The organism is Variovorax sp. TBS-050B (genome assembly GCF_029893635.1).
In the GTDB taxonomy this organism is placed as follows: domain Bacteria; phylum Pseudomonadota; class Gammaproteobacteria; order Burkholderiales; family Burkholderiaceae_C; genus Variovorax.
In genome coordinates this window covers 4,793,499-4,905,427 of the sequence record NZ_JARXYR010000002.1, presented here as the reverse complement: position 1 = coordinate 4,905,427, position 111,929 = coordinate 4,793,499, and the positions used below count along the sequence as shown (strand labels likewise).

At 69.0% G+C, this 111,929-nt stretch carries 103 protein-coding genes, 1 other RNA gene and 4 pseudogenes (2 of these 108 cut by a window edge); 44 read left to right on the top strand and 64 right to left on the bottom strand.

Annotated elements, in window-relative coordinates:
• From lapB to gyrA, 10 genes are all read right to left on the bottom strand, one after another.
• Positions 1-941: the 5' portion of a lipopolysaccharide assembly protein LapB gene (gene lapB, locus M2165_RS25940; protein ID WP_280817424.1), read on the bottom strand. The gene continues 238 nt to the left of window position 1, outside the view; the window shows 941 of its 1,179 coding nt (coding positions 1-941); its start codon is at positions 939-941; its stop codon lies beyond the left edge, outside the window.
• On the bottom strand, positions 931-1,281 hold the full coding sequence (locus M2165_RS25935) for a LapA family protein (RefSeq protein ID WP_280817423.1): 351 nt from the start codon (positions 1,279-1,281) through the stop codon (positions 931-933). Before M2165_RS25935 ends, lapB begins: the two co-directional genes overlap by 11 nt.
• Before the next feature lie 49 nt (positions 1,282-1,330).
• A complete protein-coding gene (locus M2165_RS25930) occupies positions 1,331-1,657 on the bottom strand; it encodes an integration host factor subunit beta (RefSeq protein WP_280817422.1) in 327 nt (108 codons plus the stop codon).
• A 73-nt stretch (positions 1,658-1,730) separates the two neighbouring features.
• The gene (gene rpsA, locus M2165_RS25925) at positions 1,731-3,419 is read right to left on the bottom strand and encodes a 30S ribosomal protein S1 (RefSeq protein ID WP_280817421.1); all 1,689 of its coding nucleotides are present in this window, start codon (positions 3,417-3,419) and stop codon (positions 1,731-1,733) included.
• 230 nt (positions 3,420-3,649) lie between these two features.
• On the bottom strand, positions 3,650-5,659 hold the full coding sequence (locus tag M2165_RS25920) for a bifunctional 3-phosphoshikimate 1-carboxyvinyltransferase/cytidylate kinase (protein WP_280817420.1): 2,010 nt from the start codon (positions 5,657-5,659) through the stop codon (positions 3,650-3,652).
• A gap of 1 nt (position 5,660) precedes the next feature.
• Positions 5,661-6,545, bottom strand: a complete 885-nt coding sequence (locus tag M2165_RS25915) for a prephenate dehydrogenase/arogenate dehydrogenase family protein (RefSeq protein WP_280817419.1) — start codon at positions 6,543-6,545, stop codon at positions 5,661-5,663.
• Between the two features lie 13 nt (positions 6,546-6,558).
• On the bottom strand, positions 6,559-7,680 hold the full coding sequence (gene pheA, locus M2165_RS25910) for a prephenate dehydratase (RefSeq protein WP_280817418.1): 1,122 nt from the start codon (positions 7,678-7,680) through the stop codon (positions 6,559-6,561).
• A 25-nt stretch (positions 7,681-7,705) separates the two neighbouring features.
• Positions 7,706-8,839: a 3-phosphoserine/phosphohydroxythreonine transaminase gene (gene serC, locus M2165_RS25905; RefSeq protein WP_280817417.1), complete on the bottom strand. Its 1,134-nt coding sequence runs from the start codon at positions 8,837-8,839 to the stop codon at positions 7,706-7,708.
• A 1-nt stretch (position 8,840) separates the two neighbouring features.
• Positions 8,841-9,437 carry a DUF2059 domain-containing protein gene (locus M2165_RS25900; RefSeq protein WP_280817416.1) on the bottom strand — a complete coding sequence of 199 codons (597 nt, stop codon included), beginning with the start codon at positions 9,435-9,437 and terminating at the stop codon, positions 8,841-8,843.
• On the bottom strand, positions 9,434-12,079 hold the full coding sequence (gyrA, locus tag M2165_RS25895) for a DNA gyrase subunit A (RefSeq protein WP_280817415.1): 2,646 nt from the start codon (positions 12,077-12,079) through the stop codon (positions 9,434-9,436). The genes M2165_RS25900 and gyrA overlap by 4 nt, the downstream gene beginning before the upstream one ends.
• A gap of 226 nt (positions 12,080-12,305) precedes the next feature.
• On the opposite strand from gyrA, the gene ompA reads away from it, so the two are divergent.
• From ompA to ntrC, 17 genes and pseudogenes are all read left to right on the top strand, one after another.
• Positions 12,306-12,962, top strand: a complete 657-nt coding sequence (ompA, locus tag M2165_RS25890) for an outer membrane protein OmpA (RefSeq protein ID WP_280817414.1) — start codon at positions 12,306-12,308, stop codon at positions 12,960-12,962.
• Positions 12,963-13,033: 71 nt separating this feature from the next.
• Entirely contained in the window at positions 13,034-13,762 is a 729-nt protein-coding gene (ubiG, locus tag M2165_RS25885; protein WP_280817413.1) for a bifunctional 2-polyprenyl-6-hydroxyphenol methylase/3-demethylubiquinol 3-O-methyltransferase UbiG, read from the top strand.
• Complete coding sequence (locus M2165_RS25880; protein WP_280817412.1) at positions 13,759-14,427, top strand: HAD-IA family hydrolase; 669 nt, start codon at positions 13,759-13,761, stop codon at positions 14,425-14,427. The genes ubiG and M2165_RS25880 overlap by 4 nt, the downstream gene beginning before the upstream one ends.
• 12 nt (positions 14,428-14,439) lie before the next feature.
• Positions 14,440-14,824: a transfer-messenger RNA gene (gene ssrA, locus M2165_RS25875) on the top strand.
• Between the two features lie 126 nt (positions 14,825-14,950).
• Positions 14,951-15,232: a hypothetical protein gene (locus tag M2165_RS25870; protein WP_280817411.1), complete on the top strand. Its 282-nt coding sequence runs from the start codon at positions 14,951-14,953 to the stop codon at positions 15,230-15,232.
• A gap of 138 nt (positions 15,233-15,370) precedes the next feature.
• Complete coding sequence (locus M2165_RS25865; RefSeq protein WP_280817410.1) at positions 15,371-16,969, top strand: class I SAM-dependent methyltransferase; 1,599 nt, start codon at positions 15,371-15,373, stop codon at positions 16,967-16,969.
• Positions 16,970-17,032: 63 nt separating this feature from the next.
• A complete protein-coding gene (ggt, locus tag M2165_RS25860; RefSeq protein WP_280817409.1) occupies positions 17,033-18,769 on the top strand; it encodes a gamma-glutamyltransferase in 1,737 nt (578 codons plus the stop codon).
• Positions 18,770-18,831: 62 nt separating this feature from the next.
• Positions 18,832-19,563 carry a 16S rRNA pseudouridine(516) synthase gene (locus M2165_RS25855; protein ID WP_280817408.1) on the top strand — a complete coding sequence of 244 codons (732 nt, stop codon included), beginning with the start codon at positions 18,832-18,834 and terminating at the stop codon, positions 19,561-19,563.
• Positions 19,564-19,642: 79 nt separating this feature from the next.
• Positions 19,643-20,666 (top strand): annotated as a pseudogene (locus tag M2165_RS25850) (YncE family protein).
• Positions 20,650-21,483, top strand: a complete 834-nt coding sequence (locus tag M2165_RS25845; protein ID WP_280817407.1) for a polysaccharide deacetylase family protein — start codon at positions 20,650-20,652, stop codon at positions 21,481-21,483. The pseudogene M2165_RS25850 and the gene M2165_RS25845 overlap by 17 nt, the downstream one beginning before the upstream one ends.
• Before the next feature lie 10 nt (positions 21,484-21,493).
• On the top strand, positions 21,494-22,468 hold the full coding sequence (locus M2165_RS25840) for a sterol desaturase family protein (RefSeq protein ID WP_280817406.1): 975 nt from the start codon (positions 21,494-21,496) through the stop codon (positions 22,466-22,468).
• Between the two features lie 37 nt (positions 22,469-22,505).
• Positions 22,506-23,387 (top strand): EI24 domain-containing protein, encoded by an 882-nt coding sequence (locus tag M2165_RS25835; protein WP_280817405.1) that lies wholly within the window; start codon positions 22,506-22,508, stop codon positions 23,385-23,387.
• Positions 23,384-24,184 carry a molybdopterin-binding protein gene (locus M2165_RS25830; protein ID WP_280817404.1) on the top strand — a complete coding sequence of 267 codons (801 nt, stop codon included), beginning with the start codon at positions 23,384-23,386 and terminating at the stop codon, positions 24,182-24,184. Before M2165_RS25835 ends, M2165_RS25830 begins: the two co-directional genes overlap by 4 nt.
• A 147-nt stretch (positions 24,185-24,331) precedes the next feature.
• A pseudogene (glnA, locus tag M2165_RS25825) lies at positions 24,332-25,748 on the top strand (type I glutamate--ammonia ligase).
• Positions 25,749-25,883: 135 nt separating this feature from the next.
• The gene (locus M2165_RS25820; protein WP_280817403.1) at positions 25,884-26,393 is read left to right on the top strand and encodes a hypothetical protein; all 510 of its coding nucleotides are present in this window, start codon (positions 25,884-25,886) and stop codon (positions 26,391-26,393) included.
• Positions 26,394-26,395: 2 nt separating this feature from the next.
• A complete protein-coding gene (gene glnL, locus M2165_RS25815) occupies positions 26,396-27,475 on the top strand; it encodes a nitrogen regulation protein NR(II) (RefSeq protein WP_280817402.1) in 1,080 nt (359 codons plus the stop codon).
• Between the two features lie 25 nt (positions 27,476-27,500).
• A complete protein-coding gene (gene ntrC, locus M2165_RS25810; protein ID WP_280817401.1) occupies positions 27,501-29,036 on the top strand; it encodes a nitrogen regulation protein NR(I) in 1,536 nt (511 codons plus the stop codon).
• Between the two features lie 121 nt (positions 29,037-29,157).
• On the opposite strand, the gene M2165_RS25805 is transcribed toward ntrC, so the two are convergent.
• Together M2165_RS25805 and xth are read right to left on the bottom strand one after the other, a co-directional pair.
• Entirely contained in the window at positions 29,158-29,670 is a 513-nt protein-coding gene (locus M2165_RS25805) for a hypothetical protein (protein WP_280817400.1), read from the bottom strand.
• Positions 29,667-30,461: an exodeoxyribonuclease III gene (gene xth / locus M2165_RS25800; RefSeq protein WP_280817399.1), complete on the bottom strand. Its 795-nt coding sequence runs from the start codon at positions 30,459-30,461 to the stop codon at positions 29,667-29,669. The genes M2165_RS25805 and xth overlap by 4 nt, the downstream gene beginning before the upstream one ends.
• A 177-nt stretch (positions 30,462-30,638) precedes the next feature.
• Between xth and M2165_RS25795 the strand changes: the two genes are divergently transcribed.
• From M2165_RS25795 to ligD, 6 genes are all read left to right on the top strand, one after another.
• The gene (locus M2165_RS25795) at positions 30,639-30,818 is read left to right on the top strand and encodes a DUF3606 domain-containing protein (protein ID WP_280817398.1); all 180 of its coding nucleotides are present in this window, start codon (positions 30,639-30,641) and stop codon (positions 30,816-30,818) included.
• A 36-nt stretch (positions 30,819-30,854) separates the two neighbouring features.
• The gene (locus M2165_RS25790; RefSeq protein WP_280817397.1) at positions 30,855-31,778 is read left to right on the top strand and encodes a cation diffusion facilitator family transporter; all 924 of its coding nucleotides are present in this window, start codon (positions 30,855-30,857) and stop codon (positions 31,776-31,778) included.
• Positions 31,779-32,264: 486 nt separating this feature from the next.
• Entirely contained in the window at positions 32,265-33,770 is a 1,506-nt protein-coding gene (locus tag M2165_RS25785; RefSeq protein ID WP_280817396.1) for an ATPase domain-containing protein, read from the top strand.
• Positions 33,767-35,320 carry a hybrid sensor histidine kinase/response regulator gene (locus tag M2165_RS25780; protein WP_280817395.1) on the top strand — a complete coding sequence of 518 codons (1,554 nt, stop codon included), beginning with the start codon at positions 33,767-33,769 and terminating at the stop codon, positions 35,318-35,320. Before M2165_RS25785 ends, M2165_RS25780 begins: the two co-directional genes overlap by 4 nt.
• Positions 35,317-36,330: a lysylphosphatidylglycerol synthase domain-containing protein gene (locus tag M2165_RS25775; protein ID WP_280817394.1), complete on the top strand. Its 1,014-nt coding sequence runs from the start codon at positions 35,317-35,319 to the stop codon at positions 36,328-36,330. Before M2165_RS25780 ends, M2165_RS25775 begins: the two co-directional genes overlap by 4 nt.
• Positions 36,309-38,882 (top strand): DNA ligase D, encoded by a 2,574-nt coding sequence (ligD, locus tag M2165_RS25770; RefSeq protein ID WP_280817393.1) that lies wholly within the window; start codon positions 36,309-36,311, stop codon positions 38,880-38,882. Before M2165_RS25775 ends, ligD begins: the two co-directional genes overlap by 22 nt.
• Positions 38,883-38,892: 10 nt before the next feature.
• Here the strand turns inward: ligD and M2165_RS25765 are convergent, their stop codons facing one another.
• The 4 genes from M2165_RS25765 to M2165_RS25750 form a co-directional block, all read right to left on the bottom strand.
• On the bottom strand, positions 38,893-39,132 hold the full coding sequence (locus tag M2165_RS25765) for a hypothetical protein (RefSeq protein WP_280817392.1): 240 nt from the start codon (positions 39,130-39,132) through the stop codon (positions 38,893-38,895).
• A gap of 158 nt (positions 39,133-39,290) precedes the next feature.
• Positions 39,291-40,406: an App1 family protein gene (locus M2165_RS25760; RefSeq protein ID WP_280817391.1), complete on the bottom strand. Its 1,116-nt coding sequence runs from the start codon at positions 40,404-40,406 to the stop codon at positions 39,291-39,293.
• 61 nt (positions 40,407-40,467) lie between these two features.
• Positions 40,468-40,992: a dihydrofolate reductase gene (locus tag M2165_RS25755; RefSeq protein WP_280817390.1), complete on the bottom strand. Its 525-nt coding sequence runs from the start codon at positions 40,990-40,992 to the stop codon at positions 40,468-40,470.
• A 15-nt stretch (positions 40,993-41,007) separates the two neighbouring features.
• The gene (locus M2165_RS25750; RefSeq protein ID WP_280817389.1) at positions 41,008-41,841 is read right to left on the bottom strand and encodes a thymidylate synthase; all 834 of its coding nucleotides are present in this window, start codon (positions 41,839-41,841) and stop codon (positions 41,008-41,010) included.
• A gap of 72 nt (positions 41,842-41,913) precedes the next feature.
• Here M2165_RS25750 and nthA point away from each other — a divergent pair.
• The 3 genes and pseudogenes from nthA (at position 41,914) to M2165_RS25735 (ending at position 43,588) form a co-directional block, all read left to right on the top strand.
• Positions 41,914-42,555, top strand: a pseudogene (nthA, locus tag M2165_RS25745) (nitrile hydratase subunit alpha).
• On the top strand, positions 42,552-43,217 hold the full coding sequence (nthB, locus tag M2165_RS25740; RefSeq protein WP_280817388.1) for a nitrile hydratase subunit beta: 666 nt from the start codon (positions 42,552-42,554) through the stop codon (positions 43,215-43,217). Before nthA ends, nthB begins: the two are co-directional and overlap by 4 nt.
• Complete coding sequence (locus tag M2165_RS25735) at positions 43,214-43,588, top strand: nitrile hydratase accessory protein (RefSeq protein WP_280817387.1); 375 nt, start codon at positions 43,214-43,216, stop codon at positions 43,586-43,588. The genes nthB and M2165_RS25735 overlap by 4 nt, the downstream gene beginning before the upstream one ends.
• 7 nt (positions 43,589-43,595) lie before the next feature.
• Here M2165_RS25735 and M2165_RS25730 read toward each other — a convergent pair whose 3' ends face one another.
• Positions 43,596-45,026, bottom strand: coding sequence for an FAD-binding oxidoreductase (locus tag M2165_RS25730; protein ID WP_280817386.1), 1,431 nt, complete (start codon positions 45,024-45,026; stop codon positions 43,596-43,598).
• Positions 45,023-45,442 (bottom strand): DUF2069 domain-containing protein, encoded by a 420-nt coding sequence (locus M2165_RS25725; RefSeq protein ID WP_280817385.1) that lies wholly within the window; start codon positions 45,440-45,442, stop codon positions 45,023-45,025. The genes M2165_RS25730 and M2165_RS25725 overlap by 4 nt, the downstream gene beginning before the upstream one ends.
• Before the next feature lie 54 nt (positions 45,443-45,496).
• Between M2165_RS25725 and M2165_RS25720 the strand changes: the two genes are divergently transcribed.
• Positions 45,497-46,708, top strand: a complete 1,212-nt coding sequence (locus M2165_RS25720; protein WP_280817384.1) for a YihY family inner membrane protein — start codon at positions 45,497-45,499, stop codon at positions 46,706-46,708.
• Here the strand turns inward: M2165_RS25720 and M2165_RS25715 are convergent.
• Positions 46,705-47,043, bottom strand: a complete 339-nt coding sequence (locus M2165_RS25715) for an Mpo1-like protein (RefSeq protein ID WP_280817383.1) — start codon at positions 47,041-47,043, stop codon at positions 46,705-46,707. The two genes, M2165_RS25720 and M2165_RS25715, sit on opposite strands and share 4 nt — an antisense overlap.
• Positions 47,044-47,157: 114 nt before the next feature.
• Here M2165_RS25715 and M2165_RS25710 point away from each other — a divergent pair, with 114 nt between their 5' ends.
• Entirely contained in the window at positions 47,158-47,550 is a 393-nt protein-coding gene (locus M2165_RS25710) for a thioredoxin family protein (protein ID WP_280817382.1), read from the top strand.
• A gap of 19 nt (positions 47,551-47,569) precedes the next feature.
• Here the strand turns inward: M2165_RS25710 and M2165_RS25705 are convergent, their stop codons facing one another.
• Positions 47,570-48,508 (bottom strand): LysR family transcriptional regulator, encoded by a 939-nt coding sequence (locus M2165_RS25705; protein ID WP_280817381.1) that lies wholly within the window; start codon positions 48,506-48,508, stop codon positions 47,570-47,572.
• Between the two features lie 113 nt (positions 48,509-48,621).
• Between M2165_RS25705 and M2165_RS25700 the strand changes: the two genes are divergently transcribed.
• Both M2165_RS25700 and M2165_RS25695 read left to right on the top strand, forming a co-directional pair.
• Positions 48,622-50,040 carry a M20 family metallopeptidase gene (locus M2165_RS25700; RefSeq protein WP_280817380.1) on the top strand — a complete coding sequence of 473 codons (1,419 nt, stop codon included), beginning with the start codon at positions 48,622-48,624 and terminating at the stop codon, positions 50,038-50,040.
• A gap of 20 nt (positions 50,041-50,060) precedes the next feature.
• On the top strand, positions 50,061-51,053 hold the full coding sequence (locus tag M2165_RS25695) for a tripartite tricarboxylate transporter substrate binding protein (RefSeq protein ID WP_280817379.1): 993 nt from the start codon (positions 50,061-50,063) through the stop codon (positions 51,051-51,053).
• A gap of 15 nt (positions 51,054-51,068) precedes the next feature.
• Here M2165_RS25695 and M2165_RS25690 read toward each other — a convergent pair whose 3' ends face one another.
• From M2165_RS25690 to M2165_RS25680, 3 genes are read right to left on the bottom strand one after another with little or no spacing between them, the layout of a single operon-like run.
• Positions 51,069-51,884, bottom strand: coding sequence for an alpha/beta hydrolase (locus M2165_RS25690; protein WP_280817378.1), 816 nt, complete (start codon positions 51,882-51,884; stop codon positions 51,069-51,071).
• 47 nt (positions 51,885-51,931) lie between these two features.
• Positions 51,932-54,364, bottom strand: a complete 2,433-nt coding sequence (locus tag M2165_RS25685; protein ID WP_280817377.1) for a hypothetical protein — start codon at positions 54,362-54,364, stop codon at positions 51,932-51,934.
• Positions 54,361-55,668 (bottom strand): O-acetylhomoserine aminocarboxypropyltransferase, encoded by a 1,308-nt coding sequence (locus M2165_RS25680; protein ID WP_280817376.1) that lies wholly within the window; start codon positions 55,666-55,668, stop codon positions 54,361-54,363. Before M2165_RS25680 ends, M2165_RS25685 begins: the two co-directional genes overlap by 4 nt.
• A gap of 145 nt (positions 55,669-55,813) precedes the next feature.
• On the opposite strand from M2165_RS25680, the gene M2165_RS25675 reads away from it, so the two are divergent.
• Positions 55,814-56,254, top strand: coding sequence for a CBS domain-containing protein (locus M2165_RS25675; protein ID WP_280817375.1), 441 nt, complete (start codon positions 55,814-55,816; stop codon positions 56,252-56,254).
• Between the two features lie 135 nt (positions 56,255-56,389).
• On the opposite strand, the gene M2165_RS25670 is transcribed toward M2165_RS25675, so the two are convergent.
• Entirely contained in the window at positions 56,390-57,376 is a 987-nt protein-coding gene (locus tag M2165_RS25670) for a tripartite tricarboxylate transporter substrate binding protein (RefSeq protein WP_280817374.1), read from the bottom strand.
• On the bottom strand, positions 57,373-58,479 hold the full coding sequence (locus M2165_RS25665) for an adenosine deaminase (RefSeq protein ID WP_280817373.1): 1,107 nt from the start codon (positions 58,477-58,479) through the stop codon (positions 57,373-57,375). Before M2165_RS25665 ends, M2165_RS25670 begins: the two co-directional genes overlap by 4 nt.
• 96 nt (positions 58,480-58,575) lie before the next feature.
• Here M2165_RS25665 and M2165_RS25660 point away from each other — a divergent pair, with 96 nt between their 5' ends.
• Positions 58,576-59,532, top strand: coding sequence for a LysR family transcriptional regulator (locus M2165_RS25660; RefSeq protein WP_280817372.1), 957 nt, complete (start codon positions 58,576-58,578; stop codon positions 59,530-59,532).
• On the opposite strand, the gene M2165_RS25655 is transcribed toward M2165_RS25660, so the two are convergent.
• Genes M2165_RS25655 through M2165_RS25640 form a run of 4 tightly spaced genes read right to left on the bottom strand, consistent with a single transcriptional unit; the run spans position 59,507 to position 62,212 of the window.
• On the bottom strand, positions 59,507-60,151 hold the full coding sequence (locus tag M2165_RS25655) for a DUF4166 domain-containing protein (protein WP_280817371.1): 645 nt from the start codon (positions 60,149-60,151) through the stop codon (positions 59,507-59,509). The two genes, M2165_RS25660 and M2165_RS25655, sit on opposite strands and share 26 nt — an antisense overlap.
• Positions 60,148-61,116, bottom strand: coding sequence for a class I SAM-dependent methyltransferase (locus M2165_RS25650; protein ID WP_280817370.1), 969 nt, complete (start codon positions 61,114-61,116; stop codon positions 60,148-60,150). Before M2165_RS25650 ends, M2165_RS25655 begins: the two co-directional genes overlap by 4 nt.
• A gap of 28 nt (positions 61,117-61,144) precedes the next feature.
• A complete protein-coding gene (locus M2165_RS25645; protein ID WP_280817369.1) occupies positions 61,145-61,567 on the bottom strand; it encodes a DUF393 domain-containing protein in 423 nt (140 codons plus the stop codon).
• Between the two features lie 54 nt (positions 61,568-61,621).
• A complete protein-coding gene (locus tag M2165_RS25640; RefSeq protein ID WP_280817368.1) occupies positions 61,622-62,212 on the bottom strand; it encodes a MarR family transcriptional regulator in 591 nt (196 codons plus the stop codon).
• Positions 62,213-62,329: 117 nt separating this feature from the next.
• Between M2165_RS25640 and M2165_RS25635 the strand changes: the two genes are divergently transcribed.
• A complete protein-coding gene (locus M2165_RS25635; RefSeq protein WP_280817367.1) occupies positions 62,330-63,424 on the top strand; it encodes a PA0069 family radical SAM protein in 1,095 nt (364 codons plus the stop codon).
• Between the two features lie 102 nt (positions 63,425-63,526).
• Positions 63,527-64,039, top strand: coding sequence for a gluconokinase (locus M2165_RS25630; RefSeq protein ID WP_280817366.1), 513 nt, complete (start codon positions 63,527-63,529; stop codon positions 64,037-64,039).
• Between the two features lie 12 nt (positions 64,040-64,051).
• Here the strand turns inward: M2165_RS25630 and gnd are convergent, their stop codons facing one another.
• The 11 genes from gnd to M2165_RS25575 all read right to left on the bottom strand — a co-directional run bounded on the left by gnd (position 64,052) and on the right by M2165_RS25575 (position 72,858).
• The gene (gene gnd, locus M2165_RS25625) at positions 64,052-65,473 is read right to left on the bottom strand and encodes a decarboxylating NADP(+)-dependent phosphogluconate dehydrogenase (RefSeq protein WP_280817365.1); all 1,422 of its coding nucleotides are present in this window, start codon (positions 65,471-65,473) and stop codon (positions 64,052-64,054) included.
• A 90-nt stretch (positions 65,474-65,563) separates the two neighbouring features.
• Positions 65,564-66,178: a 3'-5' exonuclease gene (locus tag M2165_RS25620; protein ID WP_280817364.1), complete on the bottom strand. Its 615-nt coding sequence runs from the start codon at positions 66,176-66,178 to the stop codon at positions 65,564-65,566.
• Complete coding sequence (locus tag M2165_RS25615) at positions 66,175-66,609, bottom strand: TfoX/Sxy family protein (protein ID WP_280817363.1); 435 nt, start codon at positions 66,607-66,609, stop codon at positions 66,175-66,177. Before M2165_RS25615 ends, M2165_RS25620 begins: the two co-directional genes overlap by 4 nt.
• 16 nt (positions 66,610-66,625) lie before the next feature.
• Entirely contained in the window at positions 66,626-67,015 is a 390-nt protein-coding gene (locus tag M2165_RS25610) for a VOC family protein (RefSeq protein ID WP_280817362.1), read from the bottom strand.
• Between the two features lie 20 nt (positions 67,016-67,035).
• On the bottom strand, positions 67,036-67,530 hold the full coding sequence (locus M2165_RS25605; protein ID WP_280817361.1) for a GNAT family N-acetyltransferase: 495 nt from the start codon (positions 67,528-67,530) through the stop codon (positions 67,036-67,038).
• 47 nt (positions 67,531-67,577) lie between these two features.
• Positions 67,578-68,453 (bottom strand): S-formylglutathione hydrolase, encoded by an 876-nt coding sequence (fghA, locus tag M2165_RS25600; protein WP_280817360.1) that lies wholly within the window; start codon positions 68,451-68,453, stop codon positions 67,578-67,580.
• A complete protein-coding gene (locus tag M2165_RS25595; protein WP_280817359.1) occupies positions 68,450-69,370 on the bottom strand; it encodes an alpha/beta hydrolase in 921 nt (306 codons plus the stop codon). Before M2165_RS25595 ends, fghA begins: the two co-directional genes overlap by 4 nt.
• 133 nt (positions 69,371-69,503) lie before the next feature.
• Positions 69,504-70,610 (bottom strand): S-(hydroxymethyl)glutathione dehydrogenase/class III alcohol dehydrogenase, encoded by a 1,107-nt coding sequence (locus tag M2165_RS25590; protein ID WP_280817358.1) that lies wholly within the window; start codon positions 70,608-70,610, stop codon positions 69,504-69,506.
• Positions 70,611-70,661: 51 nt separating this feature from the next.
• Positions 70,662-71,300 carry a glutathione S-transferase gene (locus M2165_RS25585; RefSeq protein ID WP_280817357.1) on the bottom strand — a complete coding sequence of 213 codons (639 nt, stop codon included), beginning with the start codon at positions 71,298-71,300 and terminating at the stop codon, positions 70,662-70,664.
• Positions 71,297-72,166 carry an aromatic ring-hydroxylating dioxygenase subunit alpha gene (locus M2165_RS25580; protein ID WP_280817356.1) on the bottom strand — a complete coding sequence of 290 codons (870 nt, stop codon included), beginning with the start codon at positions 72,164-72,166 and terminating at the stop codon, positions 71,297-71,299. Before M2165_RS25580 ends, M2165_RS25585 begins: the two co-directional genes overlap by 4 nt.
• A gap of 5 nt (positions 72,167-72,171) precedes the next feature.
• Complete coding sequence (locus M2165_RS25575) at positions 72,172-72,858, bottom strand: Rieske 2Fe-2S domain-containing protein (protein WP_280817355.1); 687 nt, start codon at positions 72,856-72,858, stop codon at positions 72,172-72,174.
• Between the two features lie 79 nt (positions 72,859-72,937).
• On the opposite strand from M2165_RS25575, the gene aroQ reads away from it, so the two are divergent.
• Positions 72,938-73,378: a type II 3-dehydroquinate dehydratase gene (gene aroQ, locus M2165_RS25570; RefSeq protein WP_280817354.1), complete on the top strand. Its 441-nt coding sequence runs from the start codon at positions 72,938-72,940 to the stop codon at positions 73,376-73,378.
• 3 nt (positions 73,379-73,381) lie between these two features.
• On the opposite strand, the gene M2165_RS25565 is transcribed toward aroQ, so the two are convergent.
• The 18 genes from M2165_RS25565 to M2165_RS25480 form a co-directional block, all read right to left on the bottom strand.
• On the bottom strand, positions 73,382-74,923 hold the full coding sequence (locus M2165_RS25565) for a SpoVR family protein (protein ID WP_280817353.1): 1,542 nt from the start codon (positions 74,921-74,923) through the stop codon (positions 73,382-73,384).
• Entirely contained in the window at positions 74,920-76,212 is a 1,293-nt protein-coding gene (locus tag M2165_RS25560; protein ID WP_280817352.1) for a YeaH/YhbH family protein, read from the bottom strand. The genes M2165_RS25565 and M2165_RS25560 overlap by 4 nt, the downstream gene beginning before the upstream one ends.
• A 63-nt stretch (positions 76,213-76,275) precedes the next feature.
• Positions 76,276-78,198 carry a PrkA family serine protein kinase gene (locus tag M2165_RS25555; RefSeq protein ID WP_280817351.1) on the bottom strand — a complete coding sequence of 641 codons (1,923 nt, stop codon included), beginning with the start codon at positions 78,196-78,198 and terminating at the stop codon, positions 76,276-76,278.
• Between the two features lie 725 nt (positions 78,199-78,923).
• The gene (dnaJ, locus tag M2165_RS25550; protein WP_280817350.1) at positions 78,924-80,060 is read right to left on the bottom strand and encodes a molecular chaperone DnaJ; all 1,137 of its coding nucleotides are present in this window, start codon (positions 80,058-80,060) and stop codon (positions 78,924-78,926) included.
• A gap of 97 nt (positions 80,061-80,157) precedes the next feature.
• Positions 80,158-82,095, bottom strand: coding sequence for a molecular chaperone DnaK (gene dnaK, locus M2165_RS25545; protein ID WP_280817349.1), 1,938 nt, complete (start codon positions 82,093-82,095; stop codon positions 80,158-80,160).
• Between the two features lie 116 nt (positions 82,096-82,211).
• Positions 82,212-82,784, bottom strand: a complete 573-nt coding sequence (gene grpE, locus M2165_RS25540) for a nucleotide exchange factor GrpE (RefSeq protein WP_280817348.1) — start codon at positions 82,782-82,784, stop codon at positions 82,212-82,214.
• A gap of 227 nt (positions 82,785-83,011) precedes the next feature.
• Positions 83,012-83,362, bottom strand: coding sequence for an FKBP-type peptidyl-prolyl cis-trans isomerase (locus M2165_RS25535; protein ID WP_280817347.1), 351 nt, complete (start codon positions 83,360-83,362; stop codon positions 83,012-83,014).
• 114 nt (positions 83,363-83,476) lie between these two features.
• A complete protein-coding gene (locus M2165_RS25530; protein ID WP_280817346.1) occupies positions 83,477-83,932 on the bottom strand; it encodes a helix-turn-helix domain-containing protein in 456 nt (151 codons plus the stop codon).
• 175 nt (positions 83,933-84,107) lie between these two features.
• Complete coding sequence (gene asd, locus M2165_RS25525) at positions 84,108-84,962, bottom strand: archaetidylserine decarboxylase (RefSeq protein WP_280817345.1); 855 nt, start codon at positions 84,960-84,962, stop codon at positions 84,108-84,110.
• A 99-nt stretch (positions 84,963-85,061) separates the two neighbouring features.
• Positions 85,062-86,054, bottom strand: coding sequence for a tripartite tricarboxylate transporter substrate binding protein (locus tag M2165_RS25520; protein WP_280817344.1), 993 nt, complete (start codon positions 86,052-86,054; stop codon positions 85,062-85,064).
• 48 nt (positions 86,055-86,102) lie between these two features.
• The gene (locus tag M2165_RS25515) at positions 86,103-87,179 is read right to left on the bottom strand and encodes a beta-propeller fold lactonase family protein (protein ID WP_280817343.1); all 1,077 of its coding nucleotides are present in this window, start codon (positions 87,177-87,179) and stop codon (positions 86,103-86,105) included.
• A 60-nt stretch (positions 87,180-87,239) separates the two neighbouring features.
• On the bottom strand, positions 87,240-88,001 hold the full coding sequence (locus tag M2165_RS25510; protein WP_280817342.1) for an SDR family NAD(P)-dependent oxidoreductase: 762 nt from the start codon (positions 87,999-88,001) through the stop codon (positions 87,240-87,242).
• 11 nt (positions 88,002-88,012) lie between these two features.
• Positions 88,013-89,599, bottom strand: coding sequence for a galactarate dehydratase (gene garD / locus M2165_RS25505; RefSeq protein ID WP_280817341.1), 1,587 nt, complete (start codon positions 89,597-89,599; stop codon positions 88,013-88,015).
• Between the two features lie 10 nt (positions 89,600-89,609).
• Positions 89,610-90,908 carry a TRAP transporter large permease gene (locus tag M2165_RS25500; protein ID WP_280817340.1) on the bottom strand — a complete coding sequence of 433 codons (1,299 nt, stop codon included), beginning with the start codon at positions 90,906-90,908 and terminating at the stop codon, positions 89,610-89,612.
• The gene (locus M2165_RS25495; protein ID WP_280817621.1) at positions 90,899-91,345 is read right to left on the bottom strand and encodes a TRAP transporter small permease; all 447 of its coding nucleotides are present in this window, start codon (positions 91,343-91,345) and stop codon (positions 90,899-90,901) included. The genes M2165_RS25500 and M2165_RS25495 overlap by 10 nt, the downstream gene beginning before the upstream one ends.
• A gap of 205 nt (positions 91,346-91,550) precedes the next feature.
• Entirely contained in the window at positions 91,551-92,519 is a 969-nt protein-coding gene (locus M2165_RS25490; RefSeq protein ID WP_280817339.1) for a TRAP transporter substrate-binding protein, read from the bottom strand.
• A gap of 46 nt (positions 92,520-92,565) precedes the next feature.
• Positions 92,566-93,465, bottom strand: a complete 900-nt coding sequence (locus M2165_RS25485) for an SMP-30/gluconolactonase/LRE family protein (protein WP_280817338.1) — start codon at positions 93,463-93,465, stop codon at positions 92,566-92,568.
• An 8-nt stretch (positions 93,466-93,473) separates the two neighbouring features.
• Positions 93,474-94,304, bottom strand: a complete 831-nt coding sequence (locus M2165_RS25480) for an NAD(P)-dependent oxidoreductase (RefSeq protein ID WP_280817337.1) — start codon at positions 94,302-94,304, stop codon at positions 93,474-93,476.
• An 85-nt stretch (positions 94,305-94,389) separates the two neighbouring features.
• Between M2165_RS25480 and M2165_RS25475 the strand changes: the two genes are divergently transcribed.
• The 7 genes from M2165_RS25475 (at position 94,390) to M2165_RS25445 (ending at position 101,633) form a co-directional block, all read left to right on the top strand.
• Positions 94,390-95,214 (top strand): FadR/GntR family transcriptional regulator, encoded by an 825-nt coding sequence (locus M2165_RS25475; protein WP_280817336.1) that lies wholly within the window; start codon positions 94,390-94,392, stop codon positions 95,212-95,214.
• Positions 95,215-95,293: 79 nt separating this feature from the next.
• A complete protein-coding gene (locus M2165_RS25470; RefSeq protein ID WP_280817335.1) occupies positions 95,294-96,268 on the top strand; it encodes a tripartite tricarboxylate transporter substrate binding protein in 975 nt (324 codons plus the stop codon).
• Between the two features lie 42 nt (positions 96,269-96,310).
• The gene (gene kdgD / locus M2165_RS25465) at positions 96,311-97,222 is read left to right on the top strand and encodes a 5-dehydro-4-deoxyglucarate dehydratase (RefSeq protein ID WP_280817334.1); all 912 of its coding nucleotides are present in this window, start codon (positions 96,311-96,313) and stop codon (positions 97,220-97,222) included.
• 42 nt (positions 97,223-97,264) lie between these two features.
• A complete protein-coding gene (locus M2165_RS25460) occupies positions 97,265-97,723 on the top strand; it encodes a nuclear transport factor 2 family protein (RefSeq protein WP_280817333.1) in 459 nt (152 codons plus the stop codon).
• Positions 97,724-97,736: 13 nt separating this feature from the next.
• Entirely contained in the window at positions 97,737-98,723 is a 987-nt protein-coding gene (locus tag M2165_RS25455; RefSeq protein ID WP_280817332.1) for a tripartite tricarboxylate transporter substrate binding protein, read from the top strand.
• A gap of 54 nt (positions 98,724-98,777) precedes the next feature.
• The gene (gudD, locus tag M2165_RS25450; RefSeq protein ID WP_280817331.1) at positions 98,778-100,142 is read left to right on the top strand and encodes a glucarate dehydratase; all 1,365 of its coding nucleotides are present in this window, start codon (positions 98,778-98,780) and stop codon (positions 100,140-100,142) included.
• Between the two features lie 54 nt (positions 100,143-100,196).
• Positions 100,197-101,633: an aldehyde dehydrogenase family protein gene (locus M2165_RS25445; protein WP_280817330.1), complete on the top strand. Its 1,437-nt coding sequence runs from the start codon at positions 100,197-100,199 to the stop codon at positions 101,631-101,633.
• Here M2165_RS25445 and M2165_RS25440 read toward each other — a convergent pair.
• Positions 101,618-102,847, bottom strand: a complete 1,230-nt coding sequence (locus M2165_RS25440; RefSeq protein ID WP_280817329.1) for an MFS transporter — start codon at positions 102,845-102,847, stop codon at positions 101,618-101,620. The two genes, M2165_RS25445 and M2165_RS25440, sit on opposite strands and share 16 nt — an antisense overlap.
• Before the next feature lie 73 nt (positions 102,848-102,920).
• On the opposite strand from M2165_RS25440, the pseudogene M2165_RS25435 reads away from it, so the two are divergent.
• Positions 102,921-103,760, top strand: a pseudogene (locus tag M2165_RS25435) (LysR family transcriptional regulator); the annotation flags it as partial.
• 49 nt (positions 103,761-103,809) lie between these two features.
• On the opposite strand, the gene M2165_RS25430 reads toward M2165_RS25435, so the two are convergent.
• Positions 103,810-105,357 (bottom strand): glycine betaine ABC transporter substrate-binding protein, encoded by a 1,548-nt coding sequence (locus M2165_RS25430; RefSeq protein ID WP_280817328.1) that lies wholly within the window; start codon positions 105,355-105,357, stop codon positions 103,810-103,812.
• 102 nt (positions 105,358-105,459) lie between these two features.
• On the opposite strand from M2165_RS25430, the gene M2165_RS25425 reads away from it, so the two are divergent.
• Entirely contained in the window at positions 105,460-106,581 is a 1,122-nt protein-coding gene (locus M2165_RS25425; RefSeq protein ID WP_280817327.1) for an ROK family protein, read from the top strand.
• Here M2165_RS25425 and M2165_RS25420 read toward each other — a convergent pair.
• The 4 genes in view from M2165_RS25420 to M2165_RS25405 are tightly spaced (at most 14 nt apart) and all read right to left on the bottom strand, a layout consistent with a single transcriptional unit that may run on beyond the window.
• Positions 106,578-108,113, bottom strand: a complete 1,536-nt coding sequence (locus M2165_RS25420; RefSeq protein WP_280817326.1) for an efflux transporter outer membrane subunit — start codon at positions 108,111-108,113, stop codon at positions 106,578-106,580. The two genes, M2165_RS25425 and M2165_RS25420, sit on opposite strands and share 4 nt — an antisense overlap.
• 14 nt (positions 108,114-108,127) lie before the next feature.
• A complete protein-coding gene (locus M2165_RS25415; RefSeq protein ID WP_280817325.1) occupies positions 108,128-109,246 on the bottom strand; it encodes an ABC transporter permease in 1,119 nt (372 codons plus the stop codon).
• A 12-nt stretch (positions 109,247-109,258) separates the two neighbouring features.
• A complete protein-coding gene (locus tag M2165_RS25410) occupies positions 109,259-110,395 on the bottom strand; it encodes an ABC transporter permease (protein ID WP_280817324.1) in 1,137 nt (378 codons plus the stop codon).
• A protein-coding gene (locus M2165_RS25405; RefSeq protein WP_280817323.1) for an ATP-binding cassette domain-containing protein crosses the window boundary here: on the bottom strand, positions 110,392-111,929 show its 3' portion. The gene runs 238 nt beyond the window's last position; 1,538 of the gene's 1,776 nt are visible here — the last part of the coding sequence; its start codon lies beyond the right edge, outside the window; its stop codon occupies positions 110,392-110,394. The genes M2165_RS25410 and M2165_RS25405 overlap by 4 nt, the downstream gene beginning before the upstream one ends.

The following is a 111,929-nucleotide window of genomic DNA, read 5'->3' as shown; positions in this document are numbered from 1 at the left end:
TAGCCGTCGCGCGGCGCGAGCGGCAGGCCGTCGGCGGCTGGCGTGGCGGCCTGCGGCGTGCCGCCGAGCGCGATCAGCGCCTCGAGCACGTCGATCGAGGGCGATTCGGCATAGCGCCGCTGCAGCAGCGCGAGTGCCTCGGCTTCGCGGTGCGCCGCCACGGCCGCCTGCTGCAGCGCGGCGGCATAGAGCGGCAGCGCGAGCGGGGCGGTGTCGCTGAGCGCCACCAGGGTGTCGAAGGCGGCGTTGGCATCGCCGTTGCGCAGCTGCAGCGTGGCGGTGTCGATGGCGGGGCGCGGGGCCTGCGGGGCCTGAGCCACGGCCTCGGCCAGCAGGCGCTCGGCCGCGGCGAGGTCGCCGGCCGCGGCCTGCTCGGCGGCCTGCTCGCAGAGGTGATGCGCGCGGCGCGTGCCGTAGCTGGCCTGGTCGGACTCGTCGAGCTTGCGCGCCACGTCGGCGGCCTGGGTCCACTCGCGCGAACGTTCGTAGATGGCCAGCAGCGCGAGCCGGGCCTCGTTCTCGTAGCGCGTGCCTTCGAGCTTCTGCAGCGCGGCCTCGGCGCGGTCGAGCAGGCCGGCGCGCAGGAAGTCCTGCGCCAGCGCATGCTGCGCGCGCTCGCGGTCGGCGCGGCTCAGGTCGCCGCGGCCCAGCAGGTGCTCGTGCACGCGTACCGCGCGCTGGTACTCGCCGCGGCGTCGGAACAGGTTGCCGAGCGCGAAGTGCAGCTCCTGCGTGTCGGGGTCGTTCTGCACGGCCTCGATGAAGGCGTCGATGGCCTGGTCCTGCTGCTCGTTGAGCAGGAAGTTGAGGCCGCGGAAGTAGGCCTTGGGCGCCTGCCTGTTCTCGAGCTTGAGCTGCCGGATGTCGAAGCGCGACGCGAGCCAGCCCAGCACGAAGGCGACGGGCAGGCTGATCAGCAGCCAGCTGGGATCAAAGTCCATGTTGACGTACGGCAGGGAGGTCGGTGGCGGAAAGGGCGGGCGCCGCGACGGGCGCGGGTGCCGGGGCGGTGGTGCTGCCGGTGGTGGCCGGGGTCTGCGCCGGCACCGCGGGCGGCTGCTGGGCCGAGGCCGCCGCGCGGTGCTTCCACCAGCCCGGCAGCATGCCGAGCGCACCCACCACGAGCCCGCCCGCGAAGGCAGCGAGCACGACCAGCACCAGCGGCGCGCGCCAGTGCGTGCCGAAGAAGAAGTACACCGTGGCGTCGTGCTGGTTGTTCAGCGCGAAAGCGAAGAGCGTAAAAAAAATGGCTGCCTTGAGCAGCCACAGGAGGTATTTCATAGCCATTCCCGTTGCCGGGGGCATTTTACGTTTGCCACCTGCATGCGGATCACGCCTTCCGGTCCTTGGCCGCCTTGTCGGCGCCGAGTTCGGCGGTGCGTGCGTCGACGGCCTCGCGCAGGGCCTTGCCGGGCTTGAAGTGCGGCACCCGCTTCTCGGGGATCTGCACGCTCTCGCCCGAACGCGGATTGCGCCCGATGCGCGGCGGACGCCGCGTGACGGAGAAGCTGCCGAAGCCGCGGATCTCGATGCGGTGGCCGCGCACCAGCGCGTCGCTCATGGCGTCGAGGATGGTCTTGACGGCGTATTCGGCATCGCGATGCGTCAGTTGCGCAAAGCGGGCTGCGAGTTCTTCGACAAGATCGGAGCGGGTCATAGGCCAGGCAAAAAAACGGGGACGAAAAAAAAGACAGAGCGGCCCCAGGGCCTGCTCTGTCTTCGGACTCGACTTACTTGCTGTCGCTGTTGTCCAGCTTGGCGCGCAGCAGGGCGCCCAGGCTCGTCGTGCCCGCGTTCTCGCGTGCCGACTGCTGGCTCAGGCTGGCCATGGCGCCTTGCTCGTCGACCATGTCCTTCTGCTTGATCGACAGCTGGATGTTGCGGGTCTTGCGATCCACGTTCACGACGATGGCAGTGACTTCGTCGCCTTCCTTCAGCACGTTGCGGGCATCTTCGACGCGGTCGCGCGAGATTTCCGAAGCACGCAGGTAGCCGACGATGTCGTCGCCGAGGTCGATCTCGGCGCCGCGGGCGTCAACCGTCTTGACCTTGCCGGTCACGATCTGGCCCTTGTCGTTCACCGTGGTGAAGGTGGTGAACGGGTCGCTGTCGAGCTGCTTGATGCCGAGGCTGATGCGCTCGCGGTCGACGTCGACGGCCAGCACGATCGCTTCGACTTCCTGGCCCTTCTTGTAGTTGCGAACGGCGGTTTCGCCGGCTTCGTTCCACGAGAGGTCGGACAGGTGCACCAGGCCGTCGATGCCGGCAGCCAGGCCCACGAACACGCCGAAGTCGGTGATCGACTTGATCGGGCCCTTGACGCGGTCGCCGCGCTTGGTGTTCTGCGCGAATTCCTGCCACGGGTTGGCCTTGCACTGCTTCATGCCCAGGCTGATGCGGCGCTTGTCTTCGTCGATCTCGAGGACCATGACTTCGACTTCGTCGCCGAGCGAGACGATCTTGTTCGGGGCGATGTTCTTGTTGGTCCAGTCCATCTCCGAGACGTGCACCAGGCCTTCGATGCCGGGCTCGAGCTCGACGAACGCCCCGTAGTCGGCGATGTTCGTGACCTTGCCGAACAGGCGGGTGCCTTGCGGGTAGCGGCGCGAAACGCCCATCCACGGGTCGTCGCCCATCTGCTTCAGACCCAGCGAGACACGGTTCTTCTCGGTGTCGAACTTGAGGATCTTGGCGGTGATTTCCTGGCCGGCCTGAACGACTTCGCTCGGGTGGCGGACGCGGCGCCATGCCATGTCGGTGATGTGCAGCAGGCCGTCGATGCCGCCGAGGTCCACGAACGCACCGTACTCGGTGATGTTCTTGACCACGCCGCGCACGACTGCGCCTTCCTTCAGCGTTTCCATCAGCTTGGCGCGCTCTTCGCCCATGCTGGCTTCGACCACGGCACGGCGCGACAGCACGACGTTGTTGCGCTTGCGGTCGAGCTTGATGACCTTGAATTCGAGGGTCTTGTTCTCGTAGGGGGTCAGGTCCTTGATCGGACGCGTGTCGATCAGCGAGCCGGGCAGGAATGCGCGGATGCCGTTCACGAGGACGGTGAGACCGCCCTTGACCTTGCCGCTGGTGGTGCCGGTGACGAAGTCGCCCGATTCCAGCGCCTTCTCGAGTGCGAGCCACGAAGCGAGGCGCTTGGCGGTGTCGCGCGAGAGGATGGTGTCGCCGTAGCCGTTTTCAACGCTGCCGATGGCAACGGAAACGAAGTCGCCGGCCTGGACTTCGAGTTCGCCCTTGTCGTTCTTGAACTCCTCGATCGGCACGTACGCTTCGGACTTGAGGCCGGCGTTGACGACGACGTGGTTGTGTTCGACACGCACGACTTCGGCCGTGATGACCTCGCCGGTGCGCATTTCGGAACGCTTCAGGGACTCTTCGAACAGATCGGCAAAAGATTCAGACATTGATGCTTCCTTCCGTCAGGCAGGGTTGGCAGGCGCTCATGCGAAATTGCGTGCGGCTGCGCTGGGGTCTGTAGACGGCGGTGGGTTGTGGGCGGATGGCCCGGTGGGTTGAACAACCGGCGGGCCAGTGCGCTGTCGCGCGAGAAGAGCCTGCCGGAGCGGTAGGCGCCATCGAAATTCCGGTGGCGCCAGCCTTTCGGGTACACCCGAAAGGCCGTCGGTCCCGTCGTTCAAGCGGACTTGAACGGCTGGATTTCCTGCCACCAGTCCAACACCTGATCGATCGATTGCTCGATGGAAAGCTGGGAGTTGTCGAGGTGGCGAGCGTCCTGCGCCGGCTTCAAAGGAGCGATGCTGCGGGACGAGTCCCTGGCGTCGCGCGCTTCCAGGTCGGAGCGAAGACTGTCGAGTGTAGCCGAAATACCCTTTGAAATCAACTGCTTATGCCGCCGCTCGGCGCGCTGGGCGGCGCTCGCGGTGAGAAAGACCTTGAGGGCGGCGTCCGGGAAGATCACGGTGCCCATGTCGCGGCCGTCGGCGACCAGCCCCGGCAGCTGCCGGAAGCGCTGCTGCAGCCCCCAGAGCGCCTCGCGCACCGAGGGAAGGGTCGACACGCGCGAGGCGTCCATGCCGGCGGCTTCGGTGCGGATCTCGTCGCTCACGTCCTCGCCGTCGAGCAGCACCTTGCCTTCGGCGAAGTGCAGCGGCAGGGCGGCCGCGAGCGCGGCGATCCGGGCCTCCTGCTGCGGTTCGGCGCTGAGGCCGGCGCGGCGCATGGCCAGGCCGGTCACGCGGTAGAGCGAGCCCGAGTCCAGGTAGTGGTAGCCCAGCAGGCGCGCCACCTCGGCCGCGAGCGTGCCCTTGCCGGAGGCGGTGGGGCCGTCGATGCAGATCACCGGGATCTCGGTGGCCCGGGCGACCGAGAACAGGGTCTCGAAGTAGTCCGGGAAGGTCTTGGCGACGCAGTGCGGCTCGAGGATGCGCACCGGCAGGCCCGCGGGATTGAAGGCGGCGAGCGAGAAGCACATGGCGACGCGGTGGTCGTCGTAGGTGCGGATGCTCGCGGGCCGCCAGAGCGCCGCGTCCAAGGGATGCACGCGGATGAAGTCGGGGCCCGATTCGACCGTGGCACCGAGCTTGCGCAGCTCGTTGGCCATGGCGTCGATGCGGTCGGTCTCCTTGACGCGCCAGCTCGCGATGTTGCGCAGCGTGCTCGGACCGTCGGCATAGAGCGCCATCACCGCCAGCGTCATGGCGGCATCGGGGATGTGGTTCGCATCGAGGTCGATCGCCTTGAGCGGCCACGCGCCGCGGCGGACCTCGAGCCAGTTCGGGCCGCTGTCGACTTCGGCGCCCATCTGCCGCGCGGCCTCGACGAAGCGGATGTCGCCCTGGATCGACTCGGCGCCCACGCCTTCGATGCGGATCGCGTCCTGGCCCGAGGTCGCGATCGCGCCGAGGCCGATGAAATAGCTGGCGGACGAGGCATCGGCCTCGACGTGGATGTCGCCGGGCGAACGGTAGCGACTGCCCGCCGGGATCGTGAAGCGCTCCCAGTTGTCGCGCTGCACCGCGATGCCGAAGCGTGCGAGCAGGTTCAGCGTGATCTCGATGTAGGGCTTGGAAATGAGTTCGCCCACCACCTCGATCACGATGTCGCGGCTCGCGGCGAGCGGCAGGGCCAGCAGCAGCGCGGTCAGGAACTGGCTCGACACGTCGCCGCGCACGCGGATCGGCGCGTCAAGCACCAGCGCGCCGCGGTCGACCGGACGGATGCGCAGCGGCGGGTAGCCGGGGTTGCCGAGGTAGTCGATGTGGCAGCCGAGCTGGGTCAGCGCATCGACGAGGTCGCCGATCGGGCGCTCGTGCATGCGCGGCACGCCGCTGAGTTCGAAATCGCCGCCGAGCAGCGACAGCGCCGCGGTCAGCGGGCGCATCGCCGTGCCTGCGTTGCCGAGGAAGAGCGAGAGCGCCGCGCCGCCGGATTTCAGCTGGCCGCCGAGCCCGGTGATGCGCAGCGTGCCGCCGGCCGCGCCGTCGATGCCGCAGCCCAGCGCCCGCAGCGCGTCGAGCATCACGCGGGTGTCGTCGGAGTCGAGCAGGTCGTGGACGGTGGTGGTGCCGCTCGCGAGCGCGGCCAGCAGCAGCACCCGGTTCGAAATGCTCTTGGAGCCCGGCAGCCGCACGGTGCCCGAGGCCGCCGCGAGCGCGGGAAGGTCGAGGAAGGCGGTCGAGAACATGTCAGGCGTCCTGCGCCGAGGCGTCGCTGGCGGGCTGCCATGCCGCGCGCGCCTTGCTGGCGGCGGCGATCGAGTGCTCCAGCGCCTGGGCGTCGGCCGCGGTCATCAGCGCTTCGAGGTCGAGCAGCGCCTTGCGAAAGGCCTGCGACTGCTGCAGCACCTGCTCGCGGTTGGCGAGCAGGACGTCGCGCCACATGACCGGGTCGCCGGCCGCGATGCGCGAGAAATCACGGAAGCCCGGCCCCGCGAGGTTCAGGAAGCGCTCGCCCTGCGGCTGCGCGGTCAGCGCGTTGAGGTAGGCAAAGGCCAGCAGGTGCGGCAGGTGGCTCACGGCCGCGAAGGCGCCGTCGTGCTCCTCGTGGGTCATGGTGACCACGTGGGCGCCGATGCCGCTCCAGACCTGCGAGGCGCGCTGGACGTTCGAGCGCAGCGTGGCCTTGACGGGGGTCAGGACCACCTTGCGGCCGGTGAACAGCGACGCCTCGGCATGCTCGACGCCGGACACTTCCTTGCCGGCGATCGGATGCGCCGGCACGAAGTTCGCGAACTGGTTCTGCAGGCCGTGGCGGGCGGCCTCGATCACGTCGCCCTTGGTGGAGCCCACGTCCATCACGAGCGTGTCGTTGGCAATGCCGTGGCGAATGGCCTTGAAGGTGGATTCGGACGCCGCCACTGGCACGGCCAGCAGCACCAGGTCGGAACCGGACACGGCCAGCAGCGCCGAGGGCGCCGCCACGTCGATCACGCCGAGCTGGCGCGCGCGTTCGGTGGTGGAGGGCGACTTGCTGTAGCCGACTACGCGCTTCACCAAGCGGGCGCGCTTGAGCGCGAGCGCGAAGGAGCCGCCGATGAGCCCGCAGCCGATCAATCCCAATTGCTCGAACATGGTGCGCGTCCGATCAGGCTTTGACGGGGTAGGCGCCCAGCACCTTGTAGAACGCGCAGAGGCCGCGCAGCTCGGCCAGCGCCGCCGCCACGTTGGGCTGCGAGGGGTGGCCGTCGAGGTCGATGTAGAAGTAGTACTCCCACTGTCCGGTGCGCGCGGGGCGCGACTCGAAGCGGGTCATGGACACGTTGTTGAGCTTGAGCGGCACGAGCAGGTCGTGCACCGCGCCCGGCCGGTTCGGCACCGAGACGATCAGGCTCGTGCAATCGCGGCCCGAGGCGGGCGGCATCTGCAGCGTCTGCGGCAGGCAGATCACCGAGAAGCGGGTGCGGTTGTACGAATCGTCCTGGATGGCATGCGCCACGATGTGCAGGCCGAAACGGGTGGCGGCGCGTTCGCCAGCCAGCGCGGCCCATGCGGGATTGGATGCCGCGAGGCGGGCGCCTTCGGCGTTGCTCGAGACGGCACGCCGCTCGGCATTGGGCAGGTGCTTCGACAGCCAGGTCTGGCACTGCGCCAGCGCCTGCGGATGGGCCAGCACGGCCTCGATGCCTTCGAGCTGGTTGCTGCTGCGCAGCAGGTGGTGGCGCACCAGCAGGCTGACCTCGCCGACCACGTGCGTGGGCGAATGCAGGAACAAGTCGAGCGAGCGGGTGACCACGCCTTCGGTCGAATTCTCGACGCCGACCACGCCGTACTGCGCGCTGCCGGCGGCCGTGGCATGGAACACCTCGTCGAAGCTGGCGCAGTAGATCAGGTCGGCGGCGCCGCCGAAGTATTCGATCGCGGCCTGCTCGCAGAAGGTGCCTTCGGGCCCCAGCACGGCCACGCGCTGTGGCGATTCGAGCGCGAGGCAGGCCGACATGATCTCGCGCCAGATGGCGGCGACGTGCAGGTCCTTGAGCGGGCCGCCGTTGCTCTTCTGCATCTTCTCGATGACCTGCGCCACGCGGTCGGGGCGGAAGAAGGGCGTGCCTTCGCGCTTCTTGACCTCGCCGACCAGTTCGGCCACGTGCGCCCGCTCGTTGAGCAAGGCGAGCAGTTGCTGGTCGAGCGAATCGATCTGCACACGCAGACCGGCCAGGCTTTCGGAATTGTCGGGAGAAGAGGGTGGAGTGGGGGCGGAGGCGGTCATCGGTGCGAGCGGCTAGGGCATGCGCCTAGGCATGCGATCGCTCGAATTCTCGCATGTAGCTCACAAGTGCTCTCACGCCTTCCAGCGGCATGGCGTTGTAGATGCTCGCGCGCATGCCGCCGACCGACTTGTGCCCCTTGAGCTGCAGCAGGCCCGCTTCGCGCGCGCCGGACAGGAAGGCCTCGTTGCGGCTCTCGTCCTTCAGGAAGAAGGGCACGTTCATGCGCGAGCGGCAGCTCGGGTCGATCTTGTTGACGTAGAAGGCGGAGCCGTCGATGAAGTCGTACAGCAGCCTCGCCTTGGCGATGTTGCGCTGCTCCATCGCGGCCACGCCGGTCAGCTCGCCCTCGGTCTGCTGAAGCAGCCACTGGAACGTGAGCCCGGCCATGTAGATGCCCCAGGTCGGCGGGGTGTTGTACATCGACTTGTTGTCGGCGACGGTCTTGTAGTTGAAGGCGCTGGGGCAGATCTCGAGCGCATGGCCGAGCAGGTCGTCGCGCACGATCACGAGCGTGAGGCCGGCCGGGCCGAGGTTCTTCTGCGCGCCGCCGAAGGCGAGGCCGACGCGGCCCCAGTCGACGCTGCGCGACGCGACGTGCGACGAGAAGTCGATCACCAGCGGCGCGCGGCTGCCGAGCGCGGCCAGGTCCGGCAGCTCGTGGAATTCGATGCCGTTGATGGTCTCGTTGGTGCAGACGTGCACGTACGAGGCGTCCTTGCCCAGCTGCCAGCTGGCCGGATCGGGCAGGCGCGTGTGCTGGTCGCCGGCATTGCTCGCGGCGATGTTCGCCGTGCAATAGCGCTGGGCTTCCTTCTGCGACTTGATGCTCCAGCTGCCGGTGATGACGAAGTCGGCGCTGGTGCCGCGCGACAGGTTCATCGGCACGATGGCGTTCTCGCCGAGACCGCCACCCTGCATGAAGAGGATGTGGAAGTGTTCGGGCACCGCGAGCAGCTTGCGGATGTCGGCTTCGGCCTGGGTGCAGATGGCGCCGAATTCCTTGCCGCGATGGCTCATCTCCATCACGCTCATGCCGCTGCCCTGCCAGTCGAGCATCTCGGCGGCGGCGCGTTGCAGCACCGCCTCCGGCATCGCGGCCGGACCCGCGGAGAAGTTGTACGGACGGGTGCCGGCTGGCGTGGGCTGCTGCGGGGTCACGTCACTTCTTGTTGTTGGAAGAGGAAGACTTGGCCGGGGCCTTGGCGGGCGCGGCGCCTTGCGAGCCGCCGGTCGGCGCGCCGAGCGCCTTGGCGACGTTCTCGTCGAGCGCGCGCATCTTCGGTTCGATCGTCGCGCGCGTTTCCGTCACGAGCTTCTCGGTCAGCGCCGTCTGCATCTTCGGGTTGAGATCCTGGTACTTCTTGCTGAGCGGCGAGTTGATCCAGGCGAGCAGCTGCTTGAGTTCGTCTTCGCTGAAGTTCTGCTCGAGCAGCGGCGTGAGGGCGGCGGGCGCCAGCTGCACGGCCTTGTCGCGCACGATCGGGTAGGACTCGTCGAAGTACTTCTTGAGCTCGGCGTCGGCGGCCTTGGCGGCGGCTTCGCGCTTGGCCTCGGGCACCTGGGTCTGCAGGTACTGCGAACCGGCCTGCGCGATCGGGGCGCTCGACTGCTCGATCAGGCCGCGGGCGAGCGACTCGATGCCAGGGCGCTGCACGTCGATGAACTGCTTGATGAGCGTGGCCTTGTCCTGGGCCATGGCGGCCATCGAGCTGCCGGCCAGTGCGGCGGTCAGAAGTGCGAGCTTGATATTTTTCACTGAGGATTCTCCGTTGAAGATGTGGAAGTATCGTCTGCGCCCGGCTCGCTTTCGCCGTTCGCGTCGTTTTCGACGATACGCTGCAGCCCGCTGAGTTTGGCGCCTTCGTCGAGCCCGATCAGCGTGACGCCCTGCGTCGCGCGACCCAGCTCGCGAATCTCGGCAACCCGGGTGCGCACGAGCACGCCCTTGTCGGTGATGAGCATGATCTCATCGTCCGCATGCACGAGGGTGGCGGCAACGACCTTGCCGTTGCGCTCACTCTGTTGAATCGCGATCATGCCTTTGGTTCCGCGGCCATGACGCGTGTACTCGGTAATGCTTGTGCGCTTTCCGTAACCATTTTCGGTGGCGGTGAGCACGCTCTGCTGCTCGTCCTCGGCCACCAGCATGGCGATCACGCCCTGGCCTTCCTCGAGCATCATGCCGCGCACGCCGCGCGCATTGCGGCCCATCGGACGGACGTCGTTCTCGTCGAAGCGCACCGCCTTGCCGCCGTCGCTGAACAGCATCACGTCGTGCTTGCCGTCGGTCAGCGCGGCGCCGATCAGGTAGTCGCCCGCGTCGAGGTCGACAGCGATGATGCCGGCCTTGCGCGGGTTGCTGAACTCGTCGAGCGCAGTCTTCTTGACGGTGCCCATCGAGGTGGCCATGAAGACGTACTGGTCGGCCGGGAAGTTGCGCTTCTCGCCGGTCAGCGGCAGCGCCACGTTGATCTTCTCGCCTTCCTGCAGCGGGAACATGTTGACGATCGGACGCCCGCGCGAGCCGCGCGAACCGGCCGGCACTTCCCAGACCTTGAGCCAGTAGAGCCGGCCGCGGTTCGAGAAGCACAGGATGTAGTCGTGCGTGTTGGCGATGAAGAGCTGGTCGATCCAGTCGTCTTCCTTCGTGACGGTGGCCTGCTTGCCGCGGCCGCCGCGCTTCTGCGCGCGGTACTCGTTGAGCGGCTGGCTCTTGATGTAGCCGCTGTGCGAGAGCGTCACCACCATGTCGGTGGGCGTGATCAGGTCTTCGGTCGAGAGGTCGTAGGCGCTGTGCTCGACCAGGCTGCGGCGCGCGCCGAGCTTCGACTGGCCGAACTCCTGCTTGATGGCACCGAGCTCTTCTCCGATGATGACCGACACGCGCTCGGGCTTGGCCAGGATGTCGAGCAGGTCGTCGATCTCGGCCATGACTTCCTTGTACTCGGCCACGATCTTGTCCTGCTCGAGGCCGGTCAGGCGCTGCAGGCGCATCTGCAGGATTTCCTGGGCCTGCGTTTCCGAGAGGCGGTAGAGGCCGTCGGACCCCATGCCGAACTCGCGCTCGAGGCCTTCGGGGCGGTAGTCGTCCGCATTGACCACGCCGCCGTCGGCGCGGCTGCGCGTGAGCATCTCGCGCACGAGCTTGCTGTCCCAGCTGCGGCTCATGAGCTCGGCCTTGGCCACGGGCGGCGTCGGCGCGTTGCGGATGATCGCGATGAAGTCGTCGATGTTGGCGAGCGCCACCGCGAGGCCTTCGAGCACGTGCCCGCGGTCGCGCGCCTTGCGCAGGTTGAAGACCGTGCGCCGCGTGACCACCTCGCGGCGGTGCTGCAGGAAGACCTCGATCAGGTCCTTCAGGTTGCACAGCTTCGGCTGGCCGTCGACCAGCGCCACCATGTTGATGCCGAAGGTGTCCTGCAGCTGCGTCTGCTTGTAGAGGTTGTTGAGCACCACCTCGGGCACTTCGCCGCGCTTGAGCTCGATCACCAGGCGCATGCCCGACTTGTCGGACTCGTCCTGGATGTGGCTGATGCCCTCGATCTTCTTCTCGTGCACCAGCTCGGCCATGCGCTCCTGCAGCGTCTTCTTGTTGACCTGGTAGGGGAGCTCGTCGACGATGATCGCCTGGCGCTGGCCGCGGTCGATGTCCTCGAAGTGGCACTTGGCGCGCATCACCACCTTGCCGCGGCCGGTGCGGTAGCCGTCGCGCACGCCGTTGATGCCGTAGATGATGCCGGCGGTGGGGAAGTCGGGCGCCGGCACGATTTCCATCAGTTCGTCGATGCTCGCCTGCGGATTGCGCAGCAGGTAGAGGCAGGCGTCGACCACCTCATTGAGATTGTGCGGCGGAATATTGGTCGCCATGCCGACGGCAATACCGCCGGAGCCATTCACCAGCAAATTCGGCAGCTTGCTCGGAAGAACCCTGGGTTCTTTTTCGGAGCCGTCGTAATTGTCCTGAAAATCGACCGTTTCCTTGTCGATATCGGCCAGCATTTCATGCGCAATTTTGGCCAGCCGGATTTCCGTATACCGCATTGCGGCCGCGTTGTCGCCGTCGACCGACCCGAAGTTGCCCTGGCCGTCGACCAGCATGTGGCGCATCGAGAAGTCCTGCGCCAGCCGCACGATCGTGTCGTAGACCGACTGGTCGCCGTGCGGGTGGTACTTACCGATCACGTCGCCCACGATGCGGGCGGATTTCTTGTACGCCCGGTTCCAGTCGTTGTTGAGCTCGTGCATCGCGTAGAGCACGCGCCGGTGCACCGGCTTGAGGCCGTCGCGCGCATCGGGCAGCGCCCGGCCCACGATCACGCTCATGGCGTAATCGAGATAGCTGCTGCGCATTTCCTCTTCGAGACTGATGGGCAGGGTTTCTTTGGCGAAAGAGGTCATTGAGCGGAGAGGCTGGGCGGCAGAAGGCGAAATTTTACGCTCTGAGGGGTGTCGCTCCGCCGCAACACAAGGCCGCTATTCCGCCTCCGTCCTACGCTTCGCGGGCGTCCGGCGGCCTGTTTGCCAAAGACCCTATGGCACAATCGCCTCAACGTTTTGGGTGGTGGTCACTTAAAGCGTCCTTGATTCGCAGCGCGGCTGCGGCTTTTTCCCCAAGAGGAGAACCATGAAGAAACTGAATAAAGTGGCGATGATGTTTGCAGTCGCTGCGCTCGCCACTGCCGCCGGCGCGCAGACCCGTGTCACCGCTGCGAATGGCGGTCCTACGATTGACAACTGGCAAAACGGCACCGGCGAACTGGTCTGGAAGAACGGCACGAACGAACTGTGCTGGCGCGATGCCAACTGGACGCCCGCCACCGCTGCCGCTGGTTGCGACGGTGCCCTGGTTCCTGCTGCCCCCGCCGCGGTTCCGGCTGCTCCTGGCGCTGCTCCCGCTCCCGCTGCACCTCCCGCAGTGGCCGCTTCGAAGGTGACCTTCGCCGCCGACGCCTTCTTCGACTTCGACAAGTCGGTCCTCAAGCCCGAAGGCCGCGCGAAGCTGACCGACCTGGTCGAGAAGATCCGTGACGTCAACCTCGAAGTGATCATCGCCGTCGGCCACACCGACTCGATCGGTTCGGACGCCTACAACCAGCGTCTGTCGGTGCGTCGCGCCGAAGCCGTCAAGGCCTTCCTGGTCTCGAAGGGCATCGAACGCAACCGCGTCTACACCGAAGGCAAGGGCGAGAAGCAGCCTGTGGCTGACAACCGCACCAAGGAAGGCCGCGCCAAGAACCGCCGCGTGGAAATCGAAGTGGTCGGCACCCGCGCTACCCGCTGATTCGATTGAATCGCTAAAAGGAACCCCGCTTCGGCGGGGTTTTTTTATGCCTGCCGTTTCATAATCTCGGCATGACTGACCAAGTGAATGCCGACCCGGCGGAACTCGCCAAGTTTTCGGAACTGGCCCATCGCTGGTGGGATATGGACGGCGAATTCCGCCCGCTCCACGAAATCAATCCGCTGCGGCTGGAATGGATTGACGGAATTGCGCCGATTTCGCAGCGCAAGGTGCTCGATATCGGCTGCGGCGGCGGAATCCTTGCCGACTCGATGGCGAGAAAGGGCGCCGACGTGCTCGGCATCGACCTCGCCAGCAAGGCGCTCAAGGTGGCCCGCCTCCATGCGATCGAGGCCGGCACGAGCGGCGTCAAGTACCGGGAGATCAGCGCCGAGGCGCTCGCGGCGGAGCAGCCTGCGAGCTTCGACGTCGTAACCTGCATGGAAATGCTCGAGCACGTGCCGGAGCCCGCGTCGGTGGTCCAGGCCTGCGCCACCCTGGTCAAGCCCGGCGGATGGGTGTTCTTCTCCACGATCAACCGCAACCTGAAGTCCTTCATGCTCGCGATCGTCGGCGCCGAATACGTGCTCGGCATGCTGCCTCGCGGCACGCACGAATACGCCAAGCTGATCCGGCCCAGCGAACTGGCCAACCACTGCCGTGCGGCCGGCCTCGACCTGCGGCACACGCGCGGCATGGAACACAACCCGCTCACGCGTCGCTACTGGCTCAGCGCGGACACCAGCGTCAACTACATGTTCGCCACGCAGAAGCCGGGCACGACGGGATCGCCGGCGTGAGCGGGGCCGTCATTCGCGCCGTGCTGTTCGATCTCGACGGCACGCTGATCGACAGCGCGCCCGATCTGGGCGCGGCGGCCGACAAGATGCGCACCGACCGCGGCCTGGCGTCGTACCCGCTCGAGCGCTACCGCTTCATGGCCGGCGCCGGTGCGCGGGGCATGCTGGGCGTCGCGTTCGGCATCACGCCCGATTCGCCGGAGTTTCCCGAACTGCGGGAGGAATTCTTCAAGGCCTACGAAAACCGCATGCTGCTCAACACGCAGGTGTTCGACGGCGTGCCGGCGCTCATCGACGCGATCCGTGCGCGCGGGCTCGCCTGGGGCGTGGTCACCAACAAGTCGGCGCGTTTCACCGTTCCGCTCACGCGTGCGATTCCGCTCTTCGGCAGCGCGGGTGCCATCGTGAGCGGCGACTCCACGCCCTTTTCCAAGCCGCATCCGGAGCCGCTGTACGAGGCGGCGAGGCGCCTTGAAGTGCCCGCCGACGCCTGCATCTACGTCGGCGACGACGAGCGGGACATCATCGCCGGCCGTGCCGCGGGCATGCGAACCATCGCAGCCACCTACGGCTACATGGGCCCGCAGGCCGACGCCACGCTCTGGAATGCCGATGCCGCGATCTCTTCACCCCTGGAGCTCTTGAAGTTTCTCGATCCGGCCTAAAATGGTCGGCTTGGGGCTGCACTGGTTTCGACGTGGGTTCGGAATCGCAGCGGGGCATGTCGAGCTGAATGCGCTCGTAAAACAGATTCAAACAAACTAACTGCAAACGACGAACGTTTCGCACTCGCTGCTTAATTGCCAGTGAGCCTTGCAACAGTTGGCCGATGGGCTGGGCAAGGGGGTCTGGAGCGATCCTGACCTCCCGGCTGCAAGGATAATTACATGGGCTGGCTCCGATCCGGGTACCTTGGGTCGGGGCGAGAAAATAGGGTGCTGGCGTCCGGTGTAGCGTGCGACTGCGCGACATCGGAAGCGAGATCCAAAACAGATCGCTAAACATGTAGAACTGCGCGAAGAAGGCTTGCGGACGGGGGTTCAAATCCCCCCAGCTCCACCATATTCATCCAGCTCAGGGCCGCTTCCTTCGAAGCGGCCCTTTTTTCTGGAGCGCCAGGCGGCACTCTCGACAGAAGTGGCCCTCGTCCGACGGCTCGGCACACCGCCGTGCACGATCGTCGGGCCCATGCCCGCACTCAGAAACATCGCCGTCACGGTCACCGAGGACGAGGAGGGCGCCTACCGCTGGCGCCTGGTCGAACTCGAGGACGAGCGCTGGCAGGTGCTGGGCCGGCAGCGCCGGGCCGTCAAGACCTACCAGGCGGCGATGGCGGCCGGACTGCTCGAACTGCAGGCAATGATCGACGATCTCGACCTCGGTCCCCGCGAACCGGAAGCCGAGCCGCGCAGGCCCGCGAAGAGCGGCACGGGCTTCGGCTTCGGATTCGGACTCCCCAAGATCGGTTGAGGACGGCACAAGCGTCGTACGGCCTTGTTTTGCCCCGGCGCAAAGCTATAGTCGGCAAGCCCGGTCGCGCCTGCCGCGACCGCGATCACTCCTCGACAGGGCGCCGCCGCCGGCCGCCTCGATCCATCAAAGGACGCCGTGCCCGACACATCGATTTCGACGCTCACGAGCTACTACGACGCGGTGCCGTACGAGTCGCATCCGTTCCCCCAGTCGGCCATCGAGCACCTCGAAGCCATCGCCTTCCTGTTCGGCCTCGATGCGCCGCCGCCCGCACGGGCGCGCGTGCTGGAGCTCGGCTGCGCGGCCGGCGGCAACCTGATCCCGTTCGCGGCGCGGCATCCCGAGGCGCAGGCGCTCGGGCTCGATCTCTCGCGCGTGCAGGTGGCAGAGGGCGTCGCCGCGATCGATCGGGCGGGCCTTGCGAACGTGGCGCTGCGCAGCTTCAATCTCGCCGACGTGGATGCGTCGTTCGGCCAGTTCGACTACATCGTCTGCCACGGGGTGTACAGCTGGGTGCCGGGGCCGGTGCAGGACGCGATCCTGCGCGTGTGCGCCGAGAACCTCGCGCCGAAGGGCGTGGCCTATGTGAGCTACAACGTCTATCCGGGCTGGAAGGCGCGCGAGATCGTGCGCGACGCGATGATCCTGCGCGGCGGTCCACGCGACACGCCGGAAGAAAAGCTGGCCTACGCGCGCGGCATGCTCGAATTCCTCGAGCAGTCGGCGCGGCCCGACAGCGTGCTCAAGAAGACGCTCGACGAAACCATGCCGATCGTGCGCAGCGCCAGTGGCTACTACCTGCTGCACGAGTTTCTCGAGCCCTGCAACTCGCCCTGCTACTTCAAGGAGTTCGCGCAGCGGGCGGCGGGCCACGGGCTCGCCTATCTGGCCGATGCCGAACCTTCGACGATGTTCGTGCAGAACTACGGCGAGAAGGTCCGCGAGCCGCTGCTGCGCGAGTGCGGCGGCAGCCAGATCCTGATGGAGCAGTACCTCGACTTCCTGGTCAATCGCACCTTCCGCCAGACGCTGCTGGTGAAGCAGGAGCGCGCCGCCAACATCCGCTATCGCCTCGATGCGGCGCGGATCCGCGCTTTCGAGTTCGCCGGCGTGTTCGCCACGCCCGACGGTCGCGGTCCGACGCTCGATGCGGGCGAGCAGCCCTGCACGGCGCTGCGCAACGTGTCGATGGTGCTGCGCCTGCCGGTGCAGAAGGCGCTGGCGCAGGTGCTCGATGCGCACTATCCGGCCAGCCTGCCGTTCGAGGCGCTGCTCGCCGCGGTGATCGAGCGCACAGGGGCGCTGCGCGCCTCGGCCGAGCCGGCCGTGCTGGCGATGCTCGAGGAACTGGTGATCCTCGGTGCGGTGCGCATCCGTCGCACGCCGGTACCGGCTGCCGCGGAGGTGTCCGCCCTGCCGCGGGCACTGCCGTCGGTGCGCACGGCGCCTGCCGTGGCGGCGTCGGCCGGACAGCAGCCGGCCACCGTCTGCAACCAGTGGCACGAGGCCGTGGCGCTGTCGCCGCTCGAACGCAGTCTGCTGCCCCTGCTCGACGGGACGCATTCGCACGAGATGCTGGCGGCGCACCTGGCGGCCGAAGTCCGTGCCGACCGGCTGCGCTTCGTCCAGAACGACAGGCCGCTGACCGATCCGAAGCTGCTGGACGACTTCGCGCGCCAGCAGGTGGCGCAGGGCCTGAAGGACCTGCGGCGCAAGGCGCTGCTCGTCGCCTGACCGGCAGCCGTCGTTTTCTCCTGTTCCATCCGTCCTCATTCCATTCCAAGGAGGTCTTCCGACATGCAGCCAATCCACTGGACCCCGAAATTGCGCGCCGCCGTCGCGGCCGCGCTCGTGCTGGCGGGCGCCGGCGCCTCCCACGCGGCCTCGCAGGCGCCCGTCGCTGCCGAGCACGGCATGGTCGTGAGCGCACAGCATCTCGCCACCAAGGTCGGCGTCGACGTGCTCAAGCGCGGCGGCAATGCCGTGGATGCGGCGGTCGCCGTGGGCTATGCGCTGGCGGTGGTGTATCCGGCCGCGGGCAACCTCGGCGGCGGCGGCTTCATGACGCTGCAGCTCGCCGACGGCCGCAAGACCTTCCTCGATTTCCGCGAGAAGGCGCCGCTGGCCGCCACGGCCAACATGTACCTCGACAAGGACGGCAACGTGGTCAAGGGCCTGAGCACCCACGGCCACCTCGCGGTCGGCGTGCCCGGCACCGTGTCCGGCATGGAGTACGCGCGCGAGAAGTACGGCACGATGAAGCGCGCCGACCTGATCGCGCCGTCGATCCAGCTGGCCGAGAAGGGCTTCGCGCTGGAGCAGGGCGACGTCGACATGCTGCTGACCGCGACCAACGACTTCAAGAAGGACCCGGCCTCGGCCGCGATCTTCCTCAACCAGGGCGAGCCTTTCGCGGTCGGCCAGAAGCTGGTGCAGAAGGACCTCGCGAAGACGCTGCGCGCGATCAGCGCCAAGGGCGTGGACGGCTTCTACAAGGGACCGGTCGGCGCGGCGATCGTGGCGTCGAGCCAGGCCGGCAAGGGCATCATCACGCAGGCCGACCTCGACCAGTACAGGACGCGCGAGCTGGCGCCGGTCGAGTGCGACTACCGCGGCTACCGGGTCGTCTCGGCGCCGCCGCCGAGCTCGGGCGGGGTGATCATCTGCGAGATGCTCAACATCCTCGAAGGCTATCCGCTCAAGGAGCTGGGCTTCCGGTCGGCGCAGTCGGTGCACTACCAGATCGAGGCCATGCGCCATGCCTACGTGGACCGCAACAGCTACCTCGGCGACCCCGATTTCGTGAAGAACCCGCTCGAGCGCCTGCTCGACAAGGGCTACGCCGAGAAGATCCGCGCCGCCATCGACCCGAAGAAGGCCGGGGTCTCGAAGGACATCAAGCCGGGCGTGCCGCCGCACGAAGGCAGCAACACCACCCACTACTCGATCACCGACCAGTGGGGCAACGCGGCCTCGGTGACCTACACGCTGAACGACTGGTTCGGCGCCAAGGTCACGGCCGACAAGACCGGCGTGCTGCTCAACAACGAGATGGACGACTTCACCTCGAAGGTCGGCGTGCCCAACATCTACGGACTGGTCCAGGGCGAAGCCAACAAGATCGAGCCCGGCAAGCGCCCGCTGAGCTCGATGAGCCCGACCATCGTCAGCAAGGACGGCAAGCCAGTGTTCGTGGTCGGCACGCCGGGCGGCAGCCGCATCATCACGGCCGTGCTGCACACGATCCTCAACGTGGTGGACTACGGCATGAACGTGCAGGAGGCGGTGGACGCGCCGCGCTTCCACCAGCAGTGGCTGCCCGACGTCACCAACGTGGAGACCTTCGCGCTCAGTCCCGACACCCGCAAGATCCTGACCGACATGGGCCACAACCTGGGCGTGCCGCAACCCGCCAACCACATGGCGGCGATCCTCGTCGGCGCGCCCTCGCTGGGTGGCAAGCCGGTGGGCAACAACCGCTTCTACGGCGCCAACGATCCGCGCCGCAATACCGGTCTGGCGGCGGGCTACTGAAAGCCTGAGACACTCCGGGGCGGCCGCGGGCACGAGCCTCCGGCCGCCTTTTTCGGTTTTCCATGCATCTGCAAGACATCCTCTATTCCCAGGGCTTCGGCACGCGGCGCGTGTGCGCGGGGCTGATCCAGCAAGGCCACGTGCGCATCGCGGGCGAGCTGGCGGACGATCCTTTCGCCGACCTGGAGCCCGAAGGGCTGCGTTTCACGGTGCAGGGCACCGAGTGGGCCTACCACGAGAAGGCCTACCTGATGCTGCACAAGCCGGCCGGCACCGAGTGCTCGCAGAAGCCTTCGACCTATCCGAGCATCTACACGCTGCTGCCGTCCCCGCTGCGCCTGCGGCCCAACAAGGGCGCGGTGCAGGGCGTGCAGGCCATCGGCCGGCTCGACCAGGACACCACCGGCCTGCTGCTGCTGACCGACGACGGCCAGTTCATCCACAAGATGGGATCGCCGAAGCACCACGTGCCCAAGGTGTACGAGGTCACCGCCAAGCATCCGGTCGACCCGGCGCAGATCGACCGGCTGCTGGCCGGCGTGGTGCTCGACGACGACCCGAAGCCGGTGCGCGCCGCCGCCTGCGAATCCGACGGGCCGCTGCACCTGCGGCTCACGCTCACCGAAGGCAAGTACCACCAGGTCAAGCGCATGCTGGCCGCGGTGGGCAACCGGGTCGAGGCGCTGCATCGTTCGCGCATCGGCACCGTGGCGCTGCCCGACGACCTGGCGCCCGGCCAGTGGCGCTGGCTCGAGGCGGCCGAAGTCGCCGCCTTGCGCGCGCCGGCGAAATAACTGCGAATTCGAGGGTTCGGCGGTCAGCCGGCGGTCGGCTCCGATCGTTAACATTTGAAGCCTTTTTCCGGAACTTCCCTTGCGTTTTCCTGCCCGCCCGACCGGCCGCGCCGCGGCCCTGCTGTACGCCTGCCTGAGCCTCGCGACCGCCTTCCTGACCCCGGCCGCCGCCGTCGCGGCGCCGCCGGAGCCGCCGCCGCCGATCTTCGTGCTCAATTCGCTCGATGCCAGCGTCAGCGTGATCAACCCTGTCGACTGGACCGAGAAGCAGCGCATCCCGACCGGCAAGGAGCCGCACCACATCTACATGACGCCGGACGAGAAGTCGGTCATCGTGGCGAATTCGGCCGGTGACTCGCTGACTTTCGTGAATCCGCGCACCGCCGAGGTCCAGCGCGTGGTCTACGGGATCGTCGACCCTTACCAGCTGCAGTTCTCGCGCGACATGAAGTGGTTCGTGACCGCGGGCAACCGCCTGAACCACGTCGACGTCTACCACTGGGACGGCAAGGACCTGAAGCTCGCCAAGCGCATTCCCACGGGCAAGACGCCGAGCCACATCTGGATCGACCGGACCAGCACCATCGCCTACGTCACGATGCAGGACAGCGACGAACTGATCGCCGTGGACCTGCCGACGCAGACCATCCGCTGGCGCACCGCCACCGGGCCGATGCCGGCCGACATCTACGGCGCCCATGGCGACAAGACCCTGCTCGTGGGCCTGACCGGCAGCGACGGCGTGCAGGTGTTCGACGTGGCGGGGCCGGAGCCCAAGCTCGTGGGCAAGATCCCGACCGGCAAGGGCGCGCACGCCTTCCGCGCCGCCGGCGACGGCAAGAGCGTTTTCGTGAGCAACCCGGGTGGCCAATTCCATCAGCCGCATCGACCTGACGACGCTCAAGGTCACGGCGACCTACGCCGTGCCGGGCGGTCCGGACTGCATGGACGTGTCGGCCGACGGCAAGACGCTCTACGTGACCTCGCGCTGGGCCAAGAAGCTCAGCGTGATCGACCTCGTGAGCCAGAAGCTGGTGCGCCAGGTCAACGTCGGCCGTTCGCCGCACGGCGTCTGGACCCTGGACCATGCGAAGAGGACCTGAGCCCGCACGCCGCCTGCGCGTGCGCGCGCTGGCGGCGCTTCTGGCCGTGGCCGCCTGCGGCCCGGTGCCTTTTTCGGCCTGGGCGCAGCAGGGCGCCGCATGCGAAAAGCCCGTCTACCTGACCTTCGACACCGGCCACATGGGCATCGCCGACCTCGTGGCCGACGTGCTCAAGCGCCAGAACGTGCGCGTCACCTTCTTCGCCGCGGCCGAGCGCACCCAGGACGGCGGCGACAGCCTCGACCGGCACTGGGCGCCGTGGTGGAAGGCGAGGGCGGCCGAGGGCCACGAGTTCGCCTCCCACACCTACGACCATGCCTACTGGCGCGGCGACCTCAAGGGCGTGGAGCCGAGCTTCCGCATCCGGCCGTCGGCCGGGGCGCTCGCCGGGCGCGAGTTCACCTGGAGCGCCGCCGAGTACTGCGGCAACATCGCCAAGGCCTCCGAGCGGCTCGAAAGCATCACCGGCAGGAAACCGCTGCCGCTCTACCGCGCGCCGGGCGGCAAGACCTCGCCGCGCCTGCTCGCTGCCGCCAAGGCCTGCGGTTTCGAGCACGTGGGCTGGTCGCCGGCGGGCTTCCTGGGCGACGAGTTGCCGAGCGAGAAGTTCAGCAACGAGAAGCTGCTCGCGCAGGCGCTCGACACCATCCGTCCCGGCGACATCCTGCTCGCGCACCTCGGCATCTGGTCGCGCAAGGATCCGTGGGCGCCGGCCAACCTCGAACCGCTGATCGTCGGCCTCAAGGCCAAGGGCTTCTGCTTCGAGACGCTGCGCCGGCATCCGCAGTACCGCGACTGGATCGCATCGCATTCCTGAGGCCGCTGCCGTGATCGATCGTTTGACGGATGCGTTTTCCGCGCTGCAGGGCTGGTTCTTCGAGACGCTGGTGCAGCCCCTGGTCTACGCGGTCGGCCTCGGCGGCTGGACCGAGGACGCGTTCGACGCGACCGGCTGGCTGCTGGTCGGGCTGATCCAGGTGCTGGTGCTGCTGGCGGTTATCGGGCCGCTCCAGCGCTGGCGCGCGGTCGAGCCGGTGACCGACCGCCGCGCGATCCGCACCGACGTGCTCTACACGCTGATCCACCGGCTCGGCCTGTTCCGGCTCGCGATGTTCTTCACCCTGGAGCCGGTGTTCGACGAGGCGATCGGCAGCCTGCGCATCGCGGGATGGGGCACGCTGCACCTGGACGAACTCTGGCCCGGCGTGACCGACGTGCCGGTGATCGCCTTCGCGATGTACCTCGTGGTGCTCGATTTGGTCGGCTACTGGATCCACCGCGGCCAGCACCAGTTCAGGTGGTGGTGGGGCCTGCATTCGCTGCACCACTCGCAGCGCCAGATGACGATGTGGAGCGACGACCGCAACCACCTGCTCGACGACGTCCTGCACGACACGCTCATCGTCGTCGTCGCGCAGCTGATCGGCGTGGCGCCGGGGCAGTTCATCGCCTTCGTGGCCTTCACGCAGCTTAGCGAGAGCCTGCAGCATGCCAACCTGCGGCTGAGTTTCGGCGCCATCGGCGAGCGGCTGTGGATCAGCCCGCGCTTCCACCGGCTGCACCACAGCATCGGCCTGGGCCACGAGTCGCGCGGCGCCCACACGCTGGGCGGCAGCAACTTCGGCGTGCTGCTGCCGTGGTGGGACATGCTCTTCGGCACCGCGAACTTCGAGAACCGCTACGACCCCACGGGCATCCGTGACCAGGTCGAACCGGGCGCCGACGGCCGCGTGCGCGAGTACGGGCGCGGCTTCTGGGCCCAGCAGTGGCTGGGCCTGAAGCGCATGGCCGGGCGCGGCTGAGCCCGGCCCCGGTCGGGGCGGTTATCCTTCGCACCCAATGCGCCTGCTCCTCGACTCCTTCTGGCGCGCGGTCGCCTACTGCATGCTGCCGCGCGTGATCGTGCTGTCGCTGCTGCCGCTCGGCCTGATGGTGCTTCTGGCGGCCGTCTTCGGCTACTTCTTCTGGGACGCGACGGTGGCGTGGACGCGCGAGGCGCTCGACGCCTGGCCGCTGCTGTCGAGCTTCTGGAGCTGGATCGGCCGCCTCTTCTCGGGCGACGTCACCTCGGTGCTCGCGCCGCTCGTGGTGGTCTTCGCGGCCACGCCGGTCATCGTGGTGGTGTCGCTGCTGATCGTGGCGGGGCTCATGGCGGGGCCGCTCACCACGCTGGTGGCGGACCGCCGCTTTCCGGCGCTCCAGCGCAAGAAGGGCGCTTCCTTTTTCGGCAGCGTCGCGCGCTCGCTCGGTCTGACCGTGCTGGCGCTGCTGGCACTCGTGGTGTCGATGCCGCTCTGGCTCATTCCGCCGCTGGTGCTGATCCTGCCGCCGCTGATCTGGGGCTGGCTCACCTACCGCGTGATGAGCTTCGACGCGCTGGCCGAGCATGCCAGTGCCGAAGAGCGCGCCGCGCTGCTGCGCGCACACCGGCTGCCGCTGTTGTGCATCGGCGTGCTGTGCGGCTACCTGGGCGCGGCGCCGAGCATCGTCTGGGCCTCGGGCCTGCTGTTCGCCGCCGCCTTCTTCGTGCTGGTGCCGCTCGCGATCTGGATCTACACGCTGGTGTTCGCCTTCTCGGCGCTCTGGTTCGCCCACTACTGCCTCGACGCACTGGCGCAATTGCGCGCGCAGCGCGAAGCCGCGGCGGCCCTTGCCGGCGCCGGCAGCGCGTCCGAGGGCGGGGCCGACCAGGCCGTTCTTTCTCAATGGAAATCCCCATGACCCGTGCGTTCGGCCTCATCGTCGTCGGTGACGAAATCCTCTCCGGCAAGCGTGCCGACAAGCACATGCCCAAGGTGATCGAGCTGCTGGCCGCACGCGGCCTCCAGCTCGGCTGGGCCGAGTACGTGGGCGACGTGCCCACGCGCATCACGGCCGCGCTGAGCCGGGCCTTCGCCTCGGGCGACGTGGTGTTCTCGACCGGCGGCATCGGGGCCACGCCCGACGACCACACGCGCCAATGCGCCGCGCAGGCACTGCGCCGGCCGCTCGAACTGCATCCCGAGGCCGAGCGCCTGATCCGCGAGCGCATGCAGGACACCGCGCGCGAGCAGGGCGTGCCCTACGAAGCCGATCGTCCCGACAACATCCACCGCCTCAACATGGGCGTGTTCCCCCAGGGCGCGACGATCATCCGCAATCCCTACAACAAGATCCCCGGCTTCAGCGTCGACCACGTCCATTTCGTGCCGGGCTTCCCGGTCATGGCCTGGCCGATGATCGAGTCGGTGCTCGACAGCCGCTACGCCGACATGTTCACCACCGGCCAGTCGGCCGAACGCTCGGTCATCGTCTTCGGCGCCATGGAAGCCACGCTCACGCCGCTGATGCTGGCGGTCGAGGCCGCGCACGAGGGCGTCAAGGTGTTCAGCCTGCCGAGCGTCGACCATCCGGAATACGGCCGCCACATCGAACTCGGCGTCAAGGGCGACCCGGCCCGGCTCGGCGCCGCCTATGCCCAGCTGATCGAAGGCCTGCACGCCTTTGATGCGAAGCTCGGCCCGGAATTGGTGCGCTGACCCAATTTGCACCAATTTGGTGATTTCAACCCCGATTTCGGGGGTGCGCAGCGGTCACGGAGCCTCCCCAAGAAGGGGCGACAATGGCACAGAAACTGCATCCCCGTCCCCCGTATTTCCAACCACCCATCCAACCAGGAGAAACTGATGGCAAAGACCGTCGCCGATGTACTCAAGCTCGTCAAGGAAAACGAGGTCAAGTTCGTCGACTTCCGCTTCACCGACACCCGCGGCAAGGAACAGCACGTGACCGTGCCGGTCTCGGCTTTCGATGAAGACAAATTCACCTCGGGCCATGCATTCGACGGCTCGTCCATCGCCGGCTGGAAGGGAATCGAAGCCTCGGACATGCAGCTCATGCCCGACCCCAACACCGCCAACATCGATCCCTTCTTCGAAGAAACGACGCTGATCCTGACCTGCGACGTGATCGACCCCACCGACGGCAAGCCCTACGAGCGCGACCCGCGTTCGCTCGCCAAGCGCGCCGAGGCCTACATGAAGGCATCGGGCCTGGGCGACACCGCCTACTTCGGTCCGGAACCCGAATTCTTCGTGTTCGACGGCGTGCGCTGGAAGAACGACATGTCGGGCTGCTTCGTGAAGATCGAATCGGAAGAAGCCTCCTGGAACAGCGACAAGGAATACGAGCACGGCAACACCGGCCACCGTCCGGCAGTCAAGGGCGGCTACTTCCCGGTGCCCCCGGTCGACAGCTTCCAGGACATGCGCTCGGAAATGTGCCTGGTGCTCGAATCGCTCGGCATCCCGGTCGAAGTGCATCACCATGAAGTGGCCAACGCCGGCCAGATGGAACTCGGCACCAAGTTCAGCACGCTGATCCAGCGTGCCGACTGGGTCCAGCTGCAGAAGTACGTGATCCACAACGTGGCGCACGCCTACGGCAAGACCGCGACCTTCATGCCCAAGCCCATCGTCGGCGACAACGGCTCGGGCATGCACGTGCACCAGTCGGTCTGGAAGGACGGCAAGAACCTGTTTGCCGGCGACGGCTATGCGGGCCTGTCGGACTTCGCGCTGCACTACATCGGCGGCATCATCAAGCACGCCCGCGCGCTGAACGCGATCACCAACCCCGGCACCAACAGCTACAAGCGCCTGGTCCCCGGCTTCGAAGCCCCGGTGAAGCTGGCCTACTCGGCCAAGAACCGCTCGGCCTCGATCCGCATCCCGTTCGTGGCCAACCCGAAGGGCCGCCGCGTCGAAGCGCGCTTCCCCCGATCCGCTGATGAACCCGTACCTGGGCTTCGCCGCGCTGCTGATGGCCGGCCTCGACGGCGTCGAGAACAAGATCCATCCGGGCGAAGCCGCGAGCAAGGACCTCTACCACCTGCCGCCGGAAGAAGACGCGCTGATCCCGACCGTCTGCCACAGCCTCGACCAGGCGCTCGAGTACCTCGACAAGGACCGCGCGTTCCTGACCAAGGGCGGCGTGTTTACCGATGCCTACATCGACGCCTACATCGAGCTCAAGATGCAGGAAGTCACGCGCTTCCGCATGGCCGCGCACCCGGTCGAGTTCGACATGTACTACTCGCTCTGATCGGCATGCCCCGTCCGCGGGGCACGATGCGCAAAGGACGGCCCCGGCCGTCCTTTTTGCTTGGTGCGGAACATCCTGTCACCGGTGGCGTCGAATTGCATGAAAATGCCCGTCTGTTGCCATTCACTCACATCCATGAAGATCGCCTCCCTGATTTTTCTCGTGGCCGGTTCGCTCGCTGCCTTGCCCGCGCTCTCCCAGGACCGCGTGTGGCGCTGCGGGAACGAATACACCAACAACGCAACGGTCGCCCAGCAGAAGGGCTGCAAGCTGCTCGAAGGCGGCAACGTCACCGTCGTGCAGGGCACCAAGCCCTCCGGTGGCGGTTCCGCCGGTACCGGCAGTTCGGCGCCGAGCGCGGCGCGCTCGCCCGCGGGCAGCCCGCGCGTGGAAGGCGTGGACCAGCGCGCGCGCGACGGTGAAGCGCGTGCGGTGCTCGAGGCCGAACTCCGCAAGGCCGAGGCCCGCCAGGCCGAACTGCAGAAGGAATACAACAACGGCGAGCCCGAGAAGCAGGGCAGCGAAGGCCGCAACTACCAGAAGTACCTCGACCGCGTGGCCGAAATGAAGGCCGAACTGGCGCGCAACGAGAGCGACATCGCGGGCATCCGCCGCGAGCTCGGCCGCCTGCCGGCCAAGCAGTAGCCATGGTGTTCGGGAAGAAGGCGGCCAAGGCCACGCCACGCTTCCAGTCGTTCGACCTGCTGTCCACGCTGATCGCCGTGGTCAACACGGAGGGGTCGGTGCTGTTCGCCAACGCCGCGCTCGAGGACGCGCTGGGCACCTCGCGACGCACGCTCGAAGGCTCGCCGTTCGGCGCCTGCTTCAACGAGCCGCAGGTGCTGCGCACCGCCATCGACGGCGCGCGCAGCAACGACTTCGCCACGCTGCGCTACGAAGCCTTCCTGCGCCGCATCAACCACGAGCTGATGCCGGTGCAGGTCACGCTGGCGCAGGGCGACAAGGCGGGCGAGCTGATCATCGAGATGTCGCCGCTCGAGCAGCAGGTGCGCCAGGACCGCGAGGAACGCCTGCTCGACCAGGCGCAGGCGAACAAGGAACTCATCCGCAACCTCGCGCACGAGATCAAGAACCCGCTCGGCGGCATCCGCGGCGCGGCGCAGCTGCTGCAGATGGAGGTCGAGTCGCGCGACCTCGTCGAATACACCCAGGTCATCATCCACGAGGCCGACCGGTTGCAGACGCTGGTCGACCGATTGCTCGCGCCGCACCGCCGACCGCACGTGGTGGGCGACGTCAACATCCACGAGGTGTGCGAGCGCGTGCGCTCGGTCATCCTGGCGGAGTTTCCGCGCGACCTGCACATCGAGCGCGATTTCGACGTCTCGATCCCCGAGTTCCGCGGCGACCGCGAGCAGCTGATCCAGGCCACGCTCAACATCGCGCACAACGCGGCGCAGGCGCTCGCCGAACGGCGTGCCGCGGGCGATGCGCAGATCACCTTCAAGACGCGGGTCGCCCGCCAGGTGATCTTCAACAAGCAGTGGTATCGATTGGCACTGGAATTGCATGTCATCGACAATGGACCGGGTGTGCCGGACGCGATCAAGGACCGCATCTTCTATCCGCTCGTATCGGGCAGGGAAGGCGGGACGGGGCTCGGATTGACGCTGGCGCAGACTTTCGTGCAACAGCATCACGGCGTGATCGAGTGCGACAGTGTCCCGGGCCGAACCGATTTCAAGATACTGATTCCGCTGCCCTAGCAGCCACCGGCCGACAAGGAGATGCATGAAGCCGATCTGGATAGTTGATGACGACCAATCGATCCGCTTCGTGCTGGAGAAGGCCCTTTTGCGCGAGGACCTGCCCACGCGCAGCTTCACCAGCGCGCGCGAGGTGCTGGCCGCGCTCGAGCTCGCGGCGGAGGACGAGCAGCAGGGCCCGCAGGTGCTCGTGAGCGACATCCGCATGCCGGGCGGTTCCGGGCTCGACCTGCTCGACAAGATCAAGGCCAAGCACCCCGGCCTGCCGGTCATCATCATGACGGCGTTCTCCGACCTCGACAGCGCCGTCTCGGCCTTCCAGGGCGGCGCCTTCGAATACCTGCCCAAGCCCTTCGACCTGCCGCGCGCGGTCGAGCTCATCCGCCGCGCGGTCGACGAGAGCCAGCGCGAGGAAGTGGCCGAAGAGCGCATGGTCGCCGCGCCCGAGATGCTGGGCCAGGCGCCAGCCATGCAGGACGTGTTCCGCGCCATCGGCCGGCTCTCGCAGAGCAACGTCACGGTGCTCATCACCGGCGAATCGGGCTCGGGCAAGGAGCTGGTGGCGCGTGCGCTGCACAAGCATTCGCCCCGCGCCAGCGGGCCCTTCGTCGCGATCAACACCGCGGCCATCCCGAAGGACCTGCTCGAGAGCGAGCTCTTCGGCCACGAGCGCGGCGCCTTCACCGGCGCGCAGACCATGCGCCGCGGGCGCTTCGAGCAGGCCGAGGGCGGCACGCTGTTCCTCGACGAGATCGGCGACATGCCCTTCGACCTGCAGACGCGGCTGCTGCGCGTGCTCAGCGACGGGCACTTCTACCGCGTGGGCGGCCACAACTCGGTCAAGGCCAACGTGCGCGTCATCGCGGCCACGCACCAGGACCTGGAGCAGCGCGTCAAGCAGGGCGGTTTCCGCGAGGACCTGTTCCACCGCCTCAACGTGATCCGCCTGCGGCTGCCGGCACTGCGCGAACGCGGCGAGGACGTGCCGGCGCTCACGCGCCACTTCCTGCAGGTGAGCGCGCGTCAGCTCGGCGTCGAGCCCAAGCGCATTTCCGACGCGGCGCTGGCCAGGCTCGCGGCCTTCAGCTTCCCGGGCAACGTGCGCCAGCTCGAGAACATCTGCCACTGGCTGACGGTGATGGCGCCGGCCCAGCTTATCGAGGCCAAGGACCTGCCGCCCGAGGTCATGGCCGGCTCGGCCGGCACGGAAGGCCACACTGCCGCGCCCGATCCCACCGCCGCCGCGCCCCAGCAGTCCGCATCGGTCCTGCAGCCCTCCGGTGCCGAGCGCGACAGCGCGCATGCCGCGGCCGCGGGCGAGCCGCCCGCGGAGGGCCTCGTCGGCACGAGCAGCTGGGAGAGCGGGCTCGAGATGGAAGCCCAGGCCCTGCTGGCCGCCGGCCGCACCGACGTGTGGGACGCGCTCTCGCGCCGCTTCGAATCGCGCCTGATCCTCACCGCCCTGGCCAACACCCGCGGCCGCCGCATCGAGGCCGCCCAGAAACTCGGCATCGGCCGCAACACCATCACCCGCAAGATCCAGGAACTGGGCATCGAATAAGAGAGGCCCAGCCCCCAGCCAGAGATACCGTGGATCCGGCTCCGCCGGTCCACCGGTATCGCCCCCTCGAAGGGGGGAGGCGAAGCGACACGAAGTGCGCGCAGCCTGGGGGTGGACCAGACTATCGGCTGCGTTGGCCGAGCGTCAGCGAATCGAGCTGGAAGTTGCCGCTCCGGTCCCAGAGCCAGGTGTCGACATAGGTGTGACCGCCGAGCCGCCCCGGGTTCGGCAGCGGCGAGGCGCCCTTGATGAGTTCCGCGATCATCGGCGGCACTTCGGGCGCATGGCTCGGCACGCGGCTGAAGGTGACGTTGCGCACGTTGCCCTGCGCGTCGATGTCGGTCTCGACCACCACCACCGCATAGACCAGCGGCGGGATCTTGCCCTTGTAGATGCGCTTCGCGTAGGTGTTGTAGATCTTGCGCGCACCGGTCTTGCGGTAGGCCCGCACGGCGGGCGTCTGCGCGGTGATCAGGCGCACGGTCGGCACCTCGCTGCGTGCGCCCGGCGTCTCGTCGGCCGGCGTCGTCGCAGCGCCCGGCGTGCCGTCGGCGGCCTTGTCGGCCGGCTTGAGGGCGGAGCAGCCGGCCAGCACCAGCACCGACGCGGCGAGTGCAAGCGCGCGGGCGTTCATGGCGCCGTCGCTCCATGGTCGAGCTCGAGCACCACCGGCGCATGGTCGCTCGGCTTCTCCCACTTGCGCGGCACGCGATCGATGATGCAGCCCTTCGCGCGCGGCACCAGCGGCTCGCTCACGAGGATGTGGTCGATGCGCAGGCCGCGGTTCTTCTGGTAGCCGAGCATGCGGTAGTCCCACCAGGAGTAGCTCTTCTCGGGCTGCTCGAAGAGCCGGAAGCTGTCGACCAGGCCGAGCTGCAGCAGGCCCTTGAACTGCTCGCGTTCCTCGGTGGTGTGGTGGATGGTTTCCTTCAGGCCCACCGGGTCGTAGCTGTCGCGGTCCTCGGGCGTGATGTTGAAGTCGCCGAGCAGCACCAGTTGCGGGTGCGCCGCCATCTCCGCGCGCAGCCATTCGCGCAGCGCGCTCAGCCATCCCATCTTGTAGGCGAACTTGTCGGTGCCCGGCGCCTGCCCGTTGACGAAATAGCCGTTCACCACCCGCAGCGGACCGGCCGCGGTGTCGACCGTGGCCGCGATCACGCGCGACTGGTCGTCGGTGAAGCCGCCGATGTTCTTTGCCACGTCGCGCAGCGGCGCGAGGCTCAGGATCGCCACGCCGTTGTAGGTCTTCTGCCCGAACACCGCGCATTCGTAGCCGGCGGACCTGAGCACGTCGAGCGGGAACTTGTCGTCGCTCATCTTGAGCTCCTGCAGGCACAGCACGTCCACCGGATTGGCAATGAGCCAGTCGAGCACATGCTGCAGCCGGGCGGTGAGGGAGTTGACGTTCCAGGTGGCGATCTTCATAGGGGCGCTATTTTGCATGCCGCCGCCCGCGGCCGGTGTCTTGATGAAACAAAGCTGGCTGCGGCCGGAGCGCGTGTAGAGAATGTCCTGCATCAACGATCGCATCCGGCTGGCAAGGTCCCGCCGGTCGGCAGCGAAACTGCCGTCTCGTTTCAACCCCCTGCCTGGAGACGCCCGATGCTGGACGACATGGAGATCCGCATTCCGCAAGACGACGAGCGCATCGACATCACCGACCTCAAGGAGGTCGACTACTGGACCAAGTGGTTCGGCGTGAGCGAGGCGCGGCTGCGCATGGCGGTGGCCTCGGCTGGCACGATGAAGGACGATCTCCGCATCTACCTTGGCCTTCCCTGACCACGCGCCGGGACCGGGCGCCGGCCGCAGCCGCTGATGGCCGAGTCGAAGGTCGCGATCTACGGCGCGATCGCCGCCAACGTCGCGATCGCGGCCACCAAGTTCGTGGTCGCGGGCATCACCGGCAGCTCGGCGATGCTGTCCGAGGGCATCCACTCGGCGGTCGACACCTTCAACGGCGTGCTGCTGCTGGTGGGCATCCGCCTCAGCCAGCGGCCTGCGACGGTCGAGCATCCCTTCGGCCATGGCAAGGAGCTCTACTTCTGGAGCCTGATCGTCGCGGTGCTCATCTTCGGGCTCGGCGGCGGGGTGTCGTTCTACGAAGGCATCCAGCACATGCGCCATCCGGAGCCGATGCGGGACCCGACCTGGAACTACGTGGTGCTCGCGCTGGCGGCGCTGTTCGAGGGCACGAGCTTCCTCATCGCGCTGCGCCAGTTCCGGCGCGAGGCCCGCGGCGTTCCGTTCTGGCGCGCACTCGACCAGAGCAAGGATCCGACGACCTACACCGTCCTCGCCGAGGACTCGGCCGCACTGGCCGGGCTCCTGGTGGCCGCGCTCGGCATCTATCTGAGCCACCGCCTCGACATGCCGGTGCTCGACGGCGCCGCCTCGGTGGTGATCGGGCTCCTGCTCGCGGGCGTGGCGGTGCTGCTGATCAGCCAGGCGCGCGGGCTGCTCATCGGCGAGGGCATCCGGCCCGAGACGGCACGCGCGATCCGCGACCTGGCGATGCAGCAGCCCAGCGTGCACGAGGTCGGCCGCGTGCTGTCGATGTACATCGGCCCCGACGAGGTGCTGGCGATCGTCGACGTGAACTTCAAGGAAGGCACTGCCACCGGCGAGGCGGCCGATGCGATCGCCGCGATCGAGCAGCAGGTGCGCGCGCGCTTCCCGATGATCCGGCGCCTCTTCATCGAGGCCAGCGAGGCGCCGGTCGAGCCGCTCGGCCACGCCTGAAGCGCGCCGGGCGTCGTCGGCCTTTGCTGACGGCCGTTGCCGCCATTGCCTGAGCGCCCGCCGTGCGGCCGCGTCCCAAGGTGATGGCTCGCTCACAGGAGACCGCCATGCCCAACACCCCATCGCCCCCGCGCCGCGAGCGCCCCCACCGACGAACCGGAGATCACGCAGGAGGAGTCCGTGCCCACCGACGGCCGGGACACCGAAGGCGAGGAACTGATGAAGAAGGTCGGCAACGAGAAGCTGCGGGAGCCCGGCGACGCCGAACGCAAGACGCCGGCGAAGTCCTGAGCCGCCCGGCCGCAAGGCAGCCCGCCGGACCGCGCGGTGCCGTGGCTTTGTCTTCTGCGGAAGAAGGGTGATGCCCTACAACCACAGCTTCGTCGCCATTGATACAAATCCTCCTGCGATCAACCCGGCCGCGAGCGGCCAGCAGAACAGGGCAGAAGAAAAGGACTGTCTGTCCCGACGATGGAGGAAGAAGCAATGAAATTCGACGGCGCGGCCCGAGCGGCCATGCAGGAAGAAAGCCTGATGAAGGTCGGCGTGCCCGGCCTCGACGACGTGCTCGGGGGCGGCCTGACGTCCAACCGGCTCTACCTGATCGAGGGAACGCCCGGCGCGGGCAAGACCACCATCGCGCTGCAGTTCCTGATCGAAGGCGTGAAGCGCGGCGAGTCGGTGCTCTACGTCACCCTCTCGGAAACGGCGCAGGAGCTGCACGGCGTCGCGCAGTCGCACGGCTGGGACCTGAGCGGCATCGACGTGCGCGAGATGCTGCCGTCGGAAGCCGCGCTCGAGCCCGACGAGCAGTACACGATGTTCCATCCCTCCGAGGTCGAGCTCAGCGAAACGACGCTGAAGATCCTGTCCGACGTCGACGTGATCAAGCCCTCGCGCGTGGTGTTCGATTCGCTGTCCGAGCTGCGCCTGCTGGCCGGCAGCTCGCTGCGCTACCGCCGCCAGATCCTCGCGCTCAAGCAGTTCTTCGCGGGCCGCCAGTGCACCGTGCTGCTGCTCGACGACATGACCGCCATGAAGCACGACCTGCAGGTGCAGAGCATCGCGCACGCGGTGCTGCGCCTGGAGCAGATCAACTCCGACTACGGCACCGCGCGGCGCCGGCTGGTGGTGAGCAAGTACCGCGGCCACCAGTTCCGCGGCGGCTACCACGACTACCGCATCGACCGCGGCGGCCTGCGCGTGTTTCCGCGCCTGGTGGCGGCCGAGCATGCGGGCGCGCTGGACCAGGTGCGCATCCCGAGCGGCCTGCCGGCGCTCGACGCGCTGCTGGGCGGCGGCATCGAGCGCGGCACCAGCACGCTGTTCGTCGGTGCGCCGGGCACCGGCAAGTCGACGGTCGCGGTGCAGTTCGCGATTGCCGCGGCCAAGCGCGGCGAGTGCGCGGCGCTCTTCATCTTCGACGAGAGCATCCATACGCTGCGCACGCGCTGCCAGAGCATGGGCATGGACCTGTCGCCGCACATCGACTCGGGCCACATCATGGTGCGGCAGGTCGATCCGGCCGAGCTGTCGCCGGGCGAGTTCGTGCACCTGATCCGGCTCGCGGTGACGCAGTCGCACGCCACGGTGGTGGTGATCGACAGCCTCAACGGCTACCTCAACGCCATGCCCGACGAGCGCTTCCTGATCGCGCAGCTGCACGAACTGCTGTCCTACCTCGGCCAGGCCGGCGTCGCCACGCTGCTGGTGGGCGCGCAGCACGGCCTCATCGGCACGCAGATGCAGACGCCGGTGGATGCGAGCTATCTCGCGGACGCGGTGGTGCTGCTGCGCTACTTCGAGCTCGAAGGCGAAGTGCGCCAGGCGATCTCGGTGCTGAAGAAGCGCGGCGGTACGCACGAGCGCACCATCCGCGACTTCTCCATGGGCGCGGACGGCCTGCACGTCGGTGAGCCGCTGCGGCATTTCCGCGGCATCCTGACGGGCCTGCCCGTTCCGATCGACAGCCCACAGCGCAGCACATCGTGAGTCCCCCTGCCGCATCCGTCGAACAGCGCATCCTGCTGCGCACCGCCACCTCGAGGGATGCGTTCATGGCAAGTGCCGTGCTCGCGCGCGCGCAGGTCGAGACGCACACCTGCGCGAACCTCGGCGAACTGGTGCGCGGCCTGCAAGAAGGCGCCGGCGCGATCATGCTCGCGGAAGAAGTGCTGGCCGATCCGGCCGCCGCCTCGCTGATCGATGCGCTCGGCGCGCAGCCGCCCTGGTCCGACCTGCCGGTCATCGTGCTGGCCCGCCAGGGCGCGGATTCGCGCGTCATTGCCGATGCGATGGAGCGGCTCGCGAACGTGACCGTGATCGAGCGGCCGATGCGGGTGGCGTCGCTGGTCAGCGCGGCGCGCACCGTGCTGCGCGCACGCAACCGCCAGTACCAGATGCGCGACCTGCTCGGCGGGCTGCGCGAGGCCGACCAGCGCAAGACCGAGTTCCTCGCGACGCTGGCGCACGAGCTGCGCAATCCGCTCGCGCCGATGAGCACCGCGCTCACGCTGCTGATGCGAAAGCCGCACGAGCCCGGCGAGGCGATGCGCTACTACGAACTCATGGGCCGCCAGATCGACCACATGGTGCGGCTGGTGAACGACCTGATGGAGGTGTCGCGCATCACGCGCGGCAAGATCGAGCTGCGCATGGAGGCCGTCGCGCTCGACGCGGTGATCAAGGACGCGGTCGAACTCAGCCGCCCCCTGCTCGAGGGGGCGAAGCACGCGCTCGCCATGGAGCTCGGCGACCCGCCGCTCGTGGTGCGCGGCGACGGCGTGCGACTGACGCAGGTGTTCTCGAACCTGCTCAACAACGCGGCCAAGTACACGATGCCCGGCGGCAGGATCCGGATCGTCGCGCGCAAGGAGGGCCGCGATGCGGTGGTCGAGGTCTGGGACAACGGCACCGGCATCGCGCCCGAGATGCTGACCTCGATCTTCGAGATGTTCGTGCAGGTCAGCGGCACCTCGAAGGCGGCGCAGGGCGGGCTGGGCATCGGGCTGACGCTGGTGAAGAGCCTGGTCGAACTGCACGGCGGCAGCGTCGAGGCCCTGAGCGCGGGGCTCGGACAAGGCGCGATGTTCTGCGTGCGGCTGCCGCTCAGCCGCAGCGAAAGCGGCCTGCCCGCCGCCGCGCCGCCGGCCGTCGGTGGCTGGCCCGCGGCCCTGCCGCATGCCGTGCTGGTGGTCGACGACAACCGCGATGCGGCCGATGCGCTGGGCGACCTGCTGCGATCGCTGGGCGCCGCGCCGCGCGTGGCCTACGGCGGCCAGGAGGCGCTGCGCATGGTCGCGGACGGCGTGCGGCCCGGCATCGCGATCCTCGACATCGGCATGCCCGGCATGGACGGCTGCGAACTCGCGACCCGGCTGCGCGCCGATCCGGCGCTTTCCGGGCTCGTCCTGGTCGCGCTGACCGGCTGGGGGCAGCAGGGCGACAAGGAACGCATCGCCGCCGCCGGCTTCCACCACCATCTGCTCAAGCCGCTCGATCTGGCGGCGCTGATCGCCGCGCTCCAGGAAGGCCCCCGATGACCCGCGATGCCACCACGCTCCCCACCGCGGTTCCCGTCGCGGAGAAACAGTCGCTCTGGCGCCGCTGCCGCCGCTGGGCGCTGCCGGCGCTCGGGCTGGTGGTGCTCGGCCTGTTGCTGTCGCATGCGCACAAGGTCGACTGGGCCGGCGCCTGGCAGGCGCTGCAGCGCTATCCCGCGACGGTGCTGCTGGCGGCGCTGGGGCTCGCCACGCTGAGCCACGCGCTCTACGGATGCTTCGACCTGATCGGCAGGCGGCACACGCGCCATCGGCTGCAGCGCTGGCGCACCTGGGCCATCGCGGTCGCGAGCTATGCCTTCAACCTCAACCTCGGTTCGCTGGTGGGCGGCATCGCACTGCGCGCGCGCCTCTATGCGCGTGCCGGGCTCGACGAAACCACGGTGGCGCAGATCGTCGGCATCAGCCTGGCGACCAACTGGCTCGGCTACGGGCTGCTGGCGGGCAGCCTGTTCGCGGGCGGCGCCATCACGCCGCCGCGCCAGGCGCACATCGGCGCGGACGCGTTCCGCGCCCTCGGTGTGCTGATGATCCTTCTGGCGGCCGCGTACGTGGTGGCCTGCTTCTTCCTGCACGGGCGGCACTGGGTCGTGCGCGGGCGGCGCATCGAGCTGCCGACCGCGCAGCTCGCGCTGGTGCAGCTCGCGCTCTCCACTGCCAACTGGGCGTTGATGGGCGGTGCGATGTACCTGCTGCTCGGCCAGCAGGTGCCGTATGCGACCACGCTGGGCGTGCTGCTCGCGGCCTCGATCGTCGGCGTGGTCACGCCGATTCCGGCCGGCCTCGGCGTGCTCGAGGCGGTGTACCTCGCGCTGCTCTCGGGCACGGTGCGGCAGGGCACGCTGATGGGGGCGGTGCTGGCCTACCGCGCGCTCTACTACCTGCTGCCGCTGGCCGGCGGCATCGGGCTCTACCTGCTGCTGGAGCGCCATGCCGCCAGCCATCCACCCGACGGAAAGGCCGACACGCCATGGCCCGCGCCAACCCCCTGAAGCGCTACAAGGAGAAGCGCGACTTCGACGTCACGCCGGAGCCCGCGGAGGGCGGTGCCTCGCTGCCCGGCACGCTGCAGTTCGTGGTGCAGAAGCACTGGGCGCGGCGGCTGCACTACGACTTCCGCATCGAGCTCGACGGCGCGATGAAGAGTTGGGCGGTGCCCAAGGGCCCGAGCTACGACACGCACGACAAGCGCATGGCGGTGCATGTGGAGGACCACCCCATCTCGTACAACCAGTTCGAGGGCGAGATACCGGCGCGGCAGTACGGCGCGGGCAAGGTCATCATCTGGGACAAGGGCACCTGGACGCCGATTGGCGATGCACGCAAGGCCTACCGCGCGGGCCACATCAAGTTCGAGCTGCACGGCTACAAGCTGCGCGGCCGTTGGGCGCTGGTGCGCATGCACGGCAAGCAGGACGACAAGCAGGACGCGTGGCTGCTGATCAAGGAGCACGACGAGTACGCGCGGCCCGCGAGCGAGTTCAGCGTGGTCGACCAGTTTCCCGACAGCGTGGCCGAGATGCCCATGCCCACGCCCGGCGCCGCGGCAGCGCCGCCGGCCGCGTCGGCTGCCGCCGCCCCTGCACCGCGGCGGCGCGGCGGGAAGGCCGCTGCGAGCGGCGCACCGGCCGATGCGGTGAAGGCAGCGCTGCCGGCCAAGCTCTCGCCGCTGCTGGCCACGCTGGTCGACGGCCCGCCGCCCGACCCGGGCAACTGGATCTACGAGATCAAGTTCGACGGCTACCGGCTGCTCACGCGCATCGACGCCAAGGGCACGGTGCGGCTCTTCACGCGCAACGGGCACGACTGGAGCGAGCGCATGCCGCACCTCGTGCGTGCCATCGAGCGCATGAAGCTCGCGCCGTGCTGGCTCGACGGCGAGATCGTGGTGCTCAACGAATCCGGCGGCACCGATTTCCAGGCGCTGCAGAATGCCTTCGACAGCGAAAAGACGCGCAACATCGTCTACTTCCTGTTCGACCTGCCGCACCATGGCGGCTTCGACCTGACGGGTGTGCCGCTGCTCGAGCGCCGCGCGCTGCTGCAGTCGCTGCTCGCCAAGGCGCCGCCCGAGATCCGCTTCAGCGAGATCTTCGACGCGCCGCCCGAGGACATCGTCGCCTCGGCCTGCAAGATCGGCCTCGAGGGCGTCATCGGCAAGCGCAAGAACAGCACCTATGCCTCGCGCCGCTCGCCCGACTGGATCAAGCTCAAGTGCTCGCGCCGGCAAGAGTTCGTCATCGGCGGCTACACCGATCCCAAGGGCTCGCGCGTGGGCATCGGCGCGCTGCTGATCGGCGTGCACGACGAGAAGGGCGACCTCGTCTATTCCGGTGCCGTGGGCGCGGGCTTCAACGGCCGTTCGCTGACCGAGATGCTCGACAGGCTGACGCCGCTGCGCAGTGACGAGCGGCCGTTCAAGAACCCGACCGAGAACGATCGCCGCGCGCACTGGGTCAAGCCCGTACTGCTGGCCGAGGTGACTTTCTCCGACTGGACCAAGGACGGCCACGTGCGCCATCCGGTCTTCCACAGCGTGCGCACCGACAAGCCGGCGAAGGCGATCGTGCGCGAGAAGCCGGTGCACCAGCCCGCCGCACCGCGCGACGCGGCACGCGAGGACGCGCCTGCCGCCACCATGCCCGCCAACTTCAAGGTCTCGCATGCCGACCGCGTGGTCGATCCCTCCACCGGCATCACCAAGGTGGAGGTGGTGCGCTTCTACGGGCTCGTCGCGCCGCTGATGATGGAGCACCTGAAGGGCCGGCCGGTGTCCTTCGTGCGCGCGCCGCAGGGCATCGCGGGGCAGCATTTCTTCCAGAAGCATGTCGAGGCCGGCCAGATGGACGGCGTGCGGCAGCTCGACCGCGCGCTCTGGCCCTCGCATCCCGAACTGATCGAGGTGGCGGGGCCGCTCGGCCTGCTGAGCGCGGCGCAGATGAACGTGGTCGAGTTCCACACCTGGAACGGCGTGAAGACGCTGATCGCGAAGCCCGACCGCATGACCTTCGACCTCGACCCCGGCGAGGGCGTGGGCTGGCCCATGGTGCTGCAGTCCGCCGAGCTGATGCGCGTGGTGCTCGACGAGCTGGGCCTGCCAGCTTTCTGCAAGACCAGCGGCGGCAAGGGCCTGCACGTGGTGGTGCCGCTCAAGCGGCAGTACGACTGGGACACGGTGAAGGACTTCTCGCAGGCCATCGTGCGCCACATGGCCCGCACGCTGCCGCAGATGTTCGTCGCCAAGAGCGGGCCGAGCAACCGCATCGGCCGCATCTTCATCGACTACCTGCGCAACGGCTTCGGCGCCACCACCGTCTGCGCATGGTCGCTGCGCGCGCGGCCGGGCATGGGCGTGTCGGTGCCGGTGGATTGGGAAGAGGTGCCGACGCTCACGGGCGGCGCGCAGTGGAACCTGAGGAACATCCACACCCGGCTCGACCGCGGCAACGCGCCGTGGGCCGGCTATGCGAAGGCCGCGATCAGCCCGGGGGCGGCCATGCGGAAACTCGGCTTCGAGGCCGGTGCGCGGGGGCGAAAGCGCTAGCGGCCGCTGTTCAGAGTTCGATGAAGGCGGAGGTCGCCTTGTTCAACGCGAGCATGCCCTTGGCGGTGATCGATTCCACCTGCGCGAGCTGGCGGATCGCACGGCCGTCGGCCCCGTGGCTCGACGGCGGGATGAAGGCCGTCACCAGTTCGGCCGCGCGCAGCACGCGCAGGCGGTCGATGTCTGCGGGCGTGTGGACGACGTAGGGCAGCTTCTGTTCGGCAATGACTCGAAGAAACTCCATGGACATGAGCCGTCTCCTTGTCTAGATGGGCGTGGAGATCATTCTGCGCAAAATTTCACACTTGTGCCTAATCCCTGCGCCACGCACGCCTATCCGATGTGTACGGAAGTGTTCTTTCGACTTCCGTCTTGAAACGAAGGTGCTGAATTTGTTTCGGGCTGCGGCTAGCGCGCGAACTGCTCGCCCGGCGACGGCGCACGGTCGCCCGGGAACACCTGCCACAGCGCTGCGTCGATGCCGTCGAACGCGGCCGCGTAACGCTCGGCACGCGCGTCCTCGCCCGTGACGTCGCGGATCGCGATGTGCGCGATGCGCGACGGATGGGTGCGCGCCACCTGGGCGTAGATCTCCGGATCGCTTTCGCCCGAATCGCCCACCAGCATGAAGCGGCGCGCCGGAAAGTCGGCCAGCAGCCGCTCGATGACGCGGAGCTTGTGCGTGCGCGAATCCTGGTCGCCCGGAATCAGCGTCCGCCAGGTCGTGCTCTCGCGCAGGTGCATGCTGCCGGCCGGAAAGTCGGCGTCGCGCACGAAGTCGGCGAGCGCGGGGTAGAGCTGAATCGGGCTTGCCGACAAGTAGTGAAAGCGCGTGTCGGGCACCCGGGCCAGGCTGCGGTAGAAGGCCGCCATGCCGGGCGTGGGCTCGAAGCGGCGCGCGAAGGTGTTCAGCAGCATCGCGCGCCGGTCGCGCACCTGCGTGCGCTTGATGGTGTCGTCGATGTCCGAGATCACCGAGAGCCCCTGCGCCGGAACGATCAGCGACTGGCCCCTGAAGCGGTGCAGCAGCTCGCCCGGGCCGGTCACCGCATGGAAGCGCTGCCACTCGCTCGCGGGCGATGCCTGCGGCATGTCGATCACGGCGCGCATGTCGACCCGCCCGTCGGCGCCCGAGGGCGGCGTGGTCAGGCGGCCGGCGGCGCCGTCGAAATCGAGTTCGAACACCTTGCCTTCCTCCGACTCCGCATGGAACAGCGCGGTGCGCTGGTTGAAGCGCAGGCGTGCCGCGGGCGAGAGGTTCTTGAGGTCGAGGCCCAGGTAGCGCGCGAACACCGCATTGAGCCCCCAGCGCCGCTCGCGCTCGTAGACCCAGGCGTGGATGTCGATCTCGAGCCGGCCGTCGGGCGTGGGCCGCGCGGTGCCCGGAAGGAACAGCGCCTCCTCGTCGGGTTCGAGCCGCTCGGCCGCCTGCGGCCCGCGCAGCGGCGCCAGTCCGCCGAGCAGTGCGGCGGCACCGGCCAGCAGCGCGCGGCGCCGTGGCGGCAGCGCGGCTGTCCTGCTCACTGGAGACGGCCTTCGCCCTGGCGGGCTGTGGTGCGGGCCCCTTCGGGCGGGCGGGTGGGGCTCATGCCTTCGCGGGGCCGATGCGTTCGTAGGTGACGAAGGCGAAGGGCAGCCCTTCCTTCGCCGAGACGTGCGCCTCGCGCTTCGTCTCGCGCCAGTGCGCGGGCGAGAGTTCGGGCGCATGCGCATCGCCGTCGTAGGCGCGGGCCAGTTCGGTCGCGACCACGCGCGATGCGAGCGGCTCGGCCTGTGCATAGATCTGCGCGCCGCCGATCACCCACATCTCGGGCACCTGCGATTCCTCGCAGAGCGCGATCGCTTCCTCGAGGCTGCCCACGCGCTGCGCGCCGTCGGCCTTCCAGTCGTCCTGCCGCGTGATCACGATGTTGCGCCGCCCCGGCAGCGGCCGAAAGCGCTCGGGCAGCGAGTCCCAGGTCTTGCGGCCCATGACCACGGGCGCACCCGCGGTCTGCGTCTTGAAGTGCACCATGTCCTCGGGCAGGTGCCAGGGCATGGTGCCCTTGATGCCGATCACGCCGTTGGCGGCGCGGGCGAAGATGAGGTTGATGCGCGGCGCGGCGGTCATGGGCGGCTCACTCCGTCAGACCGCCACCGGCGCCTTGATCGCATCGTGGTGCTTGTAGTCCTCGAATTCGAAGTCTTCGTACCGGTAGTCGAAGATCGAATCGGGCCGGCGCTTGATGCGCAGCGTGGGATAGGGGTAGGGCGTGCGGCCGAGCTGCAGCGCCACCTGCTCGGCATGGTTGATGTAGATGTGGCAGTCGCCGCCGGTCCAGATGAAGTCGCCCACGTCGAGGTCGCACTGCTGCGCCATCATGTGGGTGAGCAGCGCGTAGCTCGCGATGTTGAAGGGCACGCCGAGGAAGATGTCGGCGCTGCGCTGGTAGAGCTGGCAGCTGAGCCGGCCGCGCTCGCCGTCGTTCTGCGGCGGGGCCACGTAGAACTGGAAGAAGGCGTGGCAGGGCATGAGCGCCATCTTCGAGAGCTCGGCCACGTTCCAGGCGCTCACGATGATGCGGCGCGAATCGGGGTTGGTCTTCAGGGTCTTGACCACCTCGGCGATCTGGTCGATGTGGCCGCCGTCGGGCGTGGGCCAGCTGCGCCATTGCACGCCGTAGACGGGGCCGAGGTCGCCGTCCTCGCGCGCCCACTCGTCCCAGATCGTGACGCCGCGCTCCCGGAGCCAGTTGTTGTTGCTCGAACCGGTCAGGAACCACAGCAGTTCCTGGATGATCGACTTCACGTGCACCTTCTTGGTGGTGACCAGCGGAAAGCCTTCGTTCAGGTCGAAGCGCATCTGGTGGCCGAACACGCTCTTGGTGCCGGTGCCCGTGCGGTCGCTCTTGTACACGCCATGGGTGTCGACGTGGCGCATGAAATCTTCGTACTGGGAGCGGATCGGGCGGGCATTCATGGCGGTTCGGCGCGGCGGGCGTCTGGACGGAGGGGAGCGCGAATTTTAGTGGTCTGGCGTAGCATCGGCCCCATGAGCGCCCAGCACCCCGGACAAGGCCATGGACACGACCACGAGCACGGCCATGAACACAGCGAACTCGGCGAGATGGACCTGCGCGTGCGGGCCCTCGAATCCGTGCTCACCGAGAAAGGCTACCTCGATCCAGCTGCGCTTGACGCGCTGATCGACACCTACCAGACCCGCATCGGCCCGCGCAACGGCGCACGCGTGGTCGCCAGAGCCTGGGTGGACCCGGCGTTCCGCGACTGGCTCATGGCCGATGCCACCGCGGCGATCGCCTCGCTGGGCTACACCGGCCGGCAGGGGGAGCACATGGTGGCGGTGGCCAACAGCGATGCGGAGCACCACATGGTGGTCTGCACGCTGTGCAGCTGCTACCCCTGGCCCGTGCTCGGGCTGCCGCCCACCTAGTACAAGAGCGCGCCCTACCGCTCGCGCGCGGTGAAGGATCCGCGCGGCGTGCTCGCCGACTTCGGCACCGTGCTGCCCGCGTCGACGCGCATCCGCGTCTGGGATTCGACCGCCGAGGTGCGCTATCTCGTGATTCCGCAGCGGCCCGCGGGCACCGAGGGCATGGGCGAGGAAGAACTCGCGGCGCTGGTCACGCGCGATTCGATGATCGGTACGCGCGTGGTGGAGGTGCCGCGATGAGCTACATCACGCAGGCCGACCTCGGCGGGCTGCCCGGTTTCGGCGCGGTCGCGCCCGAGCCCGAGGGCGAGCTGTTCCACGCCGCCTGGGAGCCGCGCGCGCTCGCGCTCACGCTCGCGATGGGCGCCACCGGCTCCTGGAACATCGATGCGAGCCGCGCCGCGCGCGAGACGCTGCCGGCCTACCGGCGCATGAGCTACTACGCGATCTGGCTCGCCGCGCTCGAGCAACTGATGCGCGAACGCGGCCAGCTCTTCCCCGACGAGATCGAGGCCGGCGCGATGCGCCATCCGGGGGCGCCGGTCGCGCGCGTGCTGCGCGCCGCCGATGTGCCCGCCGTGCTCGCCAAGGGTTCGCCCGCGGCACGCCCCGCACCGGGCCCCGCGCGCTTCGCGGTCGGCGACGCGGTGCGCATGCGCGGCGCCGCGGTCGACCACCACACGCGGCTGCCCGGCTACGTACGCGGCCGGCGCGGCATGGTCGAGCGGGTGCACGGCGCGCACGTGTTCGCCGACACCCATGCACGCGGCCTCGGCGAGCAGCCGCAATGGCTCTACACCGTCGTCTTCGACGAAGCCGAGCTCTGGGGCGGTGAAGCGCCGCGCCAGAACCTCGCGGTCTCGGTCGACGCGTGGGAGAGCTACCTGGAGCACGCAGCATGAGCACGGCGATGCCGCCGCTCGCGCTCGTGCCCGGCCTGCCGCGCGATGGCGACGGGCCCGTCTTCGCGGCGCCGTGGGAGGCGCAGGCTTTCGCGATGACGCTGGCGCTGCACGAAAAGGGCCTGTTCAGCTGGCCCGAATGGGCCGAGGCGCTCGCGGCGCAGATCACGGCCGCGCAGGCCGCGGGCGATCCCGATGCGGGCGACACCTACTACCGGCACTGGCTCGCGGCGCTCGAAAGCCTGGTGGCGCGGAAGGGCGCGAGCTCGGGCGATGAACTCGCGCGCTGGCGCGATGCCTGGGACCATGCGGCCGACCGCACGCCGCATGGCCAGCCGATCGAGCTGCGCGACGGAGACTTCGCGCGCTGAGGGCCGGCTAGACCCGGATCACGCGGCCCGGGTTGAGGATGTTCTTCGGATCGAGCCCGCGCTTGATCGCGCGCATCATCCCGAGCGCCACCGGCGACTTGTGCTTCTCGAGCTTGTCGACCTTGAGCGAGCCGACGCCGTGCTCGGCCGAGAAAGAGCCGCCGAACTTCTGCACCGCGTCGTACACCAGCGTGTTGATGCGCTCTTCCTCGTTCTTGAGGAAGGCCTTGGTGTCGATGTTCTCGGGCGCCTGCACGTTGTAGTGCAGGTTGCCGTCGCCGAGATGCCCGAAGTTCACGAGGCGCACGCCCGCGATCTCGCGTTCGAGCAGCGCATCGGTCTCGGCCACGAAGGCGGGGATGCGCGACACCGGGACCGAGATGTCGTGCTTGATGTTCAGCCCTTCCTCGGCCTGCGCGAGCGGAATGCTCTCGCGGATGTGCCAGAGCTGGTGCGCCTGCGTGAGGTTCTCGGCCACCACCGCGTCGGTCACGCAGCCGTCCTCGAAGGCGGTTTCGAGCAGCGCCTCGAAGCGCGAGCGCGCATGGTCCTCCGACTCGTTGTCGGAGTTCTCGAGCAGCACGCAGTACGGCACGGCTTCGTCGCCGATGAACGGCACGCGCAGCTGCGGCATGTGCTTGTCGACCAGGCTCAGCGCGAAGCGGCCCATCACCTCGAAGCCCGTGAGGCCCGAACCCAGGTGCTTGTGCGCGAGGCCCAGCAGCGTCACCGCATGGTCGAGCGACGGCACCGCGGCCCAGGCCGTGAGCTGCGCCGCCGGCAGCGGATAGAGCTTCATCGTGGCCGCGGTGATGATGCCCAGCGTGCCTTCGCTGCCGATCATCAGGTCGCGCAGGTCGTAGCCGGTGTTGTCCTTGCGCAGGCCGCTGGTGCCTTCCCAGATCTCGCCCTGCGGCGTGACCACTTCGAGGCCCAGGCACAGGTCGCGTGTGTTGCCGTAGCGCACCACCTGCGTGCCGCCCGCATTGGTCGCGAGGTTGCCGCCGATGGTGCAGCTGCCCTCGGCCGCGAGGCTCAGCGGGAACAGGTAGCCCTGCTTCTCGGCCGCCTCCTGCAGCGTCTGGAGGATGCAGCCGGCCTCCACCGTCATGGTGAGGTTGGCCGCGTCGATGCTGCGGATGGCGTTGAGCCGCTGCAGGCTCAGCACCACCTGCGTGCCGCTGTCGTCCGGAATGGAGCCGACCGCGAGGCCGGTGTTGCCGCCCTGCGGCACGATGGCGGTGCCGGCCGCGGCGCAGGCCTTGACCACCTCGGCCACCTGCCGTGCGTCGGCCGGCCGCACGACGGCGAGCGATCTGCCGCGCGCGCGCTTGCGCCAGTCCTGCTCGTAGGCGGCGAGGTCGCCCTCGGTGAGTACGTGGGGCGCGCCGACGATGGCGCGCAGCTGGTCGAGCAATGCGGGGGAAGAGGAGGTCATGGGGCAGGGGCTTCCATTGGACGGGCGGCGGCAGCGGCCTTGGCATGCCGGAGGCGCAGGCGCACGTGCAGCGCGCAGGCGGTGAAGAGCGCGAGGCACAGCAGCACCTCGACGAGCGCGAGCACCTGGCCCACGCCGTTGGTGTCGCTCCATGCGCGCACCACGCCTTCGGTGAAATAGAGCCAGATCATCAGGCTGACCCAGCGGTAGGTGTACATGCGGTTCTTCCACAGCCCCGCGAGCGGGATCACGAGCGGCAGCACCTTGAGCGCCAGCAGCGAGCCGCCGGGCCGCAGCGGCGCCAGCCACAGCTCCCAGGCCAGGCCGAGCACGATCAGCCCCACCAGGCTGCCGACGGCGAGCCAGCGCGTGGCGGCGACGGAGGGGGCGGGATGCTGCGGCGGGATGGAATTCATGGAAGACGAGGGCACCGCGGAGCCGGCTGGGAGGGCGGGGAAGGGTTCACTCCTATGATACCGGCCATGAATCGTCGGCAGCTCTGGAGGGATCTTTCGCGCTTTCCGTGGCGCAACACCGCCGCGGTGCTCGGCGAGCGCTTCCGCGAAGACCGCCTCGGCCTCACGGCCAGCAGCCTGACCTTCACCACCACCATCGCGATGGTGCCGTTCTTCACGGTGGCGCTCGCGCTCTTCACCGTGTTCCCCATGTTCGCCAAGATGCAGGGGCGGCTGCAGCGCTGGCTGATCGAGAGCCTGATCCCGGACAACATCGCGCGCCAGGTGCTGGGCTACCTGAACCAGTTCTCGAGCAAGGCCGGCGGCCTCGGCATCGCGGGCCTGGTGGTGCTGCTGATCACCGCGATCGCGCTGATCCTCACCATCGACAAGACGCTCAACAACATCTGGCGCGTGCGCTCGCCGCGGCCGTTCGCGCAGCGGGTGCTGATCTACTGGGCCGCGATCACGCTCGGCCCGCTGATCCTCGCGGTGAGCCTGTCCACCACCTCCTACGTGTTCTCCGTCTCGCGCGACGTGGTGGGCGGCGGCATCGTCAAGCTGATCTTCGACACCTTCGAGTTCGTGCTGCTCGCGGCCGGCATGGCTTCGCTCTACCACTACGTGCCCAACACGCACGTGCGCTGGTCGCATGCCTGGGCCGGCGGCTTCTTCGTGGCGGCCGCGATCGAGATCGCGAAGCGCGTGCTCGGCTACTACCTGAGCCTGGTGCCGACCTACTCGGTGCTCTACGGCGCCTTTGCCACGGTGCCGATCCTGCTGGTGTGGATCTACGTGGCCTGGGTCATCGTGCTGCTGGGCGCGGTGATCGCGGCCTACCTGCCGAGCCTGCTGACCGGCGTGGCGCGGCGCGGCGGCCGCGCCGGCTGGCCGCTGCAGCTCGCGATGGAGGTGCTGCAGCACCTGGCGCGGGCGCGCGCCACGCCGGCCAAGGGGCTGGGCGCGCGCGAGCTCGTCACCTGGATGCGCGTCGACATGCTGCAGGTGGTGCCGGTGCTCGAAACGCTGGTGGCGTTGGACTGGATCGCGCCGCTGGCCGAGGAAACCCCGCACGAGGATCCGCGCTACGTGCTGCTGGCCGATCCCTCCACGCCGCTCGAACCGCTCCTGCGCGAACTGCTGATGCCGCGCGCGGAGCCGCTCGAGGACCTGTGGCAGAAGGGGCCGCTGCAATCGCTGCGCCTGGGCGACGTGCTGTTGATCTAGAGCTTGATCCTGCCGAGCCAGATGTCGCGGTACATGGCCCAGTCGCCCATGAAGGAATAGAGCGGGCGCTTGAACGAGGCCGGCCGGTTCTTCTCGAAGCCGAAATGGCCGACCCAGGCAAAGCCGTAGCCGGCCACCAGCCCCGCGAGCAGCCAGAGCGGGTTCCATGTCAGCGCCAGCGCGACCAGGCACAGGAGCGAGATGGTCGAGCCCGCGAAATGCAGCCGGCGGCAGGTGCGGTTCGCGTGCTCGCTCAGGTAGAAGGGATAGAAGTCCGCGAAGCGCTTGAAACGACGCGGATCGACGGCAGATTCCGGGGCAGTCGTGGTGTTCATCGTGCGGGTCTCCTGTCGTGTCGCCCTGCGCGCGCAGGGCGCTTTGTCCATAATAGCCACGACCCCGCGGCCGCACCACCCCGGCTTCAGATCCACCCCTTCGCCACATCCGCCTTGAGCGCTCTTCCCGCTGACTCCGCTGACTCCGGCACCGCCGCGCAGGCCCCCGCCACGCCCTGGGTGGTGTGCCTGTGCGCCGAATGGTGCGGCACCTGCCGCGAGTACCGGCCGCTGTTCGAGCAGGTGGCGCGGGCGCATCCGCAGCTGCGCTTCGCCTGGGTCGACATCGAGGACCATGCCGACATCGCCGACGCCTTCGACGTCGAGACCTTCCCCACGCTGCTGATCGCCGGCGCCGACGGCACCCGCTTCCTCGGGCCGCTGCTGCCGCATGCCGAAACCCTGGCGCGCATGCTCGGCGCGCTGCAGGCGCCGCAGCCGTCGAGCCTCGACGTCGACCTGCTGCTGGCGGTGCTCGAGAAGCGCCCGGCCGAGTTCGCGGTCTGAGCGCGCGCCGCCCGCCGCCTCAATCCGCGCGCCGTGCGCGACCCCGCTTGCGCCGCCCCGCGCTGGCAATGGCGTCGACCAGGTGCTGCACGAAGGCCTGCGCGAGCGGCGGCAGCGTGCGGCCCTCGAGCGCCAGCACCTGCAGCTGGCGCTGCTGCAGCGGCGCCTCGGCGAAGGGCCGCGCCACCACCGTGCCGGCGTCGATCAGGTGCGTGACCGTGAGGTGGCCCGACAGCATCACGTCCGTCGCCCGCAGCAGCGGCAGCAGCACCGACGAGAAATTGCTGATGAAGATGGCCCGGTACTGCAGCCCCTGGAGGCTGCAGGCCTGGTCGAACAGCTGGCGCGCGGTCACGCCCTTGTCGCCCACGGCCAGCGGATAGCGGACCGCATCGGCCACCGACACCACGCGCCGGCGCGCGAGCGGATGGTCCGGGCGCAGCACCGCGAACACCGGCGCGCCGGACGAATGCGCGATGCGCAGGCCGGGCTCCGGCGCCACCACGTACTTGAGCGCGATGTCGGCCTCGCCGCGCGCGAGCAGGGCGCTCACGCCGTCGGGCGATCCCACGTGGAGCTCCAGCTGCGTTCCCGCATGCAGGCTCTCGAAGCTGCGCATCACCTGCGGCATGAAGTGCGCCGCGAAGCCCTCGGTGCAGGCCATGCGGATGCGGTGCGCGCCCTGGCCGCCGAGGTCGCGCACCTGTTCGATCACCTGTTCGATGTCGAGCTGCGCATTGCGCAGGTGAGCGGCGAGCCGCTCGCCCGCGGGCGTGAGCGCCATGCCGCGGGCATGGCGCTCGAACAGCGGGGTGCCCAGGCCGTCCTCCAGCCGGGCGATCTGGCGGCTCACGGCCGACGAGGCCACGAAGAGCCGCGCCGCCGCCTGGCTGACCGAGCCACTGCGCGCCACCTCGAGGAAATGGCGCATCGGAATGCTGAGGAGTTGTGGCGTCATGGAGGAGCGGAAGCGTTGCCTTGAAGGCAATGGTAGCTTGCGAAAACGGTGCTGGAAGCATCGCCCGCCAGGCCTTGTACTTGCTGCATCGCCCGATGAACGGATTTCCTGCCATGTCACGTACCCAGAGCCTCGCCGCCGCGGCCGCCTATTTCGACGGCGGCGGCTTCTTTTCGGACCTCGCGCGGCGCGTCGCCTTCCGCACCGAAAGCGACACCGGCGCCGCCACGCCCGCGCTCGGCGCCTACCTGCGCGACGAACTCGCGCCGCCGCTGGCTGCGCTCGGCTTCGACTGCGAGATCGTCAAGAACCCGGTGGCGGGCGGCGGGCCGTTCCTGATCGCGCGCCGCATCGAAGACCCGGCGCTGCCGACGGTGCTCTGCTACGGCCACGGCGACGTGGTGAGCGGGCAGGACGCGCAGTGGGACGAGGGCCTCTCGCCCTGGGCGCTCACGGTGCGCGGCGAGCGCTGGTACGGCCGCGGCACGGCCGACAACAAGGGCCAGCACAGCATCGCGCTCGGCGGGCTGGCTGCCGCGCTGCAGGCGCGCGGCGGGCGGCTGGGCTACAACATCAGCTGGCTGATCGAGACCGGCGAGGAGGCCGCTTCGCCGGGCTTGCATGCGGTGTGCGAGCAGCAGCGCGAGCGCCTGCGCGCCGCCCTGTTCCTCGCAAGCGACGGCCCGCGGCTGAGCGCGCAGCGGCCCACGCTGTTCCTGGGCTCGCGCGGCGCCGTCAATTTCAGCCTGCGGCTGCGCGCGCGGACCCGCGGCTACCACTCGGGCAACTGGGGCGGCGTGCTCGCCAATCCGGCCACGGTGCTGAGCCACGCGGTGGCCTCGCTGGTGGATGCGCAGGGCCGCATCCTGGTCGAGGCGCTGCGGCCCCCGGCCGTGCCGGCGGGCGTGCGCGAAGCACTGGCCGGCCTCGCGATCGGCGGCGGCGCGGACGATCCCGTGCTCGATGCGGGCTGGGGCGAACCGGGCCTGAGCGCGGCCGAACGGCTCGTGGCGTGGAACACCATCGAGGTGCTCGCCCTCGGCGCGGGCTCGCCGCAGCGGCCGGTGAACGCGATTCCCGCCGAGGCGGTCGCGCATTGCCAGCTGCGCTTCGTGGTCGGCACGCCGTGGCGCGAACTCGCGGCCATCGTGCGCGCGCACCTCGATGCGCGCGGCTTCGGCGACGTGGCGGTGCAGGTCACGCTCGAGGGTGCGGCCACGCGACTCGACGTGGAGAACCCCTGGGTCGGCTGGGCGCGGCGCTCCATCGCGCAGAGCAGCGGCCGGCAAGTCGACCTGCTGCCCAACCTCGCGGGCTCGCTGCCGAACGACGTCTTTGCCGAGCTGCTGGGCCTGCCCACGCTCTGGGTGCCGCATTCGTACCCGGCCTGCGCCCAGCATGCGCCCAACGAACACCTGCTGGCGCCGCTCGCGCGCGAGGGCCTGCAGATCATGGCCGGGCTCTACTGGGACCTCGGCGAACCGGACAGCGCGCCGTGGTCCGCCGGCAGCACGGCGCACGCCCTCTCCTGAACTTTCTTGGCCCACGCCCGATGAACAACGACTTCTTCTCCCTCCGCCTTCGCGGCCTCTTCGCCGCGGCCTGCGCGCTGCTGGCCTTTTCCTCGCCCGTGGCTGCGCAGGACGCATGGCCCCACAAGCCGGTCAAGCTGGTGGTGCCGTTCCCGCCCGGCGGCGGCACCGACATCGTGGCCCGCGCCATGGGCCAGGGCCTCTCGGAGCGGCTCGGCCAGCCCGTGGTGATCGACAACAAGCCCGGCGCATCGACGATCATCGGCACCGACGCGGTCGCCAAGGCGGCGCCCGACGGCTACACGCTGCTGCTTTCGGGCTCGACGAGCTACAGCGTGAACCCCGCGCTGCGCGCGAAGCTGCCCTACGACCCGGTGCGCGACCTGGCGCCGATCGCCATCGTCGCGCGCACGCCGCTGGTGCTGGTGGTCGGCGCGGGCACGCCGTGGCGCACGCTGCCCGAACTCGTGGCGGCGGCCAAGGCCCGGCCGAAGGGCATCCGCTACGCCACCTTCGGCGCCGGCTCGGGGCCGCACCTGGCGGGCGAACTGCTGGCGCTGGCCGCGGGCGTGCAACTGCAGGACATCCCGTACAAGGGCAGCAGCCAGGCCGCGCTGGCGCTGGTCGGCGGCGAGATCGAGGTCGGCATCGACACGGTCGCGTCGGTCGCGCCGCATGTGCGCTCGGGCAAGCTGAGGGCGCTCGGCATCGTCGGCGCGGCGCGCTCCAGCCTGCTGCCCGAGGTGCGCACGCTGGCGGAGCAGGGCCTGCCCGAGGCGACCTTCGACGCCTGGTACGGCTTTGCCGCGCCGGCACGCACGCCGGCGCCGGTGCTCGACAGGCTGGCGCGCGCGGTCGGCGCCACCATGGGCAGCCCGGCGCTGCAGGCGCAGCTGCGCGCGCAGGGCATGGAGCCGGCGGTCATCGGCGCGGCGGCCTTCCGCAGCCAGATGGAAGGCGAGATCTCGCGCTACCGCGCGCTGGCCCACCGCGCGGGCATTGCGGCGGAGTAGCCGCGCGGCGGCCGCTCAGGCCGGCAGGCCGAGAAAGTCGCGCAGCGCGAACAGCACGTCGTCGGGCGCCTCGCTCATCAGCGCATGGCCCGCATGCACGGTCACGACCTTGGCCTGGCGCGCCTTGCCGACCAGCGCCTGGGTCGCGCGCGGCGGCGTCATCTGGTCGGCGTCGCCAAGCAGGAACAGCACGGGGCACTGCAGCTTCTCGATCGCCGCCTCGCCGTTGGCGTAGTCGTTGCAGGCCTTGAATCCGATGTGGAACACGTTGGCCTCGCGATTGCTCGCGAGCACGCGCCGCATCAGCGCGCGCGAGCTGCCGTAGAGCCAGGTGCCGGGGCCGAGCGAGGAGGGCGGCGGCGCGAGCAGCGCATGCGAGAAGGTGTTGACCATCGCGATCGCGCGCTGCGGGTCGTTCAGCGCGCTCTCGAGCAGCGCCGGCGACACCGTCATCGGATAGGCCGTGCCGACCATCGCGAGGTGCGTCACGCGCCCCGGCGCGCGCGAGGCGGCTTCCAGCGCGATCAGCGAGCCGAAGCTGTGGCCGACCAGCGCCGCCTTCTCCACGCCGGCCGCATCGAGCAGCGCCAGCACGAACTGCGCCGCTTCCTCCACGCTCGCGGGCGGCGGGCCTTCACTGCGGCAATGGCCCGGCAGGTCGAGCGCGAGCACGTTCCAGCCGTGGTTGGCGAACCAGCGGCTTTGCAGGATCCACACGCTGTGGTCGTTGAGCACGCCGTGGATGAAGGCCACGGTGGGTTTGGCGGCATCGAAGGGCTTGCCGCCGGTGTAGCAGTAGGTGGCGTGATGGTGGACGTCGAACGTGCTCATGCGTGTTCCTCGGTTGCCTTGTTGCTTTGTGATGTGCGGTCCGGCGGTCATCGCGCGGCGGCCCTGCGCTCCAGGCGCCGCATCGCGCGCTCGAACAGCCGGGCGGCCGCCAGTGCGAGCGCCGCGTTGCCCGGCTCGATCTGGCGGCCTTTGCCGGCACCGTCCTGGACGCCGTACATCGCCCACGCGGGCGCGGTGTCGGTGGCCGGCACGATCTGGTAGATGAAGTGGCGGGGGTCGCAGGCCCGCTCGGGCAGCGTGGGGTCGGTGTCGAGCTTGCGGTCCACGCTGAGGCCGATCCAGGCGCCGCCCGATGCACCAAGGTTCGGCCCGATGCGGCATATGCCGATGTCGACGTCGCGTCCGTCGACCACGCCTTGTGCATGCAGCCTGGCGATGGCGGCCTCGATGCGCTCGAGCGGCGCGGCGGCGCCGAGCCGCTGCCAGGCCGCGTCGGCGTCGGTCACGCGGCGTTGCAATTCGGGCCACACGGGTGGCAGTTGCGCGATCGGCAGCTCGGTCCATTCGGCCGGAGGCGCGTAGCCCGTGGGGCTGTGCGCCAGATACAGCCGTGCGGTCGGCGCTTTGCCGCGCAGCCGACCCAGCAGGCCGGGCGCCTGGTTGAGCACGCCGAACTGCCAGGTGGGCACGGCGCGCGGCGGCGCGTCCTCGCCGTCCTCGCCGTCCTGGCCGTCCGCGCCTTGGCACATCTGCACGTAGACCGGCAGCGTCTCATCGCCCATTTCGCCGTCCTTGCGCAGATCGAAGGACCAGCCGTCGTCGGTCGCGGCTGCGAAGCGCACCACCGGGTAGCCGTCGTTCAGGAGCGGCGCCTGGGCCCAGCCGAGCAGGACCTCGACCGTCGGCGCCGCCGACTGCGCGAGGGCGGGGCGCTGCTGCGGGTCCGGCGTTTCGAGCGCCTGCGCGCAGCGCTCGGCCCGGACCTCGTCGCCCAGCAGGCGCCAGGCCTGCGCGAGGTGCTGGCACAGGCCCTCGCTCAGGCGGTCGCTGGCCAGCAGTTCCTGCGTGAGCTGCTCGAGCAGGGCGCGCTGCCCCAGCTGTCCGGCCGCCTTGGCGGCCAGCGCGATCAGCATCGCACGGCGGGTCTCGGCCTCGACGTCGGCGGCGAGTGCCGACAGCGGCGTGCCCGCGCCCGCGGCCTGCGAGCCGAGCAGTTCGAGCACCTGCGCCGGCTGGCCGAGCCGGTCGTGCGCCCAGGCCACCTCGCTGGCAGCCTGCTCCGCCGGCCAGTCGCTGCCGAAGGCGTGCTGCAGCACCTTCCACGACGCGACGACGCCGGCCCAGTCCCCGATGCGGGCCTGGCCGCGCAGCCGCCCGACGTACTGTTCCCAGAACGGCGACGCCGCCCAGCCCTTGTCGTGCCAGAGGATCGCCTGCGCGAACTTCTCCTGCCGGTGGCAGCCGGCGATCGCGAGGTTGTTGCACAGCATCGCGTAGATGTGGGGTTCGGCGTCGAGCGGGCCGCCTTCGCCGGTGGCGAAGTAGTGCTCGAAGCGCGCCGCGCCCAGCTCGTAGGCTTGCGCCTCCACGGCCTTTACGCGCGAGAGGTCCTCGCTGCCCGTGTACAGGCCTTCCTCTTCCTGCAGCAGTTCGATCACCTCCGCGAACTCGCAGCCGGCGTTGTAATAGTCTCCGCCGCCGAGGTCGCGGTGCTCGGGCCACTGGATGGCCTCGAGGTCGAAGGGCCGGTTCATCCGGTGGTCGAGCAGCGCGCGCCAGACCGGCACGCGCGGGTCGGCCGCGCGCGCCATGTAGGCGTCCAGGTCGGCCGCCGCGCCTTCGAGGTCGCCGGCGTTGTCGCGCGCGCGGGCCCGGATGCGCAGCGCCGCCGGCAGGCCGCCGGCACGCTCGTGCATCGCCTCGATGGCGCGAAGGCGTTCGGGCGCCGAGGCTTCGCCGGCATCGCCGAGCGAAGCGCGCATCAGCGCGGTCCAGACCCAGGGATGGCCATGGTCGTCGCCCAGCGAACGCAGACGCTCGACGATGCGCTGCACCTCCCCCTCGGAGCAGCCGCCGGTCTTGAACATCGCGTCGTGGTAAAGCCGGCCGGCGACGTCGTGGTCGCCGTCTTCGAACGCCCAGTCGGCAGCCTCGAACCAGGCCTGCGGCAGCGCGATCGAGCCCAGGCGCGTGACCGCCTCGAGCATCAGTGCGCGCGATTCGGGACCGCGGCCGAGCCGGCGCGCGAGGTGCGCCTGCTCGTGCAGCGAAAAGCCCGCTTCCTGCCAGCGCTGCGGCGTGCGCGGCTCGGCGGCGAGCAGCGCCGCGCGCTGGCGCTCGTAGCCTTCCATCGCCTCGTCGCCGCGTTCCAGCGCACCCAGCAGGCGCGCCCGGCGCAGCAGCAGGCCGGCATCGGAGGGGTGGCGAAGCAGGTGTTCGTCGGCCAGCGTCAGCGCGGCATCGAGGCGATCTTCCTCGTGCAGCGCATCGATGGCCGCGCAGGCGTCATCGGGGCTCATGCCGCTTTTTCGGCCGCCTTCAGCGCCCGCTTGAGGTCGTCGATCAGGTCCGCCGGGTCTTCCAGCCCGATCGAGAGCCGGATCGTGCCTTGCGAGATGCCGGCGCCCGCGAGCGCCTCGTCCGTCATGCGGAAGTGCGTGGTGCTCGCGGGGTGGATCACGAGGCTGCGGCAGTCGCCCACGTTGGCCAGGTGGCTGAAGAGCTTCAGCGATTCGATGAAGGCCTTGCCCTGCGCCCGGCTGCCCTTGATGTCGAAGCTGAACACCGCGCCCGCGCCGCGCGCGCCGTGGCGCAGCAGCTTCTGCGCGAGCGCATGGCTCGGATGCGATTCGATCAGCGGATGGCCCACGCGCGAGACGAAGGGATGGCTCGCGAGGAACTCCACCACCTTCTGCGTGTTGTCGATGTGGCGTTCCATGCGCAGCGGCAGGGTCTCGATGCCCTGCAGGATCAGCCAGGCGGTGTGCGGGCTCATGGAGGCGCCGAAGTCGCGCAGCCCCTCGCGTCGCGCGCGCAGCAGGAAGGCGCCGACCGTGCTCTCCTCGCTGAACACCATGTTGTGGAAGCCGTCGTAGGCCTGCGTCAGCTCGGCGAACTTGCCCGAGCGTTCCCAGTCGAAGCTGCCGCCGTCGACCACCACGCCGCCGATCACGGTGCCGTGGCCCGAGAGGAACTTGGTGGCCGAGTGGTAGACCAGGTCGGCGCCCCAGTCGAAGGGCTTGATGAGGTAGGGCGAGGTGAGCGTGGAGTCGACCAGCAGCGGCACGCCGGCCGCATGGGCGATGTCGCTCACCGCCGGGATGTCGAGCACGTCGAGCCCGGGGTTGCCCACGGTCTCGCCGAACAGCAGCTTGGTTTCGGGCCGGATCGCGGCGCGCCAGCCGTCGAGGTCGCCGGGCTTGACGAAGGTGGTCTCGATGCCGAAGCGCCGCATCGTGTAGTGCAGCAGGTTCTGCGAGCCGCCGTAGAGCGCGGTGCTCGCCACGATGTGCGAACCCGCACCCATGAGCGTGGCCACCGACAGGTGCAGCGCGGCCTGCCCGCTGGCGGTGGCGATCGCGCCGATGCCGCCTTCGAGTGCCGCGACGCGCTGCTCGAGCACGGCGTTGGTCGGGTTGCTGATGCGCGAATAGACGTGGCCCGCGCGCTCCAGGTTGAAGAGCGCGGCCGCATGGTCGCTCGATTCGAAGACGAAGGAGGTGCTGAGGTGGATCGGCACCGCCCGCGCGCCGGTCGCGGGGTCGGGCGCGGCGCCGGCATGCAGCGCCAGGGTGTCGAAGCCGGGGTCGGAATAGCCGGGCATGAAGGCCTTTCTGGGTTCGTTCGCACAGGGCCCGTCACGTCCGGCGAAACATGCGTGCGCTTCATGGGCGTAGCGGGTCGGCGCCGATTGTGGGCTATATTCAATTCGGCACGCCGCCGAGAAAGATTTCCGAGAGGAGCACACGATGAAAGTCAGCGACATCCTTCGCGTCAAGGGCAACACGCTCTTCACCATCACGCCCGACGACCTGCTGGCCGAAGCGGTCAAGACCATGGCGGAAAAGGACATCGGCTCCCTGGTGGTCATGGAACACGGCGACCTCGTGGGCATGCTCACTTTCCGCGAAGTGATCGTGGCCATCGTCGACAACGGCGGTCAGGTCGGCGGCACGCTCGTGCGCAAGGCCATGGACGACGCGCCCGTGACCTGCACCCTGGAAACCGAACTCGACGAGATCCGCCGCATCATGCTGGAGCGCCATGCGCGCTACATGCCCGTGATGGACAAGCGCATGCTGATGGGCGTGATCAGCTTCTACGACGTGGCCAAGGCGGTGGTCGATGCGCAGAACTTCGAGAACAAGATGCTCAAGGCCTACATTCGCGACTGGCCAGAAGAGCAGTAGCCCACCCCCGTCCCTCGCCCACTTCGTGTGGCTCGACTCCCCCCTCGAGGGGGCAACACCGGCGGCCCGGCGGAGCCGGTTCCGCGGTGTTTCGCGAAGGGGCCGGGCTGCGCCGGCCCTGGGGGCGGGCGGTCTCTATTCCTTGATGTTGGCGGACTGCACGATCTTTTGATTGCGTGCGTATTCGGCGTGCACGAAGCGGCCGAAGTCCTCGGGCGTGCCCTGGCCCGGGAGGGCGCCCTGTTCGGCGAGCTTGGCGCGCACCTGTTCTTCGGCGAGCACGGCATTCAGTTCCTGGTTGAGGCGGGCGACCACCGCGGGCGGGGTCCGGGCGGGCGCGAAGATGCCGGTCCAGCTCACCATGTCGAAGCCCTTGAGGCCGGGCATCTCGTTGAAGGTGGGCACGTCGGGCAGGGCGGCGAGCCGCTGGCTGCCGGTGATGCCGAGCGCACGCAGGCGCTTGCCGTTCACATGCGGGATCGCGCTGGTGCTGACCAGCATCGCGAGGTCGACCTGGTTGCCGATGACGTCGGTGGCGATCTGCGCGCCGCCGCGGTAGGGCACGTGGGTCACGAAGATGCCGCTGCGCTGCTTGAGAAGCTCCATCGCGAGCTGCAGCACCGTGCCCACGCCCGAGGTGGCGTAGTTGTAGGCGCCGGGCTTGGCCTTCGCGAGCTTGACGAAGTCGGCGTAGGTGGCGGCCTCCAGGCCGGGGCGCGCCACGAGCACCATCGGCGCGGTGTTGAGCATGCCGACCGGCGCCAGGTCCTTGAGCGGATCGAACTTGAAGGCTGCGGGATTCACCAGCCGGCCGATGGCGATCGCGCTGTCGGGGCCGACCACGAGCGTGTAGCCGTCCGGCGCCGCGCTCACGGCCTTGGCCACGCCGATGGCGCCGCCCGCGCCGGCCACGTTGTCGATCACCACCGACTGCTTGAGCCGCTCGGCGAGCCGGGTGGCGACGAGGCGGGCGTTGACGTCGACGCTGCCGCCCGCGGTGTAGGGCACGATCAGCGTGATCGGTTTCGCCGCCGGCCAGGCGGGCTGCGCAAGTGCCGCGGCGGGCAGGGCCGCGCCGAGCGCGGCGGCGAGAAGAAGCTGTCGGCGGGAGGTGTGGTTCATGGCAGGGCTCGGTGCGGAGGGTCGTCGGAGGGCAGCGGTTGCGGAAGGCGGGCGCGCAGCGCGTCGAATTCGGCGCGCCAGGCGCTGCGCCATGCCTGGCGCAGGGTGTCGTCGATCCAGGCGCCGTCGAGCCCGTTCAGCATGAAGCCGCGCAGATCGTCGAGGCCGAAGCCGAAGTCCCGCACCATCATCAGCCACGCCTGCGTGGGCGTGACCTTGTGCAGCGTCGGGTCGTCGGTGTTGGGATGGATGCGCAGGCCCAGGCCGGGCATGCGGCGGATCGGATGGTCGAGCGCCCAGCGTTCGGGCGGCAGGGTGCGCAGGTAGTAGGAGTTGGTCGGCACCACGGTGAAGACCACGCCGCGCGCGGCGCATTCGCGCGCGAAGTCGGGCTGGTCGACCACCGTGTAGCCGTGGTCGATGCGGTCCACCTGCAGCAGTTCGATCGCGGTGCGCACGTTGGTCCAGGGCATGCCGAATTCGCCCGCGTGCGCGGTGGTGCGAAGGCCCGCGCGCCGCGCCTCGGCGTAGGCGCGCGCGAAGAGCTCGGGCGGCCGGTCGACCTCGCGGTAGTCGATGCCGATGCCGACCACCTCGTCGCAGCGGTGCGCCTTGACCCACTCGACCATCTCCACGGCCGCTTGGGGGCTGGCCTCGCGGTCGATCGCGGCAATCAGGCGGCCGGTGATGCCGAACTCCTGCTGCGCGTCCTGGATGGCGCGCACGATCGCACCCTGGGCCATCGCATAGGGGATGCCCGAGCCGTGCACCGTGCCGGTGGGGTTCCAGGAGAACTCGGCATGGCGCACCTGGTGGGCGGCCGCGTCTTCCAGGTATTCGCGCGTGATCTGGTAGAGGTCGCCCGCGCTGCGCACCAGCTGCGCATCGAGGGCGCGCAGCACCCGCAGCACCCCGACCGGCTTTTCGCCGCGCGTGTAGAAGCCGTCGATCTCCGCGTCGGCCAGCGGCGCGCCGGCCCGGGCGTTGAGCTGGCGGAAGGTCTGGTGCCGGACGGTGCCGAACAGGTGGCAGTGCAGCTCGACCTTCGGCATCTGCCGCAGCATCGTTTCGAGCGTCAGGGGCGGCAAGGCGGCGTCGGTCATGCGCGCAGTCTAGGCAGCGGCGCGTCATCAGCAAAATTTTGAATTTCTATAATTTGATTCAACGGATCAATAGACCAATCACCCCTCGTCCAAGCCATGGCCGCCTCGCCGCTGCGCGCGCTCACGCTCCGCCAGCTCCAGTTCTTCTCGGTGCTGGTGCAGGAGGGCCACTTCGGCCGTGCGGCACGCCGGCTCGCCATCACGCAGCCGGCGCTGAGCAACGCCATCAAGCAGATGGAGAAGCTGCTCGGCGCCGAACTGCTGACCCGCTCCACCCATCGGCTGGAACTCACGGCCGTGGGCGCCGAGGTGCTCGCGCGCACCGATTTCCTCGTCAACACCGTCGACGTGGCGCTGCGCGACATCGAGAGCATGGTGCAGCGCGGCCGGGCCTTCGTGCGCGTGGGCGTGATCCCCTCGGCCAGCGCGCGCGTCACCGCCGCGGCGAGCGAGTTCCTGCAGGGCAGCGGGCGCGGCCTCGAGATCGCCTGGCGCGACGCGCCTTCCACCACGCTGCTGGCGGAATTGCGCGGCGGCCAGCTCGACATGGCGGTGGCGGCGATCACCGAGCCGCCCGGCGGCCTGGTCTGCGTCGACCTGTTCCGCGATCCGCTGGTGCTGGTGGTGCGGCGCGACCATGCGCTGGCGGCGGCCGGGGATGCGAGCTGGGAGGCGATCGGCCGCGAACGGCTCGTGATGTTCGAAAGCGGCAGCATGCCGGCGCTCGGCAATCCGGCGCGCGCGCAGTTCGCACAGGGCGCCGAGCCTTACCGCGTGAGCTATTCCGAAACGCTCTATGCGCTGGTGCGCAGCGGCCAGGCGCTGGGCCTGATGCCGCAGCTCTACACCGGCTCGCTGCGCGACCCCGAACTCGCGGTGCTGCCGCTGATGAAGCCGCGCATCGAACGCCGCGTGGTGCTGGCCTATCTGCCCGGGCCGATGCGCAACGTGGCGGCGCAGGAACTGATCGCCTTCCTGCGCGAGCGGCTGCCCCGCGGCAGCGAGACGGCGGTGCGGCGCCGCGCGCTCAAGGGGCCGCGCGCCCGGCGCTAGCGATTGCCGGCATCCGGAAGCGCCCGCTGTAGCGGAACACGTCGCCGAACCATCGGTGGCGCAGCACCATCTTCATGCGGAAGGCTTCGGCGTCGTCGGGGTCGGGCCGCTCCTCGACATAGGCCGTGCCCATCAGCAGCCCGAGCGGCAGCCGCACGTGCAGCCTTCCGCCGACGCGCCAGACGTAGCCCCGATCGCGGAACACCAGCGCGCCTTCCTCGGCGCTCACGGCCAGGCGCATGCCGAGACCGAAGCGCACGTATTCGATCACCTCGCCGTCCTTCTCCGAGAGCGCCATGTGCGAGCGAAAGTGGAAGGGCGCCAGGCCCGCGAAGCGGAAGATGCGGTCCCAGTGGAGCAGCGTACTGTCGGGCCGGCAGCGGTAGTGCACCTCGATCGGCACCTGGGTGCCGGTGTGCGGCACGAGTGCACCGAAAAGACGGCCGATGGGCATCAGCAGACGTGCCCAGGGCGCATGGTGCACTTCGTCCATGGTGCCGCGCACGCACACGTGGTCGGCGGAGAAGGGCGCCATCGTGTAGTGGCGGCGGATCACCGCGCCGAGCCGCTCCCACTGCGGCCCGAGCGCCTGCTGGAAGACGGGGCGGGTGTCTTTCATGCGGCCGCCGGCCCGGTCGGGCGGCCGCGGCGGGCCGTGACGATGCAGTAGTCGAAGTCGCGCCAGAACAGCCCCAGCACCAGCGCGCAATAGCTCGCCACGATGTGCTTGCGCCGCCAGGGGCTGAGCCGGCCGCGGGCCTTCCAGAGCTCGACCAGCGCGAAGCGGGTGGCGAGCACGGGGATGTGCAGCGCGCTCGGCGCCACGCGCCAGCGCAGCGAGCGCACTTCGACGTCTTCGAAGCCGTGCGCGCGCAGCGACGCCACGAAATCGTCGCGCACTGCGAGCGTGGGCACGGCCCAGCTGTCGGCCCACAGCCGGTGCAGCCAGCCGGCGAGGCGGCCGGGCCGGGGCCGCAGCAGGAAACCGTCGACCACCGCGAGCCGCGCGCCGGGCTTGAGCAGGCGGGCCGCTTCGTGCACGAAATCGGCCTTGGCCGTGCCGTCGGCGTAGCAGGCGCTTTCCACCGCCCAGGCGCCGTCGGCCTGGGCCGCGGGCAGCCCGGTGCGGGTGTAGTCGGCCTCGAGGTGCGCCACGCGGTCGGCCACGCCCGCCGCGGCGTCGAGCCGGGCGGCGATGCGGTTCTGCACGGCCACGTTGGTCACGGTGACGGCATGGAGCGCAGGGTCCTCGGCCAGCAGCGTGCGCGCGGTGGCGCCCGCGCCGCAGCCGAGATCGACCACGCAGCGGTGCGCTTCCGTGCCGGTGTCGAGCTTCAGCGCGCGGCCGACGGCGCGGTTCATCTCGACCAGCATGCCTTCGCGCCTGAACGGGTTCAGCCCCAGCCGCCAGAAGCCGAAGTGCATGTTGTAGCTCGGGCTCCAGGCGCGGTAGTCGTCGGCCACCTCGGTGAAGTAGTCCTGCGTGTCGGCCTTGGTGATCGCCGCCGGTGCCGCTGCGTCGTGCGGGGTTCCGGCGGTGGGCGTGCGGGGCAGGGGGAAGTCGGGTTGGAAGATGCTGGGCATGGTGGGCGCTCCTTCTTTTGTTTCTCCGTCAGATCCGGCAGTTGCCGCCGGCACAGGTGCCGCGCGGCGCGTTCGCGCGCACGAGCAGCGCCACCAGCGGCCGCGGCAGGCGATGCCTGTGGCGCGCGAGCAGCGCATAGGCGCGATCGGCGCACGCGGCGGCCCACGGGAGGTCGAGCAGCCGGGCGCCGCTTGGCAGGCCCACGGCCTCGCGGCAGGCGCGGATGGCCGCGACGCCTACCAGGACCCTGCCGGTCGCGTCGACGGCATGCAGCGCGGTCATCAGTGCCTCGCGCGGTGCCGGGCCTGCGGCGAAGCCGATCGGGGAGCAGTCGACCAGATGCAGGCGACCGGCATGGTCGCGTGACTTCATGGCGGCCATCTCGGTGGTGCAGAGCGGGCAGCTCGCGTCGAAGTAGACGGTCAGCGGAGGAACGGTGGTGTGCTTCATTGTTGATTCCGAAATTTCTGTCAAAACAGAAACCCATGGGCAAAAAAAGGTGGGTCAGATCATCGGCAGGCCCGACTGGCCGGGATCGCTGTCGTCGTTCCTCGTCGACTTGGCTGCACCGCCATTGCCGCGCACGAACTTCTGCACGCTCGCGCCCAGCGTCAGCACCTTGTCGAGCGTGCCGGGCGAGAGGCGAAGCATTTCGTCGGCCCAGGTCGCGAGCTTGCTCATCAGGTCCAGGGTGGAGCGGATGCGGTCCTGCGCATCGGCCGGTTCCTTCTGGAAGTCGGGGCTGGCCACGAGTTCGCGCAGCACGCGGATGGTGGGATCGAACTCGCGTTCCTTGCGCTCGCGCACCACGGTGCGGAACAGTTCCCAGACGTCGACGCTGGTTTCGAAATAGTCGCGCCGGTCGCCGAGGATGTGCGTCACGCGCACGAGGTTCCAGGCCTGCAGTTCCTTGAGGCTGTTGCTCACGTTGGAGCGCGCGACGCCGAGGGTGTCGGAGATTTCTTCCGCATGCATCGGCTTGCCGTTGGCGAACAGCAGCGCGTGGATCTGCGACACCGTGCGGTTCACGCCCCACATCGAGCCCATTTCGCCCCAGTGGAGAACGAACCTGCGCTGGATGTCGGTGAGTTGCATGCCTCGGAGTCTAGGTTTTTAGAAATTTCTGTCAACAGAGAAATGAAAAATGGCGCCATGGCGTTGATGGCTTAAACACTGTATAAATAAACAGTTGTTCAGTGCCAAAGGACCGCCATGCCCGCCGCTCTCATCCCGATCCATGCCATCAAGGGCCGCGGCGCGGCCACGCGCCTTGCCCACCGTTTCTCGCGCGACGAGCGCGATGCCTTCGACGACGGCTGGGGCACGCTGGAGGAAGGCGTGGCCGACGGCGACGGCCTGCCGCCGCTCGCGACGGAGGTTCGCTTCGAAGACGCGAAATCGGCGCTCAGCGAGAACGATTCGCCCGACGTGTCCTTCGACCGTTCGATCAATCCCTACCGCGGCTGCGAGCACGGCTGCATCTACTGCTTCGCGCGGCCCACCCACAGCTACCTCAACCTCTCGCCGGGGCTGGACTTCGAGACCAAGCTGATCGCCAAGCCCAACATCGCCGAGGTGCTGCGCCGGGAGCTGGGCCGCAAGGGCTACCGGCCCGGCCACATCGCGATCGGCACCGCCACCGACTGCTACCAGCCCATCGAGCGCGAGCTGCGCCTGACGCGCGCGGTGATCGAACTGCTGAAGGAGGTGCGCCATCCGTTCGCGCTGGTCACCAAGTCGAGCGCGGTCGAGCGCGATCTCGACCTGATCGCGCCCATGGCCGCCGAACGGCTGGCCGCGGTGTACATGACGGTGACCACGCTCGACGGCGAACTGGCGCGCAAGCTCGAACCGCGCGCGGCCGCGCCGCACCGGCGGCTGCGCACCATCCGCACGCTCGCGGAGGCGGGCGTGCCGGTGGGCGTGAGCGTGGCGCCGCAGATTCCCTTCGTCAACGAAGACATGGAGCAGGTGCTCGAGGCCGCCTGGGAGGCCGGTGCGCGCAGCGCCTTCTACACGGTGATCCGCCTGCCCTGGGAAGTGGCGCCGCTCTTCAAGGAGTGGCTCGAACTGCACTATCCGCAGCGCGCGCAGCGCATCATGGCGCGCATCCACGAGATGCGCGGCGGCAAGGACTACGACGCCGACTTCGCCACGCGCATGAAAGGCAGCGGGCTCTGGGCCGACCTGATCCACCAGCGCTTCGAGAAGGCGGCGCGCCGCATCGGCTTCAACCGCGAGCGCATCGCGCTCGACCTGGGTGCCTTCCGCCCGCCCGGGGCGGCGGGGCAGGCCAGCCTGTTCTGAGGGCCTGCGCGCGGAAGGCGACCGCGACGGAGCGCGGGCCGAATGGCGTTAGATTCGCACGGGGGCGGCACCGTCGCCGTCCGCAACGGGAGCAAGCTGAAGATGAACGGAATCTGGATCGTGGTGATGGGTGTGTCGGGCTGCGGCAAGTCCACCCTGGGCGCGGCGCTGGCCGAGGATTTCGGGCTGCCGCTGATCGAAGGCGACGACTATCACCTGCCCGCGAGCGTCGAGAAGATGCGCCAGGGCATCCCGCTGACCGATGCCGACCGCGCGGGCTGGCTGGACGTGCTGGGACAGGCGCTGGCCGCAGCGCCGGGCGGCGCGGTGCTCACCTGCTCGGCGCTCAAGCGGGCCTACCGCGATCGCTTGCGCGCGGCGGTGCCGGCGCTGCATTTCGTCTTCATGGCCATCGAACGCGACGAGGCCGAGCGGCGCGTCGCGGCACGCGAAGGCGCGGGCGAGCACATGTTCCCGGCGAGCCTCGTCGACAGCCAGTTCGCCACGCTCGAATCGCCGGTCGGCGAGCCGGGCGTGGTGGCGGTGGATGCGACCGCGCCGACCGCGCAGCTCGTGGCGCAGGTCAGGCGCGAGATGCCGCGGGCCGTCGGCTGACGGCCCTCCGGCTCAGATCACCTCGGGCCAGTTGGTGTGGAAGAACTCGCCCGCGGGCTTGTCCACGCGCTCGTAGGTGTGCGCGCCGAAGAAATCGCGCTGCGCCTGCAGCAGGTTCGCCGGCAGGCGCTCGGTGCGGTAGCTGTCGTAGTAGCCGAGCGAGGCGCTGAATGCCGGCACCGGAATGCCGTGGCTCACCGCCAGCGCCACCACCTCGCGCCAGTTCTGCTGCGTGCGGTTCAGCAGGTCCTTGAAGAAGGGATCGAGCATCAGGTTGCCGAGCGCGGGATCGGCGCGGTAGGCGTCGGTGATGCGGTTCAGGAAGCGGGCGCGGATGATGCAGCCGCCGCGCCAGATCGCCGCGATGCGGCCGAGGTCGAGCTGCCAGGCCTTCTTCTCGCCCATGGTCTGGATGAGGTCGAAACCCTGCGTGTAGCTGATGACCTTGGAGGCATAGAGCGCATCGTGCACCTTGGCGACCAGCGCCTTCTTCTCCATCGACAGCGTGGGGGCCGGGCCCTGCAGCAGCTTGCTCGCCGCCACGCGCTGCTGCTTCTGCGACGAGAGCACGCGCGCTTCCACGGCGGCATTGATGGTGCTGATGACCACCGCGTTCTCGGCCGCGTTCAGCAGCGTCCACTGGCCGGTGCCCTTCTGGCCCGCCTTGTCGAGGATGAGGTCGACGATCGGCCGGCCGGTTTCGGCGTCCTTCTGTTCGAGGGCCTTGGCGGTGATCTGGATCAGGTAGCTCTGCAGCTCGCCTTCGTTCCATTCGTTGAAGACCGCGGCCATTTCGTCGGTGCTGAAGCCCGCGGCCTTGAACAGGCTGTAGGCCTCGCAGATCAGCTGCATGTCGCCGTACTCGATGCCGTTGTGCACCATCTTCACGTAGTGGCCGGCGCCGCCGGGGCCGATGTGGATCACGCAGGGCTCGCCGTCCACCTTGGCGGCGATGCTCTCGAAGATCGGCTTCATCACCTCCCAGGTCGACAGCGGTCCGCCCGGCATGATCGACGGCCCCTTGCGCGCGCCTTCCTCGCCGCCCGAGACGCCCGCACCGATGAAGCGCAGGCCGCGGCTCGCGAGGTAGGCGTCGCGGCGCTCGGTGTCGGTGTAGAGGCTGTTGCCGCCGTCGATCACGATGTCGTCCTTGTCGAGCAGCGGGATCAGCTGTTCGATCACCTGGTCCACCGGCGCGCCGGCCTTCACCATGATCTGGATCTTGCGCGGCCGCGCGAGGCTCTGGACGAAGGCCTCGAGCGTCTTCGCGCCGACCAGCTTCTTGCCGGGATGCGCAGCCACGAAGGCCTCGGTGGTGGCCTCGGTGCGGTTGTAGACGCTGACCTGGAAGCCGCGGCTCTCGACGTTGAGCACCAGGTTCTGGCCCATCACGGCCAGGCCGATCAGTCCGAAGTCGCTTTTCTTGTCGCTCATGGTCTGTGCTTTCGTGTGTGCTTGGATGTGCCGGGCATTGTGCCGATGCCGCGCCGGCGCTGCAGCCCGGCGCCGCGATGCCCCCGTGCCTCAGTCGCGCGGCAGCAGCGCGTCGAAGACGCGGATCGAGGCATAGGCATCGTTGGCCGCATAGCGGATCTGCGCCGGCGTGAGCTGCCGGTTGGCCCAGTTCGAGGTCGTGGCCTTGCGCGACTTGACGAAGCGCTGTCCGAACACCAGCGCCACCGCCGCCTTCACGCCCACCGACTTGCGATAGCCGCGGCGGCGGAACTCATGGTCGATGTCGTACACCGCCTGCGGCTCGATCGCGAGGCGCCGGCGCAAGAGCGCCAGGTCGCTCGACAGGCCGAAGCCCACCTTCTGCAGCGCGCTCGAGGCAATGAGCGCGGCCAGCACCTCGTTGCAGTCGCTGCGGTGCAGCTGGAACAGCCAGGCCGACGTCGGCGTCGCGAACTGGACCACGTGCGGTCCGCCCGAGACCTCGTTCTTCGCGAAAGTGGGCTTGGATTCCGTGTCGAAGCCGACCACGCGCGCCGCGAGCAGGGCCGCGGCGGCGCGTTCGGCGTCCTGCAGCGTGGCCACGACCGAGATGCGATCGAGGCCCAGGCCTTCGAAGGGCGCGAGGAGCGCGATCTGCTCGCGCTCGGGCAGCGGCGGAAGAAGGGCGGGGTCGTCGCGGTTCAACGCGCGGTCGCCTTCTTCGAGGCCGGCGCGGCGGGCGTCGCTTTCTTCCTCGTCTTCGCCGCGCCAGGGGTCTTGCGTGCCGTGGCGCGCGGCGCCTTGGCCTTCGGCATGTGGCCCGAGCGCAGCGCGGCCTCGTAGGCGCGACGGCCCCAGAGCGCCGCCTGCTCGCGGTCTTCGAACAGATCAGCCGGTGCCTGGCGGTACGAGGTGGGCGTCGGCTGGCCCCGGCGTTCGTAGGTGAAGGGCGGCAGGTCGAGGCGGTCGAAGTGCGCGGCGCTCTCCGCATCGGACTTGAGGTAGAGCGTGTCGCCGGCCACCAGCGCGATCATGCGGCCGTCGTGCCAGACGCCATGGCCGCCGAACATCCGGCGCGTCTCGATACGGCCGAGCGGCGCGAAGATCTCGTGCAGGCTCTGGACGAAGGCGCTCATCGGCGGGCTCCGGGGGTCATGCGGTGATCTCGATGCGGTTGCCGTCGGGGTCGAGCACCACGCTCTCGTAGTAGCCGTCGCCGGTGCGGCGCGGCCCGTCGAGCAGCGGATGGCCGTCGGCCACCAGCCGCTGCGTGAGCGCGTCCACCGCGGCGTCGGAGCCCACGCTGATCGCGAGGTGCGTCCAGCCCATGCGCTGCGCGCCGGGCTCGGCCGGCACCGGCGAAAGGGTGCTGGTGGTCATGGCCTCGATGCGCGCACCGTCGCCCAGGCTCAGGAAGCAGGATGCGAACCCCTTGGCAGGATTGACGTAGCCCGCGCCGGCCGTGGCGCCGAAGTAGTCGACGTAGAAGCGCTTGCAGCGTTCGAGGTCGGTGGTCCAGAGAGCGATGTGATCGATGCGCATGGCCGGAAGAAAAAACGGGTTCAGCCGCGCCGCCGCGGCGGGCCGGAGGGATGCCAATGGTAGGCCACGCGCTCGCGCCCGCTGGTGGGATGCCGGTCGACCGCGCCGCGCACGAGGCCGTAGCGCTCGTAGAAGCGCTGTGCGGCGGCATTGCCGGTCGCGACGTGCAGCTTCCAGCCGTTCGGCATGCGCACGCCGGCTTCGTCGAGCAGCGCCTGGCCGAGTCCCTGGTTGCGCAGATGGGGCTCGACGAAGAGCTGCGCCACGTAGCCGTTGCGCCGCATCAGCACCATGAAGGCGAGCACCTGGCCCTCGCGCTCCGCGAGCACCACCTCGGCCGGCGGGACGAATTCGGTCTGCACGCGCCGCAGCCAGTGGGTGATCGGCTCGATGAAGGCGGCGTTGCGGTTGGCCGCGATCCAGGCGCGGCGCCAGATGCCGGCCAGCGCCAGGCTCTCCTCGGCCGTGCCGTCGCGGGAACGCAGCCGGAAGGCAGGAATCTGCGAAGCCGACATCTCAGTGCTCCGCCGCGCGCGCCGTGCACACGGGCCGGCGTGGCGTGTCAGCCGTGCAGCGTCTGGGCATGGTGGGCGATGTGGTCTGCCATGAAGGTCTGGATGAAGTAGTAGCCGTGGTCGTAGCCCGCATGGCGCCGCAGCGTCAGCGGCTGGCCGGCGGCGAAGCAGGCGGCCTCGAAGGCTTCGGGCTTCAGCTGTTCGGCGAGGAATTTGTCGGCCAGCCCCTGGTCCACCAGGATGCCCTGCGGATACGGCGCGGCGGTCTGCGACTTCATCAGCGCACTCGCATCGTGTGCGAGCCACTGCGCGCGGTCGTCGCCCGCATCGCCCAGATAGCCGGCGAACGCCTTCTCGCCCCACGGGCATTGCGTGGGCGCGCAGATCGGCGCAAAGGCCGACAGCGACTTGAAGCGCCCCGGGTGGCGCAACGCCAGCGTGAGCGCGCCGTGGCCGCCCATCGAATGGCCGAAGATGCCGAGGCGCTGGCCGTCGACGGCGAATTTCGCCGCCACCAGGGGCAGCAGCTCATGGACGATCCAGCTCTCCATGCGCCAGTGGGCGGACCAGGGCGCGTTCGTGGCGTCGAGGTAGAAGCCGGCGCCGACGCCGAAGTCCCAGTCGGTGGCGGCGCCGGGCAGGTTCTCGGGCGCGACGCCGCGCGGGCTGGTGTCGGGCGCGATCAGCGCGAGTCCGAGGCTGGCCGCCATGCGCTGCGCGCCGGCCTTGACCGCGAAGGTCTCCTCGTTGCAGGTCAGCCCCGCCAGGTAGAGCAGCGCCGGCACGCGCCCATGCGCGGCCTGCGGCGGCAGGTAGAGCGAGAAGCGCATCGGCAGCCCGATCTCGCGCGAGGCATGTGCGTAGAAGCCTTGCACGCCGCCGAAGACGTGGTGCTCGGAAAGGATGGCGAGGGTGTCGGTCATGAAGGATCGGTGTTCAGAAGGGGCACGAGTTCGAGCACCGCGTCGGCAAAGACGCGCGGCGCCTCCTGCGGCATGTTGTGGCCGACGCCGGGCACCAGCCGGTGCGAGCGCGGACCGCTGAAGCGGTCCGCATGGGCCGATGCCTCGGCGGGCGGGCGCACGCCGTCGTCGAGGCCGTCGAAGGTGATGGCCGGCACGCTGATGACGGGCTGCGCGGCGAGCCGGCGCTCGATCTCCGCGCAGGCCGGGTCGCCCGCGACCAGGCCGAAGCGATGCCGGTACGAATGGATCACCACCTCGACGAAGTCGGGGTTGTCGAAGGCGGCGGCGCTGCGCGCGAAGGTGGCGTCGTCGAAGGCCCAGGTGGGCGACCAGAGCTTCCAGAGCAGCCGTGCGATCCCGCGGCGGTCCTTCGTGAGCCCGGCGCGGCCGCGCTCGCTGTGGAAGTAGTACTGGTACCAGAGGCTCAGCTCGTTGGCCGGCGTGTCGGGCTCCATCGCCTTCGCGATGTTCTGGATGTTGTAGCTGTTGAACGAGACCAGCCCCGCGCAGCGCTCGGGCCACAGCGCCGCCACCACGCAGGCGGCGCGGCCGCCCCAGTCGTAACCGGCCAGCACCGCGCGCGGAATCGCCAGCGCGTCGAGCAGCGCGCGCAGGTCGGCGCCCAGCGCCGCCTGTTCGCCCGAGCGCGGGGTCGCATCGCTCAGGAAGCGCGTGGCGCCATAGCCGCGCAGGTAGGGAACGATCACGCGGCAGCCCTGCGCCGCGAGCAGCGGCGCCACCTCGGCATAGGTGTGGATGTCGTAGGGAAAGCCGTGCATCAGCAGCACCGGCGGACCGTCCGCCGGCCCGGCCTCGAAGTACGCGACTTCGAGCACGCCGGCTTCGATCTTCCGCAGGGGCTCCATTCTTTCCATCACGAGATCATCTCCAGAGAGTGAGCTGATGTCCCAAGCCAGAAACACCGCGGAACCGGCTCCGCCGGTCCGCCGGTGTTGCCCCCTCGCAAGGGGGTGGGCGAAGCGACACGCAGTGCGCGCAGCCTGGGGGTTAGTAAATGACCACGCCCCGGATCGACTCGCCCCGTTTCATGAGGTCGAAGCCCTCGTTGATCCTTTCGAGCGGCATGGTGTGCGTGATCAGGTCGTCGATGTTGATCTTGCCTTCCATGTACCAGTCGACGATCTTCGGCACGTCGGTGCGGCCGCGCGCGCCGCCGAAGGCCGAGCCTTCCCACTTGCGGCCGGTGACCAGCTGGAACGGCCGCGTGCTGATCTCGGCGCCGGCCTCGGCCACGCCGATGATGATGCTGCGGCCCCAGCCCTTGTGCGTGCACTCGAGCGCCTGGCGCATGACCTGCGTGTTGCCGATGCATTCGAAGCTGTAGTCGGCACCGCCGTCGGTCAGCTGCACGATCGCGTCGACGATGTTGGCGTGTTCCTTCGGGTTCAGGAAGTGCGTCATGCCGAACTTGCGCGCCATCGCCTCGCGCGCCGGGTTCAGGTCGACGCCGATGATCTTGTCGGCGCCCACCATCTTCGCGCCCTGGATCACGTTCAGGCCGATGCCGCCGAGGCCGAACACCACCACGTTGGCGCCGGCCTCGACCTTGGCCGTGAAGATCACCGCGCCGATGCCGGTGGTCACGCCGCAGCCGATGTAGCAGACCTTGTCGAAGGGCGCGTCCTCGCGGATCTTGGCGAGCGAGATCTCGGGCGCGACGGTGTAGTTGCTGAAGGTCGAGGTGCCCATGTAGTGCGCGATCGGCTTGCCGTCGAGGCTGAAGCGGCTCGTGCCGTCGGGCATCAGGCCCTTGCCCTGGGTGCCGCGGATCAGCTGGCACAGGTTGGTCTTGCGGCTCAGGCAGAACTTGCACTGGCGGCATTCGGGCGTGTAGAGCGGAATGACGTGGTCGCCCTTCTTGAGCGTGGTGACGCCGGGGCCCACGTCGACCACGATGCCCGCGCCTTCATGGCCGAGGATCGCGGGGAAGATGCCTTCGGGGTCGGCGCCCGAGAGCGTGTAGTAGTCGGTGTGGCAGATGCCCGTGGCCTTGATCTCGACCAGCACCTCGCCGAACTTCGGACCTTCGAGGTCGACGGTTTCGATGGTGAGGGGTGCTGCGGATTTCCAGGCGACGGCGGCTTTGGTTTTCATGGGCTTGTAGCGGATTCGGGAACGAAGGAAGAAGGATACCCAGTGCGCGGGTCAATTTGGCGCCAGCGCGGGGATACCCGACATGCCGATGAAGCCGGGCAGGTGGCGAAACTGCCAGAGCCAGTGCCGCAGCGCCGGGTATTCGTCGAGCGCGATGCCGCCTTCGCCCGCGAGGGCCGCATACGGGAAGCACGCCAGGTCCGCGAGCGTCGCGTGCGGTCCGGCGAGCCAGAGGCCGCCGCTGCTCGCGCGCTCGGCGAGATGGTCGTCGAACAGTCGAAAGACCTCATGCGCGCCGCGCCGGCAGGCGTCGATGTCGAGGTGGACGTAGCCGAAAGCATCATGCAGGCGCGCCGCCGATGCGGTGCGCGTGAGCTCGTCGGCGGTCGCGAACCACATCGCGATCTCGCCGCGCAGCCGCGCGTCGTCGGGGTACCAGCGGCGATGTGCGTCGTGTCTGCTCGCCAGGTAGACCAGGATCGCCTGCGCGTCGCGCAGCACGAAGCCCTCGTCGTCGATCACCGGCAGCTGGCCGAGCGGGTTGACCTCGGCAAGGAACGCGGCCGACTTGTGCTGGCGCCCCGGATGGAAGTCGATCGGCACGCGCTCGTACGCGAGATCGAGCCAGGCGAGCAGCTGGCGCACCTTGAAGCAGTTGCCCGAGAGCGGGTGGTCGTAGAGCCGGATCATGCCGCCTGCCTCACGCCGAAGCGCATGCCGCGCTCGCGCAGCCAGCGGCGGTAGGTGACCGAGGAGGTGTCGCCGCGCGTCGGCGTCTCGGCGCGGCCTTCGAGCGGCATGCGCTTGAAGGCATGGTTCTCGAGGATCGGCTTGTCCTGGCCGAAGATCGTCTGCTGGAACGCGATGAGCTCGGCGTCGCTGGAGACGTCGTCGTAGCAGGCGAGCAGCGTGTGCGCGATCACGTGCTCGTCGTCGAGCGGCTGCAGGAACAGCCCGATGGCATCGAGCGCGCCGGCGCGGTGGCTCGACTTGTAGAGCATGGCCGAGAAAGGCTGCATCACGCGGTACTTGTAGAGCACCTCGCTGCCGCTGCCGTCGTGCGCGGCCGAGGCGCGCGGCTGCCAGAAGCGGCAATCGGTGGCCCAGATCTCGCCCGTGGCGGCGTCGACCTCGACCTGGTACTTCGCCACTTCGGTGTGCGGCACCATGCCGAGGCAACCGCCATGCACGAAGGGGAAGTGCGCCATGTCGAGGAAGTTCTCGATCACCCGCAGCCCCGACACCGCCACGCCGATGCCGCCGCAGTCGACGAGGCGGCGGCCGGGTTCGCCGTATTCGGGAAAGTCGAACAGCGGCCGTGCGGGCCTGCCGCTCGGGCAGACCCAGAGGTAGCCATGGCGCTGCTGCACGGCCAGCGCCTCGCTGCCGAGGCGGCATTGCGGCGCGCCCGCCGCGTCGCGCCAGAGCCGCAGGGCCGTGCCGAGCAGGCGCACGGCGTGCGGCCGTGCTTCGGTGGCACCGGCCAGTGCCGAGGCGGGCCCGACGACCAGCCAGTCGTCGAGCATGTTGGGATCGTCGGTGAGGAACAAAGACATGGTGTTCAGGGGGCGGCCTGCGGCGGTTGCAGCGCTTCGACCGCGGCGCGCAGTTCGCGTGCGGCACGGTGCAGCGTCGCCATCGCTGCGCTGCCCGGGGTCGCCTCGGTCCAGAGATGGAGGAAGGCCAGCTGCGGCCGCGCGTCGAGCAGGAGCGCGACCGTGTCGACGCCCCCGAGCCGGCCGCGCAGGGCCGCGTGCGAGCCTTGCGTCGCGAAGCCGCGCGCCGCGAGCGCATCGCGCACCTGCGCCAGGTCGGCGCGCACGGACAGCGTGCGGCCGAAGGACCAGCCGGAGGGCACCGCATCGTCGCGCGGCACGTCGGCCGTCCCGGAAGCCGCGAGCCGGACCCACAGCATGCCGGCCGCCTCGGACACGTCGAAGACCTTCGCGCACACGCTCTGCGGAACCTGCATCGCAGGATGCGCGGGAATGCGCGTGCACTGGCCGCTGCCCGCGGCGTACTGCCAGCCGTGGTAGGCGCAGGCGAGCTGATCGCCGGCCACGGTGCCGAGCGTGAAGCGCACGCTGCGGTGCGGGCAGCGGTTCTCCCATGCCTGCGCGCGCCCGTCCGCGGCGCGCCAGAGCGCGAGTTCCTGGCCCGCGGCGAAGCCCGCGACGATGTTGGCACCGGCGTGCAGGCCGGCCGAGGGGGCGACCGGATGCCAGTCCGGTGAAAAATCCGTTTGCATGATGCGCGCCACCTTAGCGCAAGTGCCGCCGCGGCCGCCACGATAATGACGGATCGTCCGACGACCGCCATTCATCGCCATGCAGAAAATCCTCGTCCTCAACGGCCCCAACCTCAACCTGCTCGGCACCCGCGAGCCCGAACAGTACGGACGCGACACGCTCGCCGACGTGGAGCGCCTCTGCCAGGAAGCGGGCGCGAAGCACGGGGTGGCGATCGAATGCCGCCAGTCGAACCACGAAGGCGTGCTGATCGACTGGATCCAGGAAGCGGGCCGCGAAGTGGCCGCGGGCCGCATGCTCGGCGTGGTGATGAACCCGGGCGCCTACACCCACACCTCGATCGCGCTGCACGACGCGATCAAGGGCGCGAGCGTGCCGCTGATCGAGCTGCACATCTCGAACGTGCATGCGCGCGAGGAATTCCGCCATCGCTCGTACATCTCGCCGGCCGCGAAGGGCATCATCGTGGGCCTGGGGGTCAAGGGCTACGTGCTCGCGATCGCGGCCCTCGTGCCCTGAGCCTCAGTCGGTCTGCCGGGGCGCCGCGGCCTTCCAGCTGCGGCTGATGTGGCCCTGGGCGTCGACGCTCTCGAGATGCACGTCGAAGCCCCAGAGCCGCGCGACGTGCTTGAGCACTTCCTCGGCGTTGTCGTGCAGCGGCAGGTTGTTGCGCTGCGTGTGTCGCAGCGTGAGCGCGCGGTCGCCGCGCATGTTGACGTTCCACACCTGGATGTCGGGCTCGCGGCTGCCGATGTCGTACTGCCGTGACAGCGATTCGCGCAGCGCCTGGTAGCCGCTGTCGTCGTGGATGGCCGACACCTCGAGTTCGGGCTCGCTCTGGTGGTCGCGGATCGCGAACAGCCGGAAGTCGCGCATCGTCTTCGGGCTCAGGAACTGGCCGACGAAGCTCTCGTCCTTGAAGTTGCGCATCGCGTAGTCGAGCGTCTTGACCCAGTCGGTGCCCGCGAAGTCGGGGAACCAGCGGCGGTCTTCCTCGGTGGGGTTTTCGCACACGCGCCGCAGCTCGGTGAACATCGAGAAGCCCAGCGCATAGGGGTTGATGCCGCTGTAGGCGCGGTGGCCGACGGGCGGCTGGAAGATCACGCCCGTGTGGGAGCTGAGCCATTCCATCATGAAGCCGTCGGCGAGCTGGCCGCGGTCGTACATGGTGTTGAGCAGCGTGTAGTGCCAGAAGGTGGCCCAGCCCTCGTTCATGACCTGGGTCTGGCGCTGCGGGTAGAAGTACTGCGCGATCTTGCGCACGATGCGCACCACCTCGCGCTGCCAGGGCTCGAGCAGCGCGGCGTTCTTCTCGATGAAGTACAGCAGGTTCTCCTGCGGCTCCGACGGAAAGCGGCGCGACGGGTCGGCTCCCTCGGTCGCCTGTTCGCTGCGCTTCGGCAGGGTGCGCCAGAGGTCGTTGACCTGCTGCTGCATGTAGCGCTCGCGCTCGGCGCGCTGGAGGCCCTCCTGCGCGAGCGAGCGCTTCTGCGGCCGGCGGTAGCGGTCGACGCCGTAGTTCATGAGCGCATGGCAGGAGTCGAGCAGCTGTTCCACCGCATCGAGGCCGTGGCGCTCCTCGCATTCGGCGATGTAGTGGCGCGCGTAGACCAGGTAGTCGATGATCGACGAGGCATCCGTCCACATGCGGAACAGGTAGTTGCCCTTGAAGAAGCTGTTGTGGCCGTAGGCCGCATGCGCGATCACCAGCGCCTGCATCGCCATGGAGTTCTCTTCCATGAGGTAGGCGATGCAGGGGTCGGAATTGATGACGATCTCGTAGGCGAGGCCCATGTGGCCGCGGCGGTAGTTCTTTTCGGTGGCGATGAACTGCTTGCCGTACGACCAGTGGCGATAGATCATGGGCATGCCCACGCTCGCGTAGGCATCCATCATCTGCTCGGCGGTGATCACCTCGAGCTGGTTCGGATACACGTCGAGACCATAGCCCTTGGCCGTCTTCGCGATCTCGGCGTGGTAGGTCTCGATGAGTTCGAAAGTCCAGTCCGAAGGGCTGGGCAGCCGCTCCAGGCGTTCGAGGGGAGGGTGGTCGGCGGTGGTCATGCGGCGGCTCCCTCCTTCTTGAAGAGCTCGCGGAACACGGGGTAGATGTCCCGCGCCTCGGACACCTTGCGCATCGCGAAGTTGGGCTCGATGCCCTCGAGCTGCGCGTATTCCTGCCACAGGTTCTGCTCCGTCTCGGCGACCTGCACGTAGGCGTAGTAGCGGACCACCGGCAGGATGTGGTCGACCAGCAGCTCGCGGCAACGTCCGCTGTCCTGGTGCCAGTTGTCGCCATCGCTGGCCTGCGCGCCGTAGATGTTCCACTCGCCGCTGGGATAGCGCGCCTTGACGATCTCGTCCATCAGCACCAGCGCGCTCGACACCACGGTGCCGCCGGTCTCGGTGGCATGGAAGAACTCGTCCTCGCTGACTTCCTGCGCCTGCGTGTGGTGGCGCAGGAACACGAGGTCGATGGTCTCGTAGTGGCGCGTGAGGAACATGTACAGCAGCATGAAGAAGCGCTTGGCCATGTCCTTGCGCGCCTCGTCCATCGAGCCCGAGACGTCCATGAGGCAGAACATCACGGCCTTGGCGCTCGGCACCGGCGTCTTCACGCGGTTGCGGTAGCGCAGGTCGATCGGATCGATGTAGGGCACGTGCCGCATGCTGCGGCGCAGTTCGGCGATGCGCTCCTCGGTCTCGCGGATCTCGGTCTGCATGAAACCCTGCGCCGCCTGCGGATGCGCCTTGAGATGCGCCAGGTGGGCCTCGAGCCGCTTGAGCTCCTTGCGCGGCTCGCCGCCGAGCGCGATGCGGCGGGCCAGCGCGCCGCGCATCGAGCGCACCACGTGCAGGTTGTTCGGCGTGCCGTCGTTGGTGAAGCCTGCGCGGTGGCTCTTCCATTCGGGCACGTCGGCGATCTGCGTGCGCACCAGGTGCGGCAGCGCGAGGTCGTCGAAGAAGACGCGCATGAACTCCTCGCGCGTGAGGCGGAAGACGAAATCGTCCTCGCCCTCGCCGCCATCGCCGGCCTCGCCGCTGCCGGAACCGCCGCCGGCCTGGCCCTCGGGCCGCGCGATGCGGTCGCCCTTGACGTATTCCTGGTTGCCCGGGTGCACGTACTCGCGGTCGCCGCCGCGCGCATGGCCGAACACCGGCTCCGAGACGTCGCGGCGCGGCAGGGTCACGTCTTCGCCTTGTTCCAGTTCGCGGATGTTGCGCCCGCTGACCGCGCGGCGCACGGCTTCCTGGATCTGCCCTCGGTATCGGCGCAGGAAGCGCTCCCTGTTGCCGATGGATTTGTTCTTGCCCGAGAGCCGGCGGTCGATGATCTGCTGCAGGATGGCCACGATGGTCTCAAAGCTCCTTGCAAAAAGGTGGGCGAGGCCCGTGCCTCGCCGCGGTCACTGTCGCTATGAACTCTTGCGCACCCGCAGGTACCACTCGCAGAGCAGACGCACTTGTTTGGCCGTGTATCCCTTCTCGACCATGCGGGTCACGAAGTCTTCGTGCTTCTTCTGTTCCTCGGCACTGCTCTTCGTGTTGAAGCTGATCACCGGCAGGAGTTCCTCGGTGTTCGAGAACATCTTCTTCTCGATCACGGCGCGCAGCTTCTCGTAGCTCGTCCATGCCGGGTTGCGCCCCGCATTGCCCGCGCGTGCGCGCAGCACGAAGTTGACGATCTCGTTGCGGAAGTCCTTCGGATTGCCGATGCCCGCGGGCCGCTCGATCTTCTCGAGCTCGGCGTTGAGCGCCGCGCGGTCGAACACCTCGCCCGTGTCCACGTCGCGGAACTCCTGGTCCTGGATCCAGTAGTCGGCGTAGGTCACGTAGCGGTCGAAGATGTTCTGGCCGTACTCGCTGTAGCTCTCGAGGTAGGCGGTCTGGATCTCCTTGCCGATGAACTCGGCATAGCGCGGCGCCAGCAGTTCCTTGATGTAGCTGATGTACTTCTGCTCGGTCTCGGGCTGGAACTGCTCGCGCTCGATCTGCTGCTCCAGCACGTACATCAGGTGCACCGGGTTGGCCGCGACCTCGGAGCTGTCGAAGTTGAACACCTTCGAGATGATCTTGAAGGCGAAGCGCGTCGACACGCCGCTCATGCCTTCGTCGACGCCCGCGTAGTCGCGGTACTCCTGGATCGACTTCGCCTTCGGGTCGGTGTCCTTGAGGTTCTCGCCGTCGTAGACCTGCATCTTGCTGTAGATGCTCGAGTTCTCGGGCTCCTTCAGGCGCGTGAGCACCGAGAACTGCGCCATCATGCGCAGCGTTCCGGGCGCGCAGGGCGCCTTCGAGAGCGAGGAGTTGCGCACCAGCTTCTCGTAGATCTTGATCTCTTCCGAGGCGCGCAGGCAGTAGGGCACCTTGACGATGTAGATCCGGTCGAGAAAGGCCTCATTGTTCTTGTTGTTGCGGAAGGCCTTCCATTCGCTCTCGTTGCTGTGCGCGAGCACGATGCCGTCGAAGGGAATGGCGCCGAAGCCCTCGGTGCCCTTGAAGTTGCCTTCCTGCGTGGCCGTGAGCAGCGGGTGCAGCACCTTGATCGGCGCCTTGAACATCTCGACGAACTCCAAAAGGCCCTGGTTCGCGAGGCACAGGCCGCCCGAGTAGGCGTAGGCGTCGGGGTCGTCCTGCGCATAGGTCTCGAGCTTGCGGATGTCGATCTTGCCGACCAGCGAGGAGATGTCCTGGTTGTTCTCGTCGCCCGGCTCGGTCTTGGCCACCGCGATCTGCCGCAGCACCGAGGGGTAGCGCTTGACCACCTTGAACTGGCGGATGTCGCCGCCGTACTCCTCGAGCCGCTTGACGGCCCAGGGGGAGAGGATGCGGTTCAGGTAGCGGCGGGGAATGCCGTATTCCTTTTCGAGGATCTCGCCGTCTTCCACGGCGTTGAAGAGGCCGAGCGGCGTCTCGTTGACCGGCGAGCCCTGGATGGCGTAGAAGGGCACGTGCTCCATGAGCTGCTTGAGGCGCTCGGCGATCGAGCTCTTGCCGCCGCCCACCGGGCCGAGCAGGTAGAGGATCTGCTTCTTCTCCTCGAGGCCCTGGGCGGCATGCCTGAAGTACGACACCACCTGCTCGATGGCGTCCTCCATGCCGTAGAACTCCTTGAACGCCGGGTAGATCTTGATGACCTTGTTGGCGAAGATCCGCGAGAGCCGCGGGTCGTTGCGCGTGTCGACCAGCTCGGGCTCGCCGATCGCCTTGAGCATCCGCTCGGAGGCCGTCGCATACGCGGTGGGATCGCGTTTGCAGATATCCAGGTAGTCCTGCAGCGAGAGGACTTCCTCGCGAGTGCGCTCGTAGCGGGCGGCAAAGTTGCTGATCACATCCATGGTCACGCCTCCATCAGGTCTGCGGGTATTCGCCCGAGGCCAGCAGCCGCAATGCGTCGCATCTTTTTAAAGGTGTGCCGCCCCATGGCTGCAAGCCGTGGAAAACTCCCTTAATCACAATCTGCACAAACAGCATAAAGCAAAGAGTGCACCCGGATTTTTATTTGTTAAATCAGAACCACAGTGCCGAGTAAAGTTCCCTACAAACACCCGCAGCATTTGGCAAATCCAGCTAAATTTCGAGGTTCGGCAAACGGACTTCGCTCCACCCCGACCCACAGTGAAAATACCTATGGCGATCGGCATATGCGGTCATCAAGTCTTTTCCGGGAAAACACCCCCTATTGAGCTTCCAACGGCCCAAAGCTGACATGCCAATAACGCTCGGCATGCTGTTTAGGTTTATTGCTCAGCTCAAAAAAATATAAAAGCAATCTGCGCGCCATCTTTTGATGGGCCGCTTGCGCATGTGGGCGTGGGAAAGCGCGCCAACGCACGGTCGGCGTGCTTCCGCAGAGCGGGTTGTCGTGGTGCGCGGCACCGAAGGAGTTCGCAGCGCACCATGGGCGTGCGAAGGGGCGCGCGGTGGCCGGTCCGCCGGCCGCGGGCGCTGCTAACTACTTGAAATCACAGGAGAACCGGCGTGGCCGGCAAGCCGCCGGCCGGCTGTGCGCCGCCGGGGCAGGGCGCCCGGGCAGGCGCCCCGCGGAGGCCGAAGGCGGTCTTCAGCTGAAGAATTCCTTGGCCTTGTCGAACCAGCCCTTGTCGGTGGGGCTGTGCTTCTCGCCGCCCTTCTTGAGCGACTCGTCGAGTTCCTTCAGCAGCTTGCGCTGGTGCTCGGTGAGCTTGACCGGCGTCTCGACGCGCACGTGGCAGTACAGGTCGCCCGGGTAGCTCGAACGCACGCCCTTGATGCCCTTGCCGCGCAGGCGGAACTGCTTGCCGCTCTGCGTGCCGTCGGGAATGTCGATGGCTGCCGCGCCCTTGAGCGTGGGCACGCTGATCTCGCCGCCCAGTGCCGCGGTCGTGATGCTCACGGGCACCACGCAGTGCAGGTCGTCGCCGTCGCGCTCGAAGAGGTCGTGCTTCTTGAGCCGGATCTCGATGTACAGGTCGCCGGGCGGGCCGCCGTTGGTGCCGGGCTCGCCGTTGCCGGTGCTACGGATGCGCATGCCGTCGTCGATGCCGGCCGGGATCTTGACCTCGAGCGTCTTGTTGTTCTTGATCTTGCCCTGGCCGTGGCAGGTGGTGCAGGGCTCGGGAATGATCTTGCCGCTGCCGTGGCAGGTGGGGCAGGTCTGCTGCACGCTGAAGAAGCCCTGGCGCATCTGCACCGCGCCGGCGCCGTGGCAGGTGGTGCAGGTGATCGGCTTGGTGCCGGGCTTGGCGCCGCTGCCCTTGCAGGTGCCGCAGTCGTCCCAGCTCGGAATGCGGATCTGGGCGTCCTTGCCGTCGGCGGCTTCCTCGAGCGTGATCTCCATCGCATAGCTCAGGTCGCTGCCGCGGAACACCTGGCGGCCACCGCTCGTGCGGCCGCGGCCGCCGCCGAACACGTCGCCGAAGATGTCGCCGAAGGCCTCGGCAAAGCCGCCGAAGCCGTCGGCACCCGGGCCGCCGCGCATGTTGGGGTCGACGCCGGCGTGGCCGTACTGGTCGTAGGCCGCGCGCTTCTGGCTGTCGGACAGCATTTCGTACGCTTCCTTGACCTCCTTGAACTTGGCCTCGGCGTCCTTGCTGGTGTCGCCGTGGTTGCGGTCCGGGTGGTGCTTCATCGCGAGCTTGCGATAAGCCTTCTTGATCTCTTCCTCGCTCGCGTTCTTGGGAACGCCGAGGGTTTCGTAGTAGTCGCGTTTGGTGGCCATGGCTGGTTCGGTCGGGGCGGGCGTGAAGCCTTAACTTGAAGCGAGAAAGGCTGGAACACCCGTGGAGGTGATCCAGCCTTGTGCGAAGGACCGAGGCTCAGTCCTTCTTGACTTCCTTGACTTCGGCGTCGACCACGTTGTCGTCGGCCGGCGCGCTCGCAGCTTCCGGGCCGGCGGCGGCACCGGCTCCGCCGGCGGCACCCGCGGCGGCCTGCGCGTCGGCATACACCTTCTCGCCGAGCTTCTGGCTCGCGGTCATCAGCGCGTTGGTCTTTTCCTCGATCACGGTCTTGTCTTCACCCTTGAGGGCTTCTTCCAGTTCCTTGATCGCGGCTTCGATCTTGTCCTTCTCGCCGGCATCGAGGCTCGCGCCGTGCTCGCCAAGCGACTTCTTCACGCTGTGCACCATGGCCTCGCCCTGGTTGCGCGCCTGCACGATCTCGAGCTTCTTCTTGTCGTCGGCGGCATTGAGCTCGGCGTCCTTCACCATCTTCTGGATCTCGTCTTCCGACAGGCCCGAGTTCGCCTTGATGGTGATCTTGTTTTCCTTGCCGGTGCCCTTGTCCTTGGCGCCGACGTGCAGGATGCCGTTCGCGTCGATGTCGAAGCTCACTTCGATCTGCGGCGTGCCGCGCGGTGCCGGGGGGATGCCCTCGAGGTTGAATTCGCCGAGCAGCTTGTTGCCCGCGGCGATGTCGCGCTCGCCCTGGAACACCTTGATCGTCACGGCCGGCTGGTTGTCTTCCGCGGTCGAGAAGGTCTGCGCGAACTTCGTCGGGATCGTGGTGTTCTTCGTGATCATCTTGGTCATCACGCCGCCCATGGTCTCGATGCCCAGCGACAGCGGGGTCACGTCGAGCAGCAGCACGTCCTTGCGGTCGCCCGAGAGCACCTGGCCCTGGATGGCGGCGCCGACGGCCACGGCCTCGTCGGGGTTCACGTCCTTGCGCGGGTCCTTGCCAAAGAAGGCCTTCACCTTTTCCTGCACCTTGGGCATGCGGGTCATGCCGCCGACCAGGATCACGTCGTTGATGTCCGACACGCTGATGCCCGCGTCCTTGATGGCCAGGCGGCAGGGCGCGATGGTGCGCTCGATCAGCTCGTCGACCAGGCTCTCGAGCTTGGCGCGCGTGAGCTTGATGTTCAGGTGCTTCGGACCGCTCGCGTCGGCGGTGATGTAGGGCAGGTTGATGTCGGTCTGCGCGCTGTTCGACAGCTCGATCTTGGCCTTCTCGGCCGCTTCCTTCAGGCGCTGCAGCGCGAGCACGTCCTTGCTCAGGTCGACGCCTTGCTCTTTCTTGAACTCGGCAATGATGTAGTCGATGATGCGCTGGTCGAAGTCCTCGCCGCCGAGGAAGGTGTCGCCGTTGGTCGACAGCACTTCGAACTGCTTCTCGCCGTCGACGTCGGCGATCTCGATGATCGAGACGTCGAAGGTACCGCCGCCGAGGTCGTACACGGCGATCTTGCGGTCACCCTTGTCCTGCTTGTCGAGGCCGAAGGCCAGCGCGGCCGCGGTGGGCTCGTTGATGATGCGCTTGACGTCGAGGCCCGCGATGCGGCCGGCGTCCTTGGTGGCCTGGCGCTGGGCGTCGTTGAAGTAGGCCGGCACGGTGATCACGGCTTCGGTCACCGGCTCGCCGAGGTAGTCTTCGGCGGTCTTCTTCATCTTGCGCAGGATGTCGGCGCTGACCTGCTGGGGCGCGATCTTCTTGCCGCGCACTTCGACCCATGCGTCGCCGTTGTCGGCCTTCGCGATGGTGTAGGGCATCAGGTCGATGTCCTTCTGGACTTCCTTTTCCTCGAACTTGCGGCCGATCAGGCGCTTGATCGCGTAGAGCGTGTTCTTCGGGTTCGTGACCGCCTGGCGCTTGGCCGAGGCACCGACCAGCACTTCGCCGTCTTCCTGGTACGCCACGATCGACGGCGTGGTGCGCGCACCCTCCGAGTTCTCGATCACGCGCGTGGTGTTGCCTTCCATGATCGACACGCACGAGTTGGTGGTGCCGAGGTCGATGCCGATGATCTTTGCCATGTTCTTTACTCCTGAAAGCCTGAAAAAAATGTTGTTATGAACTTGTGGATAACCCGGCGCGATTCAAGGTATGAAGCGGGGATTTCCTGTGGGAAGCGTGTGGAAGGCGGGCGGGCTCACTTGGGCGCGCTGACCGTCACCAGCGCCGGGCGCAGCACGCGCTCGTTGATGGTGTAGCCCTTCTGCAGCACGCTCACCACGGTGTTGGGCTCCTGGTCGGCAGGCACCACGGAGATCGCCTGGTGCTGGTGCGGATCGAACCTGGCGCCGGGCGCGGGCGCGATCTCGAGCACCTTGTTGCGCTCGAGCGCACTCTTGAGCTGGCGCAGCGTCGCTTCGGCGCCTTCGCGGATCTGCTCGGGGGTGGCGTCCTTCACGGCGAGGCCGGCCTCGAGGCTGTCGGTCACCGGCAGCAGGCTCTCGGCAAAGGACTCGACCGCGAACTTGCGCGCCTTGCTGACTTCTTCATCGGCACGGCGCCGTGCGTTCTGCACGTCGGCCTGGGCACGCAGGTACTGGTCGGCCAGTTCGGCGTTCTTGGTCTGCAGCGCGGCCAGCTCGCCCTGGGCGGCGGCGAGGGCGCTCTGCGCGTCGGCTTCGTTGGCCGCCTGTGCGGCCTCCAGTTCTTCGGGGCTTGGCTCGCCTTGCAGCATTTGCGAATTCTGTTCGGATTGTTGCGGGTCAGACATTTTTCAAAGAACCGGCATGCGCCGGAAAACAAACGATAGCCAGCCACATGGGGCTGGCCCGGACCATTTCAAGCAAAAAAATGCGGCCAGAAAGGGCCGCAGCACGGTGTCGGAGGCGGTTTTCGCGCGAAACACCGCGGAACCGGCTCCGCCGGGCCGCAGGTGTTGCCCCCGGTAGGGGGGTGGCGCAGCGGACACGAAGTGCCGCGCAGCCTGGGGGCGAGCCTTCAATGCGCGTCGAGCAGCTCGACGTCGAACTTCAGCGTGGCGTTCGGCGGGATCACGCCGCCGGCGCCGCGCGCGCCATAGCCGAGCGCCGGGGGAATGATCAGCGTGCGCTTGCCGCCGATCTTCATGCCGGCCACGCCTTCGTCCCAGCCCTTGATGACCTGGCCGGCGCCGAGCGAGAAGGCGAAGGGGTCGTTGCGGTCGTGGCTGGAGTCGAACTTGGCGCCCTGCACGCCGTCGTTGTAGAGCCAGCCGGTGTAGTGCACATGCACGTGCTGGCCGGCCTTGGCTTCGGCGCCGTCGCCCACGGTGGTGTCTTCGTATTGGAGGCCGGAGGAAGTGGTAGGCATGTCGAACGCTCCTTGCGTCAGATGAGGGGATGAAGAAAGAAAAAGAAGGGTGAGCGGAAAGCAGACCGGAGCCGGCGAGTTTAGCGACGCCTCCGGGGCGTGCCGCCGTGCGGCTCAATCCGCCCCGTCGACGGGCGGGATGGGCGAGGGCGGCGAAGAAGGCGAGGGGGGCTGCGATCCGGGCGCGGCCGCGGGACCGGGCGGCGTGGCGGGCGCGGAGCCGGGGGCGGCGGAAGCACCCGTCGCCGGGATGGGGGGCGCCGCGGCCTTCCTGACCTGCCCCAGCTGCCACTTGCCCGCGAAGGCCTGCAGGTCCGACAGCCGCTTGAGCAGGTCCTGTCCGCTCACCGTGAGGCTGTAGCCGTCGCCGCCGTGGCTCACGAGCCCGGCCTCGCGCAGTTCCTTGATGCGGGTGTTGAGCGTGTTGGGCGTGATGCCGCCGACGCTGTCCTGCAGCAGCCGGAAGGTCTGGGCATGGCCGTCGCGCAGGGCCCAGAGCACGCGCAGGGCGTAACGCGCCTCGAGCAGTGCGAGCAACTGGCTGATGGCTGCGTTTTCCTTGGTACTCATCGACATCATCTCCTCGGGACTGGACGGGCCGCCGGTCCGGGGCAGGACCGGCGCCTCGCGTTCTTGTGGGCTGCTTCGTCGGCGCGCATTGGCGGGCGACTATAGCGCAAGGATTACGATGCTACTAGTTTTATAGCTGCGACCGCATGCTGGACGCGGCCCCTGAGACAAAGCTTCACAACTCTGCGAAATTTGCCATGGCCTCGCCGAGCCGCACCGCGCGGGTCGGCGCCCACTCGGGGTTGAAGGCGAGCGGCGGCGCGGGGAACAGCATCACCACGGTGGAGCCCAGCAGGAAGCGACCCATCTCCTCGCCCTTGCGCAGCACGATCTGCTGCTGGTCGGCGTAGTGCCACTCGCGCAGTTCGCCGCCGCGCGGCGGATTGACCACGCCGTGCCACACCGTGGCCATGCTGCCCACGATGGTGGCACCCACCAGCACCAGCACGAAGGGGCCGCGTGCCGTGTCGAACACGCAGACCACGCGCTCGTTGCGCGCGAACAGGCCCGGCACGCCGCGTGCCGTGGTCGGGTTGACCGAGAACAGGTCGCCCGGCACGTGGATCATGCGCAGCAGCCGGCCGTCGCAGGGCATGTGGATGCGGTGGTAGTCGCGCGGGCTCAGGTAGAGCGTGGCGAAGCTGCCGTGCGCGAACCGCGCCGCGAGCGACGCATCGCCGCCGACGAGCGCGGTGGTGGTGTAGTTGTGCCCCTTGGCCTGGAAGATCTGGTCGCCCTCGATCGCGCCGAACTGGCTGACGGCGCCGTCCACCGGGCACACGAGGTCGGCCTGCGCAAGCGGCCGCACGCCCGGCTTGAGCGCGCGCGTGAAGAACTCGTTGAAGCTCTTGTAGTGCTGGATGTCCGACTCGAGCGCTTCGCCCATGTCCACGCCGTACTTGGCCACGAAGCGCCGGATGATCCAGGTGGTGACGGCGCCGCGTTCCTTGCCCGCGACCCAGCCGGCGAAGTTCGTCAGGGCCTGCTTCGGGAACAGGTATTGCGGAAGTACGGCGGAGCGGTCGGACACGTGTGGAATGCCTGCAATTCGGATCGGACGGGCATTCTATAAAGCGCGCCGCGGCCCGCGCGTAGGAGCTTCCCTGCTTCGCGGACCGCCCTCGGAGGATCAGTCGGCCTTGATGCCCGCCGCCTTGATCACCTGCGCCCACTTCTCGACCTCGGCCTTCTGGAAGGCCGCGATCTTCGCGGTGCTCAGGTCCGCCGGTTCCATGCCGAAGCCCTTGAGCTTGTCCTGCATCTCGGGCGTGGCGAGGATCTTGCGGATCTCGCCGTGCAGCCGGTCGACGATCGGCGCCGGCGTGCCCGCGGGCACGAAGACCGCCTGCCACGACAGCACCTCGAAGTCCTGCAGGCCCGCGATGCCCGATTCGGCCACCGTCGGCACGTCGGGCATCGAGGCCAGGCGCTTGGCCGAGCTCACGGCGATCGCGCGCAGCTTGCCGCTCTGGATGTGCGGACCCGCCACCACCGTGGTGTCGAACATCATGTCGACCTGGCCGCCGATCACGTCCTGGATCGCGGGGCCGCTGCCCTTGTAGGGAATGTGCGTGAACTTCACGCCCGACTTGAAGGCGAGCAGTTCGAGCGCGAGGTGTTGCGAGGTGCCGGTGCCGGCCGATGCCGACGACAGGCCGCCCGCCTTCGACTTGCTCGCCTCCAGCACGTCCTTGAGCGTCTTGTACGGGCTCGCCTGGTTCACCACCAGCACCACCGGGTTGGTGCCGATCAGCGTCACGGGCGCGAAGGACTTCTGCGGGTCGTAGCCGAGCTTGGGATAGAGGCTCACGTTGATCGCATGCGAGCTGATCGTGCCGCCGACCACCGTGTAGCCGTCGGGCGCCGCGCGCGCGCCGATCTCCGAGCCCACGCTGCCGCCGGCGCCGCCCTTGTTGTCGATGATGACGTTGGTGCCCAGGGCCGGCCCGAGCTTCTGGCCGATCAGGCGCGCGAGCACGTCGGTGGTGCCGCCGGCGGGAAAGGGCACGAGGTAGGTGATGGCCTTGCCCGTGGGCCAGTTCCCCTGGGCCAGCGCGGGCAGCCCCGTGAGGGCCGCGACGGACGAGGCGAGGGCGGTGCGGATGAGTGTGCGGCGTTGCATTGAGCGATCTCCTTGGGCGTTGCTTTGACGTGATGAGGGCCTGCGCCGTCAGGGCAGGTCGACGATTTCGATCCAGTTCGGGTTCTTGCCGACGGTGGTGCGTGCCGGCGTGCCGAGCGCGCCGGTGGCGCCGTCGATGGGGTAGAGCGCGAGGCCGTGCGATTCCTGGCCGGCAGCGATCAGGTAGCGCCCGGCCGGATCGATCGCGAAGCCGCGCGGCACCTTCTCAGTCGGCGTGTGGCCGATCGGCTGCAGGCGGCCGTTCGCGCCGTCGACGCGGAACGAAGCGAGCGTGCTCGAGGTGCGTTCGGAGGCATAGAGGAAGCGGCCGTCGGGCGTGAGGTGCAGGTCCGCGGCCCACGGCTTGCCGTCGAAGCCCGGCGGCAGCACGGTGGTGCTCTGCTGGAGCGACAGCGTGCCCCTGGCGGCGTCCCAGTCGTAGACGTGGAGCGCGGCGTCGAGCTCGTCGAGCAGATAGACGTGGCGCTGCGCCTTGTCCCAGACGAAATGGCGCGGCCCCGACTTGGCGGCGCCCTGGGTGAGCGGCGGGTCGTTCGGCGAGAGCAGCCCCTTGTCGGCATCGAAGCGCCAGCTCGAGACGTTGTCACCGCCGAGGCTGGTGGCGAGCACGAAGCGGTTGCTCGCGTCGGCATGGATCGCATGCGCGTTCGGCCCCGTCTGCACCAGCTGCTGGATCGCGCCCGCGGCGCCGTCCTTGCCGATCGCGTTGACCGAGATCTTGCCGCCCTGGTAGGAGGCCGCGAACAGCCACTTGCCGCTCGCATCGAGGTCGATGTTGGCCATGCTGTCGGCCAGCGGCGCCTCGCCGAGCTTGCGCAGCCTGCCGCTCGCCGGATCGATCGCGAGCGAGACCACGCGGTACGGCTGCGAGCGCAGCGCGGCATGCAGCACGCGCTTGTCGGGGCTCACCGCCATCGGCATCACGGTGCCGCCGACGTCGACCGTCTGCACGGGCCGGAGCGTGCCCTGCGCGCGGTCGAGCTCGAGCACCGAGATCTCCCGGCTGTCGGCGTTCGACACGTAGACCCAGGTGGCTGCGCCCGCAGGGCCCGCGAGCAGCGCGAGCGCGAGGGCGCCGAGAAGGGATCGGCTCTTGTGGGTCATCGGGCGTCTGTCTCCGTCTTGTGTTTGTGGGTCGCCGCGGGTCCGGAAGAAGGCCGGTGCTCAGGGCATGTACTGCCCGCCGTTGACCTCGATCACCTGCCCCGTCACGTAGCCCGAAAGCTGCTCCGAAGCGAGATAGAGGAAGGCGCCCACGCATTCGTCCGGCGTGCCGAGCCGGCCCATCGGAATGCCGGCGCGGAAGGATTCGAGCATCGCGGGCGTCGAGAAGCGGTCCTGGAACGGCGTCTGGATCACGCCGGGCGCCACCGCGTTGACGCGGATGCGGTCGCCCACGAGTTCCTTCGCGAGCCCGTGCGTGGCGGTGCTCACGAAGCCCTTGGCGCCCGCGTACAGGTAGGCGCCCGGGCCGCCGCCGGTGCGCGCCGCGACCGAGGTCACGTTGATGATGTTGCCGCCGCCGTGCGCTCGCATCAGCGGCACCACCTCGCGCGAGAACGCAAGCACCGAACGTGCGTTGATGTGCATCACCTCGTCGAACAGCGCGTCGTCGAACTCGGCGATCGGCACGCGCTTCACGAGGCTGCCGGCGTTGTTCACCAGCACGTCGATGCGCCCGAGGCGCGCGGCCGCCTGCTTCGTGCATTCGCGGATCGCGGCCGTGTCGCGCACGTCGGCCTGCAGCGCGAAGGCTTCGCCGCCCGCCGCGGCGATGGTCTCGACCACCTGCTTCGCGGCATCGGCCGAACTGTTGTAGTGCACCGCCACGCGCATGCCGCGCGCCGCGAAGGCGATGGCCACGGCGGCGCCGATGCCGGTGCTGGCGCCGGTGACGAGGGCTGTCTTTCCTCGGAGGTCTTCCATGATGGTTCCTTTCAGGTCACGGGTGCGGGGTTGAACAGGACGAGCGCGTTGTGCAGCTTCCACTGTTCGGCCCAGGTCTTCTTGCGGCCGCTGGCCACGTCGAGCATCAGGCGGAACAGCTCCCAGCCCACGTCCTCGATCGAGGCCGCGCCGTCGGCGATGCGGCCGGCGTTCACGTCCATCAGGTCGTGCCAGCGGCGCGCGAGGTCGCTGCGCGTGGCGACCTTGATCACCGGCACCTCGGCCAGGCCGTACGGCGTGCCGCGGCCGGTGGTGAACACGTGCAGGTTGATGCCGGCGGCGAGCTGCAGCGTGCCGCAGATGAAGTCGCTCGCGGGCGTGGCGGCGTAGAGCAGCCCCTTCTGCCGGGCCTTCTCGCCCGGCGGGACCACGCCCGCGATCGGCGCGCTGCCGCTCTTCACGATCGAGCCCATCGCCTTCTCGACGATGTTCGACAGGCCGCCCTTCTTGTTGCCGGGCGTGGTGTTGGCGCTGCGGTCGACGCGGCCCTTCTCGAGGTAGGCGTCGTACCAGGCCATCTCGCGCACCATGGCCTCGGCCACCTCGGGCGAGGCGGCGCGCGAGGTGAGCTGGTCGATGCCGTCGCGCACTTCGGTCACCTCGGAGAACATCACGGTCGCGCCGGCGCGCACCAGCAGGTCGGTGCAGAAGCCCACCGCGGGATTGGCGGTCACGCCCGAGAAGGCGTCGCTGCCGCCGCACTGCACGCCGACCACGAGCTCGCTCGCGGGCACGGTCTCGCGGCGGCGCGCGTTCAGGCGCGCGAGGTGCACCTCGGCCTGGCGCATGACCGAATCGATCATCGACATGAAGCCGACGTGCGCCTCGTCCTGCAGGCACACCACGTCGAGTTCGGCGCTGCCGGAATCGACGCGCCGGTCGGTGATCGGAATGGCGCCGGGCGGCAGCAGACGCTCGGGCTGCAGCTTCTCGCAGCCCAGGCTCACCACCATCACCTCGCCGCCGAAGTTGGGATTGAGGCTGATGTTGCGCAGCGTGCGGATCGGGATCACCGCATCGGGCGCGTCGATCGCCACGCCGCAGCCGTAGCCGTGCTCGAGCGCGACCACGTCGTCCACGTTCGGATACTTCGGCAGCAGCTCGGCCTTGATGCGCTGGACCGCGAATTCGGTGACGCCCGCGACGCACTGCACCGTCTGCGTGATGGCGAGGATGTTGCGCGTGCCCACCGAGCCGTCGGCATTGCGGTAGCCCTCGAAGGTGTGGCCCTCGAGCGGCGGCAGGGCGGGCGGCTTGACGGTGGCGACCGGCAGGCCGTCGAGCCCGGGCGCGGTCGGCATGGTCATCACGCGCTCGTGCACCCAGCTGCCGCGCGGCAGCGCCTTCGACGCATGGCCGATCACCACGTTGTAGCGCACGATCGCGTCGCCTTCGGCGAGGTCGACCAGCGCCACCTTGTGGCCCTGCGGCACCTTGTCGACGAGCTGCAGGCCGTCGTCGAACACCGTGCCGGCGGGCAGGCCGCCGTCGTTGGCGACGATGGCCACGTTGTCGGCCGGGTGGATGCGGATGCGGTGCGGCGGGCGCGCCGCAGGGGTGGAGGGTGCCTGGGTCATCGCCGCGCTGCTACTTCACCGAGTTGACGAGGTCCGGCAGCCACATCGAGAACGCCGGCACGTAGGTCACGAGCATCAGGCAGATCAGCAGGGCGCCGTAGAAAGGCCATATCGACCGCATCACCTGCCCGACCGATACCCCTCCGATCGCGCAGCCGATGAACTGCGTGGTGCCCACCGGCGGCGTATTGAGGCCGAGGGCGCAATTGATCAGCATGACGATGCCGAACTGCACGGGGCTCATGCCGAACTGCATCGCGATCGGCAGGAAGATCGGCGTGCAGATCAGGATCGTGGCGGCCATGTCCAGGAAGGTGCCGAGCACGAACAGCAGCACGTTGATCATCAGGAAGATCACCCACGGGCTGCTCGAAACGCTGGTCATGAGGTCGCCGGTCTTCTGCGGCACTTCGTACAGTGCCATGAAGTAGCCGAAGGCCGAGGAAATGCCGATCAGCAGCAGCACCACGCCGGTGGTCTTGCAGGCCTTCGCGCACGCCTTGAAGAAGTCCTTGCGGCTCAGCGAACGATAGACGAGCACCGTCACCGCCAGGGCCCAGAGCACCGCCGTCGCGGCCGACTCGGTGGCGGTGAACACGCCCGAGAGGATGCCCACCAGGATGATCACCACGATCATCAGTCCCGGCAGCGCGCCGATGAAGGCTGCGAGCACCTCGCGCCAGCCCGGGAAGGCGCCGCGGATCGGATAGCCGCGGCGGATCGCCACGTAGTAGGCCGCGCCGAGGTTGCAGATCGTGAGCAGCAGCGCCGGGATCAGTCCCGCGAGGATCAGGCTCAGCACGCTGACCGAGGCGATGCCGGTGGTCGCGAGCGTGAAGATGATCAGGTTGTGCGAGGTCGGCATCAGTGCACCCACCAGCGCCGCGTGCGTCGTCACGTTGACGGCATAGTCGGCGTCGTAGCCTTCCTTCTTCATCAGCGGGATCATCACCGAGCCCATGGCCGAGACGTCGGCCACCGGCGACCCCGCCACGCCGCCGAACAGCGTGCAGCCCACCACGTTGCTCATGCCGAGGCCGCCGCGCACGTGGCCTACCAGGCTGTTCGCGAAACGCACGATGCGTTGGGCGATGCCGCCGTAGAGCATGAGCTCGCCCGCGAACACGAAGAAGGGGATCGCCAGGAAGGAGAAGATCTGCATGCCGCCGACCATCTTCTGGAACACGACGGCCACGGGCAGGCCCGCATAGAGCACGGTGGCGATGGAGGCCAGGCCGATCGAGAACGCGACCGGCACGCCCAGCACCAGCAGCACCAGGAAAACGAGGGAGAGGACAGTCAGTTCCACGCGGGCACCACTTCTTCGCCGCGCAGCAGGGCGACGACATGTTCAATCGAGAAAAGCACGATCAGCAGGCCCGCGACCACGAGCGCCAGGTAGTCCAGGCCGACGGGCACGCCCATCATCGGCTTGATGTCCGTCCACTTGAGCGTGGTCCAGGTCCAGCCGCTCCAGGCCATGATGCCGCCGAAGAGCGCGGTCAGCGCGTGGATCAGCACCTCGGCCTTCAGCCGCAGCGCGTCGGGCAGCAGCACGAGCAGCGAATCGAGGCCGATGTGGCCCGCGTCGCGCACGCCCACGGCCACGCCGAGCGCGGTGACGTACAGCACCAGCTGCAGCGCGAGCCCTTCGGCCCAGGTCGGCGTGTCGTTGAACACGTAGCGGCCGACCACCTGGTATTGCACGCAGACGATGATGGTGATCAGCATCGCGACCGCGAGCATCAGGCTCGCCTTCGAAAGAAGGGCGCAGAAGCGCGAATAGGCGTGATTGGACGGCGGCCGGCCGTGCGGGTCGACCAGCTGCTCGAGCTCGATCGGCGCGCCGGTCGCGATGGTGTCTGCCGCGGGAACGGTCAGTGTCATGGGATGTCCCTGGAAAATCATGAAGGCCCTTCCCCCGCGAGAGGGAAGGGCCGGAGCGCGCTTCTTATTTGTTGTCCTGCACGGTCTTCACGAGGCGCTGCAGGTCGGGCGTCGAGATGAACTTGGCATAGACCGGCGTCATGGCGGCGCGGAACGAGGCCTTGTCCACGTCCGCGACGATCTGCGCGCCGCCCTTGGTCACCACTTCGAGCGACTTGGCTTCCTGTTCGTCCCACTTCTTGCGCTGGAACGCGACCGACTCCTTGGCCGTCGCGCGGAACAGCTCCTGGTCCGCCTTCGGCAGCTTGTCGTAGACCGCCTTCGACATCACGAGCATCTCGGGCGCCATCGAATGCTCGGTGCGCGAATAGAACTTCACGGCCTCGTAGTGCTTGAAGCCGTCGTAGGAAGGAATGTTGTTCTCCGCGGCGTCGATCAGTCCGGTCTTGAGCGCGGTGAACACCTCGCCGGCCGGCATCGGCGTGGCGTTGGCGCCCATGGCGCTGACGAGTGCGACCCACAGGTCCGACTGCTGCACGCGGATCTTCAGGCCCTTCGCGTCGGCCAGCGTCTTCACCGGCTTCTTGGCATAGATCGAGCGGGCGCCGCTGTCATAGAAGGCCAGTCCGATCAGGCCCTCGTGCTCGCAGCCCTTGAGGATCTCCTCGCCGACCGGACCGTCGAGCGACTTGCGCATGTGCGCGATCGAGTCGAACAGGAAGGGCATCGTCGGCACCAGCGTCTTCGGGCAGATCGAGTTGAGCGCGCTGATGTTGACGCGGTTCATCTCGAGCGCGCCGATCTTCACCTGGTCGAGCGTCTCCTTCTCGCTGCCGAGCGCGCTCTTGTTGAACACCTTGATCTTGTACTTGCCGTTGCTGCGCTTCTCGAGCAGTTCGCTCATGTGCTTGACGGCGGCGACGGTGGGGTAGTCGTCGCTGTTGTGCACGTCTGCGGAGCGGAACTCGACGGCGTTCGCGGCGAGCGCGCACAGGCCGGCGGCCAGCGCGACGAGGTGGCGGGCGTATTTCATTTGTCTTCCTCGGGTTGTGGTGGTAATGGGTTGAAGAACGAAGCGATCAGAAGCGGCACTCGGGTTCCGGCAGGCCCTTGACGCCGGGGCGCAGCGCGAAGACGCCACCCGCGAGCGGCTGGTCCGACAGGTCGCCGCCGGGCCGGATCGAGGTGACGTAGAGCGTGTCGAGCTGCGCGCCGCCGAAGGCGCACATCGCGGGCTTCTTCACCGGCAGCCCGAGCGAGCGGTCGAGCCTGCCTTCGGGCGTGAAGCGGTGCACCAGCCCGGCGTCGTTGCCGCAGATCCAGTAGCAGCCGTCTGCGTCGACGGCCGCGCCGTCGGGACGGCCCGGCAGCGGCTTCATGTCGACGAACGGGCGGCGGCCGTGCGGCGTGCCGGTGGCGGTGTCGTAGTCGAAGGCCCAGATGGCCTGCACCTCGGGGTGCGAGTCGGAGAGGTACATGGTCTTGCCGTCCGGGCTGAAGGCCATGCCGTTCGGCACGATGAGGTGATCGAACTGCGGGCGCAGCGCGACCTCGGCGTTCACGTCGGCCTGGTAGCGGTAGACGCGGCCCACGTCGCGGCCCGCCGCCATGTCCATCAGCATGGTGCCGGCCCAGAAGCGGCCCTGCCGGTCGCAGCGGCCGTCGTTGAAGCGCATGCCGGATTCGGCATGCGCGACCGTCGCCAGCGGGCTCTCTGCCAGCGTGCCGTCGCTGCGCGGCGCGATCACGAAGAGGCCGCTTTCCATGCCGGCGATCCATTCGCCGGCATGGCCGGCGCGCGGCGCGATGCAGGCCAGCATCTCGCTGCCGGTCCAGCGTTCATGCCGCCCGCTCGGCGCATGCAGCCGGTGCAGGTGGCGCGCGGGGATGTCGACCCAGTAGAGGGCCTCTTCGTCGGCGCGCCAGACCGGGCTTTCGCCGGTGGCGCAACGCGCGTCGAGGACGAGTTCGGCTTGCATCGCCCGGATCACTCGTCGCCGAACGGCCCCTGGGCCGTGAACGCACCGCCCTGGTAGATGGCGTTGGGATCGTCCGCGGCCACCGGCGGCTGCGCCTCGACCTTGTCGCGGAACACCTCGGAGCTGTCCTGCGGCACGAAGCCCAGGTGCGCCGCCGCGCTGTTGTCCCACCACACGTCGCGGTTGGCCGACATGCCGTAGACCACCGTGTGCTTCACGTCCGGCGTGAACAGCGACTTCTCGATCAGCGTGGTCAGGTCGCGGTAGCTGAGCCAGGTGCTCATCATCCGGCGGTTGGCGGGCTCGGGGAACGAGGAGCCGATGCGGATGCTGACGGTCTCGATCCCGTAGCGGTCGAAGTAGAACTGCGCCACGTCCTCGCCGAAGGACTTCGACAGGCCGTAGTAGCCGTCGGGGCGGCGCGCGGCATGGGCGTCGATGTGCTCGTTCTGCTTGTAGAAGCCGATCACGTGGTTCGAGCTCGCGAACACCACGCGCTTCACGCCGTGCCGGCGCGCGGCCTCGTAGATGTGGAACACGCCCTTGATGTTGGCTTCGAGGATCTCCTCGAACGGGCGCTCGACCGAAACGCCGCCGAGGTGCACGATCGCGTCGCAGCCCTCGACCAGCGCATCGACCGCGGCCTTGTCGGAAAGATCGCAGGGCACGACTTCCTCGTGCGCGCCGTCGGCCGGCGCGAGCGCCGCGATGTCGGAGAGGCGCAGCACGTCGGCAAAGGGGCGCAGGCGCTCGCGCAGCACCTTGCCGAGGCCGCCGGCCGCGCCGGTCAGCAGCAGCCGGTGGAGACGGGGATTGGAAACGGATTCGGATGTCGACATTCTTGGAGCCATCGCCCGTATGGGGCAGTGAGAAGTGTTAAGTTATCTGTTGTCGTACAACTGAGAGCGGATTATTATCTTGACCATGGCCCAGACGACTGCGGGTAATCCCTCAATCCCCGATACGGCGAGCGAAACCGCCGTCGCAAGCGCCCCCTTCACCGGGCGGCCCCGGCCGCGTGCGCGCGGCCTTGCGCACGGCCTGGTCGAGGACCTGGGCGAGAAGATCCGCAGCCAGCAGCTGCGCCCGGGCGACAAGCTGCCGACCGAGTCGGCCATCATGCAGAGCTTCGGCGTGAGCCGCACCGTGGTGCGCGAGGCGCTCTCGAAGCTGCAGGCCGCGGGCTTGGTCGAAACGCACCACGGCGTCGGCACCTTCGTGCTGCAGCCGCGCGCCGCGGGCATGTTCAGGCTCGACTCGGCCGACATCGCCACCTCGGTCGACGTGCTCGCGGTGCTCGAGCTGCGCATCAGCCTCGAGACCGAATCCGCAGGCCTGGCGGCCACGCGCCGCACCGAGGAGCATCTGCTCGCGATGCGCCAGGCGCTCGACGACTTCGAGCGCAACGTCTCGGCGGCAGGGGACACGGTGGCGCCCGACTTCCGCTTCCACCTGCAGATCGCGCAGGCCACCGGCAACCCGTACTTCGCGGACATCATGAGCCACCTCGGCACCACGATCATCCCGCGCACCCGCATCACCGCGATCCGCAACTACGACCGCCGCGGCGAATACCTGAGCCGCGTGAACCGCGAGCACGAGGAGATCTATGCCGCCATCGCGCGCCGCGATCCCGAGTCGGCACGCGCGGCCATGCGCATCCACCTGACCAACAGCCGCGAGCGGCTGCGCCTCGCGCAGGAGGCCGCGCAGAAGGCCGCCGGCCCGGCGCCTGCGCCCTCGGCCTGAGGAATTTGCGTTCCAAGGCTGGACAAGCGTCATTCGTAGTTGTACGATGACTGACAACACAACCAGCAGGAGACCCTGAATGAGCTTGAACAGACGTGACCTGATGCTCGGCGCCCTCGGCGGCGGCATGCTCGCGGCGAGCGGCGTGCAAGCGGCCGACGCCTGGCCGACCAAGCCCGTGCGCATCGTGGTGCCCTATCCGCCGGGCGGTTCGTCCGACATCATCGCGCGCTCGATCAGCCAGCAGTTGTCGACCGCGCTCGGCCAGCCGGTCATCGTCGAGAACAGGCCCGGCGCCAACGGCAACCTCGGCGCCGACTACGTCGCCAAGTCGCAGCCCGACGGCTACACGCTGCTGCTGTGCGACGTGGGCGCGCTCGCGATCAGCCCCTCGGTCTACACCAAGCTCGCGTTCGATCCCTCCAAGGACCTGCGCGGCGTGACCATGCTGGCCTACTCGCCGCATCTGCTGGTGGTGCATCCCTCGGTGCAGGCCAACAACCTGAAGGAACTAGTCGCGCTGTCGAAGAAGTCGGACATCAACTTCGCCGTCACCGCCACCGGCAGTGCGCCGCACCTCGCGGGCGTGGCGCTCGAGCGCGCGAGCGGCGCGCGCTGGCAGTACGTGCCCTACAAGGGCGGCGTGCAGGCGGTGCAGGACACCGTGGCCGGCCAGACCCAGATTCTCATGAACGGCATGCTCGCCACGCTGCCGCACGTGCAGAGCGGCAAGCTCAAGGTGCTCGGCGTCTCGAAGGGCACGCGCATGCCGCTGATCGGCGACGTGCCGACCATCGCGGAGCAGGGCGTGCCGGGCTTCGAGTCGGGCACCTGGCAGGGCGTTCGCGTGGCCCGGGGCACGCCCGACGCCATCGTGCAGCGCCTCAACAAGGAACTGATCGCCGTGATCCGTTCGGCCGAGATCCGTTCGCGCCTTGCAGGGCAGGGCGCCGAGGTCGTGACCATGGCACCGGCCGAGGAAGAGCAGTTCTTCGGCAAGGAACGTGCGCGCTGGGCCAAGGTCGTGGCCGACGCCGGCATCAAGTTGGACTGACTCTCCGCCTCCATTTTTTTCCCCACTCTTTCTGGTGTTTCGATGAATCCTCAAGAACTCAAAACCATCATGGGCTCCGGCCTGCTCTCGTTCCCGCTGACCGACTTCGACAGCAACGGCGACTTCAACAAGAAGGGCTACGAGAAGCGCCTCGAATGGCTCGCGCCCTACGGTGCGAGCGCGCTGTTCGCGGCCGGCGGCACCGGCGAGTTCTTCTCGCTGACCGGCGACGAGTACCCGGGCATCATCCAGACCGCGGTCGACACCTGCCGCGGCGTGGTGCCGATCATCGCGGGTGCGGGCGGCCCGACGCGCTTCGCGATCGAGTGCGCGCAGGCGGCCGAGAAGGCCGGCGCGCACGGCATCCTGCTGCTGCCGCACTACCTGACCGAAGCCGGCCAGGAAGGCCTGGCCGCGCACGTCGAGGCCGTGTGCAAGAGCGTGAAGTTCGGCGTGATCGTCTACAACCGCGCCACCAGCCGCCTCAAGCCCGACACGCTCGCGATGCTGGCCGAGCGGAACCCGAACCTCGTCGGCTTCAAGGACGGCATCGGCGACATCGAGGCCATGGTAGCGATCTACCAGAAGATGGGCGACCGCTTCGCCTACCTCGGCGGCCTGCCGACGGCCGAGGTCTATGCCGCGGCCTACAAGGCCATGGGCACGCCGGTGTATTCGTCGGCCGTGTTCAATTTCATTCCGAAGACCGCGATGGACTTCTACAAGGCCGTCGCCGCCGACGACCTGCGCACGCAGCATCGCCTGCTGAAGAACTTCTTCATGCCGTACCTCGAACTGCGCAACCGCGTGCCGGGCTACGCGGTCAGCATCGTCAAGGCCGGCGCCAAGATCGTCGGCCACGATGCAGGCCCGGTGCGCGCCCCGCTCACCGACCTGAAGCCGGCCGAGATGGAACAGCTCAAGGCGCTGATCGACGCGCTCGGCCCGCAGTAAGCCGCTGCGGCCGCAACCACCACAACAACGGAGACAACGAACATGCGCATCAAGCAACTCTTCCTGATCGCGGCCTCGGCCGTTCTGTTCGGCGGCTGCGCCATGGCGCCCGCGGGCGGCGGCGGCGCGGCGGCCGAGCCGGCGGTGGCCGCGGCGGCCGAGCGCCTGCGCCTCGCGATGATCGACCCCACGCCGGCCGCCCTCGGCGCGCTGGTGGCCGACGACCTGAGCTACGGCCATTCGAGCGGCAAGGTCGACACCAAGGCCAGCTTCATCGCCGACCTGGTGGCCGGCCGCTCCGACTTCGTGAGCATCGCGATCACCGACCAGACCATCAAGGTGGTCGACGGCGACACCGCGATCGTGCGGCACACGCTCTCGGCCGACACCAACGATTCGGGCAAGCCCGGCAAGGTGTCGCTCAAGATCCTCGGCATCTGGCACAAGCAGGCGGGCGAGTGGAAGATGCTCGCCCGCCAGGCGGTACGGATCGCCTCGTGATGGAGCACCGACGATGATTCAGCGCAAGCCGTTCCTCGTCGCCGCCTTCGCGCTCGCCACCGGTGCGCTGCTGCCGCTGCATGCCTCGGCGCAGCCCGACGCCTGGCCGCAGAAGCCCGTGACCGTGGTGGTGCCGTTCCCCGCGGGCGGCTCCACCGACATGGTGGCGCGCGCGCTGGCGCTGCAGATGCAGACCCGGCTCGGGCAGAGCTTCGTGGTCGACAACAAGCCGGGCGCGACCGGCACCATCGGCGCCGGCTTCGTGAAGCGCGCCGCGCCCGACGGCTACACGCTGCTGGTGTCGTCGCTCGGTGCCTTCGTCGTCACGCCGCACCTGCAGAAGAACGTGCCCTACGACGCCACCAAGGACTTCGACTACATCAGCGTGCCGGTGCAGGCGCCGAACGTGCTGGTCGCGAGCCCGAAGCAGAAGGAGCGCACGATCGCCGAGGTGATCGCCACGCTGAAGGCCAACCCCGGCAAGGTGAGCTTCGCGAGTTCGGGCAACGGCTCCTCGGACCATCTCTCGGCCGAGGTCTTCTGGCAGCAGAGCGGCACGCAGGGCCTGCATGTGCCGTACAAGGGCGGCGCGCCCGCGATCAACGACCTGCTCGGCGGCCAGGTCGACTTTTCGTTCCAGAACGTCAACGCGGTGCTGCCGCACATCAAGGCCGGCAAGCTGCACGCGATCGCGGTGACGGGCGACAAGCGCTCGCCGGTCCTGCCCGATGTGCCCACGCTTTCCGAAGCGGGCGTGAAGGGCGCGGAGGTCTATTCGTGGCAGGGGCTCGCGGCGCCGAAGGGCCTGCCCCCGGCCGTGAAGGAGAAGCTGAGCGCCGCCGCCATCGCCGCGATCAACGACCCCGAGGTGAAGAAGCGGATGCTCGACCAGGGCCTGGAGATCGTCGCCAGCACGCCGGCCGAGTTCACCGCCTTCCAGGCGCGCGAATGGGCGCGCTGGAAGACATTGATCGAAACCCGCAAGATCACGGCCGACTGACCCCACGGCCACAGCCCGCGCGCGCGGGCCTTTTTTCCTTTCCCGCCTGAAGCCATGACGACCTCTTCTTCCCCATCCTCTTCCACGGCAGCCCGGCAGACGCCGGTCGTCACCAGCCTGCGCGTCGTGCCCGTCGCGGGCCACGACAGCATGCTCATGAACCTGAGCGGCGCCCACGGCCCGTTCTTCACGCGCAACCTGCTGATCCTCACCGACAGCGCGGGTCGCACCGGCGTGGGCGAAGTGCCCGGCGGCGAGAAGATCCGCCAGACGCTCGAGGACGCGCGCGACCTCGTCGTTGGACAGCCGATCGGCAACCACAACGCGGTGCTCAATGCGATGCGCCGCGAATTCGCGAGCCGCGACAGCGGCGGCCGCGGCCAGCAGACCTTCGACCTGCGCATCACCATCCATGCGGTGACGGCGGTCGAGGCCGCGCTGCTCGACCTGCTGGGTCAGCACCTCGAGGTGCCGGTGGCCGCGCTGCTCGGCGAAGGCCAGCAGCGCGACGCGGTGCAGATGCTCGGCTACCTGTTCTACGTGGGCGACCGCAGGAAGACCGATCTCCCCTACGAAAGCGACCCCGGCGCCGACAACGACTGGTTCCGCCTGCGCCATGAAGAAGCGATGACGCCCGAGGCCATCGTGCGCCTGGCCGAGGCCACCCATGCGCGCTACGGCTTCACCGACTTCAAGCTCAAGGGCGGCGTGCTGCGCGGCGAGGAAGAGGTCGAGGCGATCCGCGCGCTGCACGAGCGCTTCCCGCAGGCGCGCGTCACGCTCGACCCGAACGGCGGCTGGCTGCTCGCCGATGCGATCCGCCTGTGCCGCGACCTGCACGGCGTGATGGCCTATGCCGAAGACCCCTGCGGCGCCGAAGGCGTGTTCTCGGGCCGCGAAGTGATGGCCGAGTTCCGCCGCGCCACCGGCCTGCCGACCGCGACCAACATGGTCGCCACCGATTGGCGCGAGATGGTGCACAGCCTCTCGCTGCAGTCGGTGGACATCCCGCTCGCCGACCCGCACTTCTGGACCATGCAGGGCTCGGTGCGCGTGGCCCAGCTGTGCCAGGCCTGGGGCCTGACCTGGGGCTCGCATTCGAACAACCACTTCGACGTGTCGCTCGCGATGTTCACGCACGTCGCCGCCGCGGCGCCCGGCAAGGTCACGGCCATCGACACGCACTGGATCTGGCAGGACGGCCAGCGCCTCACGCGCGATCCGCTGCGCATCGAGGGCGGCTTCGTCAAGGTGCCGACGCAGGGCGGCCTCGGCGTCACGCTCGACATGGACGAGGTCGAGAAGGCGCACCAGCTCTACCTGAAGCACGGCCTCGGCGCGCGCAACGATGCGCAGGCCATGCAGTACCTGATCCCCAGATGGACCTTCGACAACAAGCGCCCGTGCATGGTCAGGTAGCGGTACCCATAATGCGCAGTGCGCTCCCAGACTCCCATTGACAAGGAACCCGACATGCAGAACTTCGACAACCTCATCGGCGGCGAATGGCGCGCCGGCGCCAGCTACAGCCCCAACCTCAACCCGAGCAACCTCGCCGACGTGCTGGGCCAGTACACGCAGGGCGACGCCTCGCACGTCGATGCGGCCGTGGCCGCCGCCACCGCCGCCTTCCCCGCCTGGGCCACGGGCGGCATCCAGGCGCGCTCCGATGCGCTCGACAAGATCGGCAACGAGATCCTCGCGCGCAAGGAAGAGCTCGGCACGCTGCTCGCACGCGAAGAGGGCAAGACCAAGGCCGAAGGCATCGGCGAGGCCGCGCGCGCCGGCTACATCTTCAAGTTCTTCGCGGGCGAGTGCCTGCGCCTTTCCGGCGAGCTCGTGCCCTCGGTGCGGCCGAACATCGGCGTCGAGATCACGCGCGAGCCGGTCGGCGTGGTCGGCCTGATCACGCCGTGGAACTTCCCCATCGCCATTCCGGCCTGGAAGATCGCGCCCGCGCTCGCCTTCGGCAACTGCGTGGTGCTCAAGCCCGCCGACCTCGTGCCCGGCTGCGCCTGGGCGCTGGCCGAGATCATCAGCCGCTCGGGCATTCCCGCGGGCGTCTTCAACCTGGTGATGGGCCGCGGCAGCGTGATCGGCAATGCGCTGGTCAACCACCCGGGCATCCATGCGATCAGCTTCACCGGCTCGGTCGGCGTGGGCCGCAACATCGCGGTGCAGTGCGCCACCAACGGCAAGAAGGTGCAGCTCGAGATGGGCGGCAAGAACCCGCAGGTGATCCTGGACGACGCCGATCTGGCCCAGGCCGTCGAGCTCAGCGTGCAGAGCGCCTTCTATTCGACCGGCCAGCGCTGCACCGCCTCGAGCCGCCTGATCGTCACCGAGGGCATCTATCCGAAGTTCATCGAGGCGATGAAGGCGCGGATGGAGAAGATCAAGGTCGGCGACGCGCTCGCGCAGGGCACCGACATCGGCCCGGTCTCGTCGAAGTCGCAACTCGACCAGGACATGGAGTACATCGCGATCGGCAAGGGCGAGGGCGCCACGCTCGCGGCAGGCGGCGAGCTGCTGAAGCTAGAGACCGACGGCTACTACATGTCGCCCGCGCTCTTCAGCGAATCGGCCGCCACGATGCGCATCAACAAGGAAGAGATCTTCGGCCCGGTCGCGAGCGTGATCCGGGTGAAGAACTACGAGGAGGCGCTGGCCACGGCCAACGACACCGAGTTCGGGCTCTCGGCCGGCATCGCGACCACCTCGCTCAAGTACGCGACCCACTTCAAGCGCCACAGCCAGGCCGGCATGGTGATGGTGAACCTGCCGACCGCGGGCGTGGACTACCACGTGCCCTTCGGCGGCCGCAAGGGCTCGAGCTACGGCCCGCGGGAGCAGGGCAAGTACGCGCAGGAGTTCTTCACCACGGTGAAGACGGCCTACACGCTGGCCTGAGGCGAGGGCCCCCGGCGGCCCGGCGCCATCATCGCGCGCCGCAGCCCCAGGGCCAGCAGCACGCCGGCCACGCCCGCCACGGCCACGATGGCCGTCGCCGCGGGCCAGCCGTGCGCATCGACCGCGCTGCCCACCAGCACCGGGCCCGCCATCTGGCCCAGGTTGCTCCCGAGCATCAGCAGGCCCATGGCCATCGGCGCGAGCCGCGGGCTTGGCGCGGTGAGCGGCGAGCTGCCGATCAGCGTGGCCGGGAGCAGCCCGCCCGCGCCCGAGAACACGAGGCACAGCACGAAGGTGGCAGGCGCGCCGAACACCGGCAGGAAGATGCCGAGCGCCGCGAGTCCCATGAACGCGCTCGCCGAGGCGGCCAGCAGCCAGCGCGCGGCGCCGCGCTTCAGCAGCATGCCCGCCGCGAGATTGCCCGCCACATTGACGCAGCAGGCCAGCGCGCTCAATGCGCCCGCGGCGGCCGTGCCCACCCCCAGGCGCTCGATCAGCAGCACCGGCAGGAAGCTGAAGAGCGCGAAGAACTGCAGGCTGTAGACCACGAACGCGCCCGCGATCAGTGCGGGGCCGCCCGCGCGCAGCGTCGTCGCCGCGTCGCGGCACATGCCGCCCAGCGAGACCGCCGCGCCGCCATCGGCCGCGCGTGGAACGCCGGCACGCAACAGCACGGCGAGGATCACCGCGAGTGCGGCATTGAGGAGCCAGAAGCCGCGCCAGCCTTCGAGCAGCGCACCGCTGAAGAGCGCGATGGCGATGCCCGTCGGCATGAAGCAGCTCCAGATCGCGAAGGCCAGGTCCTGCCCAGCGGGCGCCACCAAGCGCTGCAGCACCGACGGCCCGGCGATCGTGATCAGCACGAAGCCCAGGCCCTCGATCAGCCGGCCGGCCAGCAGCAGGGCCACGCCGTGGGCCGCGGCGCCGAGCGCGCTGCCGATGGCGATCGCGAGCAGCCCTGCCAGCAGCAGGCGCCGGTCGCCGGCGCGTGCCACCCAGGCGCCGACGGGAACGGCGCCGAGCACGCCCAGCAGCGAGAAGATGGCCATCAGCCATCCGACCATCGAAAGGTCGAGTCCGAAGTCGGTGCGCAGCAGCGGCACCGCGATCGCGACCTTGCCGACCTGAAGGGAGGCGACCACGCCGGCCGCCACGACCAGGCCCACGCCGGGCCAGTGCGTCGAGGAAGGGGAACTGTGAAGAGGCTTGTGCATGCCTCCACTGTGGGCCGATCCCTGTATCAATGAAAGCGAATAATATCGGCCAACTCGATCGACTGGAGAGATCATGCTGGACGTGCTCACGCTGAGCCAGATGCAGATGTTCGTCGCCGTGGCCGACGCCGGCAGCTTCCGTGCCGGCGCGGCCCGGCTGCACCGCGTGCAGTCGGCCGTGAGCCATGCCATCGCCACGCTGGAAGCGCAGCTGCAGGTGCAACTCTTCGACCGCTCCGGCCACAAGCCGGTGCTCACGGCCACGGGCACGGCGCTGCTCGGCGACGTGCGGGTGATCCTGTCGAAGGTGGAGGCCCTGCGCGCGCGCGCCCAGGGCATCGGGCAGGGCATCGAGCTCGGCCTCGCGCTGGCGGTGGACACGCTCGTGCCGCCCGCGCTGGTGGCCGGCGCGATCCGCCAGATGCATGCGGTCTACCCGAGCATCGCGATGCGCGTGGCGTACAGCTCGATGGGCGGCACCATCGATGCCCTGAACTCGGGCCGCTGCGACCTCGCCATCGCGGCCTTCGGCCATGCCGACGAGAAGATCGGCCGCGAGTTCCTGATGCCGCTTCACACCGTGGCCGTGGCCGCGCCCGCGCATGCGCTCGCGCTGCGTGCGGCCGAGCGCGGCGCCAGGGGCCTCGATGCCGCCGCGGCGGAGCATGTGCAGATCGTGGTCGAGGACCCGAGCACGCTGAGCCAGGGCTACGACATCGACGTGCTCTCGCCCGCGACCTGGCGCGTGACCGACATGTACATCAAGCTCGAGCTGCTGCGCGCCGGTCTCGGCTGGGGAAAGATGCCGGCCTGGCTGGTGGCCGACGACCTCGCCGCCGGCCGGCTGGTGCAGCTGCCGATGGCCCGCATCGGCCGCGGCGGCAGGTCGGAGCAGCCGTCGTACTTCTGCCACCGCGCCGACAAGACGCTGGGTGCGGGCGCCGCGCTGCTGCGCGACTGCCTCATGGCGCAGGCGAAGTCGGCCGCGTTCGCCGCCGGCGGCGCATCAGCATCTCCACGAACTCGAAGATCCCCTCGCTCAGCAGCGCCAGCGCCGCGGCCGGCAGCGCGCCCGCCACGAGCAGCTCGCGGTCGTTGAGCGCCAGCCCGGTGACGATGCGCTCGCCGAAGCCGCCCGCGCCGATGAAGGCGGCGATGGTCGCGGTGCCGATGGCGATCGCCGTGGCCGTCCGCACGCCGGCCAGCAGCGTGGGCAGTGCGAGCGGCAGCAGCACCAGGCGCAGGCTCTGCGGCGGCGTCATGCCGAGCGCGATGCCGGCCATGCGCAGGCCCTCGGGCACTTCCGCCAGGCCGGTCACCGTGTTGCGCATGATCGGCAGCAGCGAGTAGAGCGTGAGCGCGATCAGCGCAGGCAGCGTGCCGATGGCGCCGAGCATCGAGATCAGCACCGCGAGCAGCGCGAGCGAGGGCACGGTCTGCAGCAGGCTCGCGACGCCGAGCACCAGCGCGCGCAGCCGCACGCGCGAGAACACGAGGATCGCGATCGGCACGCCGATCAGCAGCGCCGCGCCCGCCGACACCGCGACCAGCAGCAGGTGCTGGCGCGCGAGCGGCCAGAGGTCGGGCCCGAACAGCTTGGCGACGAAGCCGCGCCGTTCCGACTTCGGGGCCGGGGCCGCCTGGCCGCTGCTGGCGAGGAAGTCGCGCGCGATCGCGTCGAAGGGCACGCTCTGCAATTCGGCCCGCGCGTTCATCGCGATCATCGCGTGCTCGTCGATCCGCCCTTCGAGCGCCTGCAGCGCGGCCCAGGCCCGGGGCAGCCGCGCGGGCAGGTCGAGCCGGTAGAGCAGCACCGCGTCGTAGCGCGGGAAATAGCGCCGGTCGTCCTCGAGCACGCGCAGGCCCAGGTGGTCGATCTTGGCGTCGGTGGTGTAGATGTCGATGGCGTCGATCTGCTTCGCGGCGATCGCGTCGTAGGCGAGGCCGTGGTCCAGCCCCGTCGGCACCTGCGTGAAGCCGTAGCGCGCGGCCAGCCCCTTCCAGCCGTCGGCGCGGCCGATGAATTCGTTCGACAGGCCGAGCTTCAGCTCGGGGTGGCGCGCGAGATCGCTCAGCGTGCGCAGCCCCAGGCGATCCGCATCGGCCGCGCGCACCGCGAGCGCATAGCCGTCGTTGAAGCCCAGCGGCACGGCCACGCCCAGTCCCAGCGGCGCGAGCGCCGCGTTCATCGCCTCGCGTGTCTGCAAAGGCGGGCCCTTGAGGATCTCGAGCGCGATGGTGCCGGTGTATTCGGCATACACGTCGATGGCGCCCGAGCGCAGCGCCTCGTAGACGATGGCGGTGTTGCCCAGGCCCTGCCGCACCACCGGCGGCGCGGCGGTGTGCGGCGCGGCGGTCTGCGCCAGCAGCTCGGCCAGGATGTACGACTCGGTGAAGCGCTTGGAGCCGACGCGCAGCGTCTGGTCGGCCTGCGCCGAAGCCGCGGCGCCGAGCCAGGCCAGCGAGAACAGCAGGACGGCGCGCCAGAGGATGCGGCTTGGGCGTTGCATCGCGGGCAGTGTATCGACAGACCCGCGCACCCGCCAATCTCCTACACCGCGTGGTGCGCGAATGCCCATGCGATGCGGCAGCCGGTGCAGCATCATCGTTGCATGAAGTCACCCACCCGGACGACCAGGCCGCATGCCGATGCCCCCGCCTCCGACCCGCTGCCCGCGGCCGACGTGCACGGCCTGCGCGAACTGCCCGGCGTGCGCGTGGAGGGCTACAGCCTGCAACTGCGCGACAAGGACGGCTTCGTCGGCGACCAGGCGAGCCAGACGGCGTTCCGGGAACTGCTCGAACGCTGGCGCAAGCGCCGCCGCAAGAGCGGCAGGGATCCGCTCGGCAAGCTGCATTCGCGCGACCTGAGCAAGAAGACGCTCGACCGCGTGCTCGGCGCGAAGAAGACCTCGGAGGCCGGCGACGTGATGCAGGGCGTGATCGAGGAGTTCGCGGGGGAGCTGGCCTCGGTGATCCAGCGCTTCCTGCGTCAGCCGTCGTGGCGCAAGGTCGAGCGCATCGTGATCGGCGGCGGCTTTCCCGAAAGCGACGTCGGCGAACGCGCGATCCTGCAGACCGGCGCCATCCTCGAGGAGCTCGGCCAGCACGTGCAGCTGGGCCGGCTCTCGCACAACGTGGACGACGGCGGCCTGATCGGCTGGGTGCACCTCGCACCGCCGGCGATGCTTCGCCGCTACGACGCCATCCTCGCCGTCGACATCGGCGGCACCAACGTGCGCTGCGGCATCGTCAAGACGCGCTGGCGCAAGGCCAGCGACTTCTCGCGCGCCGGCGTGGTGCGGCGCGAGAAATGGCGCCATGCCGACGAGGGTCCGAACCGCAGCGTCATGGTCGAGCACATCGCCGACATGCTGATGGACATGGTGCGCTACAGCGAGCGCAAGAAGCTCCGCCTCGCGCCCTTCGTCGGCATCGGCTGCCCGGGCTTGATCCGGCCCGACGGCTCGATCGCGCGCGGCGCGCAGAACCTGCCGGGCGACTGGGAGAGCCAGGCCTTCCACCTGCCGACCGCCGTGTGGCGCCGCCTGCTCGCGCTGGGCTCCGATCCGATGCTGGTGCTGATGCACAACGACGCCGTGGTGCAGGGCCTGAGCGAGCTGCCGTTCATGCGCGACGTGAAGCACTGGGGCGTGCTGACCATCGGCACCGGCCTCGGCAACGTGAGCTTCAGCAACACGCCCATCCCCAAGGCCCAGAAGGACGAGGACTAGGGTGCCTGCGGCGGCGCATCGCCGCCGAGCGCCTTGTACACCGCCACGAGGTCCACCGCGAGCCGGCTGCTGCTCTGCACCTGGTCGCGCCGCGCCTGCAGCAGCGCGCGGCGCGCATCGAGTTCGACGCCGAAGTCCGTGAGGCCGTTGACATGGCGCGCATGTGCGAGCACCAAGGCATCGCGGCTCGCGCGTTCGCGCTCGGCGAGCTCGGCGTGGCGCCGGCGTTCGGCCGTGTAGGCGTTGAGCGCCGAATCGATCTCGTGCCAGGCCTTGAGCACGGTCTGCTGAAAACCCACCGCGGCCTCCTGCTGCTGCAGCTCGCGCAGGGTGACCGTGCTCCTGCGCAGGCCGTGGTCGAAGAGCGGCAGGCTGATCGACGGGCCCACATGCCACTGCCGGCTGCCCCAGTCGCCGAAGCGTCCGCTGCCGGCCGATTCGTGGCCGAAGCCGGCGCCCAGCGTCACGCGCGGATAGAGCTCGGCCACCGCCACGCCGATGCGCGCAGTGGCCGCATGCAGCCGCGCCTCGGCCGCCGCGACGTCGGGCCGGCGCCGTGCGAGCTCGGCGGGCAGGCCGAGCGCGAGGTCCGGCAGCGGCGGGGCTTTCAGGGCGTCCGGCGCGTCGCCATCGGCCCGCGCCGCGGGCGCCGCCAGTTCGGCATTCAGTGCGCCCGGCGCCGCGCCCGTGAGCAGCGTGATCTGGTTCATCGCCAGGGCTTCCTGCTGCAGCAGCAGCGGGATGCGCGCGCGCAGCTCGGCCAGCAGCGTGCGCTGGCGCGCGGGATCGAGATCGGTGACCAGGCCGCCCTCGGCGCGGGCCTGCACCAGTTCGAGCGACTCGGCCGCGGCCGCGATGTCGGCGCGCGCGACCAGCAGTTCGCGCTGCGTGCCGCGCAGTTCGAAGTAGCTGCGCGCCACTTCGGCCTGCACGCTGAGCTGCGCCTGCCGCAGCAGCGCGGCCGATGCGCCGGCCTCGGCATCGGCGGCCTCGATGCTGCGCCGCACGCGGCCCCAGAGGTCGATCTCCCACGAGGCATCGAAGCCCGCCTGGTAGAGGTTGTAAGGCTCGCTGAGCGTGCGGATCAGCTGGTCGCGGTTCGAGACCGCATTGGCCATCGCGTCGATCATGCGCGTCGCGGCGCCGGTCTCGCTCTGGCGCTGCCGGTTCACGCCCGCGCTCGCGTGGAGCTGCGGCGCCTGCTGCGCGGCCGCCGCAGTGCGTTGCGCGCGGCTTTGCGCGAAGCGCAGCGCGGCGGTCTGCAGGTCGTGGTTGGCGGCGAGCGCGCGGGCCTGCAGCCGGTCGAGCAGCGGATCGCCGAAGGCCTTCCAATCGGGCGCTGCAGCGGTGGCGGCGGCGGCCTGCCGCTCGGCGCCCAGCAGTTCGGCCGAGCCGCCGTGCCAGGCCGACCAGTCGGCGGGCGCGGGCGCCGCGGGCGTCCGGTGGTCCGGCCCGACGGCGCAGCCGCCGAGGACGGCAGCCCAGAGCGCGATCGCGAACGGCGCGAGGAAGAGGTTGCGTGGTGCGTGCATGAGATGCTCCAGGTTCAGGCCAGGCGGTGGCGGAACAGCCAGGCCGCGAGCGGCAGCGTGGCGACGGCAATGATCGTGAGCGGAACGAGGTCGTGCCACACCGTGGCGAGGCCCACGCCCTCGAGGTAGACGCGCTGCACCAGGTCGATCGCGAAGCGCAGCGGATTGGCCATGGTGATCGTCTGCAGCGCCTGCGGCATGTTGCGCACGGGCGTGGTCAGGCCCGACAGCAGCATCATCGGCATCAGCAGCACGAAGGTGTAGAGCATCGCCTGCTGCATGTTGGCCGACACGGCGGAGATCGAGAGGCCGATGCCCACGCTCGCGACCGTGAAGAAGACCAGCCCGGTGTAGAGCGTGACGAGCGAGCCCGCCATCGGAATGCCGAACCAGAAGCGCGCCACCAGCAGGATCAGCGTCGACTGCGCGAGGCCCACGAGCACCGGCGGCACCGCCTTGCCGACCATGATCTCGAGCGGCGACATCGGCGTGACCAGCAACTGGTCGAAGGTGCCCTGTTCGCGCTCCCGCGCCACCGAGAGCGCGGTGAGCAGCAGCGTCTGCAGCATGCTGAGCGCGGCGATCAGGCCCGGCAGCAGGTTCCAGCGGGTTTCGAGGTTCGGGTTGAACCAGGCGCGGGTCTCGACGCCGAGCGGCGCCGCCTGCAGGCCGGCGCGCGTGCGCAGCTCGGCGTTGTAGCGCGCCACGACCGCGCTCACGTGGCCGGCGGCCGAGCCCGCGGTGTTGGAGTTGCGCCCGTCGAGAATCAGCTGGATCGGCGCCGGCCGGCCCGCACCGAGCTGCCGCTCGAAGTCGGGCGGGATCTGTATCACCACCAGCGCCTTCTGCGCATCGATCACTTCGCGGATGTCGGCCTGCGTGCGCAGCGTGGCCGCCCGGTGGAACACGCCGGTGCCGTCGAGCCGCGCGATCAGTTCGGACGATGCGCCGCCGCGGCTCTGGTCGAGCAGCGCATAGGGAACGTCCGTCAGCTCGTAGGTGGCGGCGTAGCCGAAGATCAGGCTCTGCATGATCGCCGGGATGAACAGGACCACGCGGCTCGCCGGGTCCTTGAAGATCGCGAGCAGCTCCTTGCGGCAGAGGTTCGCGATGCGCAGCAGCAGGTCGGTCATGGTGCGGCGTCCTCAGTCGAGCCGCTTGCGCGTGACCGCGCGCGCGAGCAGCAGCAGGCCCACGGCATAGGCCGCGAGCACGGCGCAGTTGCGCCAGATGAGCGGCCAGACGTCGCCCGCGAGGAACAGCGTCTTGATCAGCTCCATGAAGTAGGTGGCCGGCAGCAGGTGGCCGATCAGGCGCACGGCGGCGGGCACGTTGCGCAGGTCGAACAGGAAGCCCGAGAGCATCATCGAGGGCATGAAGGTCGCGATCAGCGCCACCTGGCTCGCGAGGAACTGGTTGCGCGTGACGGAAGAGATCACGAGCCCGAGGCTCACCGCCACGATCAGGTAGAGCATGGAACTGAGCACCACCGCGGCCAGCGAGCCGTGCATCGGCACCGCGAACAGGAAGCGTGCGGCCAGCAGGCACAGCAGCAGGCCGAGCATGCCGACCGCGAAGTACGGAATGATCTTCGCGAGCAGGATCTCCACCGGCCGCACGGGCGTGACGAACAGCGCCTCGAGCGTGCCGCGTTCCCATTCGCGCGCCATGACCAGCGCGGTGAGAAAGGCGCCGACCAGCGTCATGATCAGCACGATGAGCCCCGGCACCAGGTACCAGGTGCTGGTGTTCGCGGTGTTGAACCACATGCGCTGCTCCACCGTGACGCGGCCCGCGGCCGGGGCGAGGCCGTCGGTGGCGCCCCCGGCCCGGTCGGCCTGCCGCAGCGACGCCTGGGCGAGCGCGGCGCTCACGTAGGACTGGATGATGGTGGCGCGACCCGCGTCGGCGCCGTGCACGACGAGCTGCACGCGCGCGTCGCCGGCCGCGAGCGCGCGCGAGAAGTCCGGCGGCACGCGCACGATGCCGTCGACCTCGCGCCGGCGCATCAGCACCTCGGCTTCGTGCATGGAGCCCAGCAGCACGGGCGCGATCGTGGGCGAGAGCTGCAGGCCGGCGATGGCCTCGTGCGCGGCGGGCGAGGGGTCCTCGAGCACCACGGCCACGGGCGCGTTCCTGACGTCGAGCGACATGCCGTAGCCGAAGATCAGGATCAGCACCATCGGCAGCAGGATGCCGATCGCGAGGTTGCTGCGGTCGCGCAGCAGCTGGCGGAACTCCTTGCGCGTGAGCGAGACCAGGCGGGTCGCGAAGCCGCTCATGCCGCGGCCCTCCTGTCGTCGTTCGCGCGCCGCGCGTTCTCGACGATGTCGATGAAGGCCTGCTCCATGCCGATGCGCCGCGATGTGGCATCGCCCTCGAGCGCCTGCGCACGGACCTCGCGCGGCGTGCCGATCGCGAGCACCTTGCCGGCGTCCTGGATCACGATGCGGTCGCAGTATTCGGCTTCTTCCATGAAGTGGGTGGTGATGACGATGGTGGTGCCGCCTTCGGCCAGCGCCGTGATGCGGCGCCAGAACGCGCGCCGCGCGAGCGGATCGGCGCCGCTCGTGGGCTCGTCGAGGAACAGGATCTCCGGTTCGTGCAGCAGCCCGGTGGCCATGGCGAGGCGCTGCTTGTAGCCGCCCGGCAGCTGGCCGCTCGGTGCATCGCGTTCGCGTTCGAGGTCGAACTGGCGCAGCACCGTCGCCATGCGCTCGCGCAGCCGCGGCCCGCGCAGCCCGTAGGCGCCGCCGAAGAACGAGAGGTTCTCGTGCACCGTGAGGTTGCCGTAGAGCGCGAACTTCTGCGAGACGTAGCCGATGCGCCGGCGCGCCTCGGCACGCGCATGGCGCAGGTCGACGCCGGCCACGCGCAGTTGGCCGCCGCTCGCGGGCAGCAGGCCGCACAGCATGCGGAAGGTGGTGGTCTTGCCCGCGCCGTTGGGGCCGAGCAGGCCGAAGATCTCGCCGCGCCGCACCGAGAAGCTGGTGCTGGCGACGGCGGTGAAGTCGCCGAAGCGGCGCACCAGGTCCTTCACCTCGATGACCGTTTCGGCGGGCGACGCGCCGGCGGCAACCGGCGGCGGCGGCGCGGCCTCGATCGGCGTGGCGTCGTCCGCCTGCTGCGTGCGCAGCAGCACCATGAAGCCGTCCTCGAGCCGGGGCGGCACCGGCTCGGCGCGCGCGCCGCCGAGCAGGTCCGCGAGCGCGTGGTCCGCGCCGCGGCGGCAGATGACATGCACCTCGCCGCCCTGCGGCACCGCATCGATGACGGTCTCGCGCGCATCGAGCAGCCGCGCCTGCAGCAGGCGCGGCGCCTCGCCCGGCGGCGGTGCCGCGGCGAAGCACAGGCCCTCGGCATGGTCGCGGATCTCGTCCGGGGTGCCGCCGGCGATCAGCCGGCCTTCGCGCAGCACGAACACCTGGCTGCAGCGCTCGGCCTCGTCGAGGTAGGCGGTGCTGACGATGACCGAGAGCTTCTCCTCGTCGACCAGCTGCTGCACGATCTGCCACAGCTCGCGGCGCGAGAGCGGGTCCACGCCCACCGTGGGCTCGTCGAGCAGCAGCAGGTCGGGCGAGCGCACCAGCGTGCAGGCCAGGCCCAGCTTCTGCTTCATGCCGCCCGAGAGCTTGCCCGCGGGGCGGTCGGTGAAGCGGCCGAGGTCGGTCATCTCCATCAGCCGCGCCTGCCGCTCGCGGCGCGCCTGGCGCGGCACGCCGTGCAGGTCGGCGTAGAGGTCGAGGTTCTCCTGCACGCTCAGGTCCTCGTAGAGGCCGAAGCGCTGCGGCATGTAGCTGATGCGGTCCTGCACCG

What these genes read in the sequence shown, in the direction of transcription:
- M2165_RS25935 (WP_280817423.1), bottom strand. Translation starts at nt 1,281, where the DNA reads ATGAAATACCTCCTGTGGCTGCTCAAGGCAGCCATTTTTTTTACGCTC.
- M2165_RS25930 (WP_280817422.1), bottom strand. Translation starts at nt 1,657, where the DNA reads ATGACCCGCTCCGATCTTGTCGAAGAACTCGCAGCCCGCTTTGCGCAA.
- rpsA (WP_280817421.1), bottom strand. Translation starts at nt 3,419, where the DNA reads ATGTCTGAATCTTTTGCCGATCTGTTCGAAGAGTCCCTGAAGCGTTCC.
- M2165_RS25920 (WP_280817420.1), bottom strand. Translation starts at nt 5,659, where the DNA reads ATGTTCTCGACCGCCTTCCTCGACCTTCCCGCGCTCGCGGCGGCCTCG.
- M2165_RS25915 (WP_280817419.1), bottom strand. Translation starts at nt 6,545, where the DNA reads ATGTTCGAGCAATTGGGATTGATCGGCTGCGGGCTCATCGGCGGCTCC.
- pheA (WP_280817418.1), bottom strand. Translation starts at nt 7,680, where the DNA reads ATGACCGCCTCCGCCCCCACTCCACCCTCTTCTCCCGACAATTCCGAA.
- gyrA (WP_280817415.1), bottom strand. Translation starts at nt 12,079, where the DNA reads ATGACCTCTTTCGCCAAAGAAACCCTGCCCATCAGTCTCGAAGAGGAA.
- ompA (WP_280817414.1), top strand. Translation starts at nt 12,306, where the DNA reads ATGAAGAAACTGAATAAAGTGGCGATGATGTTTGCAGTCGCTGCGCTC.
- ubiG (WP_280817413.1), top strand. Translation starts at nt 13,034, where the DNA reads ATGACTGACCAAGTGAATGCCGACCCGGCGGAACTCGCCAAGTTTTCG.
- M2165_RS25870 (WP_280817411.1), top strand. Translation starts at nt 14,951, where the DNA reads ATGCCCGCACTCAGAAACATCGCCGTCACGGTCACCGAGGACGAGGAG.
- ggt (WP_280817409.1), top strand. Translation starts at nt 17,033, where the DNA reads ATGCAGCCAATCCACTGGACCCCGAAATTGCGCGCCGCCGTCGCGGCC.
- M2165_RS25855 (WP_280817408.1), top strand. Translation starts at nt 18,832, where the DNA reads ATGCATCTGCAAGACATCCTCTATTCCCAGGGCTTCGGCACGCGGCGC.
- M2165_RS25845 (WP_280817407.1), top strand. Translation starts at nt 20,650, where the DNA reads ATGCGAAGAGGACCTGAGCCCGCACGCCGCCTGCGCGTGCGCGCGCTG.
- M2165_RS25835 (WP_280817405.1), top strand. Translation starts at nt 22,506, where the DNA reads ATGCGCCTGCTCCTCGACTCCTTCTGGCGCGCGGTCGCCTACTGCATG.
- M2165_RS25830 (WP_280817404.1), top strand. Translation starts at nt 23,384, where the DNA reads ATGACCCGTGCGTTCGGCCTCATCGTCGTCGGTGACGAAATCCTCTCC.
- M2165_RS25820 (WP_280817403.1), top strand. Translation starts at nt 25,884, where the DNA reads ATGAAGATCGCCTCCCTGATTTTTCTCGTGGCCGGTTCGCTCGCTGCC.
- glnL (WP_280817402.1), top strand. Translation starts at nt 26,396, where the DNA reads ATGGTGTTCGGGAAGAAGGCGGCCAAGGCCACGCCACGCTTCCAGTCG.
- ntrC (WP_280817401.1), top strand. Translation starts at nt 27,501, where the DNA reads ATGAAGCCGATCTGGATAGTTGATGACGACCAATCGATCCGCTTCGTG.
- M2165_RS25805 (WP_280817400.1), bottom strand. Translation starts at nt 29,670, where the DNA reads ATGAACGCCCGCGCGCTTGCACTCGCCGCGTCGGTGCTGGTGCTGGCC.
- xth (WP_280817399.1), bottom strand. Translation starts at nt 30,461, where the DNA reads ATGAAGATCGCCACCTGGAACGTCAACTCCCTCACCGCCCGGCTGCAG.
- M2165_RS25795 (WP_280817398.1), top strand. Translation starts at nt 30,639, where the DNA reads ATGCTGGACGACATGGAGATCCGCATTCCGCAAGACGACGAGCGCATC.
- M2165_RS25790 (WP_280817397.1), top strand. Translation starts at nt 30,855, where the DNA reads ATGGCCGAGTCGAAGGTCGCGATCTACGGCGCGATCGCCGCCAACGTC.
- M2165_RS25785 (WP_280817396.1), top strand. Translation starts at nt 32,265, where the DNA reads ATGAAATTCGACGGCGCGGCCCGAGCGGCCATGCAGGAAGAAAGCCTG.
- M2165_RS25775 (WP_280817394.1), top strand. Translation starts at nt 35,317, where the DNA reads ATGACCCGCGATGCCACCACGCTCCCCACCGCGGTTCCCGTCGCGGAG.
- ligD (WP_280817393.1), top strand. Translation starts at nt 36,309, where the DNA reads ATGGCCCGCGCCAACCCCCTGAAGCGCTACAAGGAGAAGCGCGACTTC.
- M2165_RS25765 (WP_280817392.1), bottom strand. Translation starts at nt 39,132, where the DNA reads ATGTCCATGGAGTTTCTTCGAGTCATTGCCGAACAGAAGCTGCCCTAC.
- M2165_RS25755 (WP_280817390.1), bottom strand. Translation starts at nt 40,992, where the DNA reads ATGACCGCCGCGCCGCGCATCAACCTCATCTTCGCCCGCGCCGCCAAC.
- M2165_RS25750 (WP_280817389.1), bottom strand. Translation starts at nt 41,841, where the DNA reads ATGAATGCCCGCCCGATCCGCTCCCAGTACGAAGATTTCATGCGCCAC.
- nthB (WP_280817388.1), top strand. Translation starts at nt 42,552, where the DNA reads ATGAGCTACATCACGCAGGCCGACCTCGGCGGGCTGCCCGGTTTCGGC.
- M2165_RS25735 (WP_280817387.1), top strand. Translation starts at nt 43,214, where the DNA reads ATGAGCACGGCGATGCCGCCGCTCGCGCTCGTGCCCGGCCTGCCGCGC.
- M2165_RS25730 (WP_280817386.1), bottom strand. Translation starts at nt 45,026, where the DNA reads ATGACCTCCTCTTCCCCCGCATTGCTCGACCAGCTGCGCGCCATCGTC.
- M2165_RS25725 (WP_280817385.1), bottom strand. Translation starts at nt 45,442, where the DNA reads ATGAATTCCATCCCGCCGCAGCATCCCGCCCCCTCCGTCGCCGCCACG.
- M2165_RS25720 (WP_280817384.1), top strand. Translation starts at nt 45,497, where the DNA reads ATGATACCGGCCATGAATCGTCGGCAGCTCTGGAGGGATCTTTCGCGC.
- M2165_RS25715 (WP_280817383.1), bottom strand. Translation starts at nt 47,043, where the DNA reads ATGAACACCACGACTGCCCCGGAATCTGCCGTCGATCCGCGTCGTTTC.
- M2165_RS25705 (WP_280817381.1), bottom strand. Translation starts at nt 48,508, where the DNA reads ATGACGCCACAACTCCTCAGCATTCCGATGCGCCATTTCCTCGAGGTG.
- M2165_RS25700 (WP_280817380.1), top strand. Translation starts at nt 48,622, where the DNA reads ATGTCACGTACCCAGAGCCTCGCCGCCGCGGCCGCCTATTTCGACGGC.
- M2165_RS25695 (WP_280817379.1), top strand. Translation starts at nt 50,061, where the DNA reads ATGAACAACGACTTCTTCTCCCTCCGCCTTCGCGGCCTCTTCGCCGCG.
- M2165_RS25690 (WP_280817378.1), bottom strand. Translation starts at nt 51,884, where the DNA reads ATGAGCACGTTCGACGTCCACCATCACGCCACCTACTGCTACACCGGC.
- M2165_RS25685 (WP_280817377.1), bottom strand. Translation starts at nt 54,364, where the DNA reads ATGAGCCCCGATGACGCCTGCGCGGCCATCGATGCGCTGCACGAGGAA.
- M2165_RS25680 (WP_280817376.1), bottom strand. Translation starts at nt 55,668, where the DNA reads ATGCCCGGCTATTCCGACCCCGGCTTCGACACCCTGGCGCTGCATGCC.
- M2165_RS25675 (WP_280817375.1), top strand. Translation starts at nt 55,814, where the DNA reads ATGAAAGTCAGCGACATCCTTCGCGTCAAGGGCAACACGCTCTTCACC.
- M2165_RS25670 (WP_280817374.1), bottom strand. Translation starts at nt 57,376, where the DNA reads ATGAACCACACCTCCCGCCGACAGCTTCTTCTCGCCGCCGCGCTCGGC.
- M2165_RS25665 (WP_280817373.1), bottom strand. Translation starts at nt 58,479, where the DNA reads ATGACCGACGCCGCCTTGCCGCCCCTGACGCTCGAAACGATGCTGCGG.
- M2165_RS25660 (WP_280817372.1), top strand. Translation starts at nt 58,576, where the DNA reads ATGGCCGCCTCGCCGCTGCGCGCGCTCACGCTCCGCCAGCTCCAGTTC.
- M2165_RS25655 (WP_280817371.1), bottom strand. Translation starts at nt 60,151, where the DNA reads ATGAAAGACACCCGCCCCGTCTTCCAGCAGGCGCTCGGGCCGCAGTGG.
- M2165_RS25650 (WP_280817370.1), bottom strand. Translation starts at nt 61,116, where the DNA reads ATGCCCAGCATCTTCCAACCCGACTTCCCCCTGCCCCGCACGCCCACC.
- M2165_RS25645 (WP_280817369.1), bottom strand. Translation starts at nt 61,567, where the DNA reads ATGAAGCACACCACCGTTCCTCCGCTGACCGTCTACTTCGACGCGAGC.
- M2165_RS25640 (WP_280817368.1), bottom strand. Translation starts at nt 62,212, where the DNA reads ATGCAACTCACCGACATCCAGCGCAGGTTCGTTCTCCACTGGGGCGAA.
- M2165_RS25635 (WP_280817367.1), top strand. Translation starts at nt 62,330, where the DNA reads ATGCCCGCCGCTCTCATCCCGATCCATGCCATCAAGGGCCGCGGCGCG.
- M2165_RS25630 (WP_280817366.1), top strand. Translation starts at nt 63,527, where the DNA reads ATGAACGGAATCTGGATCGTGGTGATGGGTGTGTCGGGCTGCGGCAAG.
- gnd (WP_280817365.1), bottom strand. Translation starts at nt 65,473, where the DNA reads ATGAGCGACAAGAAAAGCGACTTCGGACTGATCGGCCTGGCCGTGATG.
- M2165_RS25615 (WP_280817363.1), bottom strand. Translation starts at nt 66,609, where the DNA reads ATGAGCGCCTTCGTCCAGAGCCTGCACGAGATCTTCGCGCCGCTCGGC.
- M2165_RS25610 (WP_280817362.1), bottom strand. Translation starts at nt 67,015, where the DNA reads ATGCGCATCGATCACATCGCTCTCTGGACCACCGACCTCGAACGCTGC.
- M2165_RS25605 (WP_280817361.1), bottom strand. Translation starts at nt 67,530, where the DNA reads ATGTCGGCTTCGCAGATTCCTGCCTTCCGGCTGCGTTCCCGCGACGGC.
- fghA (WP_280817360.1), bottom strand. Translation starts at nt 68,453, where the DNA reads ATGACCGACACCCTCGCCATCCTTTCCGAGCACCACGTCTTCGGCGGC.
- M2165_RS25595 (WP_280817359.1), bottom strand. Translation starts at nt 69,370, where the DNA reads ATGGAAAGAATGGAGCCCCTGCGGAAGATCGAAGCCGGCGTGCTCGAA.
- M2165_RS25590 (WP_280817358.1), bottom strand. Translation starts at nt 70,610, where the DNA reads ATGAAAACCAAAGCCGCCGTCGCCTGGAAATCCGCAGCACCCCTCACC.
- M2165_RS25585 (WP_280817357.1), bottom strand. Translation starts at nt 71,300, where the DNA reads ATGATCCGGCTCTACGACCACCCGCTCTCGGGCAACTGCTTCAAGGTG.
- M2165_RS25580 (WP_280817356.1), bottom strand. Translation starts at nt 72,166, where the DNA reads ATGTCTTTGTTCCTCACCGACGATCCCAACATGCTCGACGACTGGCTG.
- M2165_RS25575 (WP_280817355.1), bottom strand. Translation starts at nt 72,858, where the DNA reads ATGCAAACGGATTTTTCACCGGACTGGCATCCGGTCGCCCCCTCGGCC.
- aroQ (WP_280817354.1), top strand. Translation starts at nt 72,938, where the DNA reads ATGCAGAAAATCCTCGTCCTCAACGGCCCCAACCTCAACCTGCTCGGC.
- M2165_RS25565 (WP_280817353.1), bottom strand. Translation starts at nt 74,923, where the DNA reads ATGACCACCGCCGACCACCCTCCCCTCGAACGCCTGGAGCGGCTGCCC.
- M2165_RS25555 (WP_280817351.1), bottom strand. Translation starts at nt 78,198, where the DNA reads ATGGATGTGATCAGCAACTTTGCCGCCCGCTACGAGCGCACTCGCGAG.
- dnaJ (WP_280817350.1), bottom strand. Translation starts at nt 80,060, where the DNA reads ATGGCCACCAAACGCGACTACTACGAAACCCTCGGCGTTCCCAAGAAC.
- dnaK (WP_280817349.1), bottom strand. Translation starts at nt 82,095, where the DNA reads ATGGCAAAGATCATCGGCATCGACCTCGGCACCACCAACTCGTGCGTG.
- grpE (WP_280817348.1), bottom strand. Translation starts at nt 82,784, where the DNA reads ATGTCTGACCCGCAACAATCCGAACAGAATTCGCAAATGCTGCAAGGC.
- M2165_RS25535 (WP_280817347.1), bottom strand. Translation starts at nt 83,362, where the DNA reads ATGCCTACCACTTCCTCCGGCCTCCAATACGAAGACACCACCGTGGGC.
- M2165_RS25530 (WP_280817346.1), bottom strand. Translation starts at nt 83,932, where the DNA reads ATGAGTACCAAGGAAAACGCAGCCATCAGCCAGTTGCTCGCACTGCTC.
- M2165_RS25520 (WP_280817344.1), bottom strand. Translation starts at nt 86,054, where the DNA reads ATGCAACGCCGCACACTCATCCGCACCGCCCTCGCCTCGTCCGTCGCG.
- M2165_RS25515 (WP_280817343.1), bottom strand. Translation starts at nt 87,179, where the DNA reads ATGACCCACAAGAGCCGATCCCTTCTCGGCGCCCTCGCGCTCGCGCTG.
- M2165_RS25510 (WP_280817342.1), bottom strand. Translation starts at nt 88,001, where the DNA reads ATGGAAGACCTCCGAGGAAAGACAGCCCTCGTCACCGGCGCCAGCACC.
- garD (WP_280817341.1), bottom strand. Translation starts at nt 89,599, where the DNA reads ATGACCCAGGCACCCTCCACCCCTGCGGCGCGCCCGCCGCACCGCATC.
- M2165_RS25495 (WP_280817621.1), bottom strand. Translation starts at nt 91,345, where the DNA reads ATGCTCGCGGTCGCGATGCTGATCACCATCATCGTCTGCGTGCAATAC.
- M2165_RS25490 (WP_280817339.1), bottom strand. Translation starts at nt 92,519, where the DNA reads ATGAAATACGCCCGCCACCTCGTCGCGCTGGCCGCCGGCCTGTGCGCG.
- M2165_RS25485 (WP_280817338.1), bottom strand. Translation starts at nt 93,465, where the DNA reads ATGCAAGCCGAACTCGTCCTCGACGCGCGTTGCGCCACCGGCGAAAGC.
- M2165_RS25480 (WP_280817337.1), bottom strand. Translation starts at nt 94,304, where the DNA reads ATGTCGACATCCGAATCCGTTTCCAATCCCCGTCTCCACCGGCTGCTG.
- M2165_RS25475 (WP_280817336.1), top strand. Translation starts at nt 94,390, where the DNA reads ATGGCCCAGACGACTGCGGGTAATCCCTCAATCCCCGATACGGCGAGC.
- M2165_RS25470 (WP_280817335.1), top strand. Translation starts at nt 95,294, where the DNA reads ATGAGCTTGAACAGACGTGACCTGATGCTCGGCGCCCTCGGCGGCGGC.
- kdgD (WP_280817334.1), top strand. Translation starts at nt 96,311, where the DNA reads ATGAATCCTCAAGAACTCAAAACCATCATGGGCTCCGGCCTGCTCTCG.
- M2165_RS25460 (WP_280817333.1), top strand. Translation starts at nt 97,265, where the DNA reads ATGCGCATCAAGCAACTCTTCCTGATCGCGGCCTCGGCCGTTCTGTTC.
- M2165_RS25455 (WP_280817332.1), top strand. Translation starts at nt 97,737, where the DNA reads ATGATTCAGCGCAAGCCGTTCCTCGTCGCCGCCTTCGCGCTCGCCACC.
- gudD (WP_280817331.1), top strand. Translation starts at nt 98,778, where the DNA reads ATGACGACCTCTTCTTCCCCATCCTCTTCCACGGCAGCCCGGCAGACG.
- M2165_RS25445 (WP_280817330.1), top strand. Translation starts at nt 100,197, where the DNA reads ATGCAGAACTTCGACAACCTCATCGGCGGCGAATGGCGCGCCGGCGCC.
- M2165_RS25440 (WP_280817329.1), bottom strand. Translation starts at nt 102,847, where the DNA reads ATGCACAAGCCTCTTCACAGTTCCCCTTCCTCGACGCACTGGCCCGGC.
- M2165_RS25430 (WP_280817328.1), bottom strand. Translation starts at nt 105,357, where the DNA reads ATGCAACGCCCAAGCCGCATCCTCTGGCGCGCCGTCCTGCTGTTCTCG.
- M2165_RS25425 (WP_280817327.1), top strand. Translation starts at nt 105,460, where the DNA reads ATGAAGTCACCCACCCGGACGACCAGGCCGCATGCCGATGCCCCCGCC.
- M2165_RS25420 (WP_280817326.1), bottom strand. Translation starts at nt 108,113, where the DNA reads ATGCACGCACCACGCAACCTCTTCCTCGCGCCGTTCGCGATCGCGCTC.
- M2165_RS25415 (WP_280817325.1), bottom strand. Translation starts at nt 109,246, where the DNA reads ATGACCGACCTGCTGCTGCGCATCGCGAACCTCTGCCGCAAGGAGCTG.
- M2165_RS25410 (WP_280817324.1), bottom strand. Translation starts at nt 110,395, where the DNA reads ATGAGCGGCTTCGCGACCCGCCTGGTCTCGCTCACGCGCAAGGAGTTC.